This window comes from Catellatospora sp. NPDC049133 (assembly GCF_040648455.1).
Taxonomy (GTDB): Bacteria; Actinomycetota; Actinomycetes; order Mycobacteriales; family Micromonosporaceae; genus Catellatospora; species Catellatospora aurea.
In genome coordinates this window covers 1-113,629 of the sequence record NZ_JBEZDT010000028.1, presented here as the reverse complement: position 1 = coordinate 113,629, position 113,629 = coordinate 1, and the positions used below count along the sequence as shown (strand labels likewise).

102 protein-coding genes and 5 pseudogenes (1 of these 107 cut by a window edge) are annotated in these 113,629 nt (G+C 71.1%); 53 read left to right on the top strand and 54 right to left on the bottom strand.

The features are described 5' to 3' along the window. The 5 genes and pseudogenes from AB0B35_RS28825 to AB0B35_RS28805 all read right to left on the bottom strand — a co-directional run. Positions 1 to 470, bottom strand: partial view of a helix-turn-helix domain-containing protein gene (locus tag AB0B35_RS28825; RefSeq protein ID WP_360537572.1) — the 5' portion only. It extends 16 nt beyond the left edge of the window; the window shows 470 of its 486 coding nt (coding positions 1-470); the start codon lies at positions 468 to 470; its stop codon lies off the left edge, out of view. A 74-nt stretch (positions 471 to 544) separates the two neighbouring features. Further along, positions 545 to 1,738, bottom strand: coding sequence for a thiolase family protein (locus AB0B35_RS28820; protein ID WP_361050971.1), 1,194 nt, complete (start codon positions 1,736 to 1,738; stop codon positions 545 to 547). Between the two features lie 115 nt (positions 1,739 to 1,853). Continuing rightward, the gene (locus AB0B35_RS28815; protein ID WP_361050968.1) at positions 1,854 to 2,687 is read right to left on the bottom strand and encodes an MBL fold metallo-hydrolase; all 834 of its coding nucleotides are present in this window, start codon (positions 2,685 to 2,687) and stop codon (positions 1,854 to 1,856) included. Between the two features lie 202 nt (positions 2,688 to 2,889). After that, a pseudogene (locus AB0B35_RS28810) lies at positions 2,890 to 4,044 on the bottom strand (PEP/pyruvate-binding domain-containing protein); the annotation flags it as partial. Between the two features lie 27 nt (positions 4,045 to 4,071). Next, entirely contained in the window at positions 4,072 to 4,383 is a 312-nt protein-coding gene (locus AB0B35_RS28805) for an HPF/RaiA family ribosome-associated protein (RefSeq protein WP_360537578.1), read from the bottom strand. Between the two features lie 587 nt (positions 4,384 to 4,970). On the opposite strand from AB0B35_RS28805, the gene AB0B35_RS28800 reads away from it, so the two are divergent. Continuing rightward, positions 4,971 to 6,080 (top strand): hypothetical protein, encoded by a 1,110-nt coding sequence (locus tag AB0B35_RS28800; RefSeq protein ID WP_360537580.1) that lies wholly within the window; start codon positions 4,971 to 4,973, stop codon positions 6,078 to 6,080. A gap of 371 nt (positions 6,081 to 6,451) precedes the next feature. Continuing rightward, positions 6,452 to 8,284, top strand: coding sequence for a glycoside hydrolase family 3 protein (locus AB0B35_RS28795; RefSeq protein WP_361050965.1), 1,833 nt, complete (start codon positions 6,452 to 6,454; stop codon positions 8,282 to 8,284). A 171-nt stretch (positions 8,285 to 8,455) separates the two neighbouring features. On the opposite strand, the gene AB0B35_RS28790 is transcribed toward AB0B35_RS28795, so the two are convergent. The 7 genes from AB0B35_RS28790 to AB0B35_RS28760 all read right to left on the bottom strand — a co-directional run bounded on the left by AB0B35_RS28790 (position 8,456) and on the right by AB0B35_RS28760 (position 14,126). Then, positions 8,456 to 9,502 (bottom strand): hypothetical protein, encoded by a 1,047-nt coding sequence (locus tag AB0B35_RS28790; protein WP_361050962.1) that lies wholly within the window; start codon positions 9,500 to 9,502, stop codon positions 8,456 to 8,458. Between the two features lie 46 nt (positions 9,503 to 9,548). Then, complete coding sequence (locus AB0B35_RS28785) at positions 9,549 to 10,040, bottom strand: MerR family DNA-binding transcriptional regulator (protein ID WP_361050959.1); 492 nt, start codon at positions 10,038 to 10,040, stop codon at positions 9,549 to 9,551. Next, positions 10,016 to 10,186 (bottom strand): hypothetical protein, encoded by a 171-nt coding sequence (locus tag AB0B35_RS28780; RefSeq protein ID WP_360537588.1) that lies wholly within the window; start codon positions 10,184 to 10,186, stop codon positions 10,016 to 10,018. The genes AB0B35_RS28785 and AB0B35_RS28780 overlap by 25 nt, the downstream gene beginning before the upstream one ends. An 845-nt stretch (positions 10,187 to 11,031) precedes the next feature. Continuing rightward, positions 11,032 to 11,796, bottom strand: a complete 765-nt coding sequence (locus tag AB0B35_RS28775) for a sulfite exporter TauE/SafE family protein (protein ID WP_361050956.1) — start codon at positions 11,794 to 11,796, stop codon at positions 11,032 to 11,034. Beyond that, positions 11,793 to 12,380 (bottom strand): rhodanese-like domain-containing protein, encoded by a 588-nt coding sequence (locus AB0B35_RS28770; RefSeq protein WP_361050953.1) that lies wholly within the window; start codon positions 12,378 to 12,380, stop codon positions 11,793 to 11,795. The genes AB0B35_RS28775 and AB0B35_RS28770 overlap by 4 nt, the downstream gene beginning before the upstream one ends. 25 nt (positions 12,381 to 12,405) lie before the next feature. Beyond that, a complete protein-coding gene (locus AB0B35_RS28765; protein WP_361050950.1) occupies positions 12,406 to 13,734 on the bottom strand; it encodes a rhodanese-like domain-containing protein in 1,329 nt (442 codons plus the stop codon). A 122-nt stretch (positions 13,735 to 13,856) separates the two neighbouring features. Further along, positions 13,857 to 14,126, bottom strand: coding sequence for a metal-sensitive transcriptional regulator (locus AB0B35_RS28760; RefSeq protein ID WP_144128087.1), 270 nt, complete (start codon positions 14,124 to 14,126; stop codon positions 13,857 to 13,859). 439 nt (positions 14,127 to 14,565) lie between these two features. On the opposite strand from AB0B35_RS28760, the gene AB0B35_RS28755 reads away from it, so the two are divergent. Further along, entirely contained in the window at positions 14,566 to 14,922 is a 357-nt protein-coding gene (locus AB0B35_RS28755; RefSeq protein WP_361050947.1) for a four-helix bundle copper-binding protein, read from the top strand. 129 nt (positions 14,923 to 15,051) lie between these two features. After that, positions 15,052 to 15,708, top strand: a complete 657-nt coding sequence (locus AB0B35_RS28750; RefSeq protein ID WP_360537600.1) for a methyltransferase domain-containing protein — start codon at positions 15,052 to 15,054, stop codon at positions 15,706 to 15,708. A 251-nt stretch (positions 15,709 to 15,959) separates the two neighbouring features. Here AB0B35_RS28750 and AB0B35_RS28745 read toward each other — a convergent pair whose 3' ends face one another. The 5 genes from AB0B35_RS28745 to AB0B35_RS28725 all read right to left on the bottom strand — a co-directional run bounded on the left by AB0B35_RS28745 (position 15,960) and on the right by AB0B35_RS28725 (position 18,986). Then, entirely contained in the window at positions 15,960 to 16,595 is a 636-nt protein-coding gene (locus tag AB0B35_RS28745; protein ID WP_361050945.1) for a DUF305 domain-containing protein, read from the bottom strand. Positions 16,596 to 16,750: 155 nt separating this feature from the next. Next, on the bottom strand, positions 16,751 to 16,975 hold the full coding sequence (locus tag AB0B35_RS28740; RefSeq protein ID WP_361050942.1) for a cation transporter: 225 nt from the start codon (positions 16,973 to 16,975) through the stop codon (positions 16,751 to 16,753). Beyond that, positions 16,972 to 18,054 (bottom strand): sulfite exporter TauE/SafE family protein, encoded by a 1,083-nt coding sequence (locus tag AB0B35_RS28735; protein ID WP_361050940.1) that lies wholly within the window; start codon positions 18,052 to 18,054, stop codon positions 16,972 to 16,974. Before AB0B35_RS28735 ends, AB0B35_RS28740 begins: the two co-directional genes overlap by 4 nt. Positions 18,055 to 18,135: 81 nt before the next feature. Further along, complete coding sequence (locus AB0B35_RS28730; RefSeq protein ID WP_361050937.1) at positions 18,136 to 18,528, bottom strand: hypothetical protein; 393 nt, start codon at positions 18,526 to 18,528, stop codon at positions 18,136 to 18,138. Between the two features lie 65 nt (positions 18,529 to 18,593). Beyond that, positions 18,594 to 18,986: a (2Fe-2S) ferredoxin domain-containing protein gene (locus AB0B35_RS28725; protein ID WP_361050934.1), complete on the bottom strand. Its 393-nt coding sequence runs from the start codon at positions 18,984 to 18,986 to the stop codon at positions 18,594 to 18,596. Between the two features lie 636 nt (positions 18,987 to 19,622). On the opposite strand from AB0B35_RS28725, the gene mgtA reads away from it, so the two are divergent. Then, positions 19,623 to 22,331 carry a magnesium-translocating P-type ATPase gene (mgtA, locus tag AB0B35_RS28720; RefSeq protein ID WP_361050931.1) on the top strand — a complete coding sequence of 903 codons (2,709 nt, stop codon included), beginning with the start codon at positions 19,623 to 19,625 and terminating at the stop codon, positions 22,329 to 22,331. Between the two features lie 201 nt (positions 22,332 to 22,532). Here mgtA and AB0B35_RS28715 read toward each other — a convergent pair. Next, positions 22,533 to 22,586 (bottom strand): annotated as a pseudogene (locus AB0B35_RS28715) (hypothetical protein); the annotation flags it as partial. 196 nt (positions 22,587 to 22,782) lie between these two features. Then, positions 22,783 to 24,036 (bottom strand): EAL domain-containing protein, encoded by a 1,254-nt coding sequence (locus AB0B35_RS28710; protein WP_361050999.1) that lies wholly within the window; start codon positions 24,034 to 24,036, stop codon positions 22,783 to 22,785. Positions 24,037 to 24,443: 407 nt separating this feature from the next. Here AB0B35_RS28710 and AB0B35_RS28705 point away from each other — a divergent pair, with 407 nt between their 5' ends. Together AB0B35_RS28705 and AB0B35_RS28700 are read left to right on the top strand one after the other, a co-directional pair. After that, positions 24,444 to 25,205 carry an ArsR family transcriptional regulator gene (locus AB0B35_RS28705; RefSeq protein WP_361050928.1) on the top strand — a complete coding sequence of 254 codons (762 nt, stop codon included), beginning with the start codon at positions 24,444 to 24,446 and terminating at the stop codon, positions 25,203 to 25,205. Beyond that, a complete protein-coding gene (locus AB0B35_RS28700; protein ID WP_361050925.1) occupies positions 25,202 to 25,588 on the top strand; it encodes a VOC family protein in 387 nt (128 codons plus the stop codon). Before AB0B35_RS28705 ends, AB0B35_RS28700 begins: the two co-directional genes overlap by 4 nt. 129 nt (positions 25,589 to 25,717) lie before the next feature. Here AB0B35_RS28700 and AB0B35_RS28695 read toward each other — a convergent pair whose 3' ends face one another. The 4 genes from AB0B35_RS28695 to AB0B35_RS28680 all read right to left on the bottom strand — a co-directional run bounded on the left by AB0B35_RS28695 (position 25,718) and on the right by AB0B35_RS28680 (position 29,756). Then, on the bottom strand, positions 25,718 to 26,536 hold the full coding sequence (locus tag AB0B35_RS28695) for a slipin family protein (protein ID WP_360537510.1): 819 nt from the start codon (positions 26,534 to 26,536) through the stop codon (positions 25,718 to 25,720). Next, positions 26,529 to 27,860 carry a nodulation protein NfeD gene (locus AB0B35_RS28690; RefSeq protein ID WP_361050922.1) on the bottom strand — a complete coding sequence of 444 codons (1,332 nt, stop codon included), beginning with the start codon at positions 27,858 to 27,860 and terminating at the stop codon, positions 26,529 to 26,531. Before AB0B35_RS28690 ends, AB0B35_RS28695 begins: the two co-directional genes overlap by 8 nt. Positions 27,861 to 28,712: 852 nt before the next feature. Next, a complete protein-coding gene (locus AB0B35_RS28685) occupies positions 28,713 to 29,378 on the bottom strand; it encodes a carbonic anhydrase (RefSeq protein WP_361050919.1) in 666 nt (221 codons plus the stop codon). 87 nt (positions 29,379 to 29,465) lie between these two features. Beyond that, a complete protein-coding gene (locus AB0B35_RS28680) occupies positions 29,466 to 29,756 on the bottom strand; it encodes a hypothetical protein (RefSeq protein WP_360537516.1) in 291 nt (96 codons plus the stop codon). Positions 29,757 to 29,907: 151 nt separating this feature from the next. Here AB0B35_RS28680 and AB0B35_RS28675 point away from each other — a divergent pair, with 151 nt between their 5' ends. From AB0B35_RS28675 to AB0B35_RS28665, 3 genes are all read left to right on the top strand, one after another. Continuing rightward, positions 29,908 to 30,255: a metalloregulator ArsR/SmtB family transcription factor gene (locus AB0B35_RS28675; RefSeq protein WP_361050916.1), complete on the top strand. Its 348-nt coding sequence runs from the start codon at positions 29,908 to 29,910 to the stop codon at positions 30,253 to 30,255. Between the two features lie 77 nt (positions 30,256 to 30,332). Further along, a complete protein-coding gene (locus AB0B35_RS28670) occupies positions 30,333 to 31,958 on the top strand; it encodes a SulP family inorganic anion transporter (protein WP_361050996.1) in 1,626 nt (541 codons plus the stop codon). A gap of 6 nt (positions 31,959 to 31,964) precedes the next feature. Further along, positions 31,965 to 32,288, top strand: coding sequence for a hypothetical protein (locus AB0B35_RS28665; protein ID WP_360537520.1), 324 nt, complete (start codon positions 31,965 to 31,967; stop codon positions 32,286 to 32,288). Here the strand turns inward: AB0B35_RS28665 and AB0B35_RS28660 are convergent. The 3 genes from AB0B35_RS28660 to AB0B35_RS28650 form a co-directional block, all read right to left on the bottom strand. Continuing rightward, positions 32,183 to 33,103 carry a sigma 54 modulation/S30EA ribosomal C-terminal domain-containing protein gene (locus AB0B35_RS28660; protein WP_361050913.1) on the bottom strand — a complete coding sequence of 307 codons (921 nt, stop codon included), beginning with the start codon at positions 33,101 to 33,103 and terminating at the stop codon, positions 32,183 to 32,185. The genes AB0B35_RS28665 and AB0B35_RS28660 overlap by 106 nt on opposite strands. A 64-nt stretch (positions 33,104 to 33,167) precedes the next feature. Then, complete coding sequence (locus AB0B35_RS28655) at positions 33,168 to 33,374, bottom strand: DUF2795 domain-containing protein (RefSeq protein WP_361050910.1); 207 nt, start codon at positions 33,372 to 33,374, stop codon at positions 33,168 to 33,170. Between the two features lie 103 nt (positions 33,375 to 33,477). After that, positions 33,478 to 35,295, bottom strand: coding sequence for a phosphoenolpyruvate carboxykinase (GTP) (locus AB0B35_RS28650; protein ID WP_361050907.1), 1,818 nt, complete (start codon positions 35,293 to 35,295; stop codon positions 33,478 to 33,480). A 189-nt stretch (positions 35,296 to 35,484) separates the two neighbouring features. Here AB0B35_RS28650 and AB0B35_RS28645 point away from each other — a divergent pair, with 189 nt between their 5' ends. From AB0B35_RS28645 to AB0B35_RS28635, 3 genes are all read left to right on the top strand, one after another. After that, positions 35,485 to 35,826 carry a metalloregulator ArsR/SmtB family transcription factor gene (locus AB0B35_RS28645; RefSeq protein WP_361050904.1) on the top strand — a complete coding sequence of 114 codons (342 nt, stop codon included), beginning with the start codon at positions 35,485 to 35,487 and terminating at the stop codon, positions 35,824 to 35,826. Between the two features lie 323 nt (positions 35,827 to 36,149). Next, positions 36,150 to 36,386, top strand: a complete 237-nt coding sequence (locus tag AB0B35_RS28640; RefSeq protein ID WP_361050901.1) for an SHOCT domain-containing protein — start codon at positions 36,150 to 36,152, stop codon at positions 36,384 to 36,386. Then, a complete protein-coding gene (locus AB0B35_RS28635; protein WP_361050898.1) occupies positions 36,383 to 37,864 on the top strand; it encodes a multicopper oxidase family protein in 1,482 nt (493 codons plus the stop codon). The genes AB0B35_RS28640 and AB0B35_RS28635 overlap by 4 nt, the downstream gene beginning before the upstream one ends. Here AB0B35_RS28635 and AB0B35_RS28630 read toward each other — a convergent pair. From AB0B35_RS28630 to AB0B35_RS28585, 10 genes are all read right to left on the bottom strand, one after another. Further along, complete coding sequence (locus tag AB0B35_RS28630; RefSeq protein ID WP_361050895.1) at positions 37,861 to 38,061, bottom strand: hypothetical protein; 201 nt, start codon at positions 38,059 to 38,061, stop codon at positions 37,861 to 37,863. The two genes, AB0B35_RS28635 and AB0B35_RS28630, sit on opposite strands and share 4 nt — an antisense overlap. 369 nt (positions 38,062 to 38,430) lie before the next feature. After that, positions 38,431 to 39,075 carry a hypothetical protein gene (locus tag AB0B35_RS28625; RefSeq protein ID WP_361050892.1) on the bottom strand — a complete coding sequence of 215 codons (645 nt, stop codon included), beginning with the start codon at positions 39,073 to 39,075 and terminating at the stop codon, positions 38,431 to 38,433. 343 nt (positions 39,076 to 39,418) lie between these two features. Further along, on the bottom strand, positions 39,419 to 40,390 hold the full coding sequence (locus AB0B35_RS28620; protein WP_361050889.1) for a nitroreductase: 972 nt from the start codon (positions 40,388 to 40,390) through the stop codon (positions 39,419 to 39,421). A gap of 145 nt (positions 40,391 to 40,535) precedes the next feature. Then, entirely contained in the window at positions 40,536 to 41,546 is a 1,011-nt protein-coding gene (locus tag AB0B35_RS28615; protein ID WP_361050886.1) for a zinc-dependent alcohol dehydrogenase, read from the bottom strand. A 186-nt stretch (positions 41,547 to 41,732) separates the two neighbouring features. Then, positions 41,733 to 42,920 carry an ABC transporter ATP-binding protein gene (locus tag AB0B35_RS28610; protein WP_361050883.1) on the bottom strand — a complete coding sequence of 396 codons (1,188 nt, stop codon included), beginning with the start codon at positions 42,918 to 42,920 and terminating at the stop codon, positions 41,733 to 41,735. 203 nt (positions 42,921 to 43,123) lie between these two features. Then, complete coding sequence (locus tag AB0B35_RS28605; protein WP_361050880.1) at positions 43,124 to 43,765, bottom strand: response regulator transcription factor; 642 nt, start codon at positions 43,763 to 43,765, stop codon at positions 43,124 to 43,126. Between the two features lie 37 nt (positions 43,766 to 43,802). Beyond that, a complete protein-coding gene (locus AB0B35_RS28600) occupies positions 43,803 to 44,807 on the bottom strand; it encodes a nitroreductase (RefSeq protein WP_360532153.1) in 1,005 nt (334 codons plus the stop codon). 395 nt (positions 44,808 to 45,202) lie between these two features. Further along, positions 45,203 to 46,189, bottom strand: coding sequence for a nitroreductase (locus tag AB0B35_RS28595; RefSeq protein ID WP_361050878.1), 987 nt, complete (start codon positions 46,187 to 46,189; stop codon positions 45,203 to 45,205). A gap of 141 nt (positions 46,190 to 46,330) precedes the next feature. Continuing rightward, positions 46,331 to 47,203 (bottom strand): universal stress protein, encoded by an 873-nt coding sequence (locus tag AB0B35_RS28590; RefSeq protein WP_361050875.1) that lies wholly within the window; start codon positions 47,201 to 47,203, stop codon positions 46,331 to 46,333. Positions 47,204 to 47,234: 31 nt separating this feature from the next. Then, entirely contained in the window at positions 47,235 to 49,601 is a 2,367-nt protein-coding gene (locus AB0B35_RS28585) for a phosphoketolase family protein (protein WP_361050872.1), read from the bottom strand. A 222-nt stretch (positions 49,602 to 49,823) separates the two neighbouring features. Between AB0B35_RS28585 and AB0B35_RS28580 the strand changes: the two genes are divergently transcribed. The 4 genes from AB0B35_RS28580 to AB0B35_RS28565 all read left to right on the top strand — a co-directional run bounded on the left by AB0B35_RS28580 (position 49,824) and on the right by AB0B35_RS28565 (position 55,526). Beyond that, on the top strand, positions 49,824 to 52,370 hold the full coding sequence (locus tag AB0B35_RS28580; RefSeq protein WP_361050869.1) for a cation-transporting P-type ATPase: 2,547 nt from the start codon (positions 49,824 to 49,826) through the stop codon (positions 52,368 to 52,370). Positions 52,371 to 52,392: 22 nt separating this feature from the next. Next, complete coding sequence (locus tag AB0B35_RS28575; RefSeq protein ID WP_361050866.1) at positions 52,393 to 53,292, top strand: universal stress protein; 900 nt, start codon at positions 52,393 to 52,395, stop codon at positions 53,290 to 53,292. Between the two features lie 32 nt (positions 53,293 to 53,324). After that, positions 53,325 to 53,759, top strand: a complete 435-nt coding sequence (locus AB0B35_RS28570) for a CBS domain-containing protein (protein ID WP_360532135.1) — start codon at positions 53,325 to 53,327, stop codon at positions 53,757 to 53,759. Between the two features lie 87 nt (positions 53,760 to 53,846). After that, positions 53,847 to 55,526 (top strand): GAF domain-containing protein, encoded by a 1,680-nt coding sequence (locus AB0B35_RS28565; RefSeq protein WP_361050864.1) that lies wholly within the window; start codon positions 53,847 to 53,849, stop codon positions 55,524 to 55,526. Here the strand turns inward: AB0B35_RS28565 and AB0B35_RS28560 are convergent. Further along, a complete protein-coding gene (locus tag AB0B35_RS28560) occupies positions 55,523 to 56,164 on the bottom strand; it encodes a response regulator transcription factor (RefSeq protein WP_203696388.1) in 642 nt (213 codons plus the stop codon). The genes AB0B35_RS28565 and AB0B35_RS28560 overlap by 4 nt on opposite strands. 133 nt (positions 56,165 to 56,297) lie before the next feature. On the opposite strand from AB0B35_RS28560, the gene AB0B35_RS28555 reads away from it, so the two are divergent. Both AB0B35_RS28555 and AB0B35_RS28550 read left to right on the top strand, forming a co-directional pair. After that, a complete protein-coding gene (locus AB0B35_RS28555; protein WP_361050862.1) occupies positions 56,298 to 57,278 on the top strand; it encodes a nitroreductase family protein in 981 nt (326 codons plus the stop codon). 13 nt (positions 57,279 to 57,291) lie between these two features. Next, positions 57,292 to 58,230, top strand: coding sequence for a universal stress protein (locus tag AB0B35_RS28550; RefSeq protein WP_361050859.1), 939 nt, complete (start codon positions 57,292 to 57,294; stop codon positions 58,228 to 58,230). A gap of 342 nt (positions 58,231 to 58,572) precedes the next feature. On the opposite strand, the gene AB0B35_RS28545 is transcribed toward AB0B35_RS28550, so the two are convergent. Next, on the bottom strand, positions 58,573 to 61,278 hold the full coding sequence (locus AB0B35_RS28545) for a GNAT family N-acetyltransferase (RefSeq protein ID WP_361050856.1): 2,706 nt from the start codon (positions 61,276 to 61,278) through the stop codon (positions 58,573 to 58,575). Between the two features lie 257 nt (positions 61,279 to 61,535). Here AB0B35_RS28545 and pflB point away from each other — a divergent pair, with 257 nt between their 5' ends. The 5 genes from pflB to AB0B35_RS28520 all read left to right on the top strand — a co-directional run bounded on the left by pflB (position 61,536) and on the right by AB0B35_RS28520 (position 66,208). Beyond that, the gene (gene pflB / locus AB0B35_RS28540; protein ID WP_361050853.1) at positions 61,536 to 63,773 is read left to right on the top strand and encodes a formate C-acetyltransferase; all 2,238 of its coding nucleotides are present in this window, start codon (positions 61,536 to 61,538) and stop codon (positions 63,771 to 63,773) included. Then, the gene (pflA, locus tag AB0B35_RS28535) at positions 63,770 to 64,519 is read left to right on the top strand and encodes a pyruvate formate-lyase-activating protein (RefSeq protein WP_361050850.1); all 750 of its coding nucleotides are present in this window, start codon (positions 63,770 to 63,772) and stop codon (positions 64,517 to 64,519) included. The genes pflB and pflA overlap by 4 nt, the downstream gene beginning before the upstream one ends. 35 nt (positions 64,520 to 64,554) lie before the next feature. Then, positions 64,555 to 65,208 (top strand): flavodoxin domain-containing protein, encoded by a 654-nt coding sequence (locus AB0B35_RS28530; protein ID WP_361050847.1) that lies wholly within the window; start codon positions 64,555 to 64,557, stop codon positions 65,206 to 65,208. 95 nt (positions 65,209 to 65,303) lie between these two features. Further along, positions 65,304 to 65,774 (top strand): universal stress protein, encoded by a 471-nt coding sequence (locus AB0B35_RS28525; RefSeq protein ID WP_361050844.1) that lies wholly within the window; start codon positions 65,304 to 65,306, stop codon positions 65,772 to 65,774. Continuing rightward, positions 65,771 to 66,208, top strand: coding sequence for a CBS domain-containing protein (locus AB0B35_RS28520; protein ID WP_361050841.1), 438 nt, complete (start codon positions 65,771 to 65,773; stop codon positions 66,206 to 66,208). Before AB0B35_RS28525 ends, AB0B35_RS28520 begins: the two co-directional genes overlap by 4 nt. Before the next feature lie 95 nt (positions 66,209 to 66,303). On the opposite strand, the gene AB0B35_RS28515 is transcribed toward AB0B35_RS28520, so the two are convergent. Beyond that, the gene (locus AB0B35_RS28515; protein ID WP_361050839.1) at positions 66,304 to 66,849 is read right to left on the bottom strand and encodes a hypothetical protein; all 546 of its coding nucleotides are present in this window, start codon (positions 66,847 to 66,849) and stop codon (positions 66,304 to 66,306) included. Beyond that, on the bottom strand, positions 66,846 to 67,214 hold the full coding sequence (locus tag AB0B35_RS28510; protein ID WP_361050836.1) for a hypothetical protein: 369 nt from the start codon (positions 67,212 to 67,214) through the stop codon (positions 66,846 to 66,848). The genes AB0B35_RS28515 and AB0B35_RS28510 overlap by 4 nt, the downstream gene beginning before the upstream one ends. Positions 67,215 to 67,319: 105 nt before the next feature. Here AB0B35_RS28510 and AB0B35_RS28505 point away from each other — a divergent pair, with 105 nt between their 5' ends. The 3 genes and pseudogenes from AB0B35_RS28505 to AB0B35_RS28495 all read left to right on the top strand — a co-directional run bounded on the left by AB0B35_RS28505 (position 67,320) and on the right by AB0B35_RS28495 (position 69,436). Continuing rightward, complete coding sequence (locus tag AB0B35_RS28505; RefSeq protein ID WP_361050833.1) at positions 67,320 to 68,057, top strand: VIT family protein; 738 nt, start codon at positions 67,320 to 67,322, stop codon at positions 68,055 to 68,057. 268 nt (positions 68,058 to 68,325) lie between these two features. Next, positions 68,326 to 68,796, top strand: a pseudogene (locus tag AB0B35_RS28500) (sensor domain-containing diguanylate cyclase); the annotation flags it as partial. Between the two features lie 274 nt (positions 68,797 to 69,070). Further along, positions 69,071 to 69,436 (top strand): hypothetical protein, encoded by a 366-nt coding sequence (locus AB0B35_RS28495; RefSeq protein ID WP_361050830.1) that lies wholly within the window; start codon positions 69,071 to 69,073, stop codon positions 69,434 to 69,436. Between the two features lie 165 nt (positions 69,437 to 69,601). On the opposite strand, the gene uvrA is transcribed toward AB0B35_RS28495, so the two are convergent. After that, positions 69,602 to 72,130, bottom strand: a complete 2,529-nt coding sequence (gene uvrA, locus AB0B35_RS28490; protein WP_361050827.1) for an excinuclease ABC subunit UvrA — start codon at positions 72,128 to 72,130, stop codon at positions 69,602 to 69,604. Positions 72,131 to 72,186: 56 nt separating this feature from the next. Then, positions 72,187 to 72,675, bottom strand: coding sequence for a hypothetical protein (locus tag AB0B35_RS28485; RefSeq protein WP_361050825.1), 489 nt, complete (start codon positions 72,673 to 72,675; stop codon positions 72,187 to 72,189). Between the two features lie 140 nt (positions 72,676 to 72,815). On the opposite strand from AB0B35_RS28485, the gene AB0B35_RS28480 reads away from it, so the two are divergent. Next, the gene (locus AB0B35_RS28480; RefSeq protein WP_361050822.1) at positions 72,816 to 73,040 is read left to right on the top strand and encodes a hypothetical protein; all 225 of its coding nucleotides are present in this window, start codon (positions 72,816 to 72,818) and stop codon (positions 73,038 to 73,040) included. Beyond that, on the top strand, positions 73,037 to 73,807 hold the full coding sequence (locus tag AB0B35_RS28475) for a pirin family protein (RefSeq protein WP_361050819.1): 771 nt from the start codon (positions 73,037 to 73,039) through the stop codon (positions 73,805 to 73,807). The genes AB0B35_RS28480 and AB0B35_RS28475 overlap by 4 nt, the downstream gene beginning before the upstream one ends. 132 nt (positions 73,808 to 73,939) lie before the next feature. Here AB0B35_RS28475 and AB0B35_RS28470 read toward each other — a convergent pair whose 3' ends face one another. The 4 genes from AB0B35_RS28470 to AB0B35_RS28455 form a co-directional block, all read right to left on the bottom strand. Beyond that, on the bottom strand, positions 73,940 to 74,419 hold the full coding sequence (locus AB0B35_RS28470; protein WP_361050816.1) for a VOC family protein: 480 nt from the start codon (positions 74,417 to 74,419) through the stop codon (positions 73,940 to 73,942). Positions 74,420 to 74,659: 240 nt separating this feature from the next. Beyond that, a complete protein-coding gene (locus AB0B35_RS28465; RefSeq protein ID WP_361050814.1) occupies positions 74,660 to 74,893 on the bottom strand; it encodes a hypothetical protein in 234 nt (77 codons plus the stop codon). A 20-nt stretch (positions 74,894 to 74,913) separates the two neighbouring features. Next, positions 74,914 to 75,141, bottom strand: coding sequence for a hypothetical protein (locus AB0B35_RS28460; protein WP_361050813.1), 228 nt, complete (start codon positions 75,139 to 75,141; stop codon positions 74,914 to 74,916). A gap of 85 nt (positions 75,142 to 75,226) precedes the next feature. Beyond that, complete coding sequence (locus AB0B35_RS28455) at positions 75,227 to 76,924, bottom strand: glycosyl hydrolase family 8 (protein WP_361050810.1); 1,698 nt, start codon at positions 76,922 to 76,924, stop codon at positions 75,227 to 75,229. A 279-nt stretch (positions 76,925 to 77,203) separates the two neighbouring features. Between AB0B35_RS28455 and AB0B35_RS28450 the strand changes: the two genes are divergently transcribed. From AB0B35_RS28450 to AB0B35_RS28405, 10 genes are all read left to right on the top strand, one after another. Further along, positions 77,204 to 78,394 carry an ROK family transcriptional regulator gene (locus AB0B35_RS28450; protein WP_361050807.1) on the top strand — a complete coding sequence of 397 codons (1,191 nt, stop codon included), beginning with the start codon at positions 77,204 to 77,206 and terminating at the stop codon, positions 78,392 to 78,394. Positions 78,395 to 78,552: 158 nt separating this feature from the next. Beyond that, positions 78,553 to 79,878 (top strand): ABC transporter substrate-binding protein, encoded by a 1,326-nt coding sequence (locus tag AB0B35_RS28445; RefSeq protein WP_361050805.1) that lies wholly within the window; start codon positions 78,553 to 78,555, stop codon positions 79,876 to 79,878. Between the two features lie 5 nt (positions 79,879 to 79,883). After that, entirely contained in the window at positions 79,884 to 80,843 is a 960-nt protein-coding gene (locus tag AB0B35_RS28440; RefSeq protein WP_361050802.1) for a sugar ABC transporter permease, read from the top strand. Beyond that, complete coding sequence (locus AB0B35_RS28435; RefSeq protein WP_361050800.1) at positions 80,840 to 81,682, top strand: carbohydrate ABC transporter permease; 843 nt, start codon at positions 80,840 to 80,842, stop codon at positions 81,680 to 81,682. The genes AB0B35_RS28440 and AB0B35_RS28435 overlap by 4 nt, the downstream gene beginning before the upstream one ends. A 7-nt stretch (positions 81,683 to 81,689) precedes the next feature. Then, complete coding sequence (locus AB0B35_RS28430) at positions 81,690 to 82,943, top strand: 6-phospho-beta-glucosidase (RefSeq protein ID WP_361050797.1); 1,254 nt, start codon at positions 81,690 to 81,692, stop codon at positions 82,941 to 82,943. Continuing rightward, positions 82,940 to 83,914, top strand: a complete 975-nt coding sequence (locus tag AB0B35_RS28425; RefSeq protein ID WP_361050794.1) for a BadF/BadG/BcrA/BcrD ATPase family protein — start codon at positions 82,940 to 82,942, stop codon at positions 83,912 to 83,914. The genes AB0B35_RS28430 and AB0B35_RS28425 overlap by 4 nt, the downstream gene beginning before the upstream one ends. A gap of 168 nt (positions 83,915 to 84,082) precedes the next feature. After that, complete coding sequence (locus AB0B35_RS28420) at positions 84,083 to 85,846, top strand: discoidin domain-containing protein (RefSeq protein ID WP_361050791.1); 1,764 nt, start codon at positions 84,083 to 84,085, stop codon at positions 85,844 to 85,846. Continuing rightward, positions 85,846 to 87,051, top strand: a complete 1,206-nt coding sequence (locus AB0B35_RS28415) for an MFS transporter (protein WP_361050788.1) — start codon at positions 85,846 to 85,848, stop codon at positions 87,049 to 87,051. Before AB0B35_RS28420 ends, AB0B35_RS28415 begins: the two co-directional genes overlap by 1 nt. Beyond that, positions 87,048 to 88,040 carry a hypothetical protein gene (locus tag AB0B35_RS28410; RefSeq protein WP_361050786.1) on the top strand — a complete coding sequence of 331 codons (993 nt, stop codon included), beginning with the start codon at positions 87,048 to 87,050 and terminating at the stop codon, positions 88,038 to 88,040. Before AB0B35_RS28415 ends, AB0B35_RS28410 begins: the two co-directional genes overlap by 4 nt. Continuing rightward, positions 88,037 to 88,225 carry a hypothetical protein gene (locus AB0B35_RS28405; RefSeq protein WP_361050783.1) on the top strand — a complete coding sequence of 63 codons (189 nt, stop codon included), beginning with the start codon at positions 88,037 to 88,039 and terminating at the stop codon, positions 88,223 to 88,225. Before AB0B35_RS28410 ends, AB0B35_RS28405 begins: the two co-directional genes overlap by 4 nt. A 518-nt stretch (positions 88,226 to 88,743) precedes the next feature. Here AB0B35_RS28405 and AB0B35_RS28400 read toward each other — a convergent pair. After that, a pseudogene (locus AB0B35_RS28400) lies at positions 88,744 to 88,946 on the bottom strand (cold-shock protein). Positions 88,947 to 90,737: 1,791 nt separating this feature from the next. Here AB0B35_RS28400 and AB0B35_RS28395 point away from each other — a divergent pair. The 3 genes from AB0B35_RS28395 to AB0B35_RS28385 all read left to right on the top strand — a co-directional run bounded on the left by AB0B35_RS28395 (position 90,738) and on the right by AB0B35_RS28385 (position 92,913). Next, positions 90,738 to 90,941, top strand: a complete 204-nt coding sequence (locus AB0B35_RS28395) for a cold-shock protein (protein WP_361050779.1) — start codon at positions 90,738 to 90,740, stop codon at positions 90,939 to 90,941. Between the two features lie 316 nt (positions 90,942 to 91,257). After that, entirely contained in the window at positions 91,258 to 92,439 is a 1,182-nt protein-coding gene (locus AB0B35_RS28390; protein WP_361050776.1) for a DEAD/DEAH box helicase, read from the top strand. Positions 92,440 to 92,466: 27 nt separating this feature from the next. Then, positions 92,467 to 92,913, top strand: a complete 447-nt coding sequence (locus tag AB0B35_RS28385; RefSeq protein ID WP_361050773.1) for an STAS domain-containing protein — start codon at positions 92,467 to 92,469, stop codon at positions 92,911 to 92,913. 90 nt (positions 92,914 to 93,003) lie between these two features. Here AB0B35_RS28385 and AB0B35_RS28380 read toward each other — a convergent pair whose 3' ends face one another. After that, positions 93,004 to 93,408 (bottom strand): ATP-binding protein, encoded by a 405-nt coding sequence (locus tag AB0B35_RS28380; protein ID WP_361050993.1) that lies wholly within the window; start codon positions 93,406 to 93,408, stop codon positions 93,004 to 93,006. A gap of 314 nt (positions 93,409 to 93,722) precedes the next feature. Between AB0B35_RS28380 and AB0B35_RS28375 the strand changes: the two genes are divergently transcribed. Continuing rightward, on the top strand, positions 93,723 to 94,151 hold the full coding sequence (locus AB0B35_RS28375; RefSeq protein WP_361050770.1) for a hypothetical protein: 429 nt from the start codon (positions 93,723 to 93,725) through the stop codon (positions 94,149 to 94,151). A 137-nt stretch (positions 94,152 to 94,288) separates the two neighbouring features. Here the strand turns inward: AB0B35_RS28375 and AB0B35_RS28370 are convergent, their stop codons facing one another. Both AB0B35_RS28370 and AB0B35_RS28365 read right to left on the bottom strand, forming a co-directional pair. Further along, entirely contained in the window at positions 94,289 to 98,521 is a 4,233-nt protein-coding gene (locus AB0B35_RS28370) for a CHAT domain-containing protein (protein WP_361050767.1), read from the bottom strand. 612 nt (positions 98,522 to 99,133) lie between these two features. Then, the gene (locus tag AB0B35_RS28365) at positions 99,134 to 99,469 is read right to left on the bottom strand and encodes a hypothetical protein (RefSeq protein ID WP_361050764.1); all 336 of its coding nucleotides are present in this window, start codon (positions 99,467 to 99,469) and stop codon (positions 99,134 to 99,136) included. A gap of 151 nt (positions 99,470 to 99,620) precedes the next feature. Here AB0B35_RS28365 and AB0B35_RS28360 point away from each other — a divergent pair, with 151 nt between their 5' ends. The 3 genes from AB0B35_RS28360 to AB0B35_RS28350 are packed head-to-tail and all read left to right on the top strand — an operon-like array spanning position 99,621 to position 100,557. After that, positions 99,621 to 99,971, top strand: coding sequence for a hypothetical protein (locus AB0B35_RS28360; RefSeq protein WP_361050762.1), 351 nt, complete (start codon positions 99,621 to 99,623; stop codon positions 99,969 to 99,971). Next, positions 99,968 to 100,402 carry a MerR family transcriptional regulator gene (locus AB0B35_RS28355; protein WP_361050760.1) on the top strand — a complete coding sequence of 145 codons (435 nt, stop codon included), beginning with the start codon at positions 99,968 to 99,970 and terminating at the stop codon, positions 100,400 to 100,402. Before AB0B35_RS28360 ends, AB0B35_RS28355 begins: the two co-directional genes overlap by 4 nt. Further along, positions 100,399 to 100,557, top strand: coding sequence for a hypothetical protein (locus AB0B35_RS28350; RefSeq protein WP_361050757.1), 159 nt, complete (start codon positions 100,399 to 100,401; stop codon positions 100,555 to 100,557). Before AB0B35_RS28355 ends, AB0B35_RS28350 begins: the two co-directional genes overlap by 4 nt. 257 nt (positions 100,558 to 100,814) lie before the next feature. On the opposite strand, the gene AB0B35_RS28345 is transcribed toward AB0B35_RS28350, so the two are convergent. Further along, entirely contained in the window at positions 100,815 to 101,429 is a 615-nt protein-coding gene (locus AB0B35_RS28345) for a TetR/AcrR family transcriptional regulator (RefSeq protein ID WP_361050754.1), read from the bottom strand. A 204-nt stretch (positions 101,430 to 101,633) separates the two neighbouring features. On the opposite strand from AB0B35_RS28345, the gene AB0B35_RS28340 reads away from it, so the two are divergent. From AB0B35_RS28340 to AB0B35_RS28330, 3 genes are all read left to right on the top strand, one after another. After that, a complete protein-coding gene (locus tag AB0B35_RS28340) occupies positions 101,634 to 102,890 on the top strand; it encodes a glycosyltransferase (RefSeq protein ID WP_361050751.1) in 1,257 nt (418 codons plus the stop codon). A gap of 77 nt (positions 102,891 to 102,967) precedes the next feature. After that, entirely contained in the window at positions 102,968 to 105,130 is a 2,163-nt protein-coding gene (locus tag AB0B35_RS28335) for an MMPL family transporter (protein WP_361050748.1), read from the top strand. A gap of 564 nt (positions 105,131 to 105,694) precedes the next feature. Beyond that, the gene (locus tag AB0B35_RS28330; RefSeq protein WP_361050745.1) at positions 105,695 to 109,003 is read left to right on the top strand and encodes a BTAD domain-containing putative transcriptional regulator; all 3,309 of its coding nucleotides are present in this window, start codon (positions 105,695 to 105,697) and stop codon (positions 109,001 to 109,003) included. On the opposite strand, the gene AB0B35_RS28325 is transcribed toward AB0B35_RS28330, so the two are convergent. Further along, entirely contained in the window at positions 108,991 to 109,656 is a 666-nt protein-coding gene (locus AB0B35_RS28325) for a hemerythrin domain-containing protein (protein WP_361050742.1), read from the bottom strand. The genes AB0B35_RS28330 and AB0B35_RS28325 overlap by 13 nt on opposite strands. Before the next feature lie 181 nt (positions 109,657 to 109,837). On the opposite strand from AB0B35_RS28325, the gene AB0B35_RS28320 reads away from it, so the two are divergent. The 3 genes from AB0B35_RS28320 to AB0B35_RS28310 all read left to right on the top strand — a co-directional run bounded on the left by AB0B35_RS28320 (position 109,838) and on the right by AB0B35_RS28310 (position 111,895). Further along, complete coding sequence (locus tag AB0B35_RS28320) at positions 109,838 to 110,095, top strand: hypothetical protein (protein ID WP_361050740.1); 258 nt, start codon at positions 109,838 to 109,840, stop codon at positions 110,093 to 110,095. A 62-nt stretch (positions 110,096 to 110,157) separates the two neighbouring features. Further along, positions 110,158 to 110,823, top strand: coding sequence for a hypothetical protein (locus AB0B35_RS28315; RefSeq protein WP_361050737.1), 666 nt, complete (start codon positions 110,158 to 110,160; stop codon positions 110,821 to 110,823). A 1-nt stretch (position 110,824) separates the two neighbouring features. After that, a complete protein-coding gene (locus AB0B35_RS28310; protein WP_361050734.1) occupies positions 110,825 to 111,895 on the top strand; it encodes a tetratricopeptide repeat protein in 1,071 nt (356 codons plus the stop codon). Between the two features lie 190 nt (positions 111,896 to 112,085). Here AB0B35_RS28310 and AB0B35_RS28305 read toward each other — a convergent pair whose 3' ends face one another. Then, complete coding sequence (locus AB0B35_RS28305; protein ID WP_361050731.1) at positions 112,086 to 112,811, bottom strand: SDR family oxidoreductase; 726 nt, start codon at positions 112,809 to 112,811, stop codon at positions 112,086 to 112,088. Positions 112,812 to 113,159: 348 nt separating this feature from the next. Between AB0B35_RS28305 and AB0B35_RS28300 the strand changes: the two genes are divergently transcribed. Continuing rightward, positions 113,160 to 113,282: a hypothetical protein gene (locus AB0B35_RS28300; RefSeq protein ID WP_361050728.1), complete on the top strand. Its 123-nt coding sequence runs from the start codon at positions 113,160 to 113,162 to the stop codon at positions 113,280 to 113,282. A gap of 228 nt (positions 113,283 to 113,510) precedes the next feature. On the opposite strand, the pseudogene AB0B35_RS28295 reads toward AB0B35_RS28300, so the two are convergent. Further along, positions 113,511 to 113,629, bottom strand: a pseudogene (locus tag AB0B35_RS28295) (TetR family transcriptional regulator); the annotation flags it as partial.

The window sequence follows — 113,629 nt, the reverse complement described above, 5'->3', positions numbered from 1 at the left end:
TCGATCAGGCCCGGGCCGGCCTGGATCGTGAGTTCGTCGGGGGTGATGTCGTGGCCGTTGTCGCACACCAACCGTGCGTGTACCGGTGCCTGGCACTGGCGGTGCACGGCCTGCACAGGCGGGCCATTCGTGTCCGCGGTCCAGGTGTCGCCCCAGTCCCGCAGGGCGGTGATGACGGGCAGCAGTGCCCGGCCCCGCGTGGTCAGGCGGTACTCGTATCTCGTGCGCTGGCCGGGCTCCTGGTACGGCACCCGTTCCAGGAGCCCGTCGGCCGTCAGCTCCTTGAGGCGGGCGGCGACGGCCGGCTCGCCGACGCCCGCGCGGCGGGCGAAGTCGTCGAAGCGGCGGGCGCCGAAGAACGCCTCCCGCAGGACGAGCATGGCCGAGCGGGTGCCGATGATCTCGAGGGTCCGCGCGATCGAGCAGTTCTCCATCGACCAGGCGTCCCGGTCCCGGAGCAGATCGTTCACCATGTGATGGTACCTATCCGGCTCGTCTCGACGGGTGTCTGTCGTTGGCCCGGACCGATGGTCCGGCTGTCGGCTCATGTATCGAGCCGTTCGATGATGGTGGCGTTGGCGGTGCCGCCGGCCTCGCACATGGTCTGCAGGCCGTAGCGCCCTCCCGTGCGCTCCAGCACGCCCAGCAGTGTGGTGGCCAGCCGGGCACCGCTGGCGCCGAGCGGGTGGCCGATGGCGATCGCGCCGCCGTCGACGTTGACCTTCGCCGGGTCCGCGCCGGTCTCGGCCTGCCAGGCCAGCACGACCGACGCGAACGCCTCGTTGACCTCGAACGCGTCGATGTCGGCCAGGTTCAGCCCGGCACGGGCCAGCACCTTGGCGGTGGCCGGGATGATGCCGGTCAGCATGTAGACGGGATCGTCGCCGACGACGGTGGCAGTGTGCACCCGGGCGCGCGGGCGCCAGCCCCGCCGCCGGGCCGTCTCGCTCGTGGTCAACAGCAGCGCCGCGGATCCGTCGTTGAGCGGGCTGGAGTTGCCCGCCGTCACCTTCCAGTCCAGGTCGCCGAAGCGGCGGGTCCAGCGCTCGTCGGCGAAGGCCGCGGGCAGTTCGGCCAGCCGCTGGACGCCGGTGTCCGGCCGGATCGTCTCGTCCCGGTCGAGCTCCGCCCCGGGCACCGGGGCCACCTCGGCGGCAAACCGCCCGGCCTGCCACGCCTCGGCGGCTCGGCGGTGGCTCTCGGCCGCGAACTCGTCGAGCTGGGTACGCGACAGCGCCCATTTGCGGGCGATCAGCTCGGCGCTGACGCCCTGCGGGATGAGGCCGCCGGGGTAGCGTGCGGCCACCGAGGGGCCGGCCACGTCGGCCCGCACCCCGCCGACCAGCGCGCTGCTGCCGATCGGCACCCTGCTCATGGACTCGATCCCGGATGCGATGACAATGTCGTACGCCCCGGCGACCAGTCCCTGGGCGGCGAAGCTGAGCGCCTGCTGGCTGCTGCCGCACTGCCGGTCGACGGTCACCCCGGGCACCGACTCCGGCATCCCGGCAGCCAGCACCGCCAGCCTGGTGGTGTTGGTGCTCTGCTCGCCGACCTGCGCGACAGCACCCCCGATCACGTCGTCGATCTCGGCCGGGTCGAGCTCCGGCACCCGGGCCAGCAGGCTGCGCAGCGTGTGCGCGTGCAGGTCCACGGGATGGATGTGGGCGTAGCCGCCGCCGGCCTTGCCCTTGGCCGCCGGCGTACGAACCGCCTCGACGATGACCGCGTCTCGCATGGCTCACTCCTCTGCTCCGATGTGGTCTCCACGACGGCGGACGCGGTGGGCTGCGCGTTCCGGCCTTGCCGGGCCGCGCAGGCGCCGCTCCTCCGCGTGATCCGTCCGGCTGTGCTCAGCTGTAGAGCGCGACGGCGCCGCCCCAGAGCGCGCCGGGGTTGAGCCTGGTCGGGAAGCGTTCGAGCATGCCGCCGAAGAAGCCCAGCGCCGTGGTGTGTCGGGACAGCAGCTCGTCGGCGGTATCGAGGTACTCCCGGGTCTGGGCGAGAGCGCGGCCGGCGTCGTCGTCGAGGGCCTTGTCCTTGTGGCCTGCGACGATCAGGCGCGGGTGCAGGGCCTCGACGGCGGCGATGGCCTCGCGCCACCGGTCGCGGCCGCCGTCTGCGGACTCTACGAGGTACTGGTGCACGCCGTTGTAGACCACGTCGCCGGCGACGACGAGGTCGAGGTCGGGCACGTGCAGGACGCTGGTGTCGTCGGTGTCGCTGTGGCCGACCTCGACGATGCGCAGCTCGTGGCCTTCGAGCAGGAGCAGGTTGCCGGCCGGCGCGGTGGCCGTGACGGGCGCATCGGGGATCTGGCCGGGCAGCAGCCTGTCCCAGAAGCCTGCCCGGATGGCGACGTTGTGGTGCATCTGCTTGATGGTGCCGGCGGAGGCGACCACCTCGGCCCCGAAGCGTTCGGCGAGCACTCCGGCGGTGAACCAGTGGTCGCCGTGACCGTGTGTGGCGAAGATGTGGGTCAGGCGCTTGCCGCTCGCCTCGACCCAGGCGCCGACCTGCTCGGCCTGGGAGCGGGTCAGCGGCGGATCGATGAGCACGGCGTCCCGCTCGCCGGAGATCAGGGTGATCGACAGCGGCGAGAACGCCCGCCGATCACCGTTGGGCACCGGCTCGCTGACATCCAGCGGCACGGGGTCGGCGACGAAAACGTCGTAGCGGATGGTCATTGTTCTCACCTTCCAGCTGAATTCCACGCGGAGCCAGGCCCCGGCGGCTCGCGGGCGATGTCGAACCCTCGCCCTGACTTTCACGTACTTAAGCTAGCTAGCTGGCACTGACTTTGTTAAGCCAGGTGGCAGCAATGAGACGAACGCCACATTCCGGTGCCAGGACTCCGGCAGCACGACCCGCGCTCGGAAGACATCGGTCCTCCAGTACGGGCAGAAACTCGTGCAGCGGCGGGTCGAGTAGCCGCACCGTGACGGGTAGACCGTCCATCGCGGCGAGGATGTCGACGAAGTCGGCGCGCTGCAGCGTGAGCAGCTGCGCCAGGACGGTGTCGCGTTCGGCGCCGCCGTCGGCGAGGATCAGCCGTTCGATGAGCTGTCGGCGTTCGCCGAGGAGCATGTGTTCGGTGCGGCACAGGCCGATGCCGCATGCGCCAAGGCTGCGGGCGCGGACGGCGTCGGCATCGCCTTCGAGGTATCGGGCCACCGGGGACGCCTGCACGGGCACCGCGCCCAGGTAGACCCGGCCGGTCATGCCGTCGACAGAGATGACGTCGCCGGCGTGTACCACGGTGCCGTCCACCGTGAACGTGCCGCTGTCGGCGTCGATCAGCAGCGCCTCCGCCCCGCATACGCAGGTGCGGCCCATGCCCCGGGCCGCGACCGCGGCGTGTGAGGTCTTGCCGCCCCGGCTGGTCAGGATGCCCTTGGCGGCGATCATGCCGGGCAGGTCGTCGGGGTTGGTCTCGCGGCGCACCAGGATCACGTCATGGCCGGCTGCGGCAGCCTGGGCGGAGTCGAACACCACACGCCCGACGGCGGCGCCGGGAGCGGCCGCGATACCGGTCGCCAGCGGGGCCGGGGCGGCCCCGGCGTCGAAGGTCGGGAACATCAGCTGTGCCAGCTGGGCGCCGCTGACCCGCTCCAGTGCCTCGTCCAGGGTGATGACGCCCTCGTCGACCAGCTGTGGGGCGATGACGAAGGCCGCGGCGGGGGTGCGTTTGCCGACGCGGGTCTGCAGCATCCACAGCTTGCCGCGGTCGATCGTGAACTCGATGTCGCACAGGTCGCGGTAGTGCCGTTCGAGGGTGTCCATGTGGGACATGACGGCGGCGAAGTTCGCCGGGTCCAGTTCCTGCAGTCGCTGCAGCGGCACGGTGTCGCGGATGCCGGCGACCACGTCCTCGCCCTGGGCGTTCGGCAGGTAATCGCCGTACACGCCGCGCTGCCCGGTGGCCGGGTCCCGGGTGAATGCCACCCCGGTGCCGGAGCCTGGGCCATGGTTGCCGAAGACCATGGCCATCACGGTGACCGCAGTGCCCAGGTCCTGCGGGATGTGCTCCTGGCGGCGGTACAGGGCAAGCGGCCGCCGGTGTGGAGGTGGTCAATGTTGGTGGATGCGTTGAATGCGGGTGCGCAACCGCTGCTGCATCAGATCCACTGCCTCGGTCAGGGTCGGGGCCGCGGCTCGAGCGTGCACGTCGATGCCGTTTACGTCCACGTCAACGCGAGCGGTGGCGGCCAGCGGAGCCGACCCCCGGTCGTGGCTGAGTTTGATCCGCACGAACAGTACCGCTGCCGGGGCGTGGCGCAACACCACGTGGACCTTGCGCGCAGCGTAGGCGATCAGGTCAGTCGGCACCGGGCCGTACGTGCGAACCTGCACGGGATGGTCTGCAACGATGTGACTGGTCATGGTGAACCTCCACTAGGTCGAATCACGGCAATGACCACGTTCCTGCGGCAGGTGGCGCCGCGACAGAGCCCGGCGTCATGCCCCGAGGTGCCGTTGGTCCCGAACCAGAGGCGACCCTGAGCCTGGGTGTCTTACGAAGGTGCGTCCGGAAGGCGAGGCGGTGGGTCGGTGCGGGCCGCGACGGGATCACCTACCGGGGTGTTAACACGTCAGCCCGTGGCTGGAAACTTCGTGTTGATTGTGGTCTGGCCGATCGACTGGCTTGCGGCACCACCCGGCAAGGAATCGGCCGTGGTCTGCGAAGACGGACGTGACTTGCGCTCCGACGCCCTACCGGTGTCGCCTTCCGCTGCGGCTGCGCCACACTGACGGGGACATCGCGGCGGGATCGAGCGCTTACCCGGCCGTCGTCCAGTCCGCTGTGACGGCCGTGATCGGCGCCCGATTGATGTGGCATCGCATGGTGCACACGGATGGCGTCACAGCTCACGTTCGCGCCAGAACCTCGCAGTGACACATCGGCATTCGTTGACGCCATAACAGTGAACATTGTTTCCTGTTTGGTCTCACGTTAACGGAGGTCCACCATGAGACGACTGGCACTGGCCGTCGCCGTCGCGATCGGCCTGGCCACAGCCGTCCCGGCCGCCGCCGCGCCACCACCCGCCGCCCCTGCGGCGGTGCAGGCGGCGGCGGTGACGCCGATTCAGATCTACGGTGCCTGGCACTGCAGCAACGACGCCTGCACCTGGGCGGCGGTGCGAAGCGTGGCCGAGTTCGACAGCCAGAACCACTGGCTGATCGACCGCGGCGACGGCCGACCCTCGGTCAACGTCGTCGTGCTCAGCTTCGTCAACCCGCTTCGCCTGCTCAATCAGACCACCGACGCCGGCAACCTCAACGGCCTGCCCCGTGGCATGACCGCGGAGATCGTCAACTACTTCACCTCCCGTGGCATCAGGGTGATGTTCTCCATCGGCGGCATCACCTACACCGACGACTGGGACGCCGCCCTGTCCGCCAACGCGACCCTGCTCGGGCAGCGCGCCGCCGCCGTCGCGACGCAGTTCGGCGTCGGCATCGAGATCGACTACGAGCAGAACACCAACCCTAACCTTGTCGGCCTGCAGAACTTCATCAACGCCTACCGGGCCGTGCACCCCTACAACGCCGCCGGCACGGACCCGACCGCGCGGCTGACCATCGACGTGGCCGCCGGAGACCGGTGGCTGATCGACATCAACCGCAAGGCCACCGCCGACTGGCTGCGCACCGACACCCCGGTGCTCGACTACGCCAACGCGATGGTGCCCGCCCGCCAGCCCTCGGCGTCCACAGCGCAGGCCAACTGGCAGGAACACATCGACGGCAAGCCGCAGTACAGCCCACCGGTGCTGCCGCTGGCACCGGCGAAGTTCACCGGCGGGTTCTACGTCGCGGTCGGCGGCAAGGTCATCCCGGAGTGCAACAACTACGCCAACTCACTGCAGAAGGCCACCGCGCCCTACGTACAGTCGGTGACGCCCAACGGCGCCGGCACGAGCGCGGGCATGCTCGGGTTCATGTTCTGGGCGGCGGAGAAGCCGTCCACCCGAGGCATCGGCACCGCACCGCCGAACACCTGCGAGGGCGGCATGGGGGTCGGAGCGACCAGCCTGAACATCCCGATCCCGATGGCGGCACTGCGCCAGAGCTGACCCGCCACGCGGGCTGGACCTCGGCCGTCCCGGCGGCACACGCCGCCGGGACGGCCGGCCCAGGATGCGGGCCACGCAGGTCGGCGGGTGGAGCAGATCGATCGCGTGCGGCCCGCGACGCAGCCGCGAATGTCGGCGATCCCTCGCCCGAGCCGTTGGTCGAACTCGTCGCCGGCCACAACGTCACAGTGACGCCGCCAGCACGCCGCACGCTGTTGTGAACAGAGCCAGTCGTCAATGGATATCGGCCGCTTCGGGCTCGCCCCTTTGCGCATTGCCGAACACGCACCGCCGAACGAAGCGACGCCCGCACAGGACAGTCCCGCATCACCACCGCAAGCACCAGACTCCTCCCGTCCCAGGAGCGTGCCATGGACACCGCAGTCCGCCACCGAACGTCCGCAATCCTCACCGCCGTCGTGCTGACCGCCGCGCTCGTGCCACCGCCGCCGGTCTCCGCCGCCGTGTTGCCCTACCAGGACCCGTCCCTGCCGGTCGCCACCCGCGTGAGCGACCTGCTGTCGCGGATGAGTCTCGACGAGAAACTGGGCCAGATGACCCAGGCCGAACGCGGCTCGGTCGCCGCCGCCGACATCACCACCTACCGGCTGGGCTCGATCCTGTCCGGTGGCGGCTCGGCCCCCACCCCCAACACCGCGACCAGCTGGGCCGACATGTACGACGGCTTCCAGGCCGCGGCCCTGGCGACCCCGCTTTCCATCCCCATGATCTACGGCGTCGACGCCGTGCACGGGCACAACAACGTCGTCGGCGCGACGATCTTCCCGCACAACATCGGTCTCGGTGCGACCCGCGACCCGGCACTGGTCCAGCAGATCGGCCGTGCCGTGGCCGAAGAGGTGTCCGGCACCGGCATCGACTGGGACTTCGCGCCGTGCCTGTGCGTGGCCCGCAACGATCGCTGGGGCCGCACCTACGAGTCCTTCGGCGAGACCCCCGACATCGCATCGTCGATGACCACCGTCATCACCGGACTGCAGGGCAGCACGCTGGGCGGCCCGGCATCGGTGCTGGCCACGGCGAAACACTACGTCGGCGACGGCGGCACCGTCGGCGGCGACGACCAGGGCGACACGGCGCTGCCCGAAGCGCAGCTACGTGCGATCCACCTGCCGCCGTTCCAGGCCGCCGTGCAGCGCGGGGTCGGCTCGGTCATGATCTCCTACAGCAGCTGGAACGGCGTCAAGCTGCACGGCAACCAGTACCTGATCACCACTGTGCTCAAGGGTGAGCTGGGTTTTACCGGGTTCGTGGTCTCCGACTGGAACGGTATCGACCAGATCGACGGCCAGTCCGGCTTCACCGCCGCCGAGGTCAGCGCCGCGATCAACGCCGGTATCGACATGGTCATGGTGCCGACCGCCTGGAAGAACTTCATCACGCTGCTGCGGGCCGAGGTCGCCAACGGCCATGTCCCGCTGTCGCGCATCGACGACGCCAACCGGCGCATCCTGGCCAAGAAGTTCGAGCTCGGGCTCTTCGAACGGCCGATGACCGACCGCACCTACACCCCGACTGTCGGCAACGCGGCACACCGAGCCCTGGCCCGGCAGGCCGTCGCGCGCTCGCAGGTGCTGCTCAAGAACGCCGGCGGGGTGCTGCCCTTGGCCCGCGACGGCGGCAAGATCTTCGTCGCGGGCAAGAACGCCGACAACATCGGCCACCAGTCCGGCGGCTGGACCATCTCCTGGCAGGGCGGCTCCGGCGCCATCACACCCGGGACGACGATCCTTCAGGGTATCCGCGCCGCCGTCGGCCCCACCACGATCGTCACCTACAACCAGCGCGGCTCCGGCATCGACGGCACCTACCGGGCCGCGATCGCGGTCGTGGGGGAGACCCCGTACGCCGAAGGGCAGGGCGACCGCACCGGCAGCATGAGCCTGGACCGCGAAGACCTGCGGACCATCGACACACTGCGCAAAGCCGGCGTGCCGGTCATCGTGGTGCTCGTCTCGGGCCGACCGCTGGACATCGCCGCGAACCTGCCCGCCTGGAACGCGCTGCTGGCCGCCTGGCTGCCGGGTACCGAGGGTGGCGGCGTCGCCGACGTGCTCTTCGGAATCGTTCCGCCGACCGGGAAGCTGCCGATGACCTGGATGAATTCGGTGTCCCAACAGCCGATCAACGCCGGTGACGGGCAGACTCCGCTGTTCGCGCAGGGCTTCGGCCTGACGTACTGAATTCGCCGAGGCCGGTGCGGGGACGCCGCACCGGCCCCGGCCGACACCGGCTTCCCGCCGGAACAGGCATCAGCAGTCTGCACGCTCCACTGTGCTAGGCGAGCCGGGAGAAGCATATGTGGAACGCCCCGCCGGCTTGTGGCCGGCGGGGCGCAGGTAGCAGCGGGACAACTAGCAGTTCGGTGCGGAGGTTCCCACGGCGCAGACCACGCTCACGCCGGCCGAGGCCGTGCCGGAGGTTGCCGAGGCGTAGACCGTCTGGGTCTGCGCGTTGAACTTGGGGCCGAACATGTACTGGACCCCGGTGTAGCCGTAGGAGTTCACCGAGGTGAGCAGCGTTCCGGCGGTGTACACGGCCGGGTCGGTGGTGCCGAAGATCCACGGGCCGCCGGAGGAGCCGCCGCCCATGTTGCAGGCGACGCCCCAGGTCGGTGCCCCGTAGGGGTCGGCGGTCGTCGGGCCGGCGCAGTAGATGAGGTCGTTGCCCTTGTACTTGCCCTCGGCGGGATAGCCGAACGCCCACTTCGTGACGCTGTCGGCCACGCTGGCGGTGTTCAGGCCGTAGCCGCCGGTGGCGGCGTCGAGTTCGGCGGTGCCGGCGCCGGCGATGCGCAGCCCGACGCGGGCGAAGGCGTAGTCGACCCGGACGGTCTCGTCGGATCCGAATCCTGCGGGTACGAAGTCGTCGTGTGCGGTGAGCAGGTTCGCCCGCCAGCAGCCGTCTGCCCGGGTGTTGCAGTCGTAGCTGGGCTGGGCGTCGAAGTTCGGCAGGTACAGGAAGTTGTAGGACCAGCCGTCGTTGCCGTCGTAGACGCAGTGTCCTGCGGTGAGGACGATCGAGTAGCCGTTGCCGGTCGAGGAGTCGTTGACGACGCTGCCTGAGCAGATCCAGTCCGATCCGCCCGAGGAGAACAGGATCCGGCCGGAGCGCTGCTGGATCGCGCCGCCGTTGGCCCATGACGAGCCGGTGACCACGCCGCCTCCACCGCCACCGCCGGGCTTGGCGTGCGGAACCATCTTGCCGTCGTCGGTGCGGACGAAGTCGCGGAACTTCGCGTTGGCGATCCGCGCCGGAGTCCAGTAGGCCAGCACGCGGGCGTCCTCGGCGCGGTCGGCGGCCGTCCGGTCTGTGCCTGCGGCTGCGGCTGCGGTTCCGGTTCCCGGAAGCAGCAGCGACAGCATGAGTGCGCTGAGAAGGATGGGGATTCGTGAACGCATGCGAAAAGGCCTCCGACCTCGCAGGTTCCGTTGGGGTGCCCGCCATTCAAACGCACTGCGGATCGGCGAACAACAGCGATGATCGCAAATATCCGAATCGCGGGCCGATCTGGCTTTCCGGCGGTGGCGCTGTCGGGGGTCTGCGACGCGGTCGCGCCTGTGTGGACAGTCGAAGTGCCAAACAACGTCGCGGACCGCGACATCGACCCGGCGGGCCCACCTGGCCGCAGCGTGTGCGGTCGGCAATGGTTGGGGCCCGGATGTGAGGCACGGTTACGCAGGCGGCCGACATCGGTGTGACGGTCGGGGCCGCGGCCGGATAGACGCGGTGCCCGCCGGGTCTGCGCGCCGGTTCGGCGAGCAGGCCCCGGCGTTCGTAGTTGCGCAGCGTCTGCAGCTGGCGTGCGGGTGCTCGGGCCGCACCAGGTTCGGCGCATGCTGGTGACGAGTCTGCTGGATGATTGCTACGACGTGCACGAGGTCGCCGAGCGAATGGGCGACGCTGATGCGCTACTACACGCGGGTCAACGCGGTGCACCTCCAGCGGGCCGCCGACGATGCCGCGGAGATGGGCAGTCTGATCGTGACGTGGTCGTTGAGCTCGCCGGGGATCCTGGTGACGGCGCCGACCTGGTGGAAACCGGTCGGCATCGGCGGCGGCGCGGGCACTTGCTTGATCTTCAAGTCACCGCTGCGGGCCGCGGTTGGGTCCTTGTACGACTCACGGGCGTCTGTCACCGGCCGGCCGCGCCGGCGCCGCGTCTGGTGCCCAGTGGCCGGCGGCTGGCGACGACTCGGGGCAGATGTCGGGTCCGGTGGTGTCACGGGCTGGACCCAGGTCGCCAGCGCCAGGGGCGGCAGCATCCGGGGGGAGCGGTGGCGGCGTCGTCGGCGTACACCTCGCCAGCGGGGCGCTGTCGGCACCGCCTGCGTCGGCGGGCTGGTCCACCAGGATCCGGTGTCCCCGCACCGCCACCTCGTACGCCTCGCCGGACACGAACCTGACGTCCAACCCCGGTGTCTCGACCGTCGCAGTCGCCTTCTGCTCTGCCTGGACGCGCATGGCGGCTCTCCTTGTCGATGATCGGGCTGTCGCTCCTCCATCCGACACCCGCCAGAGCGCCAGCGGCAGAGCATCCGGGCCCGCCCTCCCGGGCCGTTGTACCCCCGGACGCGACGCCAGCAGCCTGACCTGTCCGGTCGGCCGTTCAGTGGCGTCCACGTAGTCTCGCCCAGAACCCGCGCGCGGGCTGGTCGGTCGATGTACCGCAGGCGCACCGCTGGGGCTTCGGCACGTCGGCGAGGACCTGCTCGATGTGCATCCCGCAGCCCCGGTACGTGGGTTTGCCGCACTTGCCGCAGACGGCACGCTGACACATGACGCTCTCCTCCGTGGATCTCGTGTCTCCGGTGGATAATACCCCAGGGGGTATATTCGGCCGCCGGTGGTCCCTCTTCGATGCTTGCTTGAAGGACCACCGGCGTATCGATGCCACCGTCGGCTGGCCGCCGGCGGCTGTGGAAGGGTCCTAACTGGCGAGTTGGCCGGCCAGGACGCCCACGCCCATGACCACCACGAACCAGCCGAAGGTACGGCGCAGCAGGGCGGGGTCGATCCGTCCGGCCAGCCTGCTGCCGGCGAAGCTGCCGAGGACGGCGACGGCGGTGACGGCGGCGGTCAGGCGCCAGTCGATGGTGACGCTGTGCAGGTATCCGGACAGCCCGGCGGCCGATTTCATCGCGATGACGAGCAGTGACGTGCCTACGGCGATGGGCATGGGCAGGCCGCCGAGCAGGACCAGGGCCGGCACGACGAGGAATCCGCCGCCGGCGCCGACCAGGCCGGTGGCCAGTCCGACGGCTGCGCCTTCGGCCAGGATCTTGGCCACGGGCAGCGGCTGGTCGTGGCGCGGGTCCGGTGCGGTGTTGCCGGGCCGTGATCGGAGCATCGCGACCGCGGTGATCAGCATCATCACTGCGAAGGCGATGAGCAGCACGGTGCCGGGGATGTACTGGGCGACCCGGCCGCCGGCGTAGGCGCCGGCCATGCCGGCCGCGCCGAACAGTGCTCCGGTGCGCCATTGCACCCGGCCCGCACGGGCATGCGGGACCAGTGCGACCGCGCTGGTCACCCCGACCACTACCAGTGACATGGCGATCGCCGACTTGGGTTCGACTCCGGCGAGGTAGACCAGCACCGGTACGGTGAGGATGGAGCCGCCGCCGCCGAGCAGTCCCAGGGTCACGCCGATGGCGACCGAGGCGGCCAGGGTGAGGGCGAGCGCGGCGGTCACCGGGCGGCCCTGTCGCGCAGCCGGGCGACGGCATGCCCGGCGTCGGTGCTGTTGCGGGGCCGGTTGTAGGGCAGCTTGGACAGCATCATGCCCATGGCGCAGGTGTCGGTCAGGGCCGCGAAGGTCAGCCCTGCGCCGATGAGTCCGGCCACGTACCGTGCTGCGGGCAGCCAGATGCTCGCGACGACCGCGGCGAGCACGATGCCTCCGGCGGCCAGGCGCACCTGGCGTTCCAGGGACCAGCGCTGGTGGCCGCGGACCACGGGTGCGCCTGCGGCGATCCAGGCGTTCATGCCGCCGGTCATGACGGTGGCACCGGTGGCGCCGGCGGCGGCGAGTCTGGTCTGGCACTGCCCGGCGCGGTTGCCGGATTGGCAGACGATGACCATGGTGCCGCCGGCGGCGGCGACGATGTGCTGCAGGTGCGCGTCGACCTGGTCGAGGGGCAGGTTGATCGAGCCCGCGATGTGCGCGCTCTCGTACTCGCCGGGTGTGCGTACATCGACGAGCAGTACGTCGGGGTTGGCGGCGATCAGTGCCCGGGTGGACACGATGTCGATGGCGGCGGATGTGGTCGGGGTCATGACAGTTTCCTTCGCGGGTTGGCGGTCAGCGGGTCAGGGCGGCGGCGACATCAGGCACGCCAGCGCCGTTAAGCGCCACGGGCTGGTAACCCGCACGCAGCAGTAGCGTCGCGGCGATGGCGGCGCGGCGGCCGGAGCCGCAGGCGACCAGCACCGGGCGGTCGCGGTCCAGCTCGGCGGGGATGCCGTCGGTGATCAGGTCGGGCAGGAACCGCCGCACCGCACCGTTTAGGCCCGCGGACGCCTGCTCGCTGGGCATGCGCACGTCGAGCACCTGTGCGTCGGCGGCGGCGACGCGCTCGAGGAAGGTCGCCAGGTCGGCCAGCTCGAAGCGAGTGGTGGCCGCCTCGCCGAGCTCGAACACCACTCCGGCCACGCTGTCGATGCCGATCTGTGCCAGCTGCGTGACCGCATCAGCGACGTCCTGGCCGCGTTCGGCGACCAGCACGATCGGCTCCTGATACGGCAGCAGCCAGCCGGCCCAGGAGCCGAAGTCGGTGCCCAGCTCGATGCCGACCGCACCGGGCAGGTGCCCCGCGGCCAGCGCGGCGCGGGGTCGGATGTCAACCACATGGGCCGTCGCGGGGATCTCGGCGGGGGCCAGCTCGGGCAACGTGAGCGCGGGCATGGGCGGCACGCCGAGCGTGTTCGCCGGGCCCATGTGCTGGTAGAAGGCCGGGATGGGCATCGGCTCGGCCATCAGCCGCTGGGCGAAGGCCTCGGCATCGCCGATGGCCAGCAGCGGGTTAGTGTCGACCTCGGCGCCGATGGTGGAGGTGTAGCGGCCGGCGCCGCTGGACGTGCAGAACGAGCCCTCGCCGTGGGTAGGCAGCAGCTCTACGTCGCGGGGCAGTGCCGCCAGCCGGTGCAGCGAGCCGTACTGCAGCTTCGCCAAGGTACGGGCGCGGGGCCGGCCGAGCAGGTCAGGCCGGCCCGCGGAGGCGACCAGGAGGCTGCCGCCGGAGAACACGGCTACCGGTTCGCCGTCGATGAGCACCAGGTAGCTGGTGTGCTCGGGAGTGTGGCCCGGGGTGTGGATCGGCCGCAGGCTCAGTCCCTGCTCACCCTTGATGTCCTCCAGGTGGAACGCCTGTGTGTGTGGGTAGGCGGCGGCGGCCGCTGCGGGCAGGACCAGCTCGGCGCCGGTGCGCAGGGCGGCCTGCTCGCCACCGGAGACGTAGTCGTTGTGCAGGTGCGTCTCCAGCACGAACCGCAGCGCCACGTCGCGCTCGGCGGCTGCGGCCAGGAACCGGTCGATGTCGCGCTGCGGATCGACGAGCACGCCCTGACCCTCGTGGGTCAGCAGGTAGGTCTGGTCGCCCAGACCGGGCGTACGGAACGAGATGATCTCCACTTTTCACTCCTTCTCTATACCCCCGGGGGTATATTTCTTTGACACTTCGGCAGGCAAAATACCCCCGGGGGTATCTTCCGAGCCGGAAGAAGCCGACACCGGGGCCGGTGTCGGCTGAAGGATCAGGCGAGGGCCAGGAACAGCTTCTCGAGCTCATCCTCGTTCATCGGCGGCTGCTCGCCGCGCTCACGGGCGCGCTGGCAGTGCCGAAGGCCGGACGCGACCAGCTTGAACCCGGCCCGGTCCAGGGCCTTGGACACGGCGGCGAGCTGGGTGAGCACCTTCTCGCACTCATCGCCGTCCTCAATCATCGAGATCACGCTGGCCAGCTGGCCCTGGGCGCGCTTGAGCCTGTTGAGGGCATCGCCAGCGAGTGCTTCGTTGAGCTGCATAGCCCAAACATACCCCCGTGGGTATAGCGCGGCAAACCTAGAGCGCTACCACGCTCACAGCTGGGACAGGCGCTGGTTGTCAACGATGCGACGCTGTGCCGCTTCATGACGTGAGTCGCCCGACGTGGCCGCACCACGGCACGGGCGGTTCCTACATCGCTCTGCCGACCGGGTTTCTACGTCGACAACGGCAACCAGCTTCCGCTATGGGACCGGCTGCCCCAGCTGGACTACTGGCTCGCGCCGGCCTTGGTGGGCGTGCCGTTGATCTGGTGGGCGCTCGGCCGCTACCACGCCGGCATCAGCACGAGACCACCGAACTCGCTAGCCGCCGCGTCGTGTGCCAAGGCGTGCCCCCCAAATCCGCCAACAGCCCTCCCGCCATAGGACCGCTCTCATATCGTGAGCTGGGGTTTCGTCGAGGCGGAGGGAGCCGATCATGCCTCGCAAGCAGAGCCACGCCACGATCATGCAACAGGGCGTCACCCACGCGCTGGAATGCCACCGCATCTGCGAAGAAACGATCACCCACTGCCTGCAGGCGGGCGGTAAGCACGTCGAGGCCGCGCATATCCAGCTGCTCACTGACTGCGCCGACATCTGCCGCACAGCGGCCGATTTCATGGTGCGGGGCAGCGAGTTCCACCCGGCGGTCTGCGCGGTCTGCGCCGACGTGTGCGAACGGTGCGCGATCGACTGCGAGCGCTTCAGCGGTGATGAGCAGATGGCCAAATGCGCAAAGGCATGCTGCGAATGCGCGCAGTCGTGCCGGCAGATGGCAGGCGCGCTGGCGTGAGCCTGCCAGCCTGCCTCACGGCCAGTGGTCGCTGCGGGGCCACGGCTCGCGACGGGCTCGCCCCGCCGACGGCCACAGCACGCCCCGACGCAGCAGCGGCCGGCGCGCAGCGACAGGACTGAATCGCCGGTGACCGAGAACTTGCCGAACCTGCAGCACCCGAGATTCGCGCGGTTCTACACACGCATCAGCACCCTGGCCGAAGCCCACGGCGCCGCCGCGCACCGTACCCGGCTGCTGGCCGGACTCACCGGATCCGTGATCGAGGTAGGGGCCGGCAACGGACTCAACTTCGCGCACTACCCGGCCGGCGTGACCGGTGTTCTGGCTGTCGAACCCGACGACACGCTACGCGAACATGCACAGCGGGCGGCACGCCACGCGCCTGTAGTGGTGGACGTCGTCGCCGGGCACGCCGATGCCCTGCCCGCCGCCGACGCGGTCTTCGACGCGGCCGTGACCTCGCTCGTCTTGTGCACCGTGCCCGACCCCGGGCACGCGCTGGCGGAGATCCGCCGTGTGCTGCGCCCCGGCGGTCAGCTGCGCTTCTACGAGCACGTCCGCTCCGACGAACCGGCGCTGGCCTGGCTGCAGGACAGGATCGCGCCGCTGTGGTCGCGGCTGGCCGGCGGCTGCCGACCCAACCACGACACCGAAACCGTGATCAGCGTCAACGGGTTCACGATCGACACCTGCGAGCGGTTCGGGTTCAGCCCTGCCCCAGGCATCCCCCGCTTTGCCCACATCCTCGGCAGGGCTCGACCGCGCGCCGACAGCGGTCGATGACTGACGTTTGGCTTTGTTCGCGCAGTTGAGGCATCAGTGTCGCTGAGTTGGGCGCCGGCGGGATCTGACGGAAGCTGGCTCTGAGCGAGGCCGCCGTGGATTTCACATGCGGTGCGGGTGACGCGACGCGAGACGGGCAAGCAGTTGGGCGTACGGTGCCCGAGGATGGCTCGGTCAGACCGCGGGGTCTGGTACGCGAAAGGGCGGATCCATCTGCCTGGACCAGGTCCGAGCAGCCACCTTCGGTCTCGTCAGCTGGTGGGGCTGGGTGTCGCTCCCAGCATCTGGCGCATCTGCTGGATCTGAGCGGTCTGGCTGGCTTGGATCTTTGCGGCGAGCTGCTTGACGGCCGGGTTGGCGCCACCGGCGATCTCGGCCTTGGCCATCGCGACCGCGTCCTCGTGGTGGGCGATCATCATCTGCAGGAACATCTGGTCGAACTGCTCGCCGGTCATGTTCTGCATCTGGCCCATGTCGGGCATCGGTCCCATCGACGGCATCATGCCGCGGCCCATCGGCGGCGACATCGACGGCAGTGCCATGCCGGGCCCCATCGACGGCACGGGCTTGCCCCACTGCTGCAACCAGGCGCTCATCTGCTCGATCTCGGGCTTCTGCTCCTGCTCGATCTCGACGGCGAGCTGCTTGACGTCGGCGTCGGCGGCCTTCTGGGCGGCCATCTGGGCCATCATCAGCGCCTGCTGATGGTGCGGGATCATCTGCTGGAGGAACTGCACGTCGGTGTCGTTGAACTGCTGTGTCGGGCTCGGCTGCGCCACCGCAGGCACCGGTGCGCTCTGCGTGGTCTGCGTGCCGGCGCAGCCGACCACGGTGCTCGCGGTGATCAGCGCTGCGGTGAGCGCCACGGTGCGAACGGCGTGACGCATGTCTGCCTCCCAGGGACGAGTCGCCTCGACAACCCTAAGTCCGAAAAGGGCTCATAGGTGGGGATATGCGTCAACTGGTGCGGCGCCGGTGGTGACCGGGCGGGCAGCCGCACGGTGCCGGTTGGTGGTACCGGCACCGTGCGGCGCGTGGCCGGTCAGGTCTGTAGCGCGTGGACGGCCTGGTATCCGGCGGCGGTGATCGCTGCGGCGATGACGGCCGGGTCGAGGCCGTCGTCGGCGGTCACGACGGTGCGGCCTTTGCGGACGCTGGTCTCGGCCCGCTGCACGCCGGGGACCTCGTCTTCGAGGGTCTCGTCGATGAGCAGCCCGCAGCTGGCGCAGTGCATCCCGCTGACGGTGAAGACGTAGGTGGTGCTCATGAGGTCTGCTCCGTGACGGTCAGGCGGCCGGTGTACATGCCCATGCCGCAGGAGTACCCCAGCGGGCCCGGCTTGAGGACGCCGAGGTCGATGCGGGTGTCGCCGTTGACGGGAAGGATCTTCTCGACGTTGAGGCTGGGAATGACGAACGACCGCACGCAGCCCTGCGCCTTGTCCGAGCGCACGATCAGCGTCGTGGGCAGCCCGGCAGCCACTTCAAGATTGGCCGGGGTGTAGGCGCCGGTGACCGCGCTGACGATCACCGTCTGGTGGCCGGCCTCGACACTGACCCGGGGTCCGGTGACCGCCGCGGGGGCGTCGCCGGTCAGGGCGAGGGCGTAGGCGATCTGGCTGGCCGCGACCGGGGAGCCGGACAGTTCCAGGCCGCCGTTGAGGGTGTAGGCGCCCAGGGCCAGGATCAGCACGCCGGTCGCGACGGCCAGGCGCTTGGCCCAGGTGCCGGCGGCACGGCGGGCACGGGCGGCGGCGAAGCCGAGCACGGTGAACAGCGGCGCGGTCCCCACCACGAACACGGCCATGATCAGCGCGCCCTGCCACGGCGACCCGGACGCCACGGCCAGGGCCATGACCGACAGCGTCACCCCGCAGGGGATCAGGACGCTGGCCACGCCGAGCACGGCCGGAGCGAGTGCGGACTGCGAGCGGGCGCGGCCGCGTACCAGCCGGGTCCAGGAGGCCGGGGGAGTGAAGGTCAGGCCCTGGAACGCCTTGACGCCCACCTGGCCGAGGCCCATGGCGATGATCAGCAGCCCGGCGCCGATCTGGACCATGGCGCGCAGGTGCATGCCGAGCTGCACCGCCGTGCCGAGGGCGCCGAGCAGGGCGCCCAGCAGGGCGTGGGAGGCGAGTTTGCCGACCAGGAACCCGCCGACGGGGGCGAGGTCGTCACCGACGCCGGCTTGCGCGACCGCAGCCGCACGGCGAGGGCTGGGGCCGGTGGTGACGGGTTGGCGCTGGCGGGATACCAGGCCGGCCAGGAGGCCGCCCTGCACCGCGGCGCACGACACGCCGCCGGCGAGCAGGCCGAGCAGTAGCACGGAGAAAAGACTTGTCGACACGGTGGAATGAAGCCTTTCGCAAGAAGGAGGAAACCAGCGGCACGACATCCACATCAGTGGATGCATGGGGGCGGGTTTCTCCTACGTGCGCAGGATGCACAACTGTGCGAGGGTCGCCGCGCGGGGCAGCGGCCCGACAGGGCGCACCAGAGCCTGGCCGGCCCGTCGCAGCGGCGTCAGCACCCGAGCCGGTTGGGCCAGCAGCAGCAGCGCTGCGGCGATCGCAGCCAGCACGCTCATGCACGCCACGGCCAAGCTGCTGTGCCCGCCGCCGTCGGTGGGCTGGTCACCGTGCCCGGTACCGGCCGGGTGCCCGTCGTGGCCTGCGTCGGCTGCCATCGCCGCCGGCATCAGCAGCGGGGCCATGTCGTCGGTGCACTGCCACGACTGCCACAGCCCGAGCCCTGCCAGCAGCAGCGCGACGAGCGCGACACGCAGCGGCATCGCCGCTCGTCGGGTCGCGCTGTGCTGCATGGCCACAGGATACGGGGTGCGTCCGGCCGCGCTCTGCCGCTGCCGCTGCCGCTGCGCCAGACGGATCAGCGTGCATCGGCTGGGGCGGTCGCGGCGATGCGACGACCAGGCGGCTGCACATGCGGGACCAGCCGCTCCGGTGGGTCGGCGACCCCGGGCCCGCCTGCGGCGATCCAGTCGACGACGGCCTGGGTCAGCGTCGCGTCGAGGATGCGTCCGAGCCAGGTGACCCGGCCGCCGGCGGCACGGCCGGCAGGGCTGGGCAGCACCACGATCGTGTTGCTGCGCTCGCAGTTGCCCAGGCAGCCGGTGACCGCCAGGTCGACGCCCGCAGCGGCGCTTAGCTGGTCGACCTGCTGCCGGTGGTCGGTGTCGGGATGTTTGTCGGTCGTGCCGCAGCAGCAGCCGCGGCACAGCACGACCCGGCAGGTGCCTGCCGCAGGGATGGGGGAGGACATGCGGAGTGTGGCCTTCCGGGCGGGGTGCGCCGGTGGCACCGCCCGGACTCGGGCGTCGCCACCGGCGCTGTGTGGTCAGGGGCGTGCGGTGACGGTGTCGTGGGCACGGCCTCATTCTGTGGGGTGATCCTCCTGCGCACCGCTTGGACGGTCGGGATCGCTTGGTCGCGCGACCAAGGCGTGGCCACACCGATCAGCCGGTCATGATCGCGTACCACGGCCATCGAAGCATGATCGAACCGGTGGCCCCACAGCGACGCGAGCACGGTGTGCACGGGCCTGCCGGCGCGGCGATCAGCACGTTTCGCCTGGCGTGCCGCGCGATGAAGCCAATAGTTGGCCAGCCTTCGGTCCGGCGGTCACCGGAGCGTCGCATGTCGCCGTGCTCACGAGTCGACTGTGCATCTCGACCGGGCGACATGGACGCAAATGTGCCACGCCGGCTCGCTGTCGCGTGTGCCGTCTTCGGGCAGCCCGTGACCAGGGAGACTTGGCTGGCCCGGGTCGTTTGGCCCTGGCCGGCGGCGGCGGGCAGAGCGATGCTGGACGCGTGATCGTGGCTGCCGTGCCACTGGGCGATATATGCCCTATTAGGCGGAACATTGCTCTTGCCCTGAGTCTGCCAGGGCCATGGTCATGACCGCATCCACCGCTGTGCAGCCGGGCACGTCGGCGCCGCTGGAGGTGGCGGCGGTCGCCGCGCTGCCTGCGGCCGACGTGCTGCGGCGGTTGGACGCCAGCGCGCAGGGTCTGACCAGTGCGCAGGTCAGGCAGCGGCTGGCCCAGTACGGGCCGAACGCGGTGTCGACGCATCGGGCCAGGGCGCTGGTGGTGCTGTGGCATCAGGTCCGTTCGCCGCTGCTGGGGTTGCTGCTGGCCGCTGCGCTGGCGTCGGTGTTCTTCGGGCAGGGCACCGATGCGCTGATCATCGGGGTGATCGTGGCGGCGTCGGTCGGGCTCGGCTTCGTCAACGAGTACCGGGCGGAGAAGGCCGCCGAGGCGCTGCATTCGCAGATCCGCGACGACACGCTGGTGATACGCGATGGCGGGCCCGTCGAGGTGGAGGTGACCGGCCTGGTCCCGGGCGATGTGGTCGACCTGCGGCTGGGCGATGTCGTCCCGGCCGACCTGCGGCTGCTGCACGTGGCCGGGCTGGAGTGCGACGAATCGATCCTGACCGGCGAATCCCTGCCGGTAGGCAAGGACATCGGTGTGACGCCCGAGGGCGCCGGCCTGGCCGACCTGTCCGGGTGTGCGCTGATGGGCACCGTCGTGCACGCCGGCGGCGGCCGTGGCGTGGTGGTGGCGACCGGCGCACGCACCCAGTTCGGGCGTATCGCCGCCGGGCTGTCCGGCCACCAGACCGAGACCGAGTTCCAGGTCGGGCTGCGGCGCTTCTCCATGCTGCTGGTGTATGTCGCCGCCGCCCTCACCGTGTCGATCTTCGCCATCAACGTGGCACTCGACAAGCCGATACTGGACGCGCTGCTGTTCTCGCTGGCGATAGCGGTCGGCATCACCCCGCAGCTGCTGCCCGCGGTGGTCTCCACCAGCCTCGCCGCCGGATCACGGAAACTCGCCGCCCGCAAGGTCCTGGTCAAACGCCTCGTCTGCATCGAGGACCTCGGCGACATCGACGTGCTGTTCACCGACAAGACCGGCACGCTGACCCGCGGCCGGATCAGCTTCATGCGGGCCGTGCCCGCCGACCCCGCCGGTGGGGACCTGCCGCTGCGGTGGGGGCTGCTGGCCAGCGACACCACCGCGGCCGGAGGGCATACCGTCGGCGGCAACCCCCTGGACGCCGCGCTCTGGAGCTCCCCGGCGGCGGACACCGCGCACGACGCGATCGCGGACTTCCAGAGGCTGTCGGTGCTGCCGTTCGACCACGACCGGCAGATGACCTCCGTCCTCGTCCGGGACCGCGACGGTACTCAGACCGTGGTCGTGAAAGGCGCCCCTGAGGCCGTGCTGCAACGCTGCACCGACGTGCCTGCGACGGCACAGGAGGCGCTGGCGGCCGAGTTCAGCGCAGGAAACCGTGTCATCGCCGTGGCCGCGAAACCCGCGGCCGGGCTCGACGTGGTGACCGCCGCCGACGAGAAGGACCTGCACTATGCCGGGTTGCTGGTCTTCCTCGACCCGCCCAAACCAGACGCCGCCCGAGCCCTGGCCCGCCTCGCCGCTCTCGGCATCACCGTCAAAGTGGTCACCGGCGACAACCCCACCGTGGCCGCCAAGGTCTGCCACGACCTCGGCCTGCCCGACGGCCACACCTTGACCGGCACGGACGTCGACGCCCTCGACGACACCGGTCTCGCGGCAGCGATCGCCACCACGTCCGTGTTCGCCCGGGTCAGCCCCGAACACAAGGCACGCATCGTACGGGTGCAGCGCCTCACCGGCGGCGATGTCGCGTTCCTCGGCGACGGCGTCAACGACGCGCTCGCCCTGCATGCCGCCGACGTCGGGATCTCCGTAGACTCCGCCACCGACGTCGCCAAGGACGCCGCCGACGTGATCCTGCTGGAGAAGGACCTCGATGTCCTAGCCGACGGCGTCGTCGAAGGTCGGCGGATCTTCGCCAACACCATCAAGTACGTGCTGATGGGCACCTCCAGCAACTTCGGCAACATGTTCTCCGCCGCCGGCGCCTCCCTGTTCCTGCCGTTCCTGCCGATGCTGCCCTCGCAGATCCTGCTCAACAACCTGCTCTACGACACCAGCCAGCTGGCCATCCCGACCGACAACGTCGACGAGGAGCAGTTGCGCCGACCCTCGCACTGGGACATCCGGTTCATCCGCCGGTTCATGCTCTACTTCGGGCCGTTCAGTTCCGTGTTCGACTTCGCCACCTTCGCGATCATGCTGTCGGTGTTCCACGCCGGGCCCGCGCTGTTCCACACCGGCTGGTTCGTGGAGTCCCTGGCCACCCAGACGCTGATCATCTTCGCCATCCGTACCCGCCGGACGCCGTTCTACCGCAGCCACCCCAGCCTCCCGCTGACTTTGGCCGCGCTGGGCGTCGTCGCCGTCGGAGCCGTCCTGCCCGCCACGCCGATCGCTGCCGTGCTGGGATTCCAGCCCTTGCCCGCCGGATACTTCGCCGCACTGGCCGGCATGGTCGTCTGCTACCTGAGCCTGGTCGAGGTCGGCAAGCGACTCTTCTACCGTGCCGCCGGACCCACCGCGGTCACCAAGACGCCCACCATGCAACGCCACCAACGCCGCCGCGCCACCCGGTTCCGCACCCGCAAGGAACCACAGGAACACCGCCGCACCCAGACCACCACGCCGCAGCACGCTACGCAGAGCAAACCCGCGCAGAGCCAGGTCGGCCGCTAGGGACTTCGGGCGGGGCCGGGGTCCCCCTCCCCCCGCCTGCGCACCGTTGGCCGGCGGACGGCTTGTCCCGGTCGGACTCCTCGGCGGACTCGGCATCCTGCTTGGTCGCTGCACGGCGCCGACGGCGTGCTCGGGAGGGCCGTACACATTGTGGAGCGCGAGCGGGTTGACGCCGGTGTTGCGGAAGTTGTGCCTGGTGCCGGCGGGCACGGCCACCGGTTCGCCCTGTGCCACCTGCGTGGTCTGGCCGTCCATGTCCGCCTTGCCGCCGCCGCTGACGGAGGTGAGGAGATCTGGTCGGTGTGGTCGTGCGTCGCGCAGGCCGTCTCGTGACGAGTCGTCGTCGTGCCCGGCGTACCAGCTCACCCAGTTCGGCCACGGGCCACCGCATCGGGGCAGACGTGCCGTGCCCCGCCGGGGATCTGAAGGCCCTGCGCTGTTCTGGGCCGGCCTATAGCTGGGGTGCTTCGGGAGGCAGCGAGGTGACGCGACTCATGAGGGCGTGCAGCGCCTCGATGACGATCCTGCGGTCGTAGGTCAGCACGGCGTCGTAGAGCTGCTCTTCGCCGTCGGCGCGCCCGGCCTCGACGTGGCGGGCGAGCATCGCGGCGGCGAAGTGGCTGCCCACTGCGATGAGGGCGCATTCGTCCAGCAGTGGGTCGGTGTCGGGCAGCGGCACGATGTGGACGTCGGCTCCGAGGGGAGCCAGCGGTTCCCGGCCGAAGACGGCCACGCCGACGCCGCGTTGCGCTATGTGGTTGTAGGTCTTCCAGGCCCGGTCGTCGAAGGGTGTGGTCTTGGAGACTGCGGCGAACAGGATGCGTACGGCGTCGGTGTGCAGGGCCATGTCCTCCAGGAGGGCGCACAGGGGCACGAGCATGTGCTGGCTCATCGGTAACGTCTGGGCGCGACCGCGGATCGCTGCGAACGGGGTCGCGGCAGATTCCGGGTACGGGGTGACAAGGGGGAGCGGGTCGGGGGACAGGTCGACGGTGGTCGGCAGTTTTCCGGGTCTGCCGAACAGCCAGCCCTGGCCGAGGGTGGCGCCCATCGCGCGGGCGGCGTCGAGGTGTTCGGTGGTCTCGATGCCCTCGCACAGCAGTGCGGCGCCGGTCGTCTGGGCTTCCACTTTCACGGAGTTGAGGACGTATGTGCGTGCCCACGATGGTTCGATGCCCTGGGTGATGCTCCGGTCGATCTTGATCACGTCCGGTGCGAGGACTGAGATCATGTTCAGGCTGAACGGGTCGACGCCGACGTCGTCGATCGCGATCCGGCGGCCCTGCTGACGGAACGCGGCCACCGCGTGCAGGATGGACGCGGGGTCGCCGCCCCGGCGTTCGGTTATCTCCAGGACGAGGTTCAGTTCCCGCAGCGCACGCCGGTAGGTGGGTTGCAGGTCGGCCGGGCAGGCGGTGCCGAGCGAGCTCGGGTTCACGTTCAGGAACAGGGGAACGTGGCGCAGGCCGAGGTCGAGAACCTGGGCGCAGGCGGCGACACCGCAGATCCAGTCAAGATCGATGGTCATGCCACGACGTGCGGCCTCAGCGAAAAGCGCTGTCGGAGAGTGGTAGCGACTGCCGTCGGGGCCGCGGGCCAGTGCCTCGAATCCCACCGGCCGCCCATCGTTGAGCGAGACAACCGGCTGAAATACTGGATAAACAGCGCGGGCAGCGACTATGGCGTCGAAGTCGTCACTTGCCATGGACACGGCTCGCATCCCGGCCCCCAGACGTTCGCGTCGTCGATTATTGATCTTAGCGCGGCAGGGCTTCGATCGGCGGCAAGCACCCTGGCCCGACATAGCGACAGCGCGTGAGCCCATCAGCTTCGAACGCCATCAGCGCGGACGGCCGTGTGGTAGCAGCACCGGCCTCCGCCGTGGCGGTTGTGCGGCCTGCGGCTCGGATGGCGTGGCGACATCGTCGGAGGTGCGCCGCAGCGTGTCGTCGATCATCCTCGACCGATACCAGCGCATCGGCGGTTGGGGTTCCCGGTGCTGACCTTCCCAGCAAGCTGGCCATCGCCCATCACGTGGTCTTCGGGGATGTGAGGCGACACCAGCGCAGGCAACCACAAATACATCAAACCGATTTGATGTATCCTGGCGGAGTGGTGCGTGAATCGTTCGACGAGGTACCGGAGTTCGTGCGGGCAGCGGGCCACCCCCTGCGCTGGCAGATCATCGGCGAACTGGCCACCAGCGACAGAAACGTACGCGATCTGACCGCGCGGGTCCGCCGGCCCCAGAACCTGGTGTCATACCACCTCGGCCAGCTGCGCAAAGCCCGCCTGATCAACGGCCGGCGCAGCAGCGCCGACGGCCGCGACACCTACTACCGGCTCGACCTCGCCCGGTGCAGCGAACTGCTCGCGGCCACCGGAGGTGCGCTGCATCCCGTGCTACGGCTGACTCCACCGCCGGCGCCCCCGCAGGCGGACCGCGATGGCGCGCGGGTGCTGTTCCTGTGCACCGGCAACAGCTCCCGCTCCCAGATGGCCGAGGCATTCCTGCGCCATCGCGGCGGTGCCACGGTGTCCGCCTACAGCGCGGGCAGCCATCCGAAACCCGTTCATCCCCATGCGGTCGCGGCGATGGCCGAATACGGCATCGACCTCACCGGGGCGCAGTCCAAACACCTGGACATCTACGCCGACCAGACGTTCGGCCAGGTCATCACCCTATGCGACCGCGTCCGGGAAGTGTGCCCGGAATTCGGCGGATGTCCGCCTTCCGCACACTGGAGTACTCCCGATCCGGCGGGCGATCCCGACGGCTACCCAGCCTTTCAGCGGGTGGCTGCCGAACTGGCCGAGCGGGTCGACTTTCTGCTTCACGCGTTGGCAGTCCCGCCACTTCAGGAGGAGTCATGAACAGTCCGGCCGAGGCGACCGTCCACGTCCGTTACATGGTCGACGACGTGCAGGCAGCCATCGACTTCTACACCACACACCTCGGTTTCACCGTCGGCACCGCGTTCCCGCCGGCGTTCGCCGACGTGCGGCGCGGCAACCTGCGGCTGCTGCTGTCCGGACCGACAAGTTCGGCAGGCCGTCCCATGCCCGACGGCAGGACTCCAGCCCCGGGCGGCTGGAACCGCATCCACCTCATCGTCGACGACATCGCCGCCGAAGCCGATCGGCTGCGCGGCGCCGGGGTCAGCTTCCGCAACGACATCGTCACCGGCCCCGGCGGTCAGCAGATCGTGCTCGACGACCCGGCCGGCAACCCGGTCGAGCTGTTCCAACCTGCCTGACCCGCCCACGCGCCGATCACGAGCCGACTGCCGTGGCAGCCCTCATCGCCGGCGACTCAGTGAGCAGGACGCGGACCAGGCCGCCGGCGGCGATGTACCAGGCGTTGTTCAGGTCGAGCCGTTGAAGGCTCAGGCGTCCTCGTCGGCGATGGCACCGGGAGCCCGGCTGGTCGCGGTGGCCGGTCCGTCGGCGTTGCGGCGCACCACGTCGACCATGCGCAGCAGCTCGACCGGCACGGGGAAGATCAGCGTCGAGTTGCGTTCGGCGCTGACCTCGACCATCGTGCCGAGCACCCGCAGCTGCAGCGCGGCGGGGTGGTCCTCCATCAGCTGCGCGGCGCGGGCCAGGTCGGTTGCCGACTGGTACTCGCCCTGGGCGTGGATGACCTTTGCGCGGCGCTCACGTTCGGCTTCGGCTTGGGCGGCCATGGCGCGTCGCATGGTGTCGGGCAGCTCGACGTCCTTGATCTCCACAAGGGTCACCTTGACGCCCCACGGACTGGTGACCTCGTCGACGATGCGCTGCAGGCGCTGGTTGATCTCGTCACGCTTGGTCAGCAGCTCGTCCAGGTCGACCTGGCCCAGGATGCTGCGCAGCGTGGTCTGGGCGATCTGGAACGTGGCGTTGGTGTAGTTCTCGATCACCACCACGGACGAGACCGGGTCGATGACGTTGAAGTAGGTCACCGCGTTGACCCGTACGGTCACGTTGTCGCGGGTGATGATGTCCTGCGGCGGGATCTCCATGGTGACGGTGCGCAGCGATACCCGTACCACCCGGTCCACGACGGGGATGATGAAGAACAGGCCTGGGCCCTTGGCGCCGATCACCCGGCCCAGCCGGAAGATCACCCCGCGCTCGTACTCGGGGAACACGCGTACCGAGGCGAAGAACAGCAGCACCGCCACCGCCACCGCGATGATCAAGGCGATGAGCGACTCATTCATGGGGAACCTCTCCTTCGCCCGGGTCTGGGCCGGCACGGTGGTCGACCGGTTCGACGAGGAGCCGCAGCCCGTCCATGCCGACCACCCGCACCTGCTGGCCGGGCCGCAGCGGTGCGCCGTCGGCGGACTCGGCCGCCCACCAGGCGCCTTGCAGGTGGACGTCGGCACCGCCGTCCATCGCGGCGGTCACCGGCGCGGTGGCGCCGATGAGCGTGCCGGCGCCGGACACGGGCGGGCCGCGCCGGGCCCGCCACGCCAGCCGTCCCGCGATCATCGAGCCGGCGCCCACGATCAGGGCGGTCGGCACGAGCACGGCCGGATTGACCCGCAGGGTGCCCTCGAACAGGAACACTCCGGCCAGCACGAGCGCGATCGCGCCGCCGGCGGCGAACACGCCGATCCCGGGGGCGAAAAGCTCGGCGGCGAACAGGCCTGCCGCCAGAGCCAGCAGCGCCAGTCCGGCCACCGACACCGGCAGGACGCTGAGCGCGAAAAACCCGAGGATCAGCAGGATCACGCCGATCGCGCCGCTGAACCCGTGCCCTGGCGCTGCGAGCTCGTACATGACGGCGAGGGTGCCCAGCGACAGGAACAGGAACGCCAGGGTCGGGTCGGCGAGCACCCCGAGCAGCTGGCGTGCCCATCCGGGTGCGTAGTCGGTGACCGTGGCGTCGGCAGTTCGCAACGTCACCGTGCTGCCGTCGGCGAGGGTGACCGCGCGGCCGTCGAGAGAGCTCAGCAGCGCCGGCCGGTCGGCTGCGATCAGATCCACCGCGCCGAGGCGCAGGGCTTCGGTCGCGGGCACGGCCCGCCCCTGGCGCACGGTGTCGACGGCGAAACCGGTGTCGCGTCCGCGCTCGGCGGCCACCGACTCGGCGAACGCCGCCGCGTCGTTGATCACCTTGTCGCTGGCCTTCTGGCCGGTCTGGGCGTCGACGGGGGTGGCCGCGCCGATGGTGGTTCCGGGCGCCATCGCCGCGATGTGCGCCGCGAACGTGATCAACGTGCCGGCCGAGGCGGCACGGGCACCCGGCGGACTGACGTACACCACGACCGGGACCTTCGCCGCGAGCAGCGCCTGCACGATGTCGCGCATCGACGTGTCCAGGCCGCCTGGTGTGTCCAGTTCCAGGAGCAGGGCCGGTGCGTTGCGGTCTTCCGCTTGGCGTACCGCGTCGGTGACGTAGCCGGCGGCGACCGGGGTGATCGGGCCGTCCACGCGGACCGCCAGCACCTCATCAGACGCCGCCCGCGTTGGTGCAGGATAGAAGGACACCAGCGCGAGCGTTGCCAGCGCTAGAAGCAGCAGCCCGATGGATTTCATGGCACTCACTTCGATCATGCGCTGCGGTTGGACCGCCGGCAACACGCATGAGGCAGGCTTGCCGCAGGCACTTCTGCGATCGGCCCTGGCCGCGGGCTCGAGGCAGTCGTGCCGCCGGGCCGTACCGCTGCTCGCCGATCGGCTCGCCAGCTGGCACGTCGCAGGCATCCCTACTGCGACCGCTCCGAACTGGCCGCCGGCTGCTGCTCTTGCTCCTGCACCGCCGCGGTTCCCACGTAATGCCGACGAGATGATCGCTTATCGTCGGGCAGGACCTGGACCTGGAGCTGGCCGAGGGCCGTCCGGTCATCGTCGAGAAGGTCGCCGCGATCGCCGCCTCGCGCGACCCCGCGATCAGCGAGCCGACGTCGGCGGTATGTACCGCGCTCGGCCGCACCGGTGGCTTCTTCGACCTGCTGGCGATCCCAGTCGCCGCCGGTGTGCTCTACACGAGCCTCGGGATCCTTCTACAGCCGCAGTGGGCGGCGCTGCTGATGAGCGCCTCCACCATCATCGTCATTTTCAACGCCGCTCCGGCTGCGCCGACACACCCCTCCCGCGTAGCCGCCCGCCCGTACGCCCGCCACGACGGCGGCTGTCGGCTGAAGCGGGTAAGAGATCTTTTAGAGGCTGATGTGGGCCAAACAGAAAGCTCGCCGCCAGCGTGCCTAGCGTCAAACCATGACGTCTTCAGTGCAACCAGCCTGGCCGATCACCTCGGACTTGACGATGCTGTCTGAGCAGACCCTTCAACAGTTCCGCGACCCACCCAGGTCATGACGCGGTTGGCCGCGCCGGTGACGCTGGGCCGCGCACCGCGCCTGGTCGGGGATTTGATCCACACCGCATCGCTCACACGAACCTCACTTCGCCTGTGTCCAGGTCGTAGACGGCGCCTGCGACGTACAGCTGTCCGTTCCGTGCCCGGCTGCCGATGACCGGGCTGCGGTGCAGGTAACGGATCTGCAGCGCGATGTTGGCCCGGACTGCGTTGGCAACCAGGTCGCCTGGCCTGCCGAGGGCCGCTTCCACGGCCGGGCGAAGATGCTGCACGAGGATGCTGATGTGGTCGGGCACGGCGGTGGCGGTGAGTGCTCCGGCGGCGGCGGCGACCGCACCGCAGCGTTCGTGGCCGAGGACCACGATCAGGGATGGCTGAAAGTGTTCCAGTGCGTACTCGATACTGCCGGTGACGAGGTCGTCGGCGATGTTGCCGGCGACGCGGTTGTCGAACATGTCGCCCAGTCCCTGGTCGAAGAGGATCTCCGGAGCGACTCGCGAGTCTGCGCAGCCGAGCGATATGACGAACGGCCGCTGGCCGGAGGCGAGCAGGTGCTGCCGACGGGGCTGCTGGTGGGGGTGGCGGGTTCGGCCCTCGACGAACCTGCGGTTGCCCTCGGCCAGCCGGGCCAGCGCTCGCGAAGCGGTGCGTGGTGCGTTCCAGGGGGCCGGGCTGGGCGAGCAGAGGGTGGGCAGCGCCAGCGGCAGTCCCGCTGCCAGCAGTGCACGTCTGCGCATGATGTCTCGTCCTTGCGCTGTGGGTGATGCCGTGTGGTGCGCCTGCCGATGTTCCTTCTTCGGCCGTGTAGGCGGCTGCGTGCCGGGTCACTCGTGAACTGCGTCGGGCGCGCTGTCGGGAGCCGGGGCGGTGGTATCGGCGCCGATGATCTGCCGAGCCAGCGGGCAGATCCGGGTGATCAGCATCCCGCCATGGTGAGGCTGGGTTTCGAGGAACCCGGCGACCTGCAGAGCTGCCAGGGCGGCCTTGATCCGGTCAGCAGGCTCGCCCAGGTCGGCGGCGCAGGCGTACGGGTCGACGGTGAGGCGGCCGCAGTCATACGCGGCGACGACCTTGATGAGCAGCGGTCGCTGCAGCTGGCTCCACAGCCTCTCCATGCCGGATCTAACGAATCTCTGGCCGTTTGACGAATGCCACGACAGCACCCAGTGTGGTGACAAGAATCACACAACTTGCGCATACTGTACAGCCAGCAATTGAAAAGGTGTTCAATTGCGTAACCGTTCATCGTGTGGTTGGGGCTGCGACGTGGGTGTGCCGCTGTACGAGAGCAAGGCGGAGTTCTTCCGGACCTTGGGCCATCCGGTGCGCATCCGGGTGCTCGAGTTGCTCGGCGACGGGCCGATGGCGGTGCGGGACCTGCTCGCCGACGTGGCGATCGAGCCGTCGAGCCTGTCGCAGCAGCTGGCCGTGCTGCGCCGGGCCGGGATCGTCGTGTCCTACCGCGAAGGCGCGGCGGTGATGTACGCGATGTCGGGGCCGGACGTGGCCGAGGTGATGGGGGCCGCGCGTCGTTTCCTGACCGCGATGATCGCCGGGCAGAGTGAACTGCTGGAGGAGCTGCGCGACACCGGGGCTGCGGCGGTGGCACCGTGACCGTCGTGGCGGCGGTCTGCCGCGCAGGCTGGGGGCGCGTGTCGGCGCTGCTGCCCGGGACCGCGGACTGGGCGGCGATGGGCCGTCAGCCGCGTCGTGACCTGGTCGCCGGGCTGACCGTCGCAGTCGTGGCGCTGCCCCTGGCGCTGGGGTTCGGCGTCTCGTCGGGTCTGGGCGCGGCAGCCGGGCTGGCGACCGCGATCGTCGCGGGTGCGCTCGCGGCGCTGCTGGGCGGGTCGAATCTGCAGGTGTCGGGCCCGACCGGCGCGATGACGGTGGTGCTGGTGCCGATCGTGCACCGCTTCGGGCCGGGCGGTGTGCTCACCGTCGGTCTGATCGCCGGCGTGCTGTTGGTGGTTCTGGCCTTGGCGCGTGCCGGCCGCTACGTCCGCTACGTGCCTGCCCCGGTGGTCGAGGGCTTCACCGCAGGCATCGCGGCCGTGATCTTCCTCCAGCAGGTGCCTGCCGCTCTCGGCGTACCCGCCCCGGAAGGGGAGAAGGTAGCCGCGGTCGCCTGGCAGGCGGTCACCGAGTTCGCCGCGAATCCGCGGTGGACCGCAGCAATGCTGGCGCTCGGAGTGGCGGCGGTGATGCTGGTGGGCGCCCGCTGGAAGCCAGGCGTGCCGTTCTCGCTGCTGGCCGTCGCCGCCGTGACCATCACCGCGGCGGTCGCACATCTCGACGTCGCCCGGATCGGGCAGCTGCCCAAGACGCTACCCGCGCCGTCCCTGGAGTTCTTCGACCCGGCCGCGGTGCCGATGCTGCTCACCTCCGCGATCGCCGTCGCCGTTCTCGCCGCGCTGGAGAGCCTGCTGTCGGCCACCGTCGCCGACGGCATGACCGTCGGGCAGCGCCACGACCCCGACCGGGAGCTGTTCGGCCAGGGCATGGCCAACCTGGTCACGCCCCTGTTCGGCGGGGTGCCCGCGACCGCCGCGATCGCGCGCACCGCCGTCAACGTCCGTTCCGGCGCCGGCTCCCGCCTGGCCGCGCTGACCCACGCCGTCGTCCTCGCCGCGATGATGCTCGCCGCCGCGCCGCTGGTCGCGTACATCCCCCTGGCGGCACTCGCCGGGGTGCTGCTGGCCACCGCGATCCGCATGATCGAGGTCGGCTCGCTGCTCGCGCTGGCGCGCTCGACACGCTCAGACGCGGTGCTCATGGTGCTGACCGCCGCCGCGACCCTGGCCCTGGACCTGGTCGCCGCGGTCGGCATCGGACTCGTCCTGGCCGCGTTCCTCGCGGTACGCAAGATCGCCCGCGCGGCGACGCTGGAGCAGGTGCCCCTCGACGTGACCGACCATCATGCCGAGGAGGCGGCGTTGCTGGCCGAGCACATCGTCGCGTACCGCTTCGACGGTCCACTGTTCTTCGCCGCCGCTCACCGGTTCCTGCTGGAGCTGACCGAGGTCGCCGACGTGCGGGTGATCATCCTGCGGATGTCGCGGATCTCCGCGATCGACGGCACCGGGGCCAGTGTGCTGCGCGACGCGATCGAGCGCCTCGAACACCGCGGCATCGCCGTCTACCTGTCAGGGGTGCGCTCGGAGCACGAGCGCGCGCTGGCCGCGATCGGTGTGCTGGACCGGCTTCGCAGCCAGGGCCGCCTGTTCGCGCACACCCCAGACGCGATCATGGCCGCCCGTTCGCTGCTGCACCGGACCGGCGTCATCACCGCCGACCCGGCGCTGAAGGCAGTGTGAGGGCCGGTGCAGCAGCATAGGCGCGCGGCATGGCAGGCCTACCTGGCGATCGCGACGGACCTGCTGCCCGCGCTGCGGCTGGCCACCACCACCGAGACAGTCCTGTCGGAGCAGTTCGCGGCGTTGAGCGAACGCCTGTCAGCAGGCCACCGGTGGTGGGGCGCCGACGGGCACCGGATGACGGCGATCGCGGCCCGCGCCGATGCGATGCACCACTGCGGCGATCACCGCGCGGCGGCGGTCCTGCTACGGGCGCTGGCAGTGCGGCTGTTCGCGATCTCCAGCAGCACGCCCACTGCCTCGTCACGTGACGGCTGCGACCCGCAGTAACCCGCTGGGAAGGCAGCGTCGACCCGTGCATCGAGGGCTCGCGTCTGCTCTGACGCTGCATCGACCGTCGCAGGGCTGATCAATCCGAGGTCGCCGTCGTAGCGGCGGTAGAGCAGGTTGCCGCGGCCGGTGTCGCGATCGGTGTAGAAGACGAACGGCACCGCGGTGGCCGCGAGCCGGCGGGCGGCCTGCGCCGCGTCGAGTACGAACGCTGCGCGGGAGTCGACCCGGATCGCCGGAACGGCCTGCAGCGACGGAGCCGTGTGCTGGCGGGCCAGGCGCAACTGCTCGGACCCGGTGCAGTAGATCACGGCGTCATCGCCGGTGTCGGTGTCGGTGAACAGGTGCGCGTCGTAGTCCATCGCCGACAGCCGCATCGCCGCCTCCGCAGCGGTGGCCACCTGCAGCCGGACCGCCTTCAGCCGGGCGATCGCGGCTTCACCGGGCAGCGCGAGCCTCCGGCGGAACGGCAGCGGCCAGGCGGTCAGGTCCAAGCGCAGCCCCAGGCGGCGAATCTGGCGCTCCAGCCGGTCGATTGCCGCAACAGCGGCGGCCTGCGGGGTGCGGGCGGCGAGCTGGATCCGTGCCGGCTCGCCGCGTACCCGCAGGTTGACCTGCAGGATCGTCGGTCCGGGCGCGCAGTCGCCGGCCGTGAAACGCAGCCGGACCGGCCCGGCGGCGTTGGCGCTCGCGGCGACCACGGCCGCGACTGCCTCGCGGATGATGCTGATGAAAGCGGGATCGAGCTCACCGCGTGTGTGCACGTCGACGCGCACGCCCTGCCGGGGCATGGGCCGGGAGCCCGGGGAAACCATGCCGCCTCCATTCACCGCTTGGTACCAGAACAGGCCGCCCGGCCTGTTCTGGTACCAAGCGTGGTCAGTCGCCGATGGGGAGGTGGCCGAGGTCGGTCCACATGTCGCGCATGGCCGGGTAGGGGCGCTCCGGCAGGGTTTTGATGACCTCGATGACCTCGGGCCGGGCATGGCTGCCGGCGGCGAAGGCCAGCAGCCGGTCACGGGTGGCGGGCCCGGCGGTGAACGCGGCTTCGATGTGGTCGGCGAGCTCGGTGCGGGTGACGGTCACCGGGTTCTCCTCAGGTGTCGGTGTTCGTAGGGTGGCGTGGCCCGCCGCTCGGGGAAGGAGGACGGTTTCAACGGGCCACGCCACGATCATGGGGAGGTGCGGTTCAGCGCAGCCGCTCTTTCAAGCTGTCGAACTCGGTCCACAGAATGCCCGGCAGCTTCTCGCCGAACTGGTTGAACCACTCGGCGATCTGCGGGACTTCCATGGCCCACTCGAGCGGGTCGACGTGCAGTGCCGCGGCCAGGTCGGCGTCGGCGACGTCCAGGCCGTCGGTGTCGATCGCGGCCGGGTACGGGACGAGGCCGATGGGGGTGTCGACGGCGTCGGCGGTGCCTTCGAGGCGTTCGACAACCCATTTGAGTACGCGGGAGTTCTCGCCGTATCCGGGCCACAGGAAACGGCCGTCGTCGCCGCGGCGGAACCAGTTGACCTGGAAGATCTTCGGCAGCTTGTCCGGGTCGGCGTCCTTGCCGAGATCCACCCAGTGGGTGAGGTAGTCCCCGGCGTGGAAGCCGATGAACGGCAACATGGCCATCGGGTCGCGGCGCACGACGCCGACCTGCCCGACGGCGGCGGCGGTGGTCTCGCTGGACAGGGTCGCGCCCATGAACACGCCGTGGATCCAGTCCCGTGACTGGGCGACCAGCGGGACGGTGGTCTTGCGGCGGCCGCCGAACAGGATCGCCGAGATCGGCACGCCGCGCGGGTCGTGGTACTCCGGTGCCAGGATCGGGCACTGGCTGATCGGGGTGCAGAACCGCGAGTTCGGATGGCTGGACGGTGTGCCGGAGTCGAGGGTCCAGTCGTTGCCGTGCCAGTCGGTCAGGTGTGCCGGCGGGGTGCCCATGCCTTCCCACCACACGTCGCCGTCATCGGTCAGCGCGACGTTGGTGAACAGCGAGTTGCCCTGCGCCAGGGTCCGCATGGCGTTGGGGTTGGTGGTGTCGTCGGTGCCGGGCGCGACGCCGAAGAACCCGAACTCCGGATTGACCGCGTACAGACGGCCGTCGTCGCCGAAACGCATCCAGGCGATGTCGTCGCCGAGGGTCTCGACCTTCCAGCCGGGGACGGTCGGCTCGAGCATGGCGAGGTTGGTCTTGCCGCACGCGGACGGGAACGCCGCTGCGACGTAATGGACCTTCTGCTGCGGGGAGGTGAGCTTGAGGATGAGCATGTGCTCGGCCAGCCAGCCCTCATCGCGTGCCATCACAGACGCGATGCGCAGGCTGTAGCACTTCTTGCCCAGCAGCGAGTTGCCGCCGTAGCCGGAGCCGTACGACCAGATCTCGCGGGTCTCGGGGAAATGCGCGATGTACTTGGTGTCGTTGCACGGCCACATCACGTCGGCCTGCCCGGGCGCGAGTGGGGCGCCGACCGAGTGCAGCGCGGGCACGAACTCGGCGTCGTCGCCCATGACCTCCAGGACGGGGGCGCCCATCCGGGTCATGATCTTCATGCTTGCCGCGACGTATGCCGAGTCGGTGATCTCCACGCCGAACTTCGGGTCCTCGGCATCCAGGGGGCCCATGCAGAACGGGATCACGTACATGGTCCGCCCGGCCATGCAGCCGCGGTACAGGCCGGTCATGAGCTGTTTCATCTCGGCCGGGGCCAGCCAGTTGTTGGTCGGCCCGGCATCGTCGGGATCGACGGAGCAGATGAAGGTGCGTTCCTCGACCCGGGCGACGTCCGAAGGGTCGGTGCGGGCCCAGAACGAGTTCGGCTTGAATGCGGGGTTGAGCCGAACGAGGGTGCCGGCGGCGACGAGCTGTTCGGTCAAGTGCTTCCACTCGTCGTCGGAGCCGTCGCACCACACCACCTGCGCCGGGGTGGTCAGCGCGGCCACCTCGGCCACCCATGCCAGCAGCCGCGGATGGGTCGTCGGGGCAGGGGACCGGCCGGCCGTCGTTGCCACAGTCATCGATCTTCTGCCTTTCTGCGTGAGAGCGCCGTGCCGCAGCCCTCAATTAGTTGCTTACTTTAGCAACTCGCTATGTCGTGTAGTCTGGTTCCGTGGCGCGAAAATGTCACACGACCACCAGCCGACCGGCCCAGCAGCCCACCAACTGCCCGGGCGGGTACGGTTTGCTGCAACGAAGGGGGTGGACCGGTGAGCAAACCGCTGTATCAGGCCAAGGCGGAATTCTTCAAAGCGCTCGCGCACCCCGCCCGCATCCGCGTCCTCGAACTGCTCTCCGAGCGGGAGCATGCGGTGGGGGAGATGCTGCCGGAGGTCGGCCTGGAGTCCGCCCACCTTTCCCAGCAGTTGGCCGTCCTGCGCAAGATGAACCTGGTCGTGACCCGCAAGGAAGGCTCGACCGTCTACTACTCCCTGGTCAGCCCGCAGGTGGCCGAGCTGCTCGCCGTCGCCCGCCGGATCCTCACCGAGGTGCTGGCCAACCAGGTCGAGCTGCTCGACGATCTGCGTGCCGCGCAGGCCGGCGTCCGCTAGGCCACGCGGCGCACTGTTTCGCGCCACCCCTGGTCGGGGCGGGCGTGTCAGGCTGGCTTCCCATCTCTCGTGCCTGGCTGACACATCCGACCCACTCTCGCCTGCCCGGCTGCCTGAACACCGCAGGACTACCGGCGGCTGCACGGCGGCGCGTCGGAACCAAGACGGCCATGCCGTCGGCCGGAATCCGTTACGGGCCATCTGGCACGGTAGCCGGGACCTATGGCACGGGTGGGGAGCCCGATTGAGTACGTAGCGTGGAGAGTGCCTGGCCGGCACGGTTCGGTCTCAGCGTTTGCGCCGGCCTCGCCACCGCGAGAGGGGTGTCGACGGTGATGGGCGATGCGATGGGCTGGATGTGGATCTGGCCAGCCATGATCGTGTTCGGCTTGTTGGTGCTGGGCTTTCTGGCGCTGGTGGTCACGCAGTACCGGCCCGGCGGTGCGGTGACCACTCCCCATCCGGACCGCCCACCGGCCCGGACCATCCTCGATGAGCGCTACGCCCGAGGCGAGATCGACGAAGAGGAGTACCGGCGCCGCAAGGGCGAGTTGCCATGACCGTGCGGCCGATCAGCCGCCGCCGGGCTCTCGGCCTGGCCGGCTTGGGTGCGGCGAGTGTCGTGGCAGGGATGACCGGCTGGTTGGTCAACGCCGCACTACCTTTGCGAGGCAGCCGCCTGTCACCGGCGGACACCGGTGAGCCGCTGCGCCAGCCCGAGGTGGTGGCCAGCCGGGACGGAGTCCTGAGTCTGCGTCTGGCCGCCGCCGAGGGGGTGCGGCTGGCGGGCCTCGACACCTCGGCGTGGGGGTACAACGGGACCTCGCCCGGACCGACTTTACGCGTACGGCCAGGTGACCTGCTGCGAGTGCAGCTCCTCAACCAGCTCGGGCAGCCGACGAACCTGCACACTCATGGCCTGAAGGTGTCGCCGCAGGCCAACGGCGACAACCCGTTCATCGCCACCGAGCCCGGGGCGGGGTTCGACTACGAGATCCGGATCCCGCCCGATCATCCTTCCGGCACGTTCTGGTACCACCCGCACCATCACGGGACCGTCGCCGACCAGATCTTCGCCGGACTCGCCGGCGCGCTCCTGGTCGAGGGCGACCTCGACCTACCTGTCACCGGCGACCGGGTGCTGCTGGTCACCGACACCACGCTGGACGCCGGCGGCCACGTCGTGCCGGCCGATGCCATGGCCAGGATGCAGGGCCGAGAAGGGGAGCTGGTACTGGTCAACGGTCAGCACGAGCCGGTCGTGACGGCCTCTGCTGGCAGCGCCGAGCGGTGGCGGGTGATCAACGCTTGCGTATCGCGGGTGCTGGCCCTGCGCTTGGACGGACACCGACTCACCCAGATCGCTCTCGACGGCAGGTTCCTTGCCGCGCCCGTCGACCGCGACCAGGTGGTCCTCGCCCCCGGGAACCGCGTTGATGTGATCGTACGCCCTACGACCAGCGGCCGGTACGCACTGCTGGCCGCACCCTATGATCGCGGCAATGCCACCATGATGGGCGGCAGGGGCATCACGGGCGGCCCACGCGGTCCGGTCACCCTCGCAACCTTGATCGTCACCGGCTCGACCGGCGCCCCGCCGCCGCTGCCCACGGCATTGCCCGCGCCGACCGAGCCACAGGGCCGGGTGACCGGACAGCGCCAGCTCACCCTTGCCATGGGGATGGGCACCGGGATGCGGATGGGCATGGGTATGGGGTTCACGATCGACGGGCGAACCTTCGATCCGGGCCGCGATGACCAGATCGTCACGCCCGGCACGACCGAGGAGTGGACAGTGCTCAACACCAGTCCGATGGATCATCCGTTCCACCTGCACGGTTGGCCCTTCCACGTGGTGGATGCGAGCGCGTTGACGCCGCCGGCCACGACATTGCAGGACGTGGTCCTCGTGCCGGCACACGGCCGGGTCGGCCTGCGCATCCCGTTCACCGGTCACACGGGACGCAGCGTCTACCACTGCCACATCCTCGACCATGAAGATCTTGGCATGATGGGCACCGTCAACGTCCGCGGCTAGGTGGCCAGGCCGACGAGGATGTCGGTTCGGCACACCGCCACGACGGTGGCACTGTCGTAGACCTGTCCCCGCATGGCCGCGAGTACTGTGTCAACCAGCTCTTCTGGCGCGGCGACCGGCACTCCCGAGCTGGCGTGCCACGCGGCTGTGCCGAGCGCCTCGGTTGCCTGGAATCCGTCGTGCCCTGCAGCGTTCATGACCGCCCGCGATCGGATGTCGGCATGGTCGATGCGTCACCGACAGTGTCGCATCGGGCCGAGCGGCCTGCTCGGACTTCGATCGAGCTCGACGCCGGCATCTCGGTCCAGAGGTCAGCGGTCTGACCATGCCTGACCGGTGTCGGGCCGTAGAGGCATCACGAGTCCGTCCGGCCGCAGCATTCGTGTTCTCCCCGGCCGAGGGCTGTCTGGCCGGTGTGATGCTGTCCGTCACCGGCGGCGCATTGCGGGTTCGGTGATACGACCCGGCGGACGGTCCCTGGCCGACCTGGCGGTCGAAACTGCTGGGCGTACACGCGTTCGTGGGGCGGTACGCCGTCCGGCGGGCCGCCCCACGAGGTGGAACTGTCAGGCGTTGATCTGCTCCCGGTCAGGGACCGCCTCGATCGGCGCGAACGGCTGCGTGCGGGGCGTGATCCAGGCGTGGAAGAACCCGGCGACCGACAGCAGGAACATCACCAGCGCCGCCAGGTAGGCCACCAGCGCGGCCTGGCCGGCCTTGACGCCGAACTCGCTGAACCCGTAGGTCGTCAGCAGCAGCCCGCGCAGGGTCTCGCCCTTGAACATGGTCTCGCGCTGGGCGGTGACCTCGGCCAGCTGCTGCTGCAGGTCGGCCAGGTTCGGGTCGTTGTTCTTGGTCGCCTCGGCGACCTGGGCCCGGAGCTGGCTCTGCGGCACGCCGAGGTCGGCGTAGGTCTTGCCGTCGGCGGTGTTCTTCAGGTGCAGGCCGATGAACTGCAGGGCGTAGACCTCGGCCTGCTTGCCGGTGGTGAGCTTCTGGCCGGCGTACTCGACCAGGCCGGGCTGCTGGCGCTCCTCGGGGGTGAGGGTGTCGAGGGTCTTGAAGGTGATGTTCTGCTCGGTCAGCTGCGAGCCGACGTAGTCGTTGGCGAAGTTCGCGTTGGCTTGCAGCACGATGCCGGCGATGGCGAGCAGGACGGCGATGGCCACGCCGCCGAGGCTGAACATCAGGTCGAGGGTTCTGCGCTTCATGATGGTCTCCTTTCGGGGGATCGTTGTCTGCATCAAGAATCCCGTGCGCCCCTGCTGTCACAGCAGAGTTGGAGGACCTGTCGTCTCGGGACTAATGACCTGCTGCCGGACTGCCGTGAGGCCTGTAACCGTGCCGTTGCAGGGTCGGTGCTCGGGCTCAACGCAAGCGGCGACGCCGTGGGCGGAGGTGGGCGCCTTCGCGGCGAGATCGCCGGCAGAGGTAGGAAGGCGGCGACGGACCTGGGCTGCTGCGCGGACGCCTGCCCCGTGCGGCCGTGGTCGCCAGGTGGTGTCGTTCTGGCGCTGTGTAAGGTCAGGGCCTCGGGTTTCGGGCCACGACTGGTCACAGCACGTCGATGACCTCCGCTAGGTCGCGGCGGGGTGTGGGAAATCCTGCCCGACCGGAGCCGACCCGCAGGACCATCTGCGGAACCTCGCGGCGGCCCAGCGCGAGTCGCAGCCTGTCCCGTTCGGAGGGGTCCTCGATCGGCTGAGACAGCATCGAGGCGGCCAGGCCGGCGTCGGTGATGGTGAGCAGGACCCGCTGCAGGGCGATACCGGCCCGGAGCTGGTCGGCCGGAGTGTCACCGGCGGTGCCCAGCACGACGACGAGCGGGTCGGGGTCGAAGTCGCCGCCGGGAACGGCTGCACGGTGGCCGTAGGCACGACGCGGCAGCAGATCGCCGGTCTGCCGGGCCGGACCGCCGGCCGGTGCGGGCACCCCGTCGCGGTCGTCGCGGTCAGGTCGGGTCCAGTTGTGCAGTTCCTCCTGGTAGGCACCGTCGGCAGCCAGTACGGCGTCGGCTGCGCGGACGATCTCTGAGATGACCTCGACGCAGGCGGGGCCGCTGAGGATGTCGGCCCAGGCGCCCTCGGCGCGAGCGGCCTCAGCGATCTGCACCTGGGCGTGGACGGGGACCGGGGCGGGATAGAACGGCTCCCGGTTGCTGAACCGTCGCTCGATCGCGGCGAACAGCGCCTCCTCGGCCGGGGTCGTCTGCCACGCCGCCGTCGGGGTGAGCCGCGCGAGCACCTGCGGACTGCTTGGCTCGGGCAGCAGTTGCACCCGTGCGGCCAGGCCCATGGCGTTCAGCGCAAGGCGGGCGTTGAGGGTCGCGGCGCCGCAGGCGATACGTGCGGCCCAGCCGGTGGGGTCGGCGACCGGCAGGCACCGGGCGGGGTCGAGATGGATCTCGATCGCGCCGCTCTGGTTGCGGAAACGCCATGGCTGGCTGTTGTGCAGGGACGGGGCGCGGACGGCGGCGGCGACGACGTCGCGGAACGCGGTGTCGGTCAGGGTCAGCGCGGTGGTCATGACGATCTCCTGAGTTAGCCCCGGTGGCCGGCTGAAGGCCCGTCCTGATCATCCACGGTGCCGGGCCGCCGGGTGGCGTTTCTGCTGCGTTCGGCCAAAGGAGACGTGCGGGCCGCGCTGTGGCGGCCCGCACGGGCTGGGAGTGTCAAAGGCGGAACACGATCCGCGCGGTGACGGTCGAGGCGAGGACTTCGGCGACGGCGTCGTTGATCTCGTCGAGGTCGCGGATCTCGTACTGCACGGTGGTACGTCCGGCGGCGTGCAGGGCGAACACCTCGGCGAGGTCGGCTCGGGTGCCGACGATGGATCCGATGATCGTCAGTCCGCCGAGGACGGTCTCGAACACCGGCAGCCGCATGATGTTGTCCTTGGGCAGCGACACCAGCACGAGGCGGCCGCCGCGGCGCAGGCTGGCGTGGGCCTGCTCGAGGACGGTGGGGCTGGCGGCGAGCACGACGGCGACGTCGGCGCCGCCCAAGGCATGGATCGCGGCGACGGGGTCGGTGTGCGCGGCGTTGATAGTGTGCGCGGCGCCGAGTTTGCGGGCCAGGGCGAGCTTCTCCTCGGTGACGTCGATGGCGATGGCGTCGCCGCCGAAGATCTGCGCGTACTGCTGAGCCAGGTGGCCCAGCCCGCCGATGCCGAAGATCGCGACCCGTTCGGTGGGGCGCACGCCGGCGACTTTGATCGCCTTGTAGGTGGTGACGCCGGCGCAGGTCAGCGGGGCGGCGTCGAACGGGCTGACGCCTTCAGGGACCTTCACGACGTGGCGGGCGTGCGCGACGGCGAACTCGGCATGCCCGCCGTCGATGCCGTAGCCGGTGTTGCGCTGCGACTCGCACAGCGTCTCGCGTCCGCTGACGCAGTACTCGCAGGTGCCGCAGCTGTAGCCCAGCCACGGCATGGCGACGCGGTCGCCGACGGCGACCTCGGTGACGCCGCGTCCGAGGCGTTCGACGATGCCGACGCCCTCGTGGCCGGGGATGAACGGCAGCGACGGCTTGACGGGCCAGTCGCCGCGGGCGGCGTGGATGTCGGTGTGGCACAACCCGCTGGCCTCCACCCGGACCAGGACCTGGTCGGGGCCGGGCTGGGGGATGGGCACCTCGCCGACGGTCAGCGGGGCGGCGAAGTCGGTGACCACGCAGGCGCGCATGACAGCTCCTTTCCTCATCACCTCTCGGTGGCTTCACCTTTGAGCCTCGTCCGCCGTAAGGTCCTGGTCACGAGACCGTGGACCTGTTCAGCGGGACGTTCGTCCCGATCACGGTCACGGAAGACACGGCTGCGCCCGGCAGGTCCGCCTGCTGGGCGGCACTGCCGGGCGTGTTGCGGCTGACGGTCACGCGGCTGCGACGACGGCTTCGGCCGGGCGCAGGGCCATGCCGGTGGCGGCGTCGAACAGGTAGGCCTGCGCCAGGTCAAGGGTGAGGGTGAGGTCGTCGCCGGCGGTGACGGCGACATCGGGCTCCAGGCGGGCGGTCCACATGGCGGTGAGTTCGGTGTCGGCCGGGCCGGTGGCGGCACGGATCACTTCGGGCACCGGGAACGGCGGCAGGAACAGCACGTTGGTCTCGTCGCCGAGGGCCTCGACCGTGATCGCGGCCACCGTGACATCAGCCTGGCCGGGGGTGCGCCCGGCGGGTCCCAGGGCGCTCGGCCGCAGACCGACGACGACGTCGTGCCCGGCTTCGGTGTTCAGCCCGGCGAGCCTGTCCAGCAGCGTGGCAGGAACCGGCCAGCGGTGCGGGCCGAGAGCCAGGACAGGTCCGTCAGCACCCGGGTCGACCCGGCCCAGAGCGAGGTTCATGGCGGGAGAGCCGATGAAACCGGCGACGAACACGTTGACCGGGTGGTGGTAGAGCTCCTGCGGGGTGCCGACCTGCTGGATGCGCCCGTCGTGGAGCACCGCGATGCGGTCGCCCAGCGTCATGGCCTCGACCTGGTCGTGGGTGACGTACAGGGTGGTGGTGGCGTCGTGCTGGTGCAGGCGCATCAGCTCGCCGCGCATGGCCACCCGCAGCTTCGCGTCGAGGTTTGACAGCGGCTCGTCCATCAGAAGGACCTTGGGGTGGCGGACCATGGCGCGGCCCATCGCCACACGCTGACGCTGCCCGCCCGACAGGGCCGCGGGTTTGCGGTCCAGCAGGGTCTCCAGCGCCAGGACGTGGGCGACCCGTTCGACTTGCACGGCTGCCTGCTCACGGGGGGTGTGGGACATGCGCAGGCTGAACCCGAGGTTCTCGGCGACGGTCATGTGCGGGTACAGGGCGTAGCTCTGGAACACCATCGCGATGTCACGGACCTTCGGTGGCAGGTGCGTCACGTCGGTTCCGTCGATGGCGATGGCGCCGCAGTCGGGGTCTTCGAGCCCGGCGATCAGGCGCAGCAGGGTGGATTTTCCACAGCCCGACGGGCCGACGAGGACCAGGAACTCGCCGTCGCCGACGGTGAGGCTGACCTCGTCCAGCACGGGGCGGGTCGCGTTGGGAAACGTCTTGCTGAGCCGGTCGATGACGACGGTGGCCATGGGGTGTCACCTCTCTGTTCGGTGCCGCATGTGGCGGCGTGGGGTGGAGGGTGCAATGCCACATTGGTCCTGCCCTGACGGTGCGGGGCAGGGCCGTAGGTCACCTGTCGGTGCGTCCTTGTGCCCATGTCGACCGTTGCCGGACGGTGGTCAGGAGGCTGCGCTCGGGTGGGGCGCGCTGTTGAGTGACCGCTTCCAGGTGTTCAGAGCCGTGGGCCGCCGAGCACCCGCACAGCCAGGACCGCGGCTTGGGTACGACGTTCCAGGCCCAGTTTGGCCAGGATGCTGGTGACATAGTTCTTGATCGTCTTTTCGGCCAGGAACATCTTGTCGGCGATCTCGTGGTTGGTCAGACCGTCGGCGATGTGGCCGAGGATGCGCCGCTCCTGCTCGGTGAGCTGTGCCAGCTCCGGCGGAGTGCGCACGCCACGGCGGATGCGTTGCAGGACCTGCGCGGTGACGGCAGGGTCGAGCAGCGACTGCCCGGCGGCGACGCGGCGCACGGCGTCGAGCAGGTCGGTGCCGCGGATCTGCTTGAGGACATATCCGGCGGCCCCAGCCATGATCGCGGCGAACAGGGCCTCGTCGTCCTCGTAGGACGTCAGGATCAGCCCCTGGATGCTGGGATCTGTCGAGCGGATGTCGCGGCAGACGTCGATGCCGTTGCCGTCGGGCAGCCGGGCGTCGAGGATCGCGACGTCGGGGCGCATCGCGGGAATCAGCCGGGCGGCCTCGACGGCCGACCCGGACTCGCCGACGACTTCGATGTCGCCGGGCTGCTGCAGAAGTTCGATGAGCCCGCGGCGGACCACTTCGTGGTCGTCGAGGACGAAGACTCGGATCATGGCGGATTCCTGTTCCGGCCGCTGGTGCTCGCGCGGGTCACTGGTCGGTCTGGTCGATGGTGGCGGTGGCGTCGAACGGCAGCCGTGGCGTGTGTCCCGGCAGGGCGTGCTCAGGGTCGGCGACACCCAGACGCAGCACGAGGTAGGGATACGCGAGGTTGGACAGGATGCGGCGCATCATGGCGCGGGTGCCGTCGATCTCGATGACCTGGCTGAAGGGCAGCACGGCCAGACCTTGCATGGTGGCGTGCAGCCACACCGCCGAGAGGGCCTGCCCGGCACGCAGCCACGCGGCGCGGTCGTCCTCGCTGCCGAACAGCACGACGTAGGTCGAGGCCTTGTCGTGGCCGCCGCCGACCGGGAGGGTGCCGCGGGTGCCGAAGTCGCGCTCGCCGACATCGGTCTCGGGTCGCCGGTCCGGGATGACCTCGGGCGGTAGTCCGGTTCCGGCCGGACGTCCGGGGCCGGTCCAGCGGTGCGTCTCGGCCAGGACGGCGGGTTCGGCCGCGGCGGCGTCCTCGGCGTGCGAGACCGCGACGACGAGGTCGGTGACCTGGTCCGGGGTCAGTCGGTGCAGGTGGACGCCGACAGCGTCGGCGATCCGGCGCAGTTCCTCGACTTGCTCGGCGGTGACCGGGACGTCGACGGTGGGTCGCCGGTCGGTGTGTCGCAGCTGCAGGGCCTGCACAAGCCGCATTGCGTGAGCGGTCACGGGAATGTCGCCCGTGACGGTGACGGTCGCCAGATGCTCCGGCCGGGCCGGGTCGGGCAGTGGCCGCACGGCGACGTCGTAGCCCTCGGCGTGCAGGGCGGCCTGGGCGTGGTGCAGGGCCGCCCCGCAGCTGAGCAGTAGCATCCGCTCACCGGGATCGGTGCCGGGCAGCGCGCGGGTGGTGTCGGCGTACAGGTCGAGCCGGTCGGGGTGGATCTGCCAGTGCCAGGGCTGGGTGTTGTGGATCGAGGGCGCGCGCCGCGCCGCGTCAGCGGCCTCGGCGTAGGCCGCCGCCGCGGGACGGCGGTGCTCGCCAGTGGGCGTGGTCATCGTCTGCCTCCCAGAAGTCGTCTCGTCCAGTGCACGCTGTGCGCCTGGGTCGGGGCTAGGAGCGAAGGGTCCTTCCGGCCGGGACTTTCGACCCTGCCAACGACCTGCCGGCGGGACGGATGCGGGATCTCCGGCGAACGCCGCAGGCGCGGCCCCTGGCGCTGTGGCGCGCCTGCGGGCAACCTTGCTCAGCGCAGGAACCCGTTGTGGCGGACCAGCGCGGTGCGTGCCCACAGCCGCCCCGTGCCCGGTGTGTCTCCGGCGTTGGTCAGTGCCAGGACGGTGAGCACGGCGGCGCGGATGCCGACGCCGATGATCAGCGCGACGCCGATGCCGGCCAGGCCGAGCGTGAACAGCCGGCCGGCCGCAGTGCGGGCGGAACCGTTCCCGCGGGACTAACGTCGCGTGCTTTGCGGGACCGTCGGCACAGCCAGCACGTCGGCCACCGGCCGGCGCGGTGTCGTGCCGGCCGCGACGGCATAGCCGGCGCGCAGCAGGATCTGCGGCGCCGCGCCGCGGTGCAGACCGAGGCGCAGTTGCTCGCGGATCGCAGGCACCTCGACGGGCTGCGACATCAGCGAGGTGGCCAGGCCGTTGGCGGTGGCGGTCAGCAGGACCCGCTGCAGGCCCTGACCGGCCTGCAGATCGTCGAAGGGCGTGTCACCGTACGCGCCGAGGACTGCGACGAACGGGTCGGTCTCGTAGTCACGGCCCGGCGGGCGGGACGGTCCGCCGAAGTCGCGGCGGGTGAGCAGGTCCTGCGGTTCGGGCGTGGGCCCGCCGGCACCGCGCGGCACCCCGTCCGGGCTCGGCTGGTCGCGAATCCAGGAGGCGAGTTCTGCCTGGTAGCCGGGAGTGGCCAGTAGCAGCTGGTCGGCGGCGTGGACGAGCTCGGCGACCATGTCCTGCGCGACCGGTCCCACGATCAGATCGAGCCAGCACTGCTCGACGCGCGCCGCGTCGACCAGCCTGGCCCGCACGGTCAGCGGGATGGCAGTGTCCATGAACGGGCCGCGGTTGCTGTGTCTGCGCTCGATCGCGGCGTGGAGTTCCTCATCGCCGGGTGTGGCGGAATGCGGGCCGGTCACGTGGATCCGGGCCACGTGCAGCGCATCGGCGGCATCCGGTTGCAGGACCGTCTCGCTCGCCCAGCCCAGATGCGCCAGAGCGACGCGGGCGTTGAAGACGGCTGCACCGCATGACAGGCGCAGCGCCCGCCCGTCGGGATCGGCGACGGGCAGCTGCCGGTCCGGGTCGGCGTAGACGTCGATGTTGTCGATGCCGAGACGGAACCGCCACGGCTGGGTGTTGTGCACCGACGGCGCCCGCACGGCGGCGCGCACCGCCGCCGGCAGGGCTGTCCGCAGGGCTGCTCGCGTCATCATGCCCTCCACTGTCGCCTCTGAAGGAACACCTGTTCAGTGCCATTGGTCCTGATATCGCGGGACCTCACCGCCGACGACAGGGGTCGATCATGCAGGCGGACGTTGTAGTACCCGGCGCGTCGACCACGTCCAGCGCAGTCAGCGGATGACGGCCACCGGGCAGTGGGCGTGGTGCAACAGCGCCTGACTGACCGAGTTCAGCAGCACGCCCGCGGCGCCGGCATGCCCCCGGCTGCCGACCACGACGACTCCGGCCTCGGCAGACTCGCGAACCAGCGCGGAGCCCGTCGCACCGGTGCGGATCAGCCGCCGGACCACCCGCACCTGGGGGTAGCGGTGCCGCGCCGCGGCCAACGCGTCATCGAGCAGCAGCTGAGCCGCGGCCTCCGGCGCCGACCGGTCATGCTCGCCGCACGCGTCACCGCCAGGTGCATCCATCGAGGCCCAGCAGTGCACTGCCACCAGCTCGACGCCGCGCGCGTGGGCGTGCTCGAACGCCGCCTGGACAACCTCGGCGCAGGCCGGCGCGGCGTCGACGCCGACCAGGACCGGGGCGTCGCCTGGGGGCTGCTCGTGCCCGGGTGGGCGGATGACGAGCACGGGGCTGTGCGCGTGTGCGGCGACCTGGGCGCTGACCGAGCCCAGCAGCAGCTCGGCGAACCCACCGACGCCGCGGCAGCCGACCACGGTCAGCCGCGCGGTGCGGGAGGCGTCGATGAGCACAGGTGCGGGACGGCCGACGACGACGTGGGTGTCGACGTCCAGGCCGTCGTGCGCGGCGCGGAGCCGGGCGGCCTGCCGTTCGAGCAGGTCCCGCGCTTCGGGCAAGGCCGCGGCGTAGGCGTCCAGCCACAGGCTGGGCCCGAACGCCGGCGGGCTGGCGAACGCGTGCACGAGGCTCAGCCCGGCGCCGACGCGTCGGGCCTCGCGCAGTGCGGCCTCGACGGCCGGGGCGGTGCCGGTCAGATCGTCGACCCCGACCAGCACCCGCCCCGTGACGTCCGTGGACATGATGTGCCACCTTCCTTGTGTGACGGCCGGTTCAGCGGCGCGTCGGTGCCCAGTCGCGGATCTCGGGCAGGTCCTGGCCGGTCTGGCGGATGTATGCGGTGTGCTCGGTGCGCTTGTCGACCATCGCCTGGCGCAGCGCCGCGGCCTTGCGGGCCAGGCCGGGCACCCGGTCGATGACGTCGATGACCAGGTGGAACCGGTCCATGTCGTTGCGGACCAGCATGTCGAACGGTGTGGTGGTGGTGCCCTCCTCCTTGTAGCCGCGCACGTGCAGGTGCTCGTGGCCGTGGCGACGGTAGGTGAGCCGGTGGATCAGCCACGGGTAGCCGTGGTAGGCGAAGATGACCGGCCGGTCGGTGGTGAAGATGGCGTCGTACTCGGCGTCGGGCAGGCCGTGGGGGTGCTCGGTCTGCGGCTGGAGCCGCATCAGGTCGACCACGTTCACCACGCGTACCCGCAGCTGGGGCAGGTGCTCGCGCAGCAGGTCCGCGGCGGCGAGGATCTCCATGGTGGGCACGTCGCCGGCGGCGGCGAGGACCACGTCGGGGTCGCCGTCGTCGTCGGCCGCCCACGGCCAGATGCCCAGGCCGCGGGTGCAGTGCGCGACGGCCTCGTCGATGTCGAGGAACGTCGGCGCGGGCTGCTTGCCGGCCACGACGACGTTGATGTAGTCGCGGCTGCGCAGGCAGTGGTCGGCCACCGACAGCAGGGTGTTGGCGTCCGGCGGCAGGTACACCCTGATGACGTCGGCCTTCTTGTTGACGACGTGGTCGATGAACCCGGGGTCCTGGTGGGAGAAGCCGTTGTGGTCCTGGCGCCACACGTGCGAGGTCAGCAGGTAGTTCAACGACGGGATCGGCTTGCGCCAGTCCAGCTCGCGGCTGACCTTCAGCCACTTGGCGTGCTGGTTGACCATCGAGTCGACGATGTGTACGAACGCCTCGTAGCAGGAGAACAGGCCGTGTCGGCCGGTCAGCAGGTAGCCCTCCAGCCAGCCCTGGCAGGTGTGCTCGGACAGGATCTCCATGACCCGCCCGTGCGGGTCCAGATGCAGGTCGGTGTCGACGGTCCGGGCGTGCCACGCCTTGCCGGTGACGTCGAGCACGGCGCCGAGCCGGTTGGACTCGGTCTCGTCCGGGCCGACGATCCGGAAGTTGCGGTAGGCGGCGTTGGCGGCCATCACGTCGCGCACCCAGGAGCCCAGCACTCTGGTCGGCTCGGCGAGCGGGCCGGGCTTGACGCCGTACGCCCGAAAGTCGGGCAGTTCCAGGTCGCGGACAAGATGCCCGCCGTTGGTGTGCGGGTTGGCGCCCATGCGCAGCTGCCCGGCGGGCAGCCACCCGACGACCTCCGGGCGTGGCGCGCCGGTGGCGTCGAACAGCTCGTCGGGCCGATAGGAGCGCATCCAGTCGGCGAGCAGCGCCAGGTGGTCGTTGTCGTCGCGGGCGGCCGACAGCGGCACCTGGTGGGCGCGCCAGGTTCCCTCGACCGGCACGCCGTCGACGTGCTTCGGCCCGGTCCAGCCCTTCGGGGTGCGCAGCACGATCATCGGCCACCGCGGCCGGTCGCGGAGTACGCCGGTGCGGGCGTCGGCCTGGATCGCGGCGATCTCGTCGCAGACCGTGTCGAGGGTCGCGGCCAGCAGCTGGTGCACGGCCGCCGGGTCGTCGCCCTCGACGAGGTAGGGCTTGTGCCCGTAGCCGGTCAGCAGCGCCGTCAGCTCCTCGTCGGACAGCCGGGCCAGCACCGTCGGGTTGGCGATCTTGTAGCCGTTGAGGTGCAGGATCGGCAGCACCGCCCCGTCGCCGACCGGGTCGAGGAACTTGTTGGAGTGCCACGACGCCGCCAGCGGGCCGGTCTCGGCCTCGCCGTCGCCGATGACGCACGCGACGAGCAGGCCCGGGTTGTCCAGGGCGGCGCCGTAGGCGTGGGACAAGCTGTAGCCCAGCTCGCCGCCCTCGTGGATCGATCCGGGTGTCTCCGGCGCGACGTGGCTGGGGATGCCGCCGGGGAACGAGAACTGCCGGAACAGCCGGCCCATGCCGCGCTCGTCGAGGCTGACGTGCGGATACGTCTCGCTGTAGGTGCCCTCCAGCCAGGTGTTGGCGACCAGGCCGGGGCCGCCGTGGCCGGGACCGGTGATGTAGATGGTCTCCTGGCCGCGCCCGGCGATGATCCGGTTCAGGTGCGTGTAGAGCAGGTTCAGGCCGGGGGTGGTGCCCCAGTGGCCGAGCAGGCGCGGCTTGACGTGTTCGGGCAGCAGCGGCTCGGTCAGCAGCGGGTTGGCCATCAGGTAGATCTGCCCGACGGACAGGTAGTTGGCGGCTCGCCAGTGCGCGTCGATGCGTGCGAGCTCCTGCGCGCCCAGCGGGGCGCCCTGTGCGATATGCATGTTCATCAGCGTGGCCGGTGTGACGGGTGGGGTGTAGGGCCTGCATGCCCTGCCGCTTCGGGACCTTCGGCCCCCTCCGCGACATTCGGGCTGGCCGGGGGCGGGGCTCGCCGTCGGCGCGGTCACCAGGTCGGGACTTTCGGCCCGGGCATCGTGCCCCAGCGGCCTGTGCGCGTCGGGGCGATCTGCTCTTTGCGGCAGGTACGCAACGGCGAGAGCCTTGGAACCATGGCCCTCACCGAGACACCCGCCACATTCGCCGGGCAGAGGCCGGCCGGCCTCACCGCCGGCGAAGCCGCGGCGCGGTTGGCGCAGGACGGCCCGAACGCCGTCGCGCCCCCGCGTCCGCCCCGTCTGCTGCGGCGGGTACTGGCGCAGCTGGCCGACCCGCTCGTGTCGCTGCTGCTGGTCGCCGGGGCGGTGACCGGCATTCTCGGGGACTGGGCCGACACGGCGATCATCGCAGTGGTCGTGTGCCTCAACACCGCCATCGGCGTCGCACAGCAGGTCCGCGCGGACAAGGCAGTCGCCGCGCTGGACACCCTCACGGCGCCGACCGCCCGGGTCACCCGCGACGGCACCGAACTCGTCGTGCCCGCCGCCGACCTGGTCCGCGGCGATGCGGTACGGGTCGAGGCCGGTGACATCGTGCCCGCCGACCTGCTGCTGCACGACGCACACCGGTGCCAGGCCGACGAAGCAGCCCTGACCGGCGAGTCCGTGCCCGTGACCCGTGACGCGGGCGACGAACTGTCCGCGGGGACGGTGCTGGTCACCGGCCGCGCCGCAGGCACGGTGATGCGCACCGGCGCGCGCAGCGCCCTGGGCCGCATCGCCGAGCTTGTCGCGACCACCCACGCCGGACCGACCCCGCTGCAGAAGCGCCTCACCCGGCTCAGCCGTGTCCTCGGCGCGCTCGCGGTCGCGTTGTGCCTGGTCGTGTTCGTTGCGGGGCTGGCCGCAGGCAGGCCGCTGCTGTTGATGGCCCTGACCGCGGTCAGCCTGGTCGTCGCCGCGGTCCCGGAGTCGCTGCCCGCCGTGGTGACCCTGTCGCTGGCCCTGGGCGCCCGCCGGATGGCCCGCCGCCGGGCGATCCCACGCAACCTGCACGCGGTCGAGACGATGGGGTCGGTGACCGTCGTCGCGTCCGACAAGACCGGCACCATGACCGAGGGCCGGATGACCGTGCGCCGGGCCGTCGCGCCCGGTGCCGACGTCGCGGTCACCGGCATCGGCTACGAACCCGCCGGGCAGATCACCGGCACCGCCGCACCGCTGCGGCAGCCGTTGCTCGACCTGGCCCGCGCCGGGCTGCTCTGCTCCGACGCCGCAGTCCTGCCACCGGCACCCGACCGGCCGGCGTGGGCCGCGGTCGGCGACCCGCTCGAAGCCGCCCTGGTCACGTTCGCGGCTCGCTGCGGCCTGGACCCCGACACGGTGCGGGCGAACGCACCCCGCTGGGCCGAACACCCGTTCGATCAGGCCACCCGGCAGATGACCACCGTCCACCGCGACGGCGACACCTACCTGACCATCTGCAAAGGCGCACCCGAAAGCGTCCTCGGCGCGCCCGTCGTCGACCCGGCGGACCCGCACCTGGCCGCCATCCGCCAAGCCGCCGCGGACCTGGCCGCCTCAGGTCTTCGCGTGCTCGCGATCGCAGCAGGCACCACGGCCGAGCCGACCAACCCGATCGCGCCGACCGGACTACGGCCCCTCGGCGTCATCGGCATCGAGGACCCCCTACGGCCTTCCGCCGCTACGACAGCCGCCGAGTTCACCCAGGCCGGCATCCGGCTCATGCTGATCACCGGTGACCACCCCGGCACCGCAGCGCACATCGCCGCCCAGATCGGCATCTGGCAGCCCGGCGACCCGATCGCCACCGGCGACCAGCCGGCGCAGGCCCACCAGGTGCGGGTGTTCGCCCGCACCCAGCCCGAGCAGAAGCTCGACATCATCGCCGAACTCCAGCACCACGGCCACGTCGTCGCGATGACCGGCGACGGCGTCAACGACGCTCCCGCGCTCACCCGCGCCGACATCGGCGTGGCGATGGGCGGCGGCACCGAGGTCGCCCGCCAGGCCGCCGACCTCGTCCTGGTCGACGACAACCTTGCCACCGTCAGCCACGCCGTGGCCGAAGGCCGCCGGGTGTACGACAACATCCGCCGCTTCCTGCGCTACGGCCTGGCCGGCGGGGCCGCCGAACTGGCCGTCATGCTCATCGGCCCGCTGCTCGGACTGGGCCTGCCGCTGCTGCCCGGCCAGATCCTGTGGATCAACCTGCTCACCCACGGCCTGCCCGGCGTCGCCCTGGGCGCCGAACCCGCCGAACCCGACGTGCTGCGCCGACCGCCGCGCCCGCCCGACGAGCAGATCCTCGGCGACGGACTGCTGCGCGACGTCCTTGCCCTCGGCGCGCTGCTGACCGCCGTCACCATCGGCACCGGCCTGTACGCCGCAGCCGCCGGCTGGCCCTGGCAGAGCATGGTCTTCGTCGTGCTCGGCCTCGCCCAGCTCGGCATCGCCCTGGCATCACGCGCCACCCGACCACGCGGGACCCGCTGGGCCAACCCCGGCCTGCTCGCCGCCGTCGCCCTGTCGGCACTCGCCCAGCTCGCCGCAGTCGTGATCCCGGCCCTGCGCGCCCTGCTGGGCACAGCACCGCTCAACGCCACCCAGCTCGCCTTCTGCGCCGCAGCCGCCCTGCTGCCCGGGACGCTCGCCGTCATCTGGCGGACAGCCCTCCAGCGCCGCCGAGACCGTCGATAATTCATACGGACAGGAGCCACTCATGGACAGCCAGGAACGGCAGACACGGCGCGACATCGTGGTGGGCGTCGACGGATCAGCCGCCGCGCTGTCCGCTGTGCGGCTCGCCGCGCACGAGGCAGCCCGCCGCGGCCGCAACCTGCGGATCGTGCACGCCTTCATCTGGCCGCTGATGCACGTCAACGTCGGCGCATCGCAGGCCGTGCCCGAAGGCGGCCTGCAACACGACGCCGAGCGCCTGCTCGCCGAAGCCGCCGCGACCGCCACCGCGGCTCAGCCCGACGTCACCGCCACGACCGACCTCGTCACCGGCGCCCCCGCGTCGGTGCTGCTCGCCGCGGCACGTGACGCCGAACTGCTGGTCCTCGGCGACCGCGGCCTCGGCGGATTCACCGGCCTGCTGCTGGGCTCGGTCGCCGTTCAGGTCACCGCACACAGCACCACACCGGTCCTCGTCGCCCGCGGCGAGCAACACGCCGGCGGCCCGATCGTCGTGGGTGTCGACGACTCGCCCGCCGGCGCGGCGGCGATCGAGGCCGCATTCGTCACCGCCGAGCAGCGCCACGCAGAACTGCTGGCCGTACGCACCTGGACCTACCCGGTGGCGGCCACGCTCTACACCCCGCCGGTGCCGGCCGACTGCGGACCGGTCGAGGACGCCGAAAGGCTCGTCCTGGCCGACGCCGTGGCCGCGGTTTCGGCGCGCCACCCCAAGGTCGAGGTGCGTGAAAAGCTGGAATGCGGCGGGCCCGGACGCACTCTCGTGCAGCTCAGCGAACTGGCGCAACTGATCGTCGTCGGTGCCAGAGGACGCGGCGGATTCGCCGGACTGCTGCTGGGCTCGGTCAGCCAGCAGGTCCTGCACCACGCTGCCTGCCCCGTCCTGGTGGTTCCGGACCCGCGACACGATCGCACGCCGTGACCGTTGTCGTCTGAACACGGGGAGCAAGCAACATGTCCACGACGTCAGATCCGGCCCGCCCGGCGACCACGCCGCAGGGCCTGCCGCAACGAGCGGTACGCGAGGTGATGAGCACGCACCCGGTGCAGGTGGCCGCCTCGGCGACGCTGGAAGACGCCCTCGCTGCGATGGCCGGCACCAAGCTGCGCCACCTTGTCGTCGTCGACGGCGCGGGGCGGTGCGCCGGGGTGATCAGCGACCGGGCGATCGTCGCGGCGTGGGCCGCCGAACCCGGGTGCCTGTCCGCACGCCACGTGTCCAGCGTGCTGGACAGCACCCCGGCCGCCGTCGACGCCGACGCCGCGGTGGTCGACGCAGCCCGGCTGATGTGCGGCAACCACGTCGACGCCGTCGCGGTCGTGGACCGCCGCGGCTGCGCCGTCGGCATCATCACCGGCAGCGACCTGGTCACCCTTCTCACCCGCTGAACCCGCCCGCAGCACGGCGAGGCGGTGGCCGGGAGCGGCCGCGTCGCGTACCGGGGATGAACGCACCCCGGCCGGAGCCATAGCATCATGGCTGTGGAAAACCAGTGGGCATCGCTCGGCCTGTCGCCCCTCTCCCGCGTCCAACTCGACGAGCTCCTGCAGGAGCTGCTCGACCGCGTGTCGGAGGTCATGGCCAGCCGCGAGCGGCTGCGCAGCCTGCTCGACGCGGTCGTCGGCATCGGCACCGACCTGGACCTGCGCTCCACCCTCGAACGCATCGTCGTGGCCGCGTGCCGGCTGGCCGGCGCCAGATACGGCGCGCTGGGCGTGCTGGGCCCCGACGAACGCCTGGTCGAGTTCATCACCCACGGCATCTCCCCGGAACAGCACGCCGCCATCGGCGACCTGCCCACCGGGCACGGCGTGCTCGGCCTGCTGATCAGCCACCCTGAGCCGGTACGGGTGCCCGACATCTCCACCCACCCGCGCTCGGTCGGGTTCCCGCCCAACCACCCGCCGATGCACAGCTTCCTCGGGGTGCCGATCCGGATCCGCGACCAGGTGTTCGGCAACCTGTACCTGGCCGAGAAACGCAACGCGGCCGAGTTCACCGACGACGACCAGGAGATCACCATCGCGCTGGCCGCGGCCGCGGGCGCGGCGATCGAGAACGCCCGCCTGTACGCCGTGGCGCAGCGCCGGCAGCGGTGGCTGGCCGCCACCGCCGAGATCATCAACTCGCTCGGTGCGGACACCTCGACCGCCGAAGCCCTGGAGTTGGTCGCCCGCCGCGCCCGCGAGGTCGCCGAAGCCGACCTCGTCGCCATCCTGCTGCACGACGAGGACAACGCGACCCTGACCGTCGCCGTCGTCGACGCCGCCGAACCCGTGCCCGGCCTGGCGGGCGCCGTCCTGCCGGTGGGCCAGACCGGATTCGCGCCAGTGCTTGCCCATCAGCAGGTCGTGACCCTCGACCAGCTCAGCAAGGCAGCCCCGTGGCCGGTTGCCGTACCCGACATCCGCGGCATCGCCGCACCGTTCGCCGCTGGGCAGGGCGTGCTGCTGGTCGCCTATGCCGGCGCAGCGCGCGCCGACGACGAGCTGCTGCTGACCGCGTTCGCCGGGCAGGCCGGCCTGGCGCTGCTGCGCGCCCGCGCCCGCGAGGACCGCGAGCAGCTGCTGGTGCTGTCCGACCGCGAACGCATCGCCCGGGACCTGCACGACGTGGTCATCCAGCGGCTGTTCGCCACCGGCCTGCAGCTGCAGACCGTCGCCTCCATGTCGGCCGCCCGCCCGGAACTGGCGACCCGCATCGGGGCGGCGGTCGACGCGCTGGACAGCACCATCCGCGACATCCGCGGCGCGATCTTCGAGCTGCGCAGCCCCGCCGGACAATCACTGCGCTCCGAGCTGCGCACCCTAGTCGACGGCGCGGCCGAATCGCTGGGGTTCCGGCCCGACCTGGTCCTGGACGGGCCGGTGGACAGCGCCGTGCCTGACGAGCTGCACGCCGACCTGCTCGCCGTCGTCCGCGAGGCACTGTCCAACGTGGTACGTCACGCACACGCCGGACGGGTCGTCGTGTCGATCGCCGTAGACGGCGGCCGGCTCAGCGCCACCATCGCCGACAACGGCACCGGCGGCGCCACGCCCCGCGGCGGTCTGCTGAACCTCGCCGAGCGCGCGGCACTGCACGGCGGTCAGCTCACCGTAGAACCCGGCGACCCGGCCGGCACCGTGCTGCGCTGGAGCGTGCCCATCGCCTAACGCGGCGGCTGCCCGGTCAGCTTCACCGCGAACACCGCGGCCTGCGTGCGCCGTTCCAGGCCGAGCTTGGTCAGCAGGCTGGACACGTAGTTCTTGACCGTCTTCTCGGCCAGGAACATCTGCGCCGCGATCTGCCGGTTGGTGAGCCCGTCGGCGACATAGCCGAGGATCTTGCGTTCCTGGTCGGTCAACGACTTGAGCTGGTCGGGTTCGTGTTTCGGGTTGCGGATGCGTTCCAGGACCCGCTGCGTGACGGCCGGATCGAGCAGCGACTGCCCGGCCGCGACCCGGCGTATCCCGTCGACGAGATCGGTGCCCTTGATCTGCTTGAGGACATAACCCGCGGCACCGGCCATGATCGCGGCGAACAGCGCCTCGTCGTCCTCGTACGAGGTCAGGATCAGGCCCTTGATGTCCGGGTCGACCGAACGCACATCACGGCACACGTCGATGCCGCTGCCGTCGGGCAGCCGCCCGTCGAGCACCGCGACGTCGGGCCGCAGCGCCGGGATACGCCTGGTGGCCTCGGCGGCCGAACCCGACTCGCCGACCACCTCGATATCACCGGCGGCTTCTAGCAGGTCGCGAAGGCCGCGACGGACCACCTCGTGGTCGTCGAGCAGAAAGACACGGATCACACCCGCATTGTCCACCTGCCCGGACTCGGCGCGGAAGGGACCAAAGACCCCTCCACAGACGGGACCCCCGCCCCTGCCGCGCCAGGCCCGCCGGCACTGACCGGGCCCGATGCCGCGGGCGGACAGTGAAGCCATGACAGCAGACGAGACGAGCCGCGCACAGGCGCTGTACGACGCGGCCCGCACCGCGCTCGCTGCGCCGTCCATCTTCAACACCCAGCCGTGGCGCTGGCAGGCCGACCCGGCAGTGCTGCGCCTGTACGCCGACCGCAGACGCCAGCTGCCCACGGCCGACCCGCAGGGCCGGCTCCTGACCGTGAGCTGCGGTGCCGGCCTGCATCACGCCCGCATCGCCCTGGCCGCCGCCGGCCTCGCCGCCGACGTCCGCGAACTACCCCACCCGGCCGACCCGGACCTGCTCGCCGAGATCGGCATCGAGGGCCCGCACGAGCCGACCCTGGCCGAACTGCAGGCTTTCACCGCGATCACACGCCGGCACACCGACCGGCGGCCGTTCACCACCCAACCGGTCACCGACGCCACCTGCCGGGCACTGATCACCGCCGGGGAGCACGAGCACGCACACGTCCACCTCGTCCGCGACGACCAGGTCGCCGTCCTCGCTCTGGCCGCGGTCCGCGCCGGAGCCCTGCAGCTGTCCGACCCCGACTACCGTGCCGAACTCGCCGACTGGACGCACCGGCCCCCGTGGAGCGGCGAAGGCGTGTCCACCGAAACGACCGTGCAGGCAGTCCCGCGGCGGGTCCCGATCCGCGACTATGCGCCCTTCGGCGGACAGACCATGCGTCCCGGCCGCGACACCGACGCCGGAGCCCGCTACCTGGTGCTGTTCACCGACGACGACACCCCGGCCGCCTGGTTGCACGCCGGACAGGCCCTGTCGGCGGTCCTGCTCACCGCGACCGTCCACGGCCTGGCCGGCGCCCCGATCAGCGACGTCACCGAGGTCCCCGGCACCCGCGACGAACTGCGCCGCCTGCTGCCCGGACTCGGCGAGCCGCAGGTCTGCGTACGGGTCGGCTACGCCCAACCCCGCATGCCACCGCCGACCACACGGCGGCCCTACGAAGAGTCCATCACCTCCGCACCTTGAACAGGAGACCGACATGACCGCCCACCGGCCGATCCTCGTCGGCGTCGACGGCTCGCCGTCCAGCCTCGCCGCCGCGTCCTACGCCGCAGACCTCGCCGTGCGCCGCCAGGCGCCCCTGCACCTGGTGTACGGCTACCTCAGCCCCCTGTTCGGCTACGGCACCGCCGGGCTGGCCGAGCCGTACTACGACGACGCCGACACCCGCGACGCGATCGACCGCAGTCTCGCCGACGCCGTCGACACCCTGCGCAAGCAGCACCCCGAACTCGGCGAGATCCACGCCCGGCAGATCACCGGCGGCCCCGCGCCGGTCCTGATCGAGCAATCCCGCACCGCCGCAGTGACCGTCGTCGGCAGCCGCGGCATCGGCGGGTTCGCCGAACTGCTCCTCGGCTCGGTGTCGGCACAGGTCGCCGCTCACGCCCACTGCCCGGTCATCGTCGTGCGCCCGCCGGTGCCCGACGCCTCGATCGAGCCAGGTCCGGAGCGGCCGGCACCTCCCGCCGCACACGGGCCGGTCGTCGTCGGCATCGACGGATCCCCGGCCGCGCGCGCAGCCCTCACCTTCGCTGCCGAAGAAGCCGTCAGCCGCGACGTCGCTCTGGTCGTCGCGCACGTGTACTGGCCTCAACCCTGGCTGCAGCTCGTCGCGGACGAGACCGCCGCACAGGCCGAAGCCGAACGCGCAGCCGAGGACCGGGCGCAGCGCCTGCTCGCCGACGCGACCTCAGCGCTGATCACCACCCACCCGCAACTGAAACTCGAAACGCACGCCATCCGCAGCCTCAACAGCGAATACAGCCTCGTCGAAGCCTCCCGCGGTGCCACGCTCACCGTCGTCGGCTGCCGCGGCCGGGGCGGATTCGCCGGCCTGTTGCTCGGCTCCGTCAGCGGAGCCCTCGTCCACCACGCCCACAGCCCCGTCGCGGTCATTCACCCCACCGAACACTGATCTGCGCGCCGGGCGGCTCGAACCCGCAGGCTGGCGGGTGGTCGGAGAGACTCTCCTGCCACCCGCCAACCGGCCGTGCCGGGTACCGGCCTGGACACATAGGTTCCCACCAGCAGGCAGCGTCATGAACACCGCAGCACGGCCCCAACACCACCCGTCAGCCCAGCCGGCCGGTATCGAACCGCACCTGCGGGCCCAATGGGAGCGCACTCACCGCACCCACCGACCCGCAGCGGAGTTCACCGCGGACATGGCTGTCGACCTGCCTGCACCGACCCGCCGCTGGCTCATCCGCGCCATCGCCCCCGCCCACCATGAATGTCGCCGGGTAACGGGTCGGTGTCAGTCGGGCGAGCGCAGCTGCCGCAGCGACGGGTCGGGTTCGGCGCCGACGGTGGCCAGTCGCATCTTCGCGTCCACCGCCAGGACCCCGTCCGGCCCTGCCAGGACCGGGTTGAGGTCCAGTTCCGCGATCTCGGGCAGGTCCTGCGCGAGTCGCCCGATGCGGGCGATCAGATCCTCGACCGAGCCGGTGTCCACGGGAGGGGCGCCGCGGTAGCCGGTCAGCAGCGGGGCGCTTCGCAGGCCCTGCCACATCCGGGCGGTGTCCCGGTCGGTGAGCGGGACCAGCCGGAACGACCGGTCGGCGAGCACGTCGGTGTGGACTCCGCCATGTCCGAACATGACCAGCGACCCGAACAGGGGGTCGTGCACGATGCCCGCCGTCAGCTCGACGTCACCGGGCGCCATCGGCTGGACCAGCACCCCGCAGGAGGGATCTCCGGCGTTGGCGACCGGTGCGAAGGCCTTGCGGACCTGGGCGTCGTCGCGCAGGTGCAGGCGAACACCGCCGACGTCGGACTTGTGCACCAGGCGGGGGTCGGCGCTCTTGAGCGCGACGGGGTAGCCGGCAGCGCGGGCGGCGCTCACGGCGGCGTCGGCATCCAGGGCGACGGCTGTGGTCAGCAGCCCGATGCCGTAGCAGGCGAGCACTGCGGCGATGACGTCGTAGGTCTGCCATCCGTCGCCGGTGTGCAGGGCCGATTCGACCAGTTTCCGTGCGGCCCGGGTGTCGACGCCGGCCAGGGCCGGCTGGTGGCCCAGGGGTTCGCGGCGCCAGGCCGCGTACCTGGCGGCGTGCCCGAGCGCGGTGACCGCCTGTTCGGGCAGGTCGAACACCGGCGCGTGGCGGGCGCCGAGCGTCGTCGGGGGCGCGGACATGCCGAGCACGACCACCGCTGCGGGCAGGCCGTGGTGGCGGTCGAGGACCGCGGCCAGCGCGGCCAGGGTGCCCGGCACATCGTTGGCGCGGGTCGCGGCTACCACGAGCAGCAGCGCGTCGACCTCCCCGCTGCCCGCGACCGCTTCGACGGCGGCGGCGAAGGTGGCGGTGTCCGCGGCTGCTCCCAGGTCGAGCGGGTTGTCGTGCCCGGTCGCGCCCGGGGAGCAGGCCGCCAGCTGCGCGGTCACGTGCGGGGTGAGGGTCGGGACGGTCAACTGTCCGGATTCGGCGGCGTCGGCGGCGAGGACGTTGATGCCGCCCGCGTTGCCGATGATCGCGAGCCGGTCGCCGCCCGGCAGCGGCTGGTCGGTCAGCATCCGGGCGGCGTCGATGAGCTCACCGAGGTGGTCGACGCGGATGACTCCGGCCTGGGCGAACAGGGCGTCGACGCTGACGTCGGGTGACGCCGCCGCGGCGGTGTGCGACGCGCCGGCCCGGCGGCCCGACTGCGAGCGGCCGCTCTTGACCGCCAGGACCGGTTTGCGGCGGGCCAGGGCGCGCACGGTACGGGCGAACCGGCGCGGGTTGCCGAACGACTCCAGGTACAGCGCGACCGCCGTGGTGGCCGGGTCGTCGTACCAGTAGGCGATCAGGTCGTTGCCGCTGACGTCGGCCTTGTTGCCGAGTGACACGAATGTGGACACACCGCAGCCGTTGCGCGCGGCGTGTTCCAGTAACGCGATACCGACCGCACCTGACTGCGACGCCACCGCCAAGCCGCCGCGCGCCGGGGTCACGGCTGCGAAGCTGGCGTTGAGCGCCACCTCAGGGTCGGTGTTGACCACCCCGAGACAGTTCGGGCCGACCAGCCGGATCCCGTGCTTGCGGGCCACCCGCACCAGGTCGGACTGCATCGCCTGACCAGCCGGGCCGGTCTCACCGAACCCGGAACTGAGCACCACCACGGCACCTGCACCCGCGTCCGCGGCTTGCTCGACGACCGCGGCGACCGCGTCGGCGGGCACCGCGACGACCACCAGGTCGACCGGGCCCGGCAGGTCCGACAGGCAGCGGTAGGCCTCGACGCCGGCGACCTTCGCTGCGTGCGGGTTGACCGCATACAGGTCACCGGTGTAGCCGCCCTCCCGCAGCGCGGCCAGCGTCTCATGGCCGACGCCGCCCGGTCGACGCCCGGCGCCGACCACCGCGACAGCGCGGGGAGCCAGCAGCGGGCCCAGCGACGCCCGCTGCGTCGACCGGTCGCGTACATCCATCGCCAGCAGCGAAGCCTCGCCCGGTGTGGTCGGCACGCTCAGCTCGACGACCTCGTCCACGGTGCCGATCTCGGCGTCGGAGTCGAGGCCGCGGGTGACGCGGCGCATCGCGACGTTGCCTGCCAGCGTCTGCCCGACCAGCCGGGTCACCTCGCAGGTCCGCGCCCACGCGCACAGGTGCTCCAGCAGCAGCGTGCCGATGCCCTCGCCACGGCTGCGCTCGCCGACGAACACCGCGAAGTCGGCGGTGTCGGTGTCGGGGTCGCCTCGCTCCCACGACGCGACCCCGACGATCGCGCCGTCTGACAACGCGACCAGGCTGCCGTGCGTGCCGGACGGCGGCCGGCACAACCGGTCGATCTCTGCTTTCAGCGTGGCATCGCCTGGGACGACGAAGAAACGCATGCGCAGGCTGTCGACCGAACCCCCGTGGTACAGCGCCTCAAGACCGGCTGCGTCGGCGGCCGTCACCGGCCGGATCCGCACGATCTGCCCTTCCGCGGTGAGCGCGTCTGCGGCCGCGACCGTGCCCACGTGAACTGTGGTGCTCATGTGTTCCTCCTGCTAGCCGATCCGACAGCAGCAGCCAACATCAACGCCCGCCTGGCGGGCAGGGCCACAGGTCCCCCCGGGGGTGTTCCCAAGGTCCCGTCCGGACTTCTCGCCGACCGCGGCTCCGAGTTGCTGAGCGCAGCAGCCGCCGATCGCAGCGGGACGCCCGGCCTGGCCTGACGGGACCTGCGGCCCTACGCCGGCGGCCGGGCGCGGCCGACGCTGAAAGGGACAAGGCCAGCGAGAGAGGACAACTGATGACCCGCAGCGGCCGGCCGTGGCGCGGCTTCACCGGACAGGCATGGCGTGAGCGCATCGACGTCGCCGCGTTCGTGCACGACAACCACCAAGCGTACTGGGGCGGCGCCGGGTTCCTGACCGGGCCGACCGAGCGCACCAGGACCCTGTGGCACCGGCTACAGGCCCTGTTCGCCGAGGAACGGCGCAGGGGAGTCCTCGACGTCGATGCCCGGATCCCGGCCACGATCACCTCCCATGCCCCCGGCTATATCGACCAGGACCTGGAGCTGATCGTCGGCCTGCAGACCGACGCGCCGCTGCGGCGGGCCATCATGCCCAACGGCGGCCTGCGGATGGTCGAAGCCGGGTTGCGCGCCTACGGCTACGAACTGGACCCGGCGGTGCGCACGGTCTTCTCGACCTACCGCAAGACCCACAACGACGGCGTGTTCGACGCCTACCCCGCCGACGTCCTGGCCGCACGCCGCTCGCACATCATCACCGGCCTGCCCGACGCCTACGGCCGCGGCCGGATCATCGGCGACTACCGTCGCGTCGCGCTCTACGGCGTGCAGCGGCTCATCGACGACCGCCGCGAACAACGAGACGGCCTTGACGCCGTCCGGTCCACCGACGACGTGATCCGCGACCGGGAGGAACTCGCCGAGCAGATCCGAGCCCTGCGCGAGCTGCGGCAGATGGCCGCCGCCTACGGCTATGACATCTCCCGACCGGCCGCCGACGGCCGCGAGGCGATCCAGTGGCTGTACTTCGCCTACCTGGCCGCGGCCAAGGAGCAGAACGGTGCGGCGATGTCGCTGGGCCGCACGGCGACTTTCGTCGACATCTACCTGCAGCGCGACATCGCCGAGGGGACGCTGACCGAGCAGGCCGCACAGGAACTGGTCGACGACTTCGTCATCAAGCTGCGCATCATCCGGTTCCTGCGCACCCCCGAGTACGACCAGCTGTTCTCCGGCGACCCGACCTGGGTCACCGAGGCGTTGGGCGGCATGCGCCCCGACGGTGAGACGCTGGTGTCCAAGACCAGCTTCCGGTACCTGCAGACCCTGTACAACCTCGGCCCGGCCCCCGAACCCAACCTGACCGTGCTGTGGTCGCCGCTGCTGCCCGAAGGGTTCAAGCGGTTCTGCGCCCAGGTGTCGCTGGACACCAGCGCCATCCAGTACGAGAACGACGACCTCATCCGGCCCGCCTACGACGACGACACCGCGATCGCCTGCTGCGTGTCGGCGATGCGCGTCGGCCGTGACATGCAGTTCTTCGGCGCTCGCGCCAACCTGGCGAAAGCATTGCTGTATGCGATCAACGGCGGCCGCGACGAGATCACCGGCGAGCAGATCGCCCCGCCGACGGCCCCCGTCGGCGGCGAAAGCCTCGACTACGACGAGGTCATGGTGGCATTCGACCACACGCTGGACTGGCTGGCGCAGACCTACGTCGACGCCCTCAACGTGATCCACCACATGCACGACCGCTACGCCTACGAACGCCTGGAGATGGCACTGCACGACTACCCCGTGCACCGGTTCCTCGCCACCGGCATGGCCGGCCTGTCCGTGGCCGCCGACAGCCTGTCCGCGATCCGGCACGCCAACGTCAAGGTGCTGCGAGACGAGACCGGCCTCGCGATCGACTACACCGTCGACGGCGACTACCCGACCTTCGGCAACAACGACGACCGAGCCGACCACATCGCCGTCGCGCTGGTCCGCACCTTCATGGACAAGATCCGCCGGCAGGCCGCCTACCGCGGCGCCGAACCCACCCTGTCGGTGCTGACCATCACCTCCAACGTCGTGTACGGCCGCCACACCGGCAACACCCCCGACGGCCGCCGCGCCGGCGAACCGTTCGCGCCGGGCGCCAACCCGATGAACGGACGCGACCGCCACGGCATGGTCGCCGCCGCCCTGTCGGTCGCGAAACTGCCCTACGCCGACGCCCGCGACGGCATCTCCCTGACCGAGACGGTCACCCCCGACGGCCTGGGCCGCCACCGTGACGAACAGATCACCAACCTCGTCGGCGTCCTCGACGGGTATGCCGACGCCGGCGGCTTCCACATGAACGTCAACGTCCTGGACCGGGCCACGCTGCTCGACGCGATGGAACACCCTGAGCTGCACCCGCACCTGACGATCCGGGTCTCCGGGTATGCGGTCCACTTCGTGCGGCTCACCCCCGAGCAGCAGCATGACGTGCTGTCGCGGACCTTCCACGGCGCGCTGTGAGCACCCCGACCACCACCGTCACCGGAGCCGTCCACTCGTTCGACCTGTCGACCGGGGTGGACGGCCCCGGCACCCGTTTCGTCGCGTTCCTGGCCGGGTGCCCGCTGCGCTGCCAGTACTGCCACAGCCCCGACACCTGGTTGCGCCGAAACGGCACACCCACCACCACCGACCAGTTGCTCAACGAGATCGGCAAGTACGAACGGTTCATCAAGGTCGCCGGCGGGGGAGTGACCCTGTCCGGCGGCGAACCCCTGCAGCAGCCGGCCTTCACCCGTCAGGTCCTGCGACGCTGCCACGAACGCGGCCTGCACACCGCCCTGGACACCAGCGGCTACCTCGGCGACCACGCCGACGACACCCTCCTCGACGCCACCGACCTGGTCCTGCTCGACATCAAGTCCTTCGACCCGGCCACCTACCGCAACCTCACCCGCACCGGAAGCGTCGGGCCGACCCTGCGGTTCGCCCGCAGGCTGTCCGCCCTGGGCAAACCCATGTGGATCAGATTCGTGCTCGTCCCTGGACTCACCGACGCACCCGCCAACGTCGAAGCGCTCGCCGGCTTCGTCGCCTCCCTCAACGCAGTCCAGCGGGTCGAGGTACTGCCCTTCCACCGCCTCGGCGCCCACAAGTACACCGTCCTCGGACTGGACTTCCCCCTCGCGCACGTGTCGCCACCCGACGCCGACGCCGTCGAACGGGCCCGTGCCGTGTTCCGAGCCCGTGGGATCACCACCTACTGACCAGCCCCCACCGAACCGCCGCCCCGGAGACAGCTATGAAACCCCTGCTCGTCCTGGTCGCCTATGGCAGCGACAACGGCTCCACCGCAGGCATCGCAGACATGATCGCCGCCGCCTTACGTGACGCGGGCGTCGCCGCCCACACCAGCCCGGCCGCGCAGGTGCACACCGTCGACGGCTACGACGCCGTCATCATCGGCGGTGCCATCTACAACGGCAGATGGCATGGCGACGCACGCGTCTTCGCCCGCCGCCACGCAGCCGCGCTCCACGGCCGCCCGGTGTACGTCTTCAGTAGCGGACCGCTCGACGACAGCGCCGACCACACCGACATCCCGCCAGTGCCGCACGCCGCCGACGCGGTTCGCCGGCTCGCTGCCCGCGAGCACGTGACGTTCGGCGGTCGGCTGACCGACCAGGCCAGAGGATTTGCCGCCCGCGCCATGGTCCGTAACGGCCGCGGCGGGACTTCCGCAACGCTGCACGCATCGGCGCCTGGGCGACGCAGATCGCGTCGCAACTGCGGCAGGCAACCAGCCGCTGACCTCCGGCAGAGTTCTGCGGCGCCGACGGGTCCGTCGGCGCCAGGGCGAGAATCCGCACAGCCGCCGGCCGGCGAGAAGCAGCGGAAGTACCGCGCAGCGGCCTACGGATTCTCTTCCGGCCTCAAGGCCGACGGCATCAGGTGACAGAGTCCCCCGCAACCAGGTCTTTCGGCCCTGCCGAGAAGAACGGGACCGGGCGCACCCTGAAGGTGAACGAATGGCCGAGGGATGTGATCGACATGGCTGTGCGGCAGATCGTCGTCGGAGTCGACGGCTCGCAGGGCGGCCGGCGCGCACTCGCGTGGGCGCTGGAGCAGGCGGCTGCCAGCGGCGCCGCCGTGCAGGCGGTGCTGTCCTGGTGGTGGGGCGATCCCAGCACGCCTTTGGCGGACGCGCGGGCCTGCCAGGAGTCGGCGCAGCTGACCCTTGACCGGGAGGTGCGGGCCCAGCCCGTCCGTCACGGGGTGAGCGTGGCCGCGGAGGTCGTCGAGGGTCGGCCCGCCGACGTCCTCGTCGCTGCGGCGCGGACCGCGGACCTGCTCGTGCTGGGTAGCCACGGTCATAGCCGTGTCCACCACACCATCCTCGGTTCGGTCAGCGAGGCGTGCATCGCCAACGCACCGTGTCCGGTGGTGGTCATCCCGGTGCCCGGCCCGCCGCGGCCGGCCGCCGACGCGGTCCCGGCGGCGACCGAGGGGGCGTCGCGATGAAGGCGATCTTCGCGGCGCCGGTACGTGGCGACGATCCGACGCCGCAGTGGGCCCGCCGGCCGATCTCACAGGTGATGAGCCGCCCAGTGGTCTCCGCCGGTGCCGATGTCAGCCTCGACCGGGCCATGGCCACGATGCTGCACGCCGGTGTGCGTCACCTCGCGGTCGTCGACACAGTCGGCCGGTGCCTCGGCGTACTGGCTGCGAGGTCGGTCGCGGCTGCCTGGTCAGCGGATCCCGCCGGCCTCGCCACGGTCACTGTCGGGGCCGTGCTCGACCATGACAGTGCGACCGTCGATGCCGACGCGCGAGTCCGTGACGCCGCTCGTGTGATGCACGCCTGTCACAGCGACGCGGTCGCGGTCGTCGACGGCAGCGGCACACCGGTAGGTGTGTTCACCAGCAGTGATCTGATAAGACTGCTGGCCGGCTAGCCGTACGGCGCAGTCGCTGCCGCGTCAGAGCTGCTTGTCTCGGACAGCCATGCCTCCTGTGTGAGGGCAACGTCGTTGTGGATGTCGACACCGAACTAGCGCCGAGGACGGTCGAGCAGACCACCTGGGCGGTCTGACCCGTTGGCCGTCTGCGGGAACCGGTCGGGCTCTGTCATGGCGGGATGCCGCCAGGTCGACAACAGGACCAGGAGCGCTGCTTGGGCGAGGATGCCCGGTGCCAGCGGCGGTGCGGCGCCAACGGTCTTGGTGATCGCGTACCACCAGCGGGTGCCGGCGCCAAGCGACTCCCAGCCGGCGGAGTAGACCGCGTCGAGCCATCCCGCGTTCAGGTTGGACTCGAGGTGCTCCCAGATGCCGTACAACGAGGCGAGCAGTACGACAGCGGCCAGGACACGCGCAGCGCTCAGCGATACGCGCCGAGGCCGCCACGCCGTCAGCACCCACGCTGCGGCGAGTGCGGCCAGCGCGAACCACGGCACCAGTTGCACCGCTCCGTTCCAGTGTCGCTCCGTGGCCAGTTCGACCGCCGTGCCGGTCATCGCGACTGCGGCCAGGACGAGCACGCCTGCTCGCAGATTGGTGGCGGTGTCGGTGGCGCGGATGCGGTCGAGGACCGTCACGGCCGCAGCGCAGCCAGGATCTTGTTCATGGTTTCCTCACCGGGGTTGTATTTGGCGAGTTTCTGCCGCAGCCGGCTCAGGGCCGTGTCGTCGACCTCGTACGGGCGGTACTCGACGACCTCCTCGGCCCACCGCTCGGGGCTGGTGACCCCGGCCGCGCGCAGCGCGGCGGCGATCTCCGACTCGGACGCGGTGTTCGCGGAGATCTTCGCGGCGGTCGTAGCTGCCGGCGTTGCAGGCGCGGCGGCGACGGCGGATGTGGCGGCAGCGGCGCCGGATGTTCCGGTGTCGGTGCCGGTGCACCCGGACAGCAACACCCCAGCCGCCAGCGCGGCCACGCCGAAGAGGGTTACGGTTCTCGTCACAGCGCATCCTCATCTCACAGTGATGGTTTGATCCCAAGCTGTTAACGCCGGCGAGCGTAGGACGATGCTGTGGGTGCCGGCGGTGGCGCGGCTACTGTGATGGTGATGAACGGTCCCGGCGCTGAGCAGACACCCGATGCCATGCATCCGGGTGAACCGCACCGCACAGGCCTGGCCGGTAGGCTCAACTGGTTGCGCGCCGGTGTGCTCGGCGCCAACGACGGCATCGTGTCGACAGCCGGCCTCGTGGTCGGCGTCGCCGGGGCGACCAGCGCGGCCCCGGCGATCTTCACCGCCGGTGTGGCAGGCCTGGCGGCCGGTGCGGTGTCCATGGCACTTGGCGAGTACGTCTCGGTCAGCAGTCAACGCGACACCGAACGTGCACTGCTGCGCAAGGAACGGGACGAGTTGGATCGGTTCCCGCAGACGGAACTCGACGAACTAGCAGGGATATACCGGAACAAAGGGCTGTCGGAGGCCACCGCGCGCCAGGTCGCCATCGAGCTGACCGCCAATGACGCATTCGCCGCACACGCCGACGCCGAACTCGGCATCGACCCGCACGCGCTGACCAATCCGTGGCACGCTGCCGGGGCGTCGGCACTGGCGTTCACCCTCGGCTCCCTGCTGCCGCTGGCAGCGATCATGCTCTCGCCCGCCTCGACACGCGTGCCGATCACCTTCGTCGTCGTGCTGCTGGCGCTGGCGCTGACCGGCGCGGTCAGCGCCCACCTGGGCACCGCCGGCGTCACCCGGGCTGTGGTGAGGCTAGTGGCGGGGGGTGCTCTCGCCATGGCTGTCACATTCGGCATCGGCCAACTGGTGGGCGTCGCCGTAGCATGAAACGCGCCGAACCCACGAGCAGCTCCGCCGGAGTCGGGCAGAATCGTCGCCGCCGGAGGCCGCGGGCTGGTCGACCCGCATGGTGTGGCCCCGGACCATGACCTCGTACGCTTCCCCGGCGACAAAACGCACGTCCGTCACCTCGGCCCCTGCGGCTTCGGTCCGTACGCCTATGCGTGCCTCCTGCCCGAGCTACGCCACCACGAGCAACGATTCCGGTCCCTGGTCCAGCACGCCTCCGACCTCACGCTGCTGAGTCGACGCCCACGGCACGGTCCTTTACGCCAGCCCGGCGCTGCAGGACCTGCTCGGGGTGCCACCCGCGCAGGCCGTGGGCCGGCCGGTAGCCGAGGTCCTGCTCGTCGTCGTAGCCGACCGCCTGCGCCAATGCCTCCGCCCGACCGACACCGTCGCCCGGCTCGGCGGTGACGAGCGCCCGGCCGGCGGTGACGAGTTCGTGGTCGTGCTGACCGGCACCACTACAGCCGGTGCCGCCGCCACCGCCGGGCGCATCCTCGAAGCGCTCTCGGCACCGGTGATGATCGAGGGGCGCCAGGTGTCCACCCGCGCGAGCATCGGTGTCGCAGTCGGCTCCGTCGATCAGTTCGACGGACTACTGCACGACGCGGACCTCGCCACGTACCGGGCCAAGCGCGATCCCGCCGGAGCGGGTATGCACGTCATCGACCACACCGCCCATTGGACGCCACCGTCGGCCCGGGCAGCCGAGCTCTCCTGACCGACGCAGCCACCGTCGCCGTGGCGCGGTCACGGCACTCGTGTCCGGAACTTCGTCCGGCGGACCCGTGGGCTCGGTATGGTGACGGGGACCTAGCAGCTCTGGTGATGGAAGCCATATAGCGGACGGAACGAATCTTCCGGACCAGACGGAGTCCGGTGCGAAGCTGTCCGGTCGGGACGCCGGCAGCGACCCGCGGCCGGAGCCGCCCGCGCTGCGCGTCCTCTCCACGATCGAGTACGCGCTGCTGTACCTCACCGCGTGCCTACTGCTGGTGGTCGTCGTGCTCGTCCTGGCCGTCACCGTCGTCGCCGCCGTACGCAGCGGCCTCGCGCTGCCGGCGCGGCTCATCCTCGTCGTGGAGGAGCTGCTCCTGGTATTGATCATCATGGAGGTCTTTGCCACGGTGCTGGCCAGCTTGCGCGGCGCCCGGTTCATGCTGGAGCCGTTCCTCCTCGACGGTGTGATCGCCGTGGTCCGGCACATCCTGTCGATCGTGATCCGGCTCGCCGTCGTGGAGAGCCCGGGGGAGGCGTGGACCCGGCTGGTCGAGCTCGGCGTGGACGCGTTCGTGGTCCTGGCTCTGATCGGAGCCTTGGCCCTCAATCGCTGGTCGCTGCGGCGGACGGCCGAGGATTGACCCGGCTCCGCGTTACCGCGACACCGAGCACCAGGTACAGCGGGTTCCGGAACGCCATGGTCCGGCTCACGCCGATGCTGGCGGCCATGGCGAACACGCCGATCGTGACCGCGGCGATGACGGTGCGTCAGTCAGCGCCCTGCTCGGGCGTACGCGACTGCTTGGCTACGGCGACCGCCGTCCGCCGGGCCTCACCCTGGGGGCCAGGTAGCGGGCGGTGTGCCCGTCGGCTGCGGCGACCTGTGCCGGGGTGCCCGCCGCGACGATCCGGCCGCCCGCGTCGCCGCCGCCCGGCCCCAGATCGACGACCCAGTCGGCGGTCGCGACCACGCCCATCTCGTGCTCCACGACGATCACCGTGTTTCCGGCCTCGACCAGGTCCTGGAGCTGCCCCATGAGCAGCTCGACGTCGGCGGGGTGCAGGCCGGTGGTCGGCTCGTCGAGTAGGTAGAGGGTGTGGCCGCGGTGGGCGCGCTGCAGTTCGGTGGCGAGTTTGATGCGCTGCGCCTCACCGCCGGACAGCTCGGTGGCGGGCTGGCCGAGCCGCAGGTAGCCGAGGCCGACCTCGCGCAGGGTGCCCAGGCTGCGGGCAGCGGCGGGCACGTCGCGCAGGAAGTGGCCGGCCTGCTCGACGGTCATGGCGAGCACGTCGGCGATGGTCGCGCCGCGGTAGGTGATCTCCAGCGTCTCGGGATCGTAGCGCGCGCCGTGGCAGTCGGGGCAGGTCGCGTAGGTGCCGGGCAGGAAGATCAGCTCGACGGTGACGAAGCCTTCGCCCTGGCATGTCGGGCAGCGCCCGGCGGGCACGTTGAACGAGAACCGGCCGGGGCCGTAGCCGCGGGCGCGCGCCTGCTCGGTGTTGGCGAAGACCTTCCGCACGGCGTCGAACATGCCGGTGTAGGTGGCCAGGTTCGACCGGGGGGTGCGGCCGATCGGCTTCTGGTCGACGCGGACGAGGCGGTCGAAGTGCTCCAGGCCGCGCACGTCGGCGGCGAGCACGTCGGTGTCGTCGACCGGTGCGAGGCCGAACTGCGCCTCGGCGGTGTCGTCGGGTTCGGCTGCCGCGACGCCGAGGTGGCGGGCGACGACCTCGGCCACCACCTGCGTCACCAGTGTCGACTTGCCGGACCCGGACACCCCGGTCACCGCGGTGAGCGTGCCCAGTGGCAGGTCTGCGTCCAGGTCGCGCAGGTTGTGCCGGTTGACGCCGCGCAGCCGCAGCCAGCCCGTGGGCCGCCGGGGTTCTCGCCGGGGCGGGCGGGCCCGGCCGGGGAACAGGTACGGCCGGGTCGCTGAGTCCGCAGCGTCGCGCAGGCCGGTGACCGGTCCGCTGTAGACGATCCGCCCGCCGGCCTCGCCCGCACCGGGGCCGACGTCGACGAGCCAGTCGGCACGGCGTACCACGTCCATGTCGTGCTCCACCACGAAGACCGAGTTGCCCGCGGCACGCAGGTGGTCCAGGACCTGCAGGAGCGGCTCGGCGTCGGCGGGGTGCAGTCCGGCGGACGGCTCGTCGAGCACGTACACGACGCCGAACAGTCCCGATCGGAGCTGGGTTGCGATCCGCAGCCGCTGTGCCTCACCCGGTGACAGCGTCGGCGCGGGCCGGTTGAGCTGAAGGTAGCCGAGTCCCAGGTCGACGAGTACGCCGATGCGTTCGGTCAGGTCGGCGGCGAGTGTGCGGGCGACCTCGGTGCGCTCTCCGGACAGCGACGACTCCCACGCGGGCTCCGGATCGGCCAGGGTCGCGGTGGGCCGCAGCACCTCGGCCAGCGCCGACAGCGGCAGCGCGACCAGGTCGGCGATGGTGCGCCCGGCGAAGGTGACCGCCAGCGCCTCGGGCCGCAGCCCGGTCCCGTCGCAGGTGGGGCACGGTCCGATCGTCACGTAGCGCAGGGCGCGTTCGCGGTTGCGTTCGCTCTTGGAGTTGGCCAGCGTGTGCATGATGTGCGACCGGGCGCTCCAGAACTGGCCGTTGTACACGGCCTCGCCCCGGTCGCGGTGCGGGTGCACCTCGACGACCGGCTGTTCGTCGGTGTAGAGGATCCAGTCCCGCTGCGTTTTGGGCAGCCGGTGCCAGGGCCGGTCCACGTCGACGCCGAGCGCGACGAGGATGTCGCGCAGGTTGACGCTCTGCCACGCGCCCGGCCAGGCCGCGACCGCGCCCTCGCGGATGCTGAGCCTCGGGTCGGGCACCATGAGCGGTTCGGAGACCACGTGGGTGCGGCCCAGGCCGTGGCAGGTCGGGCACGCGCCCGCGGCGGTGTTCGGGGAGAACGCCTCGGCCTCCAGCCGCTGCTCGGTGCCGGGCGGATAGGTGCCCGCGCGCGACAGCAGCAGCCGCAGCAGGTTCGACAGCGTGGTCAGCGTGCCCACCGTCGAGCGGGCTCCGCCCGAGCCGCGGCGCTGCTGCAGCGCCACCGCGGGCGGCAGCCCGGTGATCTCTTTGAGCTGCGGCGCCGGCAGCTGGTTCAGCAGCCGGCGCGCGTACGGGGCGACCGACTCGAAGTAGCGCCGCTGGGCCTCGGCGTAGATGGTCGCGAACGCCAGTGAGGACTTGCCCGAGCCGGAGATGCCGGTGAAGGCGACCAGAGCGTCGCGCGGCAGGTCCACGTCGACGTCGCGCAGGTTGTGCACCCGAGCGCCACGGACCCGGACGAACTGATCATGGGTCGGCGGCCGCGTTCTGGGCACGCTACGAGGGTACCGCGAAGCCCGCCCCGAGTTCACCGGTCTGCACTGGATGGCCCTCAAAAACCGCTGGTCAACGAATCCTTCAAACATGTAACCGAGATACCCGCGCCGGCGGACTTGAACTGCATCGGCGGCAGCGCTACATCAGTCGAATGCCAGTTGGTTGGTCGGTCGGGCTGGATGCGCGCGAAGAGTTCGGCCTGGCGATCGAACAGATTGCGGCGCATTCGGACATGTTTCGGAGATTCAGCGGTGCTGGCCGAGCCGCTGGGACGGTACGACACCCTTTCGGGCGATGGGGACCTTGATCCGCGACGGCGGACATCCATACGCAGGGACCTCTGATGCGATCCCGAATCCAGCAGGCCGAGACGGGCCAGCACCAGCGCGCGGGAGCATCGGGAACCGATCAGCTGCCGCGACGGGTCCAGTGGCAGCATGGACAGCAGCCGGTCGTCGGCGACCACGTCGCGGGTCTTCACTGCGCTACCGATCAACACGACATCGGCCTCGGCCAGGAACTCCATCGGGCGCTGGCCGGTCACCTGGCGAGGGGATCGGCGGTCGAGCCCCATCGGCATCGGCGACATCCGCTTCGGCTGACGGAGGCGCTCGGTACCGGATACCCTGTGGCTGATTTGTCCTCTATGTTCGGTCTGGGGACGCCACTGACACGGAGGTTCCCGTGACCGACTTGCGATACCGGATGATCATGGCGCTGAGCGCCATCGACCTGGGCAATCCACTCGCCGAGCAGGTGGCGTCTGTCTGCGCGGAGATCTCCGAGCAGTACTGCGCCGAACTGCACCTGGCCAGCGAGGTGGCACAGCTGGCTATGGACACCGACCCACTGGCCGGCTCCTGCCGGATCGCCGCGGCCGAAGTCGAAACGGCTGGGAGCGTGCGATGACCGTCACTCTCACGCCCTCGCTGGACATACGCCGGGCCGCCGACCGGTTCTGGACCCGCCTGGGCTGGCTCGACTCAAGGCACAGCTTCTCCTTCTCCCGGCACTACGACCCGCAGAACACCCACCATGGCCTGCTCCTGGTCAGCAACGACGACAAGGTCCGCGCCGGCACCGGCTTCGAGACCCATCCACACGAGGACATGGAGATCGTCACCTGGGTGCTGGCCGGATCGCTCGTACACCAGGACTCCACCGGCCATTCCGGCGTCATCTACCCCGGCCTGGCCCAGCGGATGAGCGCCGGCACCGGCATCCTGCACTCGGAGAAGAACGACTCCTGGCGGCTGGACCATACCGCGCCGCACACCGAGCCGGTGCACTTCATCCAGATGTGGGTGGTGCCCGACGAACCAGGGGTGAGCCCCGGCTACGAGCAGCACGAACTGTCCGACGAACGACTCCGTGCGGGCCTGGTGCCGGTGGCCTCCGGCATGGACAGGCACCGTGACGACACGGCCATCCGCATCAGGAACCGTCACGCGGCCCTGCTTGCCGCCCGTCTGGCCCCCGGGCAGACCGTGCAGTGCCCCGCGGCGCCGTTCGTGCACCTGTTCGTCGCCCGAGGCGCCGTGGAACTGGAAGGCAGCGGGCGGCTGGACCGGGGCGATGCGGTCCGGATGACCGCCACCGGCGGCCAGCAGATCACCGGCATCGACGATGCCGAGGTCCTGATCTGGGAGATGCACGCAGCGCTCCAGCTGGACTGACGTCCACATGACCTAATGCAATGGCCGCGTACGACAGGGGAGTGGCGGCGCGCTCCGGCTTCGGCGGCCGCAGCGGGGCGACGTGCGGGTGACACCCCGATCGAAGACGTATACGCCTCCGCGGTGGCCTGCTCAGCCGGGGAGATCTTCTGGGCGCTTGGCGGCGAGCTTGCCGTGCAGCAGTCCGGTGGACTGGCCGACCTCGATGAGGTATCCGTCCGGGTCCCGCAGGTAGCAGCGGATCTCAGCGCCGCGGTCGATCGGCGGTGTGACGAACTCGGCGCCCTTGGCTTTCCACTCCTCATAGCGGGCTTGAATGTCGCCGACTCGCAGGTTTAGGAAGATCGACGTGGTGTCGCCGGGCTGATAGTCGACCAGTGAGATACCGGGCTTGTCGGGTGTGGGCGGCCCGCCTGGGTTCATGATGATCCATGAATTGGCCAGCTTGACGATGCACGGGTTCTCGTCCAGGACCACCGTGCCGCCTAAGACGCGCGAGTAGAAGTCACGGGATTGTGCGACCTCGCGGACGGTGATGAACAAGGTCATCACCATGCCTTCGGTGGGTGCGGGAAGGTCGGCGATGTCGATGTGGGGCGCGGGTTCTGTCATGAAGTTGCTCCACCTTGGCGGCGCTGCAGGGCATCGGGTCCAACTGGGCGTGTCTCAGCGTTGCCTGGGCATGGCGTCCTGCCGGCTGAATGTCCGACTGCGGGTGCCGTCGAGTGGCTCGGTCCCAGACATTATCCTGTGAATCAGTCTCTTAGGTGCATTCGCTGTCATTCAGACGACGCGGTGTCGTTCAGATTGGTCAAGACCTGACGGAGCTCGGCAGCGTACGCCGCGACGGCGTCAACGCTGCGGCAGCAGTGGCGCGGCGGCCGCCCAGGACTGAGGCGAGCATGAGTGCGGGTACGGGATGGGTCGTGGCGCCTGGTCGCGGGGCAGCCCGGACATGACCTCCGGCCGCCGGCCGCCGGTTGTCTGCGCGGCCGCCAGCAGTCCGTCGGCGATGCGGTCGGCTGCCGCGTGCTCGCCGTAGCGGCGCAGGCCGGCGACCGCGATGGCCGTGTCGTGGGGCCACACGGATCCGTTGGGAGCGGGTCCTAGATGGCGAACCCGAACGCGGCGGCGTCGTCGGCGTAGCCGCGGTCGCGGTAGTCGGCGGCCAGGCGTACGTAGCGGCCGTAGTTGTCGTCGGTGGGCCGCTGGTCGGGAGCTGGGCCGGTGCGGCGACCTGCCCGGTGGCGGTCGCTGTCCGGCGCCGTCGGCGTGCCCGGCGGCCGGCGGGAGTTCAGCGTGTACTCGCGCGACGGGGCCTGGGAACTGCCCACCGACACCCACTACCCGGACGCTTTCGCGACCCGCGGGCGGCCTCCCGTGACCGGGGAGGCCGCCCGCAGCCGGTGATCGGCAGCGTTACGGGGTCCAGAAGTTGCCCGAGACCACGATCATCGTCTGCAGTTGCAGGCTGGCCGAGTAGTAGCCCGACGTGTCCAGCGGGGTGGCCTTGATCTTCGTCCACAGCGCGTCGAGCCAGGCCTGGCTGCCCGGGTCGGTCATCGCGGCCACCGCGAACGGTGCGAAGAACGCCGCCTCGGAGCCCGAGCTGATCGCGGTGCCGTTGAGTGCGTACCCGACGGCGATGTTGGACGGGTTGCCGGCGGTCTTGGACTTGATCCAGGTGTTCATCTTGCGGGCCGCCGCCAGCGACTGCGCGTCGCCGCTGGTGACCGCGTCGGCGCCGATCCGCCACGGGTCGCGGCAGGCGTTCCACCAGTACTTGCCGTCGTTGGGGTCCTCCAGCACCTGCCCGGCGGCGGGCTTGGGGGTGGTGTTGGTGTTGATGACGAAGTCGGGCAGCAGGCCGGTGCTGGGGGCGTAGCCGCTCTGCAGCGACGCGGTGACCGACTGGTGCTTGGCCAGGATGGTGTCCCAGGCGGCGTCGCCGGTGGCCTTGCGGTAGGCGCGGAAGTGGCCGGGCATCCAGTCCGAGGTGCGGCTGATGTAGTAGTACTGGTCGCCGGCGCTGCTCCAGTCGCCGAGCAGGGTCAGCTTCGTGGTCGCGTTGATCTCGCTGGCCTTGATCGCGTTGATCCGGGTGGTGGCCAGCGACTTGTAGTTGTACGTGCCCGTGCTGCCCCACTGCTTGTCGGCCAGCAGCAGCGCGTACGCGATCTCCAGGTCCCCGTCGGTGGCGGAGTCGGAGCCGTTGACCGAGGTGCACGAGGTGTTCTGCTCGGCGGCGTGCAGGTTCGGGTTGTTGACCGACGGGTGCGCCAGCACGTACTTGAGCAGCCCGTCGAACTGCGTCTTGGCGTTGGGGTCGGCACCGGCCATCAGCGCGGTGATGACCATGCCGTAGCCCTGCGCCTCGGCGACGTAGGGGTGGTCGGCGTCCGGGGAGAAGACCTCGTACCAGCCGTTGCCGCAGTTCTGCTTGACGAACGCGCTCTTCCACGTGTTGTAGTAGTTGATCACCGTCTGGTCGTGGGTGGCCGCGGCGCCGGTGAGCTTGAGCGTTCCCGCCGCGTACGGCTTGGTGTGCGAGCCGAACGGCACCGCCGGGCCGCCGGGCGGTGGGGGAGAGGTGCTCGGCGACGGGGTGCCCCCCGGCGGGTACACCTCGAACTCGAACAGCGAGTAGCCGTACGCGGTGCCGCGGGCGGTGCCGTACATGCGGATGTAGCGGCCGCTGCCGCTCAGCCCGGTGAGGTCGTCTACCGCGCCGTTGCCGGTGGTGGTCGAGTAGATGGTGGTCCAGGTGGCGGCGTCGGGCGAGACCTCGATCCGGTACGCCTTGCCGTAGGCGGCCTCCCAGCGCAGGGTCACCTGTCCGATCTGCTGGACGCTGCCGAGGTCGACGCGGATCCACTGCGGGTCGCTGCCCTCGGCGCTGGCCCAGCGGGTCGAGGTCGAGCCGTCGACGGCCTGGGCGCCGCCGAGCGTGGACGTCTCGGTGGAGGAGACGGCGGTAGTGCGGCCCAGGGCCAGGTTGGTGGCGGCCTGGGCGGAGGCGGCGAGGACGAGCCCGCCGAGAAGAGTGCCGGCGGTGGCCACGGCGGCGGCCGTGAGCAGGGGTCGGGCCCGTCCGGGCCGGGCTGTTCTACGCATCATTGCGGGTCTCCTGTGGAGGGTCGCGGTGCGTGCCGCAATTGCGGAACGCGGTGATACGAGCGGACATGTGACCGCACGACGGGCGCCGGCGGGCGGTCGCGATGGCCCAGGGCCCCGGGCTCGGGGGGAACTTATGCCAGGGGATGCCCGTGACACAAGACGGTTAGGAAGATTGCCTAACAATTAGCGGAGACCCTTGACGGCATGCGGTCGTCGCCCTAGTCTCCGCCATTAGTAAATCTGATTGCCTAATGTTTCTTCGACATCAAGCGAGGGCGGATGACCCGACCAGCCGGTTCGTCGAAGCTGCTGCGCGCCATGAACGAGCGCGCTGTCCTGGCCCACCTGCTGGACCGGGGCCCCCTCACCCGTGGTGCGCTGCGGGAACTGACCGGGCTGAGCAAGCCGACCACCTCCGACGTGCTGCGCAGCCTCACCGATGCGGGGCTGACGATGGTGGTCGGGCGCAGCTCGGGCGGCCCGGGACCGAACGCCGAGATCTACTCGGCGAATCCGACGGCCGGCTTCGCGATCGCGGTCTGTATCAGGGAGGTCTCCGAGATCCCGGGCCCGTCACTCGTCGCGGCAGTGATCGACGCCGGGGGCGTGGTGCACGCCCGGGTCGAGGACTCGATCGACCTGACGACGCTCGACCCCGTCGACGCGATCAGTGACACGGTGATCCGGGTGGTCGGGCAGGCCGGGGTCCAGGCTGCCGCGGTCCGCCACGTTCAGCTCGGGGTGCCGGGTTCATACGACGCGGCGACCGGGGTCATCCATTACATCGACGTGCCCGGGTTCGACCGGCCCGGTCTCGTCGAACGAATCGCGGCACGGCTGGGCACCGTGGTCGAGGTCGAGAACGACGTCAACCTCGCGGCGATCGCCGAACGCGCCCACGGCGTCGCTGCCGGGGGCGCCGGCTTCACACTCTTCTGGCTCGGTGACGGACTCGGCCTGGCCATCGACCTCGGCGGCACGCTGCTGCGCGGCGCGCGAGGCGGCGCGGGCGAGATCGGCTACGTGCCGGTGTCGCTGCCAACCGTCCGTCCGCCCGCCGACCTGCAGAGCCTGATCGGTGGTCCCGCTGTCGTGGCCCTCGCGGCAGAGCACGGCATCGCGGCCGCCACTCCGGGCACCGCGATCACCACGGCCGTCGCCTCGGCCGACCCGCGGGCCGGTCGTTTTCTCGACGCGGTGGCCGCCCGCGTCGCGCTCGGCCTGGCCGCCGTCGCCGGCGTGCTCGACCCGCCGCTGATCGTCCTCGCCGGCGAGGTCGCCCAGGCCGGCGGGGAGGCACTCGCGCAGCGGGTCCGCGCCGCGCTGCCCGGCACGACCCCGCTCGACATCACCATCGCCGTCACCGCGGTCACCGAAGACGCCGTCCTGCTCGGCGCGCTCGACGCCGGATGGCGAGCGGTGCGCGAAGCACTGATCGACAACCAGCGCACCGCGATGCGGGCCGCCTGACCGGCACCCGCCGCAGCGTGTCCCAGCACTGCTCCTCCGATCAGTACCACCGATCAGCCGCCACGTGGCCCGACCGGCCGCCTTCCCGCACCAGGCGAAGGGCTGGTCGTGCCGTGATCCCGCACCGCCGCACTTCTGATTCCGGAGAGGAACACTTCATGCAACGTCTGCTGAACCGGCGTACGACCTTGGTGGCCGGCCTGGCCGCGGCATTGGCACTGGCCACGGCGTGCACCCCGGCCGAGGCACCGAAGCCGATCGCGACCCCGGGCGTCGAGCCCACCGGCGCGGTCGAACTGTGGCACTTCTTCACCGACCGTGAGGCCAAGGCCGTCGACGAGACGCTGGCCAAGTTCAAGGCGAAGTATCCGAAGGTCACGCTGACCGTCAAGGGCGGCCAGGACGACGCCAAGGTGACCACGGCGATCGGCGCCGGCACCGGTCCGGACGTGGCGATCAGTTACTCGACCGACATCGTCGGCAAGTTCTGCGCCGCCGGCGCGTGGGTCGACCTCAACCCGTACCTGCAGCGCGACGGCGTGGACCTCAACGCGATCGCGGCCGTGGCCCGGTCCTACACGGAGTTCCGGGGCAAGCGGTGTGCGATGCCGTTCCTGGCCGACGCGTACGGCTTCTACTTCAACAAGGCGATGTTCGCCGAGGCTGGGCTGACCGAGGCTCCCAAGACGCTCGCCGAACTGTCCGAGATGGCCAAGAAGCTCACCAAGCGCTCGGCCGACGGCACCATCGAGCGGGCCGGATTCCTGCCCCTGTTCGGGTTCTACGAGAACTCCCCGTCGCACTTCGCGCCGATGGTCGGCGCGAAGTGGCTCAACGACGACGGCACCTCGGCGATCGGCACGGACCCGGCCTGGAAGGAGCTGCTCACCTGGCAGAAGGAGCTCGTCGACTGGTACGGCTACGACAAGCTGGAGAAGTTCCGCGCGTCGCTGGGCGACGAGTGGTCGGCCGACAACGCGTTCCACAAGGGCAAGATCGCGATGGCGGTCGACGGCGAGTGGCGGATGGCGTTCCTCAAGGACCAGGCGCCCGGCGTCGAGTTCGGGGTCGCCCCGCTGCCGGTCAACAAGGCCGAACGCGCGGGCGCGGGCTACATCACGGGCAACGTCATCGGCGTCTCACGGACCGCCCGCAACCCGGAGGCGGCCTGGGCGCTGATCAAGTTCCTGACCACCGAGACCGACACCATCGTGGACCTGTCCAACGGCATCCGCAACGTGCCGACCACCACCGCGGCGCTGACCTCGCCGCGGCTGTCTGCGGACCCCTTGTTCAAGGTGTTCCTCGACATCTTCGCCAACCCGAACTCGGGCACCACCCCGCCGAGCGGGATCGGCCCCGGCTACCAGGAGACCTTCTCCGAGTTCCTGCAGGGGTGGCAGTCCGGGACGAAAAAGGACCTGGCCGCCGGACTGGCCGACGTCGACGTCCGCGTCGACAAGATGATCAAACTGGCCGGCTAGCGGCGATGCCCACCACAGCCAGCCAGGGGAGCGCCGGCCGTAACCGGCGCTCCCCGCGCCACCTCGTCGCCTTCACGTTCATCGCGCCCGCGCTGATCGGCATCACGATCTTTCTGATCTACCCGCTGATCGCCGCCGTCTACTTCTCCTTCACCCGCTTCGACATGTTCAACCCACCGGTCTGGGTCGGCCTGGACTTCTGGGAGTACGTGCTGTTCGACGACCCCACCGTGCGGATCGCGGCGAAGAACACGCTGGTATTCGTGCTGCTGATGGTCCCCGCCCGGACCATCGGCGCGCTGCTCACCGCCATGCTGCTCAACGCGATGAAGCGCTCCCGCAGCATCTACCGCACGCTGTACTACCTGCCCGCCCTCGCGCCGCCGGTCACCGCGACCATCGCGTTCGTGCTGCTGCTCAAACCGGGTACCGGCCCGGTCAACACGCTGCTGGCGACCCTCGGCGTCGAAGGGCCGGGCTGGTTCAACGACCCGGACTGGGCCAAAGCGTCGCTGACCCTGCTCGCCCTGTGGAGCGTCGGCGACCTGATGATCATTTTTGTGGCGGCGCTGCTCGACGTGCCGCAGGCCCTCTACGAGGCCGCGTCACTGGACGGCGCGGGCCGCTGGGCCAGGTTCCGCTACGTCACCCTGCCCACCATCTCGCCGGTGCTGCTGTTCGCCACCATCACGGGCGTCATCGGCACGCTCAACTACTTCACCCAGGCCGCGGTCGCCGGCAGCGTCGCCTCCGGCCAGGTCACCTCGGGCAGCGGCATCGCCGGCACCTTCGGCTACCCCGAGAACTCGACGCTGACCTACCCGATGCGCCTGTACTCGATCGGATTCGGCAACAACCTGTTCGGCGCCGCGAACGTCATGGCGGTCATCCTGTTCGTGGTGTCCATGACCGCCACGATCATCCTGCTGCGGCGATTCAAGGCGTTCAGCGGAGGCGACTCATGACCAGATCCACCGGCCGCGGACACCACATGCTCGGCTTCGTCGCCCGCCACGCGATCGGCATCGCGCTGGCGGGAATGTTCCTCGCTCCGGTCGTCTTCCTGCTGCTCACCTCGTTCATGACCAGCGACCAGACGCTGACCGCGAACATGTGGCCGCAGAGCTGGCACCCGGAGAACTACGTCGAGGCGTTCCGGAAGACACCGCTGCTGCGGTTCATGGGCAACACCTTCCTCTACGCGATCCTCGCCACCGGGTTCATGCTGCTGTCCAGCGTGCCCGCGGCGTACGCCCTGGCCAAGCTGCGGTGGCGCGGCCGCAACACGACGATGGTCCTGATCATCTGCATGATGATGCTGCCGCCGCAGGTCACCACGGTCCCGCTCTACATGATGTGGGCCAACACCGGACTGACCGGTTCACTGTGGCCGCTCATCCTGCCGATGCTGGCCGGCGACGCGTTCTCCATCTTCCTGCTGCGCCAGTTCCTGGTCACCATCCCCGACGAGTACCTCGACGCCGCCCGCATCGACGGCTGCGGCGAGTGGCGCACGCTGCTGCGCGTCATCCTGCCCATGGCCAGGCCCGGCATCGCCGCCGCGGCCATGTTCCAGTTCTTCTACGCCTGGAACGACTACTACGGCCCGTTCCTCTACACCAGCGAGAACCAGAACGCCTGGACCATCTCGCTGGGCCTGGCCTCGTTCCGGTCGCTGCACCACGTCGAATGGCACCTCGTCAGCGCGGCGACCCTGCTCACCATGGTCCCGGTCATCGTCCTGTTCTTCTTCGCCCAGAAGGCATTCGTCCAGGGTGTCACACTGACCGGCGTGAAGGGATAGCACCACCATGAGGATCGCCGTGGTCGGCGGAGGGTCGACCTACACCCCCGAGCTGATAGACGGGTTCGCCTGCCTCGACGCGACCGTCACCGAGATAGCGCTGATCGACCCAGCCGCCGACCGGTTGCCCGTCGTCGGCGGGTTCGCGCAGCGGATCTTCCGCCGCCACGGACACCCCGGGCAGATCACCTGGACCACCGACCTCGACGCCGGGCTGACCGGCGCCGACGTCGTCATCATCCAACTGCGGGTCGGCGGGCAGCGTGCGCGGATCAGCGACGAGACGTTCCCGCTCGAGTGCGGCTGTGTCGGGCAGGAGACCACCGGAGCAGGCGGTCTCGCCAAGGCCCTGCGCACCGTGCCCGTCGTGCTCGACGTCGCCGAACGCGCGCGCCGCCGCGCCGCACCCGGAGCATGGATCGTCAACTTCACCAACCCGACCGGTATCGTCACCCGCGCCCTGCTCGACGCCGGCCACCGCGCCGTCGGCCTGTGCAACGTCGCCATAGGTTTCCAGCGCCGCTTCGCCGCGCTGCTCGGCGTCGCACCCGGGCAGGTGACCCTCGACCACGTCGGCCTCAACCACCTGACCTGGGAACGCGGCGTCCACGTCGACGGCGTCGACCGGCTGCCGGAGCTGCTGTCGACGCATCTCGACGGGATCGCCGACGCGGTGAACCTGCCACCGGCGATCCTCACGACACTCGGTGCGGTGCCCTCGTACTACCTGCGTTACTTCTACCGCCACGACCAGGTCGTCGAACAGGACCGCGGCGCGCCGACCCGCGGCGAAACGGTCGCCGAACTGGAAGGCGCCCTGCTGTCGATGTACGCCGACCCTGCCCTGGACACCAAACCCGACCTGCTCGCCCACCGCGGCGGCGCCTACTACTCCGAGGCGGCCGTCGGGCTCATCGGTTCGCTGCGCAGCGGCGACGGCGCCACCCACCCGGTCAACGTACGCAACGACGGGACCCTGCCGTTCCTGCCCGACGACGCCGTCATCGAGGTCAGCAGCCGGGTCGACGCCGACGGCGCGACGCCGCTGCCGGTCCGGCCCGTCGGCCCCCACCTGTTCGGCCTCATCTCCCACGTCAGCGGATACGAGGAACTGGCCGTGCACGCCGCTGTGAGCGGTGGACGCCACCGCGTCTACCAGGCGCTGCTGGCACACCCGCTGGTCGGTCAGCACGACCTCGCCGACAGCCTCACCGACCGGCTGCTCGCCGCGAACACCGCGCACCTGAGGTGGGCCGCGTGATCAGCGAAAAGACCGTGGTCGCGGTCGACGGCGGCAACTCCAAGACTGACGTCATCATCGCCACCGGCGCCGGAACCGTGCTCGGGCGGGCACGGGGACCGGCGTCCTCGCCGCACCTGATCGGCGTACCCGACGCCATCGGCCTGCTCGGCCGGCTCATCGCACAGGCCAAAGAGCACGCGGGCCTTCACCCGGCGGCGGTGTTCGACCGGGCCGAGGTCTACCTTGCCGGCGCCGACCTGCCCACGGAAGTGCGGATCCTGACCGAGGCGGTGACCGCGGCCGGATGGGCAGACCACAACCGGGTCGACAACGACACCTTCGCCCTGATGCGCGCCGGCACCGACGCCGAACGCGCGATCGCGGTCGTGTGTGGAGCCGGTATCAACTGCGTCGGCCGCGACGCCGGCGGGCGGACCGCCCGCTTCCCCGCCCTCGGGATGATCACCGGAGACTGGGGCGGCGGACACCACCTGGCCTCCCTGGCCCTGTGGCATGCGGCCCGGGGTGAGGACGGCCGCGGTCTGGCCACCCGGCTGACCGAGGCGGTCATCGACCACTTCCGAGTGGCCACGGTCGAAGACCTCGGCATCGCCGTGCATCTCGGCGAAGTCGACGCAGCCCGCATCGCAGAACTGACCCCCGTCCTGTTCACCGCCGCGTCCGACGGGGACGAGGTGGCCCGCCGAATCGTCGCCAAACAGGCAGCCGAGGTGCTCTCCCTGGCCCGGGTCGCCGCCGAGCGGCTCGGCATGCGCCACGAGCCGCTGGCCCTCGTGCTCGGCGGGGGCGTGCTCGCCGCCCAGCATCCGCTGCTGCACCAGGCGATCCTTGAGGGCGTGCCGACCGCCCTACCCTGCGCCGAGGTGGTGGTGTCGGCGCAGGCCCCGGTCGTCGGCGCCGCCCTGGCCGGACTCGACGCCCTGGGCGCGACGGCAGACGCGAAGTCCGTGCTCAGGACTGCCGGGTAGCAGCATCACAGAAAAGGCAAACAGTTTTCCCAATCTCTTGACATCGAACGACGCCATTGCAATGCTCTTCGCAAGCGGCTTGGCGCGGCTCCGCTGCACCTGCGGAAGTGACGTGCTCAGTGAACAACTGCCCCGGCCGGTGGACTTCTCCTACCTCTTGGAGACACCGTGCGCTGGAAAACAAAGCTGCCCACCCTCGCCGCGGCCGCCACCATGCTGGTGGCTACGGCGCTGATCGTGATCGTCGACCCGGCCGACGCCGCCGACGTCCTCCTGTCCCACCACCGGCCCGCCACCTCCTCGTCGACCGAGAGCAGCCAGTACGGTCCGGGCAACGCCGTCGACGGCAACGCCACGAGCCGCTGGGCCAGCGTCGAAGGTGCGGATCCGCAGTGGATCCGGATCGACCTCGGTTCGTCCGTCGCGATCAACCGGGTCAAGCTGACCTGGGAGGACGCCTACGCGTCGGCGTACCGGCTGGAGACTTCGCCGGACGGGACCGCCTGGACCGCCGTCAAGACCGTGACCGGCGCCGACGGCGGCACCGACGACCACACCGGCCTCAGCGCCACCGGACGGTACCTGCGCATGTACGGCACCGCACGCGGCACGTCGTACGGCTACTCGCTGTGGGAACTGGAGGTCTACGGCCCGGACGGCGCCCCGGACCCCGGCGCCGCCGACTACCAGGCCGAGAACGCCACACTCTCCCAGGCCGCGGTCTTCAGCAACCACGCCGGATACACCGGGACCGGCTTCGTCGACTACACCAACATCGCCGGCGGCTACATCGAATGGACCGTGACCGCGGCCGCGGCCGGCAGCCGACCGGGCACCATCCGCTACGCCAACGGCAGCACCGCGGCCCGACCGATGGCCATCGCGGTCAACGGCACCACCGTCGCGACCGGGCTCGCCTTCAACCCCACCGGCAGCTGGAGCACCTGGACCGACCAGACGATCAACCTGACCCTGCAGGCCGGCGCCAACACCGTACGTGCCACGGCCACCACCGCCACCGGTGGCCCCAACGTGGACAGGCTGACACTGGGCACCGCGCCGACCGCCTCGCCCACCGCCTCGCCCGCGCCCTCCAACTCGCCGTCGCCGTCGCCCAGCCCGCCGGGCGCAACCACCTTCACCGTCGCCGCCGCCGGTGACATCGCCGACCAGTGCACCGCCAGTTCCAACTCCTGCCAGCACCCGAAGACCGCCGCACTTGTCACGGCGATGAACCCGGAATTCGTCATCACCATGGGCGACAACCAGTACGACGACGCCCGCCTGTCGGACTTCCAGAACTACTTCGACAAGACCTGGGGCAAGTTCAAGTCAAAGATCCGCCCCGCGCCGGGAAACCACGAGACCTACGACCCGGCCGGTGAATACGCCGGCTACAAGTCCTACTTCGGGGCGATCGCCTACCCGCAGGGCAAGAACTACTACAGCTTCGACCACGGCAACTGGCACTTCATCGTCCTCAACTCCAACAGCTTCGACGACGCCGCGCAGATCTCCTGGCTCCAGGCCGACCTCGCCGCGAACACCAAAGGCTGCATCGCCGCGTCCTGGCACCACCCGCTGTACAGCTCCGGCGACCACGGCAACGACCCGGTCAGCAGGCCGATCTGGCAGCTGCTCTACAACGCGCGCGCGGACCTGGTTCTCAACGGCCACGACCACCACTACGAACGGTTCGGCCCGCAGAACCCCAACGCCGGCGCCGACCCCAACGGCATCGTCGAACTGGTCGGCGGCATGGCCGGCGCGCCGCCCTACCCGATCGTCAACGTCCAGCCCAACAGCCTCAAACGGCTGTCCGGGACGTACGGGGTGATCAAGCTGACGGTCACCGACAGCACCTTCTCCGCGCAACTGATCGCGACCGACGGCGCGGTCAAGGACACCAGCCCCACCTACGCCTGCCACTGATGTACATCACCGCCAACCGTGCGCCGGGACGGGCGCTGCTGCGCTCCGTCCCGGCGAACGTCCTCGCCCTCGGCATGGTCAGCATGGTCACCGACATCTCCGCCGAGATGGTCACCGCCGTCCTGCCGCTCTACCTCGTCCTCGCACTCGGGCTCAACCCCCTGCAGGTCGGCGTGCTCGACGGCCTCCACTTCGGGGTGACCGCGCTGGTGCGCCTCGCCGGCGCGCACGCAGGCGACCGCTGGCGCCGGCGCAAACTCGTCGCCGCCGGCGGCTACGGCATCTCGGCCCTGGCCAAACTCGGCCTGCTGCTGGCCGGCACCTCCGTGGGCGCCCTCGGCGCCGTGATCGCCGCGGACCGCACCGGCAAGGGCATGCGCACAGCCCCTCGGGACGCGATGATCTCACTGTCCACCCCGCCGGATCAGCTCGGGCACGCATTCGGTGTGCACCGGGCTATGGACACCTTCGGGGCGTTGCTCGGCCCGCTCGCCGCGTTCGGGATACTCGCCGCGACCGCCGGGTCCTACGACGCCGTCTTCGTGACGGCCTTCTGCGTCGCGGCGCTGGGCCTGGTGCTGCTCGCACTCTACGTCCGCGACCCGCGCAGCAGCGTCCCGGCCGACCCGCCGCGGATCGGGACGGCCCTGCGCGCCATCGCCGGCGAGCGCGAGTTCCGGCGGATCTGCGCCGTCACCGTCCTGCTCAGCCTGGTGACGGTCAGCGACTTCTTCGTCTACCTGCTGCTGCAGAAGCAGCTCGTCATGCCGCCCAGGCTGTTCCCGCTGCTGCCACTCGGCACCGCCGCCGTGTTCCTGCTGCTCGCCGTGCCGCTCGGACGCCTGGCCGACCGGACCAGCCGGGCCAAGGTGTTCCTCGGCGGGCACCTCGCCCTCCTCGCCGCCTACCTCGTGCTCGCGAGCATGGGGACCGGCACCGCTGTGCTGATCACGGTCCTGGTGCTGCACGGCGCCTTCTACGCGGCCACCGACGGCGTCCTGATGGCGGCCGCCGGACCGCTGCTGTCCGAGGCCCTGCGCACCAGCGGCATCGCCGTGCTCCAGACCGCGCAGGCGCTCGCCCGGCTCGGTTCGTCAGTCGTCTTCGGCGCGCTCTGGACCGCCTGGGACGCCCGGACCGGCCTGCTCGTGATGGCGGGTGGCCTTGCGCTGTCCCTGCTCACCGCCCGGAAGGTGATCCTGTGAAACGTGCTCTCATCCTCGCGGCGGCTACCGTGACGCTCGCTGCGGTCGCGATCACCTATGCCGTGACCGCCGCGGTCGACTCACCGGCAGCCGGTGTGGCCCTGGACACCAGCCGCTCGGGGCAACTGCTGTTTCTCGACGCAGCCAGCAGGGTCGCGGCCGTGCCGGCCGACGACCCGGGCGCGGCCCGTACCGTCGGCGATCTGCACTGTCGACGTTTCCACTCGTCCGGCGGAACCGCGGTCTGCCTGGTGGCCGAGGTGCACGGCGGCCTGCCCGGGACGAGCGCGCTGATCCTCGACAGCGGCCTGCGCGAGACGAACCGGCTCAACCTCGCGGGCATCCCAAGCCGCGCCCGGGTCTCACCCAGCGGCAGAATGGTTGCCTGGACGGTCTTCGTGACCGGCGAGACTTACAACGCCACCGGCTTCTCCACCTGGACCGGGATCCTGGACACCAGGACCGGCTATCCGATCGTCAACATCGAGACCATCCCGCTCTACCTCGACGGCAGGCGTCACCATGCCCCGGACGTGAACTTCTGGGGCGTCACGTTCGCCGCCGACGACAACCGCTTCTACGCGACGGTCTCCACCCGGGGCCGAACGTACCTGGTCGAGGGCGACTACCGTAAGTGGGAGGCGCGGTCGTTGCGGGGCAATGTGGAATGTCCCTCGCTCTCACCGGACGGCAGACGCCTGGCGTTCAAGAAGCGGGTCTCGCCTTCGTCCGCCGGGCCGTGGCGGCTGCACGTACTGGACCTGGCCACGATGCGGGAGACGCCGCTGGCGGAGACTGCCAGTGTCGATGACCAGGTGCAATGGCTGTCCGATGAGCTGGTCGCCTACGCGAAACCGGGCGCAGCCGGCAGCTCGGACATCTGGGCCGTGCCCGCAGACGGCTCCGGTAGCCCTCGACTGCTCATCGGCTCCGCGTCTTCACCCAGCGGCTTCGACGTGATGCGGCAGCCGGTCAACGCCACCTCATGACCGCCCAGCCGCTCGGTGGCCACGGCCAGGTCGTAGGCGGGTCGGCCTTCCGCTCCGCGGGTCAGGTGCGCGTCGCCGATCACAGCGTCGAGCCGGGCATGGCCCTGCTGGCGCTGCGCGAGCAGCAGCAGATGATCACATCTGGTCGTGGCGATGCGGGTGGACGGGTCAGGTGGCGCCGCTGAGCCAGGGCAGCAGCGCCGCGTCAGGGGCCGCGGCGGTGCGCCCGGCGTCGGTTAGCGGGGTGAGGTCCGCCTCGTGGATGGCGACGGTGGCTCGTCTGGTTGCTGCACCCGCTGAGGCGAGTCGGCTGCGACAGTGAACGGGTGGCGCAATCGATGCATCGTCACCTGACCGCAGTTGGATGATCGCGGCGCGGCCTGCCGCTGTTCCGTCGTGGGCGGAGCAAGAAACGGTGCCCTGCGACCGTCGGCTGAGGCAGGGGTCATGTTTGGAGAAGGCGGAGCGTCGGCAGCCGGGTGCCGGTCGTGGCTGAACCCGCCGGGGACGGTCGACGGGCGGGCATCGGCTGGGCGCGGCGGCGTGGTGATCACTGTCATGTAAGCCTTCCTCGAACGGCACGTCGCAAAGAAGGCACGGGCCGCAGCCACGAGACAACGTAAGAACGAACCCGAACAAATGGTGGATGATACGCCGAACGGCGGCCGGCTGAACCTGTCAGGCCGCCGTTGCCGACGGCGGATCAGAGCGAGCGGATGTCCGACGCCTGAGGGCCCTTCGGCCCCTGGGTCATGTCGAACTGCACGCGCTGGTTTTCGTCGAGGTTGCGAAAGCCGTGCCGGAGATGGCCGACAAGTGGGCGAAGACGTCCGCACCGCCGCCGTCCTGGCTGATGAAGCCAAAGCCCTTGTTGCTGTTGAACCATGTCACGGTAACTGTGACCATGTCTGCTCCCTCGCAGGCTGTTCAGACCGCACGACGCGGCCGCACGCCGCCACGTTGATCACCCGCTTGGGAAACGACACAAAGGAGAAAGCGCCTGCATGGGTCTTGGCCAGACCACCAGGCACCGAAACGTCTACGGAAATCAAACTGCAACTCACTCACCGTAGCACGGCATTTGCCGCGCGCCGGCACCATCGCGCTGCCGTCGTCACCGCACTGCGCCACGTGGCGCGATTTCGATCGCCGCGACGCGTCGGCCGTGCAGCGCGACGAGCCGGCCATCGATCGTTGAACCTAGATGTAGGAGTCAAGGACGGCAGTGCCGCGCCAGGTGTGCGTAGAGTGGACGGCGGATCAACTCGCCGACGCGATCACCGTAGAAGAAGGACATGACCTTGGCGTTAGCCCCTCCCACGTTCGCTCCGCCACTGTTGCGCGAACCCGCCAGGACCCTCCGCCAAAGAGGGGCGGACAGTTTTCACGCCTCGCTCGCCGCGGCCCTGGCCATCGGACTGGAGAATGCTCTTGAAGCGGGTGACCACCCAAGGGCGATCAGCTTCATCAACCGCGGCTTCGCCGAAGGCAGTCCGCAGCTGGGCTGCGACCTGCTCTGCCGGGCAATGGCGGTCGTCGGGACTGCCCGGACCTGGACCGTGCAGCTGACGCCCCAGCGATCACCTTAGCCGCCCCACACGCCCCACCTGGCGGGGGGCGTGTAGACGGACCGGTCGACTGGCGGCCATGCGCCGGCCGTGTCAGGTGTGGTGCCGAGCATCTCGGCGGTCCGGAGCATCAGTAGCGGGTCGTCTTCGAACATGTCCTGCGGCTTTTGACTCATTCACATCTTCACGACGAGGGCCCCGGCGCGAGAGCGCCGGGGCCCAGGGTTACGGGTAGAACACCATGATCGGCTAATCGCGCCGAAGTGTCGTGTCCGCTCTGGCTGCCGTAATCGGCGCCAGGCGAGAGGATCGCGTAAGCGTGACCGAGACCACCTTTCGTGCGGACGGAACAGCGGCGACCGCCAGGCTAGAAACGACAGCCTGCAACGGGCGATCCAGCGGTGTACCGCCCTCCCTTTCTCTCTGCTTCCACTTGCCTTGCTGTCGTGCCATCCGCCGGCGCTGGAGCCCCACGCAACTCCATGGCCCCACTGCGTACGGCGGACTGTCCAACCCAGGCGAAGCCCTGAACCTTGCCTGGCCTCGCCTGCTTTCATGGCCAACAAGCAGGCACGGCCGACTGCTCCTGTTACGGTGCAACCCCGACCGAACCCGGCCTCACCGGCAACGCCGGGCCCAAACCGCGACCCGGTATTGGTCGGCCTGTACTGCTCGTGCGGCACCATGAACGAACTCGTGCCGTCTTCGCGTTGGTCCAGTACCCGCATGGGCGGGCAATGTTTCGTCGGCGTCTTATTTTTCCTCCGGTGACGGGCATCCACCTGCCCGTCGCGGCCGTAGGCGACGAGCGCTCGACAGCCGCCCACATGAAGGACGGCGTTGCCGACCATTCACCGACGATCAGCGCTGCGACGTCGAGCCAGTCCGGCTCGCTGGTGCCCCAGCCGGCGAGCACGCGCCATGGCCGCCTGCGCAGCGGCGCACCGTTTCCCGTAATCCCCTCCGGGGTGTATGGTCAAGGGCACAGTTTCTTGTTCGTGGATCTTCCACCTCGCCGGGGCGTTCTGCCCGACGTCGGGTTCTCCTTCCGGATTACCGCGGTTGCCGCTGCTCGAGACGGCCCATCGGGGGCCTCGCGAAGCGCAGCCCCCTTATCCAGGAGAACCACATGGCAATCGGCACCGTTAAATGGTTCAACGCAGACAAGGGCTTCGGCTTCATCACCGTTGACGGCGGCACCGCCGACGTCTTCGTGCACCACTCGGTCATCCAGCTCGACGGCTACCGTGAGCTGCGCGAGAGCGAGCGGGTCGAGTTCGACATCGTGCAGGGCCCGAAGGGTCCGCAGGCCGAAGCCGTACGCCTGGTCTGATCCACCAGCCATTTCCCGTACGCGTGGCCGGCACCGCGTATGCCGCTACGCCGACCACGCGTACCCATCCACCGTCCCGACGGCTGCCCGGAAACGGGTGAGAGCCGCCGTGTGCGCGACTCCGAAAGGCTCCAATTTGAGCACAGCAGTCTCCGAACGGCCACGCCGCCGAGTGCGCCGACCCGCACGGGCGTCGGCCCCAGCCGCGACCGCTTCAGCACCAGCCAGTTCGCCCACCCTGCCGGACGCGGAAAGCTTCGCCCAACTTCCGCTGCACCCGGCGCTGCTGGACACCCTCGCGGCGCACGGGCTGACGGTGCCGTCTGCGATCCAGGCTCGCAGCATCGCTGACGCCGTCGCAGGGTGCGACCTGCTCGGCCGGGCGCGCACCGGTTCGGGCAAGACACTGGCATTCGGGCTGCCGATGCTGACCCGCCTGGCGGGGCGCCGGGCCGGCGCACGCCGCCCGCTGGGGCTGGTGCTCGTGCCCACCCGCGAGCTGGCCGCGCAGGTCAGTGCGGCGCTGACCCCATACGCCAGGGCGCTGAACCTGCGCATCGTGACCGTCGTCGGCGGGCTGTCCCTGGTCCGGCAGAGTGAGCAGCTGCGCTCCGGCGCCGAGATCGTGATCGCCACTCCGGGCCGGCTGAACGACCTGGTCGACCGCGGCGACTGCCGGCTCGACCAGGTCGAGATCACCGTGCTCGACGAGGCCGACCAGATGGCTGACATGGGCTTCCTGCCCCAGGTCACCAGTCTGCTGACCGCGACGGCCCAGGGCGGGCAGCGGATGCTGTTCTCGGCCACGCTCGACGGCGACGTCGACCGGCTGGTCCGGCGCTTCCTGAACAACCCGGCCCGGCACGCGGTCGACCCGCCCGCCGGGGCGGTCACCACCATGGAGCACCACCTGCTGCACATCGACGCCGCCGACAAGGACGCCACCACGGCCCACATCGGCGCGCGCGACGGCCGGGTCATCATGTTCGTCAGGACCAAGGACCGCGCGGACCGGGTTGCCCGAGGGCTGCTGGCCAGGGGCGTCACCGCGGCGGCCCTGCACGGCGGCAAGTCGCAGCCGCAGCGCACCCGCATCCTCGACCAGTTCAAGTCGGGCGCGGTCAACGCGCTGATCGCCACAGACCTGGCGGCGCGGGGCATCCACATCGACGACCTCGACCTGGTCGTCAACTACGACCCGCCGAACGACGCCAAGGACTACCTGCACCGCGGCGGCCGCACCGCCCGCGCCGGGCGCACCGGCACCGTCGTCACCCTCGTGGCCGATCACGAACGTCGGGACACCTCCCGCTTGCTCGCCGCCGCAGGAGTCAAAGCGCGCACGACGTCGGTGGCCCCGCACGACCAGGAGCTGTCGCGCATCACCGGCGCGCGTACCCCTTCCGGGATCCCGGCCGTGCTCGCCGCGCCGCGGTCGTCGGCACCCGACGCCGCTCAGCCCGTCCGTCGCTCCCGCCGCAGCCGGAGAACCCGCTGAGCATGGCATCGCAGCACAGGCCGGCCTGTGCCGGACACCGCCACCACCGGTGGTGTCCTGTTGCCTGAGCAGCTGCGCATCCGACTGCAGGCACAGGCCGGCGGGTTTTGCCTGCTCGTCGCCGGCGAAATAGATGTCGCCACCGCGTACCTGCTCGGCAAAGTGACCGGTGCCGTGCTGGCCACCCGCCACACCGCGAATCTGACCATGGACATGTCAGCGGTCACCTTCATCGACGCAGCGGGGATCGCGGCGGTCATCGGCTGCCACCGCCAAGCGGCCCAACACCGGCGGCCGTTTTTCATCGTCAACCCGTCGCGCGCTGTCACAGCCAAGATCGGGCTGTGCGGAGTCGAACATCTGCTCGCCAAGCCGCTCCTACGGCGTCTCGACGCTCAGGCACCGAGAACGGGCCGCGGCGGACACCGCGGCACGCGGCCTCCATCGCCGCGACCACGTACCGCACGCCCGTGACAGTCGGCAGGTGCGTGGGGCCACCGTCACGACGGCCCGCGCACCTGCCCGCCACTGCCCGAGATCAGGAGAGCTGCCCGGGTCAGCTGGTCAAGCCGGACGTGAGAGGTGCAGGACGGCAGTGACCCGCGTGCCGCGCAGGTCGCCGGCGATGGTGACCTCGCTGCTGAACTGGCGGATGATCAATAGGCTGCGGCCTCCGCCGGACTTTACCGAGACCTGCTGGGCGCTGGCTTGGTCGGGGTTCACGATACCGAGGCCGTTGTCGGTGACCTCGCGGTGCAGCGCGTCACCGACGCGCCAAAGCCGCAGACGACCTCCGCCATCACCGTGGCGGATCGCGTTGGCGGCCGGTTCTGTTGCCACGACGAGGATTTGCTCCGCTGTTCGGCAGCCTTGCCGTCCTCGGCGGCGTGCGCGCTGACAGCGGCCCGGAGCCGTCCGGTGCCGTGAACCCGCAGACGAGTTCCGTGCCGGTCGCCGGAAACGCCCGATCCTGCGCTGCCTGTGGGTCGGCGGCGGTCATGGCGCGCTCCCAAGCGCAGCCCGGCGTCGGCCGCCCCGATGACGTCGAAGACCATCGCCACTTTCCGGGAGCACTCCTCGGCGGTCACCGGCTGGCCCGCCAAACCAGCCGCCTCGGAAGATCAGCGGCGGCCCTCCTTGGTCGGGGTGCGGCTTCGCCAGAACCCGACTGGTGGTGCGTCAGCGCGCGGCCAGGCCGTGGTGCCGGGCGACGGCAGCTGCGAGTCTGCGTCCGGCCTGTCGCGCGGCTCGACCGCGCTTTCGACCTGGCCCGGCCCCTGGGCGTGTTCTCGCTTCAAGCCGCGATCTCGGCCTGCCACGCCCGCGCGGCGACATTCGCGGTCACCGACTGGGTCGCCATCCTCGCGCTCTACGACGCACTCACCCAGATCGCCCGGTCACCGGTCGTGGAGCTCAACCGCGCGGTCGCCGTACTCCACGTCGACGGACCCGAAGCCGCACTCGCCACGACCCGACCACTGCTCGCCGACCGCCGGATGGCCGGCTACCACCTGCTGGGCGCGGTGCGCGGGGACATCCTCACCCGGCTCGGCCGCCACGCCGTGGCCGCAGCCGAGCTGGAACGCGCGGCCGAGCTCGCACCGACCAGGCAGGAGCGGCAGCTCCTCCTCGGCCGCATGGCGCAGGCGCTCGCCGACCGCAACGCCGGCTGCCAGTCCGGCCAGGAGCCGCCGGCGGTTCGCCGCCCGTGACCGGCTGCCGTCCCGCTGGATCGGGCGTGAGCGGGCCAGAGGACGTCACCGCCTGAGCCCGCCTCGACCACGCCGACGGCGGGCAGCCCAGGTGACCAACTTGGCCTGCGCGCACACTGCGGTCGCCACCAGCCCCATCAGCTCATCGGGACTGCGTCGAGCTGCTGCTGGTACAGCGCCACACGTTCCCGGACCGCCTCGTTCGGCGCCGCCGCGTGTGCCTGACCGGCGAGCGCCAGTGCGTCCTGCCAATGCCTTCGTGCCCGCCCCGGATGACCGGCAGCATGGGCCAGCTGCGCCAGTCGCTCATACACCTCGGCCTGCCCGAGCAGGCTACTGGCGTCGTCAGGGTCGAGCACGGCCTGGTGCCGTCGACTGGCCAGCGCCTGCCGATACAGTGTGCGGGCCGCCACCGGATCGCCGCTGTCGCGCAGCCAGTCGCCCAGGCGCAGGCGGGATTCAGCCAGGTCGTGGTGCAGCCGGCCGAGCCGCGGCAACCGGTTGACCAGGCTCTGCGCGACCTCCAGCGATCGTTCGAGGTGGCCGCGGACCTCCTCCGGCTGTCCGTTGGCAAATGTGTAGTCGGCCATGCGGCGCAACGCGATGCCCAGGTCGCGCTGCCCGTCGATGCTGGCGGGGTCGGCGTCGGCCAGCTGCTGAGCCAGCGCCTGCGCGCTCAAGAAATGCTCCTGAGCGCACGACAGGTCGCCGGCGGCCAGGTCCATGTCGCCCAGCCGCCAGTGGGAGGCGAGCAGTCTCCGCCGGGACTCGACGCTGCTCGGGTCGGCCTCGACGAGCCCGGTCGCGACCGAGGCGGCCTCCGCGGTCAGCTGCCGGGCCTGTTCGGCGTCCGGGCCGGTGAATCCGAGCAGGTCGGCGAGGTCGCCGACGCCGTCGAGCAGGTCGGCGAGCAGGACTGCGTTCTGCGGGTCGCCTTCTACCAGCTGCCGCCGGATCTGCAGGGCCTGTTCGACCAGGTCCCTGGCCGCCACGATGTCGCCGTCGGCCTGGTGGACCGCGGCGAGGGTGTCCAGGCAGGCGCTGAGGTCGCGCTGCAGCGCCGGTTCGCCTGACTGCGCGTCGGCCAGGCGCTGCCGGATCTGCAGGGCCTGGCCGGCCGCTTTCAGCGCGGCGCCGGTGTCAGCGCTGTACAGGCTCAGCCGGGCGACCTTGTCCAGGCTCAGGGCCAGGTTGCGCTGGTATGGCACGTCGTCGGGCGCTGCCTCCGACAGCGCCAGGTCGATGGCGAGAGCCTGTTCGTAGTAGGTCCGCGCCCGCGGGATGCGGCCGAGCCGGTGCAGCAGGCGCGCCTGCCCGTCCAGTGCCGCGCTGAGCGCGAGCAGCGCTGCCGCGTCCTGCGGTGCGGCCTGGGCAGCCTGCCCTGCCCGTGCCACCAGCTCCTCGCCTTTGGCCGCGGCGGCGGTGCTGGCGCCGATCGCCTCCAGCGCGTCGCGTTCCCGGCTGAGCAGCGCCGGGTAGGCGGAGTGGCCGTCGGGCAGGGCGGTGGTCACGTCGGCGAGGAACGCCGCGACGGTGTGCTGCCCGCCCAGGCTGGGCAGTGTGGACTCGGCGAACTCCGCCAGCTCGTCGAACCGGCCGGCGGCGGCGAGGTGGTGTACCGCCTCGATGAGGGTCGCGAAGTCGGCCCGGCTGTCGGCGACGATGTGGCGGCACATGGCCGCGGCCCGCTCGTGTCGGCCGAGGCGCGATGCGCCCTGCACCGGCGTCAGGGCCTCGCGCAGCCATGGCTCCACGGCGACCGCCTCACCGCCGGTGACCAGGGTGAGGTCCCGCAGCCGCGCGACGTGACCCGCCGTCTCCGCCTGCTCCTGCTCCGACACCTCCCGGCCCTGCACCGCGTACGCGAGGTCGCCCGGCGACAGCGCCACCCGGCACACCGCCGCCTGCAGCAACGTCTCCCGCTCTACCTCGGACAGCAGGCCCAGCAGGTCGTCGAGCAGCATGTCGCGGGCCGCCAGAGCCACCGCCTGCCGGGTCGCCTCGACAGCGCCGGGCGCGGCGCCGGCCGAGCGGGCAATCGTGATCTGCTCCAGCCTGGCGAGCCTGCGCAGCCGCTCGCCGACCTCGGGCAGCCGGGCCCGGCCGCCGCCGCGCAGCAGCGCGTCGACGAACTCCAGCAGCCGCGGATGGCCACCCGCGACCTGCAGCACCGTCTCGCGATCGGCAGCGGCCAGCTCACGCATCGCGGGCAGCCGCAGCACCATCCGGCGCAGCTCGGCGTCGCCCAGCGGCGGCACCTCGACCCGCAGCAGCGCCACCTCTCCCGGCACCGGATAGCGGCTCGCCACCAGGACCTTGCCGCGCTCCGCGGCCTCGCACAGCGCCGTGAAGGCCCGCGCGAACCCCGGGTCGGCGAAGCCCGCGCCGCCCGCGGTGAGGTTCTGCTCGAAGTCGTCGAACACGACCAGCAGCCGCCGCGTGCGCAGCGCCGCCGTGACCGCATCCAGGGCAAGGGCCTGGTCGCCGTGGTCTCCTTGGTCTGTCCCGGCGGCCGCGTCCGCGATGAGCTGCTCCGGATTCCACAGCCCGTGGTGCACGAGGACCGTCCACGGGTCGTCGACGTCGTCACGCAACCGGTTGACCACACGGCCGGCCAGCGCGCTCTTGCCGATCCCGGCGGCTCCGGTCAACATCACACCGTTGACCAGCGGTGACCTGCCGCCGGAGGGGACCTCGTCACGCAGCACCCGCGACACGTTGCGCAGCAGCGCGCGCCGGCCGACCAGCTCGCCCAGCGACAGGTCGCGCGCGTCCGCGCCGCCGGGCAGCTCCGTCGGGTTGCTCAGCGGCTCGGGCACGGCAGCGGCGTCCCACAGCGGGCCGTCCCCGGCCGCGAACAGCGCCGCCACCGCGTACTCGGGCCGCTGCGGCGCCGGGACGCCCTGCGCGTCGTCGAACAGCGCCGACCTCGCCTCGGCCAGCGCCTCGGCGACCGAGGTGTTCTGCTCGGCAAGCGTTCGGTAGACCCGGGTGATCAGCCCGGTCGCGTACACGTCGGTGACCGTGGTCTGCATCGCGATGACCCGCTCGGCGCCGTGCCGCAGCAGGGTCACCGCCAGGCCCGCGTCCGCGTCCGCCGCGCCCCCGCAGCTGGACAGCACGATCAGCGGCAGTGCCCGCCCGCCGCGCCGCAGCGCCCGCACCAGGTCCTCGGCCTGCACCTCGATCGCGTTGCCGTCCCGGTCCTCCAGCTCCACCCCGTACGGAGATCCGTGCGCGGACAGGTGCAGCACGTGGTACGCGTCGCGCCGCAGCGCTTCGGCGATCTCCTGAGGGCCTGCTGTCTCCAGGATCGTCACCTCGGCCCGGCCCAGTCCACCGACGACCCCGACGATGGCCTGCATCTCGGCCTCGACGTCCAGCGCCGGATTCTCGGTGACCTCGGGCGCCCCGACCGCCACGAGGATCTTCAACGGACCGGGCGACGGCGTGACGGCCAGGTGCGCCACGCCGGCGACGGTCCGGGTCAGGCGTACGCCGTCGACGGTGGCCAGGCTCTGCTGGTCGGTGAGCTGGATCAGCTCGAACGGAAGCTCATGAGCCGCCCCGTCGGCTTCGATCACGACATCCACGACGGTGCCCTCGGCGGCCTTCGTGACCAGGGTGGTGAGCTGGTCGAGACAGTCGGCGTCGAACAGCGCCCCGGACAGCCGCTGCCCGAGCCGCGCCAGCCGCGTCTGCGCGTCGGGCAGGTCCAGCAGCGACCAGACCTCGTCCCGCCCGAACGGCAGTGGTTCGTCCCGCTCGCACAGCAGCGTTCCGGACAGCGTCGTGGCGCAGCGGACCCGGCCGCTCGCCACGCTCACCACCAGGCGCAGCTCGTGGCGGGGCGTCGGATCAGGCGTACCGCAGCGCTCGTGCAGCGCGGCCACCAGGGCGGCGACGCCGCGGCGGCTCAGCGTGCGCAGCCGGAAAAGCGGGACGGAGTGCGCGGACAGGAACGCCGGCAGGTGGCGTACCGTGCCACCGGGCAGCACCACCGGCAGCACCGCGGCCGGGGACTTCTCGCCAGCGGCGGCCAGGTCCGCGATGGCGCAGGCCGCCTGCCGCAGACCCTCGTGCTCGCCGGACGGCTCCCCGGCGGCGGCGATCTCCCGGTAGACCGGCGAGCCGACCACCACGACCGCGGCGGCGGAAGTGAACTCGTCAGGCGAGCCGTCCGGTGCGGATGCCATCCTCGCGTCGAGGCCCGCCGCGCGCAGCAGGATCCAGAGGTCCTGGACCGCGTCGACATGCGCCTCATCGTCAGGGGCGTACGTGATGACGATGTGACCGGCCCGCGCACCGTCGGTGGCGGACCCGTGGACGCCCGGCGTGAACGTGGCGCGGCCCAGCCTGGTGGAACTCATGACCAAACTCCCGATTCCGTCCGTGCGGATGCGGCCCCGCCCGGAACTGGTATGCCGGGAATGTATGCGCCGAAGGTGAGGCAGGTTCCACCGGTATCCGCAATGTCCTCACCGCCCGGCAACGCCGTGGGTCAGCGCTGATCCGACCGGCGTTGTCGCCACGGCCACGAACGCACCGAGCAGCATGCGGTCGCCCCCTACCTAGGTGCGCAGGCAGCCGGTGAACAAGGTCGTTCGTCGCGATCACACCTGCCAGCACACGGGTCCTCCGGCGGCGGGCTGATACCGGAAGTAGCTGCCGGTGCAGTGATGCACGCAGGTGGGCTGCGTCGATCGGAGCGATCGGGTCCAGCCGTTGGAGCAATGTCCGCAGAGCACGCGTCGCGTTGACCGTGCCCGCTCTGCCTCGGCGGTGTGTCTCCGCGGCCGGCCCGCCAGTCCCGTGGCGCGGCGCAGTTCGGAGATCAGTGCCGTCCCGCTCGGCGGCGAGCCTGGTGGCGAGCTCGGCGTCGCCCGTGCGGTCGGCCTCGTCCATCTGCTCCCCGATGCCGGCGAGCCGCTTTCGCCATGCGGTGCGGGCTGCGGTGTCCAGTACGTGTTCGGGCGGGGGTGTCACGAGACCGCCGTGCCCGCCACCAGATCCAGGACGGCGATCTCCTGGCCCGGAGCCGCCACAAGGCTGCGCAGGTGGTGCAGTCCGCGTATGTCGCGCAGGCGCGCCTGTTCCGGGTCGGCATCGATGATCCAGTCGTCGTCGTCGTCACCGTCGCGCCGCAGGCGCCAGACAGCGGCGTCCGCCAGCCCCGATTGCAAGACGACGGACCTAAGCACCAAGTCATGACGTGCCGTGGTCACCAGCATGCACGTCGGTGAGGCCTCTGGTCCGGACGCGCCGGTGGCGCAGGCGACCAGCAGGCCGGTCACGGCGGGGATGACGAGCTTGCCCAACGCCGGCACCGGCGTACCTGCACATTCGTTGACCGACAGCCGATGTGCCCTGGCCCTGCCATCGGCCGCCTGCTCGCACCGACCAGCCGGTCGCCGTGACGGTCCCATAAGACTTGCATCCGGTACCCGGGTACAGGTTTACCGTGAGGTCGTGACCGAGCAAACCCCTGGTCCGGACTTGGCGCCGCAGGCCTGCACCCTGCCGACAGCGCAGCAGCCGCTGCGCCTGGCCGAGATCGACACCCTTTTCACCAACGCCGTCCGCAACGGCGAACGCGTGACCGATACCCACCTGCGCCTCACCTTGACCGGTGGATCCGACCTCGAGGCCACCGTACGTGACCTCGCGGAACGTGAAAGCGACTGCTGCTCGTTCTTCACCTTCAGGATCAGCGCCCACGCACCGGGCCAGGTGACCCTCGACATCGAGGTCCCACCCGCCCACGCCGACGTGCTTTCCGCTCTCGGCCAGCGGGCCGACGCCATACACGACCGGTCATGATCCCGGGACTGCGTAGCGGGGAACTTGCCGAAGCGGCCGGGGTGAACGTGCAGACCCTGCGCTACTACGAGCGCCGCGGGCTGTTGGCCGAACCGGCCCGCAGCCCCGGCGGGCACCGGCTCTACCCCGTCGAGGCGCTGACGCTGCTCCGGGTGATCAAGACGGCGCAGCGGCTCGGATTCACCCTCGACGAGGTCGTCGAACTCGTCGACCTGGGCACCCACCGGCACGGCCGCCGCCGAGACACCAGCCTGCAGAAACGAGCCGCGGCGAAGCTCGCCGAGATCGAGGCGAAGATCGCTGACCTGCAGACCGTCGCCGCCAGCCTGCGTGCCGCACTGGACGCCGGCTGCGATGACCTGGCCACCTGCGCCACCACCGCCTGCTGCCCCGTCCCGCTCGCCGGACTCGACCACGGAGACAACAGATGATCAAAAGACTGCGCACGTTGCTGCCCGGCGGACTCGGCGGGCTCACCGGCCTGGCCTGCGCCCTGTGCTGCGCGATACGGCTGCTGCTGGCCGCAGGCGTACTCGGCGGCGCCGGCTGGGCCGCGCTCGGGCAGATCATGCCGCGGGTGCGGTAGGAGACCTCGTCGCTGAGCGTGAGGGGCTCGTCGGCGAGCAACCCGTACCGGAACGTCGGCTGCAGGCGGCGGCCGGACCAGCCACATCGGGAAGGTCGTGGCCAGGACCCGCCATTCGCCGGGGAGTGCCTCGCGCAGCGTCTGCAGGTCGAGCATCCGCGATGCGTACCAACGTGATGGCACCGCCGGCTTCAGCGTGCTGGGCAGATCGCTCGTCCGGCCCGGGTCGGATCAGCCGGCGGTGGTGCACCGGCCGGTCAGGCGGTCTGCCGTGGTCCGGCGGGCTCGGCGGTGAGACCGCCGACGATCCAGGCGACGAGCTGGTCGGCGAGCCGGTCGGGCGGGACGGCCGCGAGCATTCCGGCGAAGGCGTCGCTGCCCAGGGCGCCCAGGGCGGCGAGCACCGCGGTGTGCCGCAACCACAGTTCCTCCTGGGGCACGTGGGGCACGTGCCGACTGATGCGGTCGAGCAGTTGCCGCTGCACGGGTGCGGCCATCTCGGCGAGCTGCGCGGTGACGGCGGGGGAGGGCTGGTTGAGCGCGTCCTGCAGGATCCGGGAGCGGCGGCGCTGCTTTTCGTCCTGCTCGGCATGGGTGGCGAACGTGGGCAGGACCCAGGCGCGGACCAGGTCTTCAAGCCCGGCGTCCTCGGGCAGCTGCGCCAAACGGGCTCTCTGCTGGTCGTACATCTCGGTGAGGGAGCTGCGGACGACCTCGTCGAGCAGGGCGTCCTTGGAGCCGAAGTGGTAGCCGACCGAGGCGACGTTGGCGCCTGCGGCGTCGGTGATGTCACGCAGCGATATCCGGGCTGCGCCACGCTCGGCGAGCAGGCGTTCGGCCGCCTCGCGCAGTCGGCTCGGGGTGTCTCGCATGACTGTATTCAAGCATCCGCTTGACATCGGCCGTTCCGCCGGGCTTTACTCAAGCGCTTGAGTAAAGCAGTTGTTTGAATCAAGTGTTCGAAAATACTCGGACGGCCGCGTCCGCAGCCTCAGCCTGCCCCAACGGCCACTCCTCACGACCCTACGCAACCCGGCGGGGACCGCGCCCGACCCGACCGACGACAAGGACGTACCATGCACATCGCCGTCATCGCCATGGACACCCGCGGCGGGATCCAGCCCTACGCTGCACTGGCGCTCGGGCTCCACCGGGCGGGCCACGAGGTGCGCCTGCTCGCGCCGGAGGACTTCGCCCCGCGCCTGCGGGCGTACGGCATCGACGTCGTCGCGATGGCCGGCAGCGCCGAACAGGCCGCACGGTCCGCCGCCGGCGTCGCCGAGATGAACCCCGCGCGGCGTACCCGGCTCATGCGGGAGCACACCGCCGACCTCGTGGTCCGGCCGGCCGCGGACATGCTCGCCGCCTGCGCCGACGCCGACCTCATCACCGGCGGCGTCGGCGGGATGGTGGCCGGCCTGCCCGTCGCCGAGAAGCTCGGCGTGCCGTTCGTCGAGTCCCACCTGCAGCCGCTGGGACCGCCCACGGCCGCCTTCCCCGGCGTCCTCACCCCGCGCCTGACCGGCCCCAGCCCGCTCGGCACCCGCCTGGGCCACCGGCTCACCGCCGCGGCGCTGCGGATGCCGTTCGCCCCGGCCACCCGCAAGGTCCGCACGGACGTGCTGGGACTGCCCGCGCAAGCCGACCCGAAGCGCGACCCCCGTCGCGGTCTGCCTGCCGTCTACGGCTACAGCAGGCACGTCGTGCCGGCCGCGCCCGAGTGGGGACCGTACCGACACGTCACCGGATACTGGATGCTGCCCGCCCGAGACGACTGGGCACCGCCCCCGGCGCTGCGGAGCTTCCTCGACGCGGGCCCGGCCCCGGTCTGCATCGGCTTCGGCAGCATGGCGGGCGGGGACCCCGCGGCGCTCACCGAACTCGTGGTCCGCGCCGCCCGGCAGGCGGGCGTACGCGCGGTACTGCTGTCCGGCTGGGGCGGCCTGCAGCAGCCGGCCGACCTCGCCGACGACATCCTCGTCCTCGACGAGGCACCCCACGACCGGCTGCTGCCCCAATGCGCGGCTGTGGTCCACCACGGCGGCGCGGGCACCACCGGTGCCGGGTTCGCCGCCGGCATTCCGCAGGTCGTCGTGCCGTTCGGTGTCGACCAGCCCTTCTGGGCAGCGCGAGTCGCAGCACTCGGGGCCGGCCCGGCGCCGATCGCCCGGCGGCGGCTGACCTCGGCGCGGCTGGCGGCCGCGCTACGGGCGGTTACCGCCGACGGCGGCATGCGCCGCCGCGCCGCCGACCTCGGCGCGCGGGTGCGCGCGGAGGACGGCGTCGGCGCGGCGGTCGCCGTGTTCGACCGCCTGGGCGCTCGGCTGCGCTGACTTCCCCGTCCCGGCCGTGATCCGGCCGGGAGCACCGAACAATCCACCTCACTACCAACACCGCATACGGAGATCTGATGTCCTGGTTGTCCCGGTTGGGCGGCGCCGCCGCCCGCCATCCGGTCCGCGTGATCGTGGGCTTCGTACTACTGCTGTTCGTGCTCGGCGGGGCGGCCGGCGGCGTCGGCGCCGGCTTCACCGATGGTGTCCGCCTACCGGGCACCGGCTCACAGGACGCCGCGGACCTGGTCGGTGACCGGTTTCCCGCCCAGGCGGGGGACACGGCCACGCTCGTGTTCGCCCAGCAGGCGGGTCCCGGGGCGCTGAACCTGCCCGATGACCCGGGCCGAGCCGCGGTCGAGCAGGTCCTCGCCGAGGTCCGCACCCAACCCGACGTCGCGACCGTGACCCCGTTGCAGGTCTCCCCGGACGGGCGGATCGCCTTCACCACGGTGCAGTACACCAAGGTCGCCGCCGACCTGGAGAAGGCGAACCTCGACCGGCTGACGCAGGCGCAGGCCGTGGCCGCCGACGCCGGGCTGGAGACGTCCCTGCGCGGCCCGGTGGTGAACCAGCTGCGCCAGCGCACAGCGCCCATCGGCGAGGTCGTCGGCCTGATCGCCGCGCTCATCCTGGTCAACCTGCTGTTCCGGTCGTTCGCCGCGACAGCGGTCACCCTCGGCGCCGCCGTCCTCGCCCTGATGGTCGGCATGATCTCGCTCACCGTCATCTCCGGCTTCGTCGACGTGCCCAATGTCGCACCGACCATCGCGGTGATGCTGGGCCTGGGCGCCGGCGTCGACTACGCCCTGTTCGTCGTCGCCCGGTTCCGCGACCGGCTGCGCGCAGGCGACGACCCGGTACGCGCCGCCGCCAACGCCAACGGCACCATCGGCGTCTCGGTGCTCACCGCCGGTGCCATCGTGGTCATCAGCATCTGCGGGCTGTACGTCACCGGCATCCCGGTGATCGGGCGCATGGGCATGGCCGCCGCACTCGTGGTCGCCGTCTCGGCGATGACCGCCGTCACCCTAGTACCCGCCCTGCTGCGGCTCGCCGGTCGGCGAGTGCTGCCGCGAGCCGAGCGGGCCCTGCCGGCCCCCGCGACGGCACTGGACTCGGCGGCCGGCGGCGGGGCGGCCGAACGCCGGTCCATGGCCGCCAGGCTGGCCGCGACCGTCGCCCGCCGCCCCGCCCTGTGGGCCGCCGCAGTCACCGTGGCCCTGCTTTCCCTCGCCGCACCCACCCTCGACCTGCAGCTCGGCCAGCCCGACGACGGCACCCGGCCCGCCGGCGACACCATGCGCGTGGCCTACGACCGCCTCGCCGAGGGCTTCGGGCCCGGCTTCAACGGGCCGCTGCTGGTCGCTGTGGACCTGCGGGAGACCACCGACCGCCAGGCCGCGCTGACCCAGCTGGGCACCGCGATCAGCGGCAGCGGCGACGTCGCCGCCGTCACCCCCGCACAGGTCAACCCTGTCGGCGACACCGCGGTGCTGACCGTGATCCCGGACAGCGCACCGCAGGACCGGGCGACGTCCGACCTCGTCGAGTCCCTGCGGGACCAGGTAGCTCCCGCCGCGCTGCGGGGCACCGGAGCACGGGCGTACGTCGGCGGCACGACCGCGACCTTCGACGACCTCGCCACCCGGGTCTCCGGCCGCCTCTGGTTGCTGCTGGCAGTGGTCATCGGCCTGTCGCTGGTCCTGCTCGGCGTCGTCTTCCGCTCCGTGCTGCTACCGGTCGTCAGCGCCGTGCTCAATCTGCTTTCCATCGGCGCGGCCTACGGCGTGGTCACCCTGGCGTTCCAGACCTCCTGGGGAACCAGCCTGCTCGGAGTCGCGGAGCAGCCGATCGTCTCCTTCGTGCCGATGCTGATGTTCGCGATCCTGTTCGGGCTCAGCATGGACTACAACGTGTTCCTGCTGTCGGCCGTCCGTGAGGAGCGGCAGCGCGGCAGCGCCGCGGGGACCGCCGTCGCCCGCGCCGTCGGCCGCACCGCCGGACTCATCGGCACGGCGGGCGCCATCATGACCCTCGTCTTCGTCGGCTTCGTCGCCGACGGCGAGACGGAGGTCAAGATGATCGGCCTCGGCCTCGCCACCGCCGTGCTCATCGACGTCACCCTGGTCCGGCTGGTGCTGGCCCCGGCAGTCCTGGAACTGCTGGGCGAACGAGCCTGGTGGCTGCCGCGCCCGCTGGAGCGCCGCCTGCCGCACGTCGCGCTCGCCGAGCACTGACGCGGCAACCACCGGTCCGGCACCGCCCGAGCTTCACCGCCGAGCGGGCCGCCATGTCCAGGTCTCGTGCAGCGGCCGCAGCGCCGGGCGGCCGCTGCACGAGATGCCCGCCGAGCTCTCCGCGCGCACGGCTGGTGGCCGGACGGTGACCCGGCGGCTGAACGTAGGTCTCACCGCAGACATCGACGTATACGACAGGATGTCCATCCGCAACGTGCTCCAGCGCCAGAGCGTCGAGATCTGGGAGGTCTCGGCGGGGACAAGCTGAACCTGGTGGCGACGCTGGCACCCGGCAGGAGCGTCGACTACGTCGTGCCGGAGTGCGAGAGGAAGCGGCTGATGGCCTTCATTCTCCTCCCAGTCCACGCCCGTCAGAGACGTGGGCACGTTCCTGGGCCACCGGAACTGGTGGGATATGGGCACCTCCGTGTGATCGGCCGCGGTCGTGACGCGGGCGCGGCCACTGCCGCGCCCGCGGCGCCTCCGGTGAATGTCGGCATGGCGACGCCGGGGCGGGCGATCGGATGACAGTTCCGCGCCCCGGTCTCCGTATGATCGTCGTTCATGGTGCGGGTGAACGTCCTGGGCCCGCTGCAGGTGTGGGTCGCGGACCAGCCGGTGGACGCGGGCGCGCCACGACAGCGGGCGGTGCTGGCCCGCCTGGTCGGCGCCGCGGGTGAGGTCGTGTCGACCGACCGCTTCCTCGACGACCTGTGGGAGGGCGAGCCACCGCCCAAGGCGCTGGGCTCGCTGCAGGCCTACGTCTCCAACCTGCGGCGCGTGCTCGAACCCGCCCGCCCCGCACGCACCCCCGCCGGGGTGCTGGTCAGCGCCTCGCCCGGCTACGCGCTTCGGCTGTCACGATCCGATGTGGACGCGTGGCGGTTCGAGGACCTCGTCGCGTCCGCCGCCGACGCGCACGCCCAGGACGATCCGGTACGCGTGGAATCGCTGGTCGACACCGCGCTGGCACTGTGGCGCGGCCCGGCGTACGCGGAGGTCGCCGACGAGCGGTGGGCCCAGCCCGAGGTGGCGCGGATGGAGGAGCTGCGCGCGGTCGCCGTGGAGTACCGGGCCGATGCCGTGCTGCGCCTCGGCCAAGCGATGCGGGTCGTGCCGGACCTGGACCGGCACGTGCGCGCCCATCCGCTGCGGGAGGAGGCGGTGCGGCTGCTGGCGCTGGCCCTCTACCGGTCGGGGCGGCAGGCCGACGCGCTGGCCGTGCTGCGGCGGGCGCGCGAGCGGCTGGCCGACGAGCTGGGCGTCGACCCGGGTCCGGCGCTGCGCGCCCTGGAGGCCGACGTGCTGCGGCAGGCCGCGCACCTCGACACGGCCGCGTCCGGCGTAGCCCGCCGGCCGAAGCCGGTGAACCGGCCGGCACGCCAGGCTGAGCCCGAACGTCTGGTGGGACGCTCAGCGGAGCTGGCCCGGCTGGCCGACGCGGCCGTCCGGGCGCGGTGCGGCGGCTTCCACGTGGTGTGGATCGGCGGTGAACCCGGCGCGGGCAAGAGCGCCCTGGCCGAGGCGTTCGGCGCGGAGACCGGATGGCGTACCGCCGTCGGCCGCTGCCCCGAGGTCGACGGCGCCCCCGCCGCGTGGGCGTGGAGCCAGGTGCTGCGGACCCTGGCGCAGGCCCGGCCGCCCGCCGACAGCCTGGCCGCGTCGCTGTCGCCGCTGCTGGACCCCGACCGCCGGCCCGCCGGGGAACCTGCCGCGGCGGGCCAGTTCTGGCTGGCCCACGCCGTAGGGCAGTACCTGGCCGAGGTGGCCGCAGACGGCCCGCTGCTGGTCGTGCTCGACGACGTGCACCGCGCCGACGAGGAGACGCTGCAGATCCTGCGCCAGGTCGCCGGGCAGCTGACCGCGTCGCCGATCCTGATGCTGGCCGCGTACCGCTCGACCGAGGTCTCCGACCACCTGGGACCGACGTGGGCGGCGCTGGCCGGTCCGCGCGCGGAGACGGTCGAGCTGGCGGGGCTGAGCCCGGCCGACGGCGTCGCACTGCTGCGCCGCCACAGCGGCGTCGACCTCGACGACGGCGCGGCACGGAAGCTCGCCGAGCGCACCGGCGGCAACCCGCTGTTCGTCCAGGAGACCGCGCGCCTGATCGCGGCCGAAGGACCCCCGGCCGCAGCCGACGCGGTCCCGGCCGGGGTGCGCAGCGTGCTGCGCCGTCGCATCGCCCGCCTGCCCGCCAAAGCCCAGACCGTGCTGCGCAACGCCGCCGTCGTGGGCCGCGACGTCGACGTCGACCTGCTGCTGGCCGCCGAGGGTGCCGACGAGGACACCGTCCTGGACGGGCTGGAGGCCGCCGTCCTCACCGGGCTGCTCGTCGAACCCTCGCCCGGCCGGGTGCGCTTCGCCCACGCGCTGGTCCTCGACACGCTGTACCAGGACACGCCGCTGCTGCGGCGTACCCGCCTGCACGCGCGGGTGCTGGCGGCCCTGGAACGGACCCGCCCCGCCGACGTCGCGGCCCTGGCCCGGCACGCCCTCGCCGCCGGGCCCGAGGGTGCCCGGTCGGCGGTCGGCTACGCCGCCACGGCCGCCCGCCACGCCGGACGCCTCTACGCCTACCGGGAGGCCGCGTCACTGCTGACCCGGGCACTCGACGTCCTCGACGCCGCCCGCGACGACGATCCGGCGGCGCGCCTGGACCTGCTGTGCGAACTGGTGTCGGCGCAGGCGCACGCCGGTGCGGTCGCGGCGGCGCGGCAGACCCGCCAGCGCGCCGTCGCCGCGGCCCGCGCGGTCGGGGACCCGGTGGCCACGGCACGCGCACTGGGCGCCTTCGACGCACCCGTGACCTGGACCGTACGCGAGAACGGGGTGCTCGACCGGCCCGTGGTCGACGATGTCGAGGCGGCGCTCACGCTGCTGCCGCCCGGTGTCGACGAGGTCCGCTGCCGGCTGCTGACCACCCTTGTCTTCGAGGTCGAGGGGATGGACCAGGACCGGGCCGAATCGGCCAGCGCCCAGGCGCTGGAACTGGCCCGGGCCTCCGGCGACGCGCACCTGCTGTGCCTGGCCCTCAACGCCCGCTACTTCGCCGCGCTCGCGCCGCAGCGCAACCACGAGATCGAGGCGCTGGGCGAGGAGTTGCTCGCGGTGAGCTCCGCGGCCGGGCTCCTGGGCTTCCAGGCTCAGGCACACCACGTCCTGTGCCTGGCCCAGCTCGGCCGCAACGACCTTGACGCGGCCAGGGCCCACGTGGACCGGGCGGTGGAGCACTCCACGACCGGGCAGCTCGGCCTCACCCTGGCCATCCTGCACATGTTCGACGCGCTGCGCGCGCTCGTGGCGGGACGGTTCGACGAGGCCGAGCGCCGCTACACCGAACTGGCCGCCGAGATCGGCCGGCACGGCGGCGTCAGCGCGCACGCGTTCGCGATACTCGGCCAGTTCTTCGTCCGGCTCGCCGCCGGCCGCGCCAACGAGTCCGCGGACGCCCTGCACGGCTTCCATGAGGTGCTGCCGACGGCGGAGATCAACGAGATGCTCGTCCGCGCGCTGGTCGCCGCGGGCCGCGCCGACGAGGCCCGCACGGTGTGGCGGCCGTCGCTGGAGATCGGTGCCGGGTACTACTGGCTGCTGTTCATGGCGGTGCGCGCGGACAACGCGGTCCTGCTGCAGGATCACGCGACCGCTGCGGCCTGCTATGACGCGCTGCTGCCCTGGGCGGGCCGGGTGGCCGGGCTGTCCAGCGGATCCCTGGCCGCCGGGCCGGTCGACCTCGCGCTGGCCGGCCTGGCACGGCTCGCCGGCAGCGACGACGACGCCGCCCGCCACTACCGCGACGCCGCACAGCTCGCCGAAAGCCTCGGCAGCGGGCACTGGGCCGACCGGGCGCAAGCAGGCCTTCACCTGCTCTGACCGAAGATGAGCCGCTCGCGGCGGCGGTGGACGGGGCGCAGCAACAGCAGCGCCACCCGCAGCACCGGTCCCGCCAGGGCGTGCAGCTCCGCCAGCTCGTCCGGCGCCGCGAACCGCTCGATGCGCGGCAGGTCGAACCACGGATCGCCCGCCAGGCGTGCAGCCGCCTCGACCCGCCGCCAGTCCGCCGCCGACACGTACCGCTCCACCAGGGGCAGGACCGTGCGCTCCTCCTCCTCGATGTGCTCGTCCAGCAGGTCCCGCAGGCCTTCCAGCACCTGCGCGAGCCGCCGTGCGGCGACGCGGTCGGACGGCGCCGCGGCGAACGCGGTCACCGCCGCGCGGACCTGGTCCAGCAGCGACTCCAGCGCGCGGTGGTCGTCGCTCAGCTCGGCGAGGTCGACCTCGGCCCCGGCGGCGCGGTCGATCACGGGCCACAGGTGACGGTCCTCGATGTCGTGGTGGAGATGCACGCCGTCGCAGACGCGGCACACGTAGTCGGCAAGGGCCGCCGCCCGGCGCCGGTCGCAGACGACGACCCCGGCACCGATACGCCCGGCGAGATCGGCCAGGCGCCGCGCGTCGCCGCGCATCGCGCGGTGGGCCAGGCGGAAGCCCAGCGGCTGGGGACGCTCGATAGGGGCAGCAGGCACGGTCGCTCTCCTCGCTGTTCGGCATGCCGATGTCGCCGCCACCGTGACGCCGCCGGCTTGGCGACGACTTGGCGGGCTCGTCAGGTGCGGCACAAGTCGATCCCAAGTCCCCGCCAAGTGGCCGGCGCGACGCTGATCCGGCCGGGACGCCCCCGGCATCGTCGGAAACGAGGAGTTCCTGATGCGTAACCATGACCAGTCGATGCGGACCCGCGTCCGCGCGGGCGGCCTCACCATCAACCACAGCGCGGCGGTCACCGCGCGTCCGGCCGGCCAGGCCGAGGACGGCGTCGCCACCTCCCACGCCACGGCGGCGCGCAGCCAGGCCGAAGCGGGTGGGCTGGCGACCAACCACAGCCAGGCGGTGGCCCTGCGTACCCGGCTGAACGCCGGTGGCTCACACCTGAACCACAGCCAGTCGATCGCCCGCCAGAGCTGACATCCGATCGCCGGGCCGGCGCCGAGCCGCGCCGGCCCGCAACCGCAGAAAGAGAGAGACCGATGAACGACACCCTCACCACCGCGACCGGCACCAGCGAGCACGCCAGGAGAGAGACGAACACGCTCGGCATGCGCCGCCTGGCCGCGTACCTGGTCGGCATCGGAGCCGTCCTGTTCGCGGCCGGCAACGCGATGCACCCGCTGCGGCACGACACCGCCGCGTACGCGTCGCCGACCTGGGAGGCGGCACACCTCACCTTCGCCCTCGGCGGGATGCTGGTCGCGGCCGGCCTGCCGATGCTCATCGCCGTGGGCGGCTTTGTGCGTCCCCACTGGATGGTGACGGCCTCGGCCTTGGTGTCCGCGGTCGCCTTCGCCGGGTTCGGCCCCGGGGCCTGGTTCGAGGCGTTCATCGCACCGATGCCCGGTGGCGTGCGCGAGCAGGTCGAAGCCGGGCCGGGCGAGGCTGTCAACGCCGTGCTCGGGTTCGCCTGGTTGCTGGCCACCCTGGTCTACGGCATCGGCCTGATCTGGCGCGGCGACCAGCGCGGCGTGCGAGCGGCCGGTGGCGCCCTGGTCGCCGCGGTCGTGGTCATGGTCGTCTTCCCGGGCCTGCCCGGGGCCGAAGGCCTGTGGATCATCCCGGCGACGGTCGTGGTGTCGCTGGCCCACCTGGCCACGGCGCTGCTCGCGACGCGTCCGGCCGCCGCGGCGCGGGCCGCCTGAGATGGACCTGACCGCGTACGCGGTGCTGCTGCACGACGAGGCGCTGCGGGAACGTGACGCGCACCGCCACACGCGGACGATCGACCTGTGTCGGCAGTCGCTGGAGCTATTCGAGGAGCACTGCGGCACGGGTCATCCCGACGTGGCCAATGTGCTGACACTGCTGGCCTCGGCATACGACGAGACCGGCGCGCACGTGATCGCCGAGGCGCACCATCGGCGGGCGGTGGCGGTCCTGGCCGCACTGCCCGCCGAGGGCGAGCTGCTGCGCCTGCACATCGAGGCGGCCACGGCGTTCGGCGGCTGCCTGCGCCGCCAGGGCCGGTACCGCGAAGCCGAGGGTGCCCTCCGCCAGGCGCTGGCCCTCGCGGAGGGTGCGTCCTCAGATCTGGACCGGGTGCCGGTCTGGAACGAGCTGGGCGTGCTGGCCAAGTTCGCCGGGCGCCTCGACGACGCCGAGGCCGCCTATGCGCTCGCCATCAGCACCCTGGAGGCGGCTCACGGCCCGGATGATCCCCGGCTGGCGGCCCTCTGCCACAACCTGGCCGGGCTGGCGCACAGCCGGGGCGAGTTCGCGGCGGGGGAGCGGTGGGCACGGCGGTCGCTCGCCCTGCACCGCGCCGGTCATCCGGCCGGACACCCGGCGATCGTCGCCGACGAGGCACACCTGGCCGCACTGCTGCACGCCCAGGGCCGACACGGCGAGGCGGAACCGCTGCTGCGGCACGCGATCGCGTACTTCACGCACCGGCACGGTCCCGAGCACCACGAGGTGGCCGTCAACCTGCACAACCTCGCCTCGGTGCGGGCCGCGCTGGGGGACCTGGCCGAGAGCGAGGTGCTCTACCGCGCGGCGCTGGCGGGCAAGCGGGCGTCGCTCGGGGCGGAGCATCCGGACACCGCGCTGACGCTGCACAACCTGGCTGTCGTCGTCGCCGACCGCGGTGATACGTCCGAGGCGTATGTGCTGGCCGAGCGGGCGTACCGCATCCTCGCCGCAACCGTGGACGGCGGGCATCCGGCGCTGGCGGCCGCCGCGGACAACCGTCGGCGGCTCCGCGTCCCGTCCTGACCGGATGGCTCGAACATGCGACGGTGGTTCGGGGGATCGGTATGGCGAACAGGCCGGTGATCGTGCCGTCGGTGAACTCGCGGCCGAACAGCGCCCGTTCCTGCTCTCCCCGGCTGGCGGTCACCTGACCGGAGTGATGCTGCCCGTCGACTGCGGCGCGCTTGGCACGCTCTGACCCCGGTGTCGCCGGTCAGACCAGCACTCCGCCGCCGTCGACGAGGATCGACGTGCCGGTCGCCATCGGCTGCTCCATCGCGTACAGGTAGGCCAGGGCCACCTCGGACGGCTCGCCGACCCGGCCCACGGGCAGCGTCGCGGCGACGCTGTCGTACATCGCCTGCCGTTCCTGTTCGGACATGGCCGCCCACAGCGGGCTGCGGGTGACCCCGGGCGCGACCAGGTTGACCCGGATCGGGGCGAGTTCCAGGGCCAGCTCGCGGGTCAGCGCCTCCATCGCGCCGCAGATGCTGGCCCCCAGCGCCCAGCCAGGCCCTGGACGCTGCCCGGCGCTGCCGCCCGTCAGCACGATCGAGCCGGTCCGCGGCAGCGCGCCGGCTGCGGCCACCGCGCGCACGGTGGCCAGAGCGCCGAAGTAGCGGGTCTCCCAGAAGCCGTGGGCGACCTCCGGCGTCAGGTCGGCCAGCATGGTGAGCCGCAGCGGCTCACCCGCCGTGTACACCAGGTGGTCGATCGGCCCGGTCCGCTCGACCAGCCCGGCGATCGAGTCCGGATCGGTCACGTCGACTGTCGCGCCCTGCGCGCCGGCGGGCAGCAGGCTCAGCGCCCGGTCCACGCCGGCGCGCCTGCCGGACACGACGATCGGGACGGCTCCCCGCTCGGCGACGGCCTGCGCGACCGCCAGGCCGAGCCCGGAGGTGCCACCCACCAGCAGGACGCGCGTGCCCTCGAACGCCATGACCCCCATCTTCGCGCATCGACCCGCCGGGCGGGCGCGTATCCGACCGGCTCCCGCCTGCGGCCTTGCACGGCGGGTGGGTGGTGTACGAGCAGGTGGACGTGGTCGGTTTCGCCCTTGAACGCACGTAGCTCGGCACCGAAGTCGGCACCCGGTGCCCGGGCGGCGGCGGGGCCGATATGGCCCACCTATTCCATGAGACCTGTACCTTCAACGCCCGACCACACCGACGGCGGGCAGCTCCTGCGACCAACTTGGCCTGCGCGGACACTGCGGTCGCCGACCAGCCCTTTCAGCGCACCGGGACTGCGTCGAGCTGCTGCTGGTACAGCGCTACACAGTGATCGAGTGACGGTACTGGGCCGGAATGGTGACACCCTCGCGGTGCGCATCACCGAGGCCGGGGGCGGCGCGCTGCTGTACGAGTCGGGCCAGGTCGAACTCGACAACGGCAACCTGAACGTCGGCTAGCCCGCCGCTAACTCACCATTTTCCGTTCGGGCCGTGAGTCGAGTACACCGCTCATGGACACCTTGACCCGCCCGACGCCAGAGCGGCGAAGTCGCCGGTGGTCTTGTGCTCGTCACCCGTTGCGATCGTGATCGTCGACCTGGCGTTTGTCGGCTGGCCCGGAGGCGGCACTCGTGGAGCGCCGTGCTGTTGTGGCGTGTCGCCAGTGTTGGTCATGAACGAACGCGGTTACCGCAGGCGCAGTCCTTTGATCAGCAGTCCGACCATGCGCCGTGCATCGTAGCGGGGGCTGTCGGCACCTATGCACAGGTTGCCGACGCCGCGCATCAGCCCATACGCGTCGAGGT

Bases quoted from the DNA above. Each gene is read 5' to 3' on its own strand.
- AB0B35_RS28820 (WP_361050971.1), bottom strand. From the start codon at position 1,738: ATGCGAGACGCGGTCATCGTCGAGGCGGTTCGTACGCCGGCGGCCAAG.
- AB0B35_RS28815 (WP_361050968.1), bottom strand. From the start codon at position 2,687: ATGACCATCCGCTACGACGTTTTCGTCGCCGACCCCGTGCCGCTGGAT.
- AB0B35_RS28805 (WP_360537578.1), bottom strand. From the start codon at position 4,383: ATGACCAGTCACATCGTTGCAGACCATCCCGTGCAGGTTCGCACGTAC.
- AB0B35_RS28800 (WP_360537580.1), top strand. From the start codon at position 4,971: ATGAGACGACTGGCACTGGCCGTCGCCGTCGCGATCGGCCTGGCCACA.
- AB0B35_RS28795 (WP_361050965.1), top strand. From the start codon at position 6,452: ATGGACACCGCAGTCCGCCACCGAACGTCCGCAATCCTCACCGCCGTC.
- AB0B35_RS28790 (WP_361050962.1), bottom strand. From the start codon at position 9,502: ATGCGTTCACGAATCCCCATCCTTCTCAGCGCACTCATGCTGTCGCTG.
- AB0B35_RS28770 (WP_361050953.1), bottom strand. From the start codon at position 12,380: ATGACCCCGACCACATCCGCCGCCATCGACATCGTGTCCACCCGGGCA.
- AB0B35_RS28760 (WP_144128087.1), bottom strand. From the start codon at position 14,126: ATGCAGCTCAACGAAGCACTCGCTGGCGATGCCCTCAACAGGCTCAAG.
- AB0B35_RS28755 (WP_361050947.1), top strand. From the start codon at position 14,566: ATGCCTCGCAAGCAGAGCCACGCCACGATCATGCAACAGGGCGTCACC.
- AB0B35_RS28745 (WP_361050945.1), bottom strand. From the start codon at position 16,595: ATGCGTCACGCCGTTCGCACCGTGGCGCTCACCGCAGCGCTGATCACC.
- AB0B35_RS28740 (WP_361050942.1), bottom strand. From the start codon at position 16,975: ATGAGCACCACCTACGTCTTCACCGTCAGCGGGATGCACTGCGCCAGC.
- AB0B35_RS28730 (WP_361050937.1), bottom strand. From the start codon at position 18,528: ATGCAGCACAGCGCGACCCGACGAGCGGCGATGCCGCTGCGTGTCGCG.
- AB0B35_RS28725 (WP_361050934.1), bottom strand. From the start codon at position 18,986: ATGTCCTCCCCCATCCCTGCGGCAGGCACCTGCCGGGTCGTGCTGTGC.
- mgtA (WP_361050931.1), top strand. From the start codon at position 19,623: ATGACCGCATCCACCGCTGTGCAGCCGGGCACGTCGGCGCCGCTGGAG.
- AB0B35_RS28710 (WP_361050999.1), bottom strand. From the start codon at position 24,036: ATGGCAAGTGACGACTTCGACGCCATAGTCGCTGCCCGCGCTGTTTAT.
- AB0B35_RS28700 (WP_361050925.1), top strand. From the start codon at position 25,202: ATGAACAGTCCGGCCGAGGCGACCGTCCACGTCCGTTACATGGTCGAC.
- AB0B35_RS28695 (WP_360537510.1), bottom strand. From the start codon at position 26,536: ATGAATGAGTCGCTCATCGCCTTGATCATCGCGGTGGCGGTGGCGGTG.
- AB0B35_RS28690 (WP_361050922.1), bottom strand. From the start codon at position 27,860: ATGAAATCCATCGGGCTGCTGCTTCTAGCGCTGGCAACGCTCGCGCTG.
- AB0B35_RS28685 (WP_361050919.1), bottom strand. From the start codon at position 29,378: ATGCGCAGACGTGCACTGCTGGCAGCGGGACTGCCGCTGGCGCTGCCC.
- AB0B35_RS28680 (WP_360537516.1), bottom strand. From the start codon at position 29,756: ATGGAGAGGCTGTGGAGCCAGCTGCAGCGACCGCTGCTCATCAAGGTC.
- AB0B35_RS28670 (WP_361050996.1), top strand. From the start codon at position 30,333: ATGGGCCGTCAGCCGCGTCGTGACCTGGTCGCCGGGCTGACCGTCGCA.
- AB0B35_RS28660 (WP_361050913.1), bottom strand. From the start codon at position 33,103: ATGGTTTCCCCGGGCTCCCGGCCCATGCCCCGGCAGGGCGTGCGCGTC.
- AB0B35_RS28650 (WP_361050907.1), bottom strand. From the start codon at position 35,295: ATGACTGTGGCAACGACGGCCGGCCGGTCCCCTGCCCCGACGACCCAT.
- AB0B35_RS28635 (WP_361050898.1), top strand. From the start codon at position 36,383: ATGACCGTGCGGCCGATCAGCCGCCGCCGGGCTCTCGGCCTGGCCGGC.
- AB0B35_RS28630 (WP_361050895.1), bottom strand. From the start codon at position 38,061: ATGAACGCTGCAGGGCACGACGGATTCCAGGCAACCGAGGCGCTCGGC.
- AB0B35_RS28625 (WP_361050892.1), bottom strand. From the start codon at position 39,075: ATGAAGCGCAGAACCCTCGACCTGATGTTCAGCCTCGGCGGCGTGGCC.
- AB0B35_RS28620 (WP_361050889.1), bottom strand. From the start codon at position 40,390: ATGACCACCGCGCTGACCCTGACCGACACCGCGTTCCGCGACGTCGTC.
- AB0B35_RS28615 (WP_361050886.1), bottom strand. From the start codon at position 41,546: ATGCGCGCCTGCGTGGTCACCGACTTCGCCGCCCCGCTGACCGTCGGC.
- AB0B35_RS28610 (WP_361050883.1), bottom strand. From the start codon at position 42,920: ATGGCCACCGTCGTCATCGACCGGCTCAGCAAGACGTTTCCCAACGCG.
- AB0B35_RS28605 (WP_361050880.1), bottom strand. From the start codon at position 43,765: ATGATCCGAGTCTTCGTCCTCGACGACCACGAAGTGGTCCGCCGCGGG.
- AB0B35_RS28600 (WP_360532153.1), bottom strand. From the start codon at position 44,807: ATGACCACGCCCACTGGCGAGCACCGCCGTCCCGCGGCGGCGGCCTAC.
- AB0B35_RS28595 (WP_361050878.1), bottom strand. From the start codon at position 46,189: ATGACGCGAGCAGCCCTGCGGACAGCCCTGCCGGCGGCGGTGCGCGCC.
- AB0B35_RS28590 (WP_361050875.1), bottom strand. From the start codon at position 47,203: ATGTCCACGGACGTCACGGGGCGGGTGCTGGTCGGGGTCGACGATCTG.
- AB0B35_RS28585 (WP_361050872.1), bottom strand. From the start codon at position 49,601: ATGAACATGCATATCGCACAGGGCGCCCCGCTGGGCGCGCAGGAGCTC.
- AB0B35_RS28580 (WP_361050869.1), top strand. From the start codon at position 49,824: ATGGCCCTCACCGAGACACCCGCCACATTCGCCGGGCAGAGGCCGGCC.
- AB0B35_RS28575 (WP_361050866.1), top strand. From the start codon at position 52,393: ATGGACAGCCAGGAACGGCAGACACGGCGCGACATCGTGGTGGGCGTC.
- AB0B35_RS28570 (WP_360532135.1), top strand. From the start codon at position 53,325: ATGTCCACGACGTCAGATCCGGCCCGCCCGGCGACCACGCCGCAGGGC.
- AB0B35_RS28565 (WP_361050864.1), top strand. From the start codon at position 53,847: ATGGCTGTGGAAAACCAGTGGGCATCGCTCGGCCTGTCGCCCCTCTCC.
- AB0B35_RS28555 (WP_361050862.1), top strand. From the start codon at position 56,298: ATGACAGCAGACGAGACGAGCCGCGCACAGGCGCTGTACGACGCGGCC.
- AB0B35_RS28550 (WP_361050859.1), top strand. From the start codon at position 57,292: ATGACCGCCCACCGGCCGATCCTCGTCGGCGTCGACGGCTCGCCGTCC.
- AB0B35_RS28545 (WP_361050856.1), bottom strand. From the start codon at position 61,278: ATGAGCACCACAGTTCACGTGGGCACGGTCGCGGCCGCAGACGCGCTC.
- pflB (WP_361050853.1), top strand. From the start codon at position 61,536: ATGACCCGCAGCGGCCGGCCGTGGCGCGGCTTCACCGGACAGGCATGG.
- AB0B35_RS28530 (WP_361050847.1), top strand. From the start codon at position 64,555: ATGAAACCCCTGCTCGTCCTGGTCGCCTATGGCAGCGACAACGGCTCC.
- AB0B35_RS28525 (WP_361050844.1), top strand. From the start codon at position 65,304: ATGGCTGTGCGGCAGATCGTCGTCGGAGTCGACGGCTCGCAGGGCGGC.
- AB0B35_RS28520 (WP_361050841.1), top strand. From the start codon at position 65,771: ATGAAGGCGATCTTCGCGGCGCCGGTACGTGGCGACGATCCGACGCCG.
- AB0B35_RS28505 (WP_361050833.1), top strand. From the start codon at position 67,320: ATGAACGGTCCCGGCGCTGAGCAGACACCCGATGCCATGCATCCGGGT.
- AB0B35_RS28475 (WP_361050819.1), top strand. From the start codon at position 73,037: ATGACCGTCACTCTCACGCCCTCGCTGGACATACGCCGGGCCGCCGAC.
- AB0B35_RS28470 (WP_361050816.1), bottom strand. From the start codon at position 74,419: ATGACAGAACCCGCGCCCCACATCGACATCGCCGACCTTCCCGCACCC.
- AB0B35_RS28455 (WP_361050810.1), bottom strand. From the start codon at position 76,924: ATGATGCGTAGAACAGCCCGGCCCGGACGGGCCCGACCCCTGCTCACG.
- AB0B35_RS28450 (WP_361050807.1), top strand. From the start codon at position 77,204: ATGACCCGACCAGCCGGTTCGTCGAAGCTGCTGCGCGCCATGAACGAG.
- AB0B35_RS28445 (WP_361050805.1), top strand. From the start codon at position 78,553: ATGCAACGTCTGCTGAACCGGCGTACGACCTTGGTGGCCGGCCTGGCC.
- AB0B35_RS28440 (WP_361050802.1), top strand. From the start codon at position 79,884: ATGCCCACCACAGCCAGCCAGGGGAGCGCCGGCCGTAACCGGCGCTCC.
- AB0B35_RS28435 (WP_361050800.1), top strand. From the start codon at position 80,840: ATGACCAGATCCACCGGCCGCGGACACCACATGCTCGGCTTCGTCGCC.
- AB0B35_RS28430 (WP_361050797.1), top strand. From the start codon at position 81,690: ATGAGGATCGCCGTGGTCGGCGGAGGGTCGACCTACACCCCCGAGCTG.
- AB0B35_RS28415 (WP_361050788.1), top strand. From the start codon at position 85,846: ATGTACATCACCGCCAACCGTGCGCCGGGACGGGCGCTGCTGCGCTCC.
- AB0B35_RS28405 (WP_361050783.1), top strand. From the start codon at position 88,037: ATGACCGCCCAGCCGCTCGGTGGCCACGGCCAGGTCGTAGGCGGGTCG.
- AB0B35_RS28395 (WP_361050779.1), top strand. From the start codon at position 90,738: ATGGCAATCGGCACCGTTAAATGGTTCAACGCAGACAAGGGCTTCGGC.
- AB0B35_RS28370 (WP_361050767.1), bottom strand. From the start codon at position 98,521: ATGAGTTCCACCAGGCTGGGCCGCGCCACGTTCACGCCGGGCGTCCAC.
- AB0B35_RS28355 (WP_361050760.1), top strand. From the start codon at position 99,968: ATGATCCCGGGACTGCGTAGCGGGGAACTTGCCGAAGCGGCCGGGGTG.
- AB0B35_RS28350 (WP_361050757.1), top strand. From the start codon at position 100,399: ATGATCAAAAGACTGCGCACGTTGCTGCCCGGCGGACTCGGCGGGCTC.
- AB0B35_RS28345 (WP_361050754.1), bottom strand. From the start codon at position 101,429: ATGCGAGACACCCCGAGCCGACTGCGCGAGGCGGCCGAACGCCTGCTC.
- AB0B35_RS28340 (WP_361050751.1), top strand. From the start codon at position 101,634: ATGCACATCGCCGTCATCGCCATGGACACCCGCGGCGGGATCCAGCCC.
- AB0B35_RS28335 (WP_361050748.1), top strand. From the start codon at position 102,968: ATGTCCTGGTTGTCCCGGTTGGGCGGCGCCGCCGCCCGCCATCCGGTC.
- AB0B35_RS28330 (WP_361050745.1), top strand. From the start codon at position 105,695: ATGGTGCGGGTGAACGTCCTGGGCCCGCTGCAGGTGTGGGTCGCGGAC.
- AB0B35_RS28320 (WP_361050740.1), top strand. From the start codon at position 109,838: ATGCGTAACCATGACCAGTCGATGCGGACCCGCGTCCGCGCGGGCGGC.
- AB0B35_RS28315 (WP_361050737.1), top strand. From the start codon at position 110,158: ATGAACGACACCCTCACCACCGCGACCGGCACCAGCGAGCACGCCAGG.
- AB0B35_RS28310 (WP_361050734.1), top strand. From the start codon at position 110,825: ATGGACCTGACCGCGTACGCGGTGCTGCTGCACGACGAGGCGCTGCGG.
- AB0B35_RS28305 (WP_361050731.1), bottom strand. From the start codon at position 112,811: ATGGCGTTCGAGGGCACGCGCGTCCTGCTGGTGGGTGGCACCTCCGGG.